This window comes from Xanthomonas sp. NCPPB 2933 (genome assembly GCF_056725225.1).
Genome location: NZ_CM161518.1, coordinates 2,243,950 through 2,359,292 on the forward strand (window position 1 = coordinate 2,243,950; position 115,343 = coordinate 2,359,292).

Below are 115,343 nucleotides of genomic sequence, written 5' to 3' on the forward strand. Positions count from 1 at the left end.
GGGTTGGGGTGAGGGTACGGGGCGAAGCCCGCACGCGCTCAAACTCCAATAGTGCTTCGCCCGCACCCTCATCCGGCGCTACGCGCCACCTTCTCCCGATGGGAGAAGGGAGAAGGGAGCAGGTCGCAGCTCTGGTGATTAACGCCCCTCTCCCGCTGGGGGTGAGAAAGCACGGTTTGCGCGTCACTGGCGCGCATGCCTTGGAGCGCCCGCGCCGCAAGCGCTGGCCGGGCAGGGCCGCGGAGCGGGGGAGGGTACGAACGGGTATAGGGCGACGCCATCGCCTACCAGTCGACGATTCACCTTTACTGGCGCGTGGCGACGCGTTTGCCATGGCCGACTCCTGAATTTGCTCGCGGCGCCTCCCGCCGGGAGAAGGATGTCCCCAGCATGTCCCGCTAAACTAGCGGCCCCAATCGCTGCACCGCCGAACCTTTGAAGAAGTCCGATTTCAACTATTCGCTACCCGACGAACTGATCGCCCAGGCGCCGCTGGCCGAGCGTGCTGCCAGCCGCTTGCTGGTGGTGCCGCCGTCGCCGCAGGCGCTGGTCGACCGCCAGGTGCGCGATTTGCCAGAACTGCTGCAGCCGGGCGATCTGCTGATCTTCAACGACACCCGGGTGATCCCGGCGCGCCTGTTCGGGCAGAAGGCCAGCGGCGGGCGGGTGGAAATTTTGATCGAGCGCCTGCTTGGCGAGCGCGAGGCGCGCGTGCAGATCGGCGCCAGCAAGTCGCCCAAGGCCGGCAGCCTGATCGCGCTCGATGCCGGTGGGCAGGCCGAAGTGCTGGGCCGCGATGGCGAGTTCTATCTGCTGCGCTTCGATATTCCTTCGCCGCTGCAGCAGTGGCTGCCGGAGGCCGGGCAGCTGCCGCTACCGCCGTACATCCGCCGCGAGCCGGGTGTGGAAGACCGCGAGCGCTACCAGACCGTGTTTGCCCGCGAGGTCGGCGCGGTCGCCGCGCCCACCGCCGGCCTGCATTTCGATGAGGCGCTGCTGGCGCAGTTGCGCGAGCGCGGGGTGGAGTTCGGCCATGTCACCTTGCATGTCGGCGCCGGTACCTTCCAGCCGGTGCGCGTGGATGCGCTGGACAAGCACGTGATGCACACCGAGTGGCTCAACGTCGGTGCTGCGCTGGTCGAGCAGGTGCGGCGCACGCGCGCACGCGGCGGCCGCGTCATTGCGGTGGGCACCACGGTGGTGCGCTCGCTGGAAAGCGCCTGGCGTAAAACCGATGCCGCACCCGATGGCGAATTGCTGCCATTTGCCGGCGAAACCCAGATCTTCATCCTGCCCGGCTACCGCATCCGCAGCGTCGATGCGATGGTCACCAACTTCCATTTGCCCGAAAGCACGCTGCTGATGATGGTCTCGGCCTTCGCCGGCCGCGAACGCATTTTCGCCGCCTACCAGCACGCCATCGAACAGCGCTATCGCTTCTTTTCGTACGGCGATGCGATGCTGCTGTGGGGCAGGGAGTGGGAAGTGGGGAGTGGGGATTCGTAACAGCACTCCGTTCGCCGCCTCCTCGGCTTTCGCCAATCCCGAATCCCCAATCTCCAATCCAGGCCTTTCAATGTCCCGACTTCAATTCCAGCTCCAAGCCACCGACGGCCATGCCCGCCGCGGCCGCCTGACCTTTCCGCGCGGCACCGTCGAGACGCCAGCGTTTATGCCGGTGGGGACGTATGGCTCGGTCAAGGGCATCCTGCCCGAGCAGATCCGCGCGCTGGGTGCGGAGATCATCCTGGGCAACACCTTCCATCTGTATCTGCGCCCGGGTCTGGATGTGATTGGCGATCACGGCGGGCTGCACGGGTTTGCGCGCTGGGACGGGCCGATCCTTACCGATTCGGGCGGATTCCAGGTGTTTTCGCTGGCGCATCGCCGCAAGATCACTGAACAGGGCGTGACCTTTTCTTCGCCCACCGATGGCGCCCGCGTATTCCTGGGGCCCGAAGAAAGCATGCAGATCCAGAAGGTGCTCGATTCGGACATCGTGATGATCTTCGACGAGTGCACTCCGTACCCGGCCACCGAAGACGTCGCGCGGCGCTCGATGGAACTGAGCCTGCGCTGGGCGCAGCGCTCGCGCGACGCGCATGACGGGCTGGGTAACGATGCGGCGCTGTTCGGCATCGTGCAGGGCGGGGTGCATCCGGACCTGCGCAGCCGCTCGCTGGATGGGCTGCAAGGTATCGGCTTCGACGGCTATGCCATCGGCGGGCTGGCGGTGGGCGAGCCCGAGCATGAGCGCAATGCCATGCTCGAACACCTGCATCCGCGCCTGCCGGCCGAGCGCCCGCGCTACCTGATGGGCGTGGGCCGCCCCGAGGATCTGGTCGAAGGCGTGGCGCGTGGCGTGGACATGTTCGACTGCGTGATGCCTACCCGTAACGCGCGCAACGGCCACTATTTCACTTCGTTCGGTACCGTGCGCATCCGCAACGCCAAGTACGAGCGCGACCTGGACACCATCGAGCCGGGCTGCGGGTGTCACGCCTGCAGCAGCGGCTACACGCGCTCCTACCTGCGCCATCTGGACCGCTGCAACGAGATGCTGGCGCCGATGCTGGGCACCCTGCACAACCTCTGGTACTACGAAAAATTGATGGCCGACCTGCGCGCGGCGATCGCCTCGGGAACCTTTGTGGAGTTCCGGCGGTCCTTCTATGCGGCACGCGGCGCCATCACGCCGCCGTTGCCGGGGGAAACCAGCTGAAACCGGCCGTCCGCGCCCTTGCGCGGACGGTTTGGAACCCGCATGGCATAATTCCCGGCTGTTCCGCTTCGGCGGTACCTGAATAGCGAGCGGGCCGCTTGGCGCGCTGGCACCAAACTAGGATGCATTGAATGAATCTGCTCGATTTCCTGATCCCCGTCGCCCAGGCGCAGGCCACCGGTGGCGCGCCGGCCGCCGGCCCGATGGGAAGCCTGTCCACCTTCGCGTTGCCGATCATCCTGATCGCGGTCATGTATTTTTTGATGATCCGCCCGCAGATGAAGCGCCAGAAGGAGCACAAGTCGCTGCTGGAGAAGCTCTCGCGCGGCGATGAAGTGATCACCTCCGGCGGCGTTGCCGGCGTGATCAGCGACATCGGCGACAACTTCATCACCGTGGAAGTGGCCGACAACGTGCGCATCCGCGTGCAGAAGAGTGCCGTGGGCCATGTGCTGCCCAAGGGCACGCTGAAGTCCGCCAGCTAAGAGCGGCTCAAAAACTACTGCGCGCACCGTCAGGCGGGCGCAGTCGGTGCTTGGAACCGGTGGGTCGCAATACTCCCGTCCCGGCACCGCCCGCATCCACCTGACGACCGCTCGCGACCTTGTGTTGGCCGCTTGAAGTCGTTCTCACTGCTAGGCGCGTCGCCGGGATGGTGTCGCGCGGGACTGTCGCAATGCTCGAATTTCCTCGCTGGAAGTATTTCCTGATCCTGCTGGTGCTGGCGGTCAGCGCGCTGTACGCGTTGCCCAACATCTACCAGAAAGACCCGTCCGTGCAGATCACCGCCAGCCGCGGTGCCCAACTCGACGACGCATTGCGTAGCCGCATCGACGCCGACCTCAAGAGCGCCGGCATCACGCCCAAGGCCGTCACCAAGGAAGGCGAGAGCCTGATGGTGCGTCTGCCCAACCTGCAGGCACAGACCCGCGCCAACGACGTGCTGCGCCAGCAACTGGGCGAGAACTACACGGTGGCGCTGAACCTGGCCTCGACCGTGCCGGACTGGCTGGCCAAGCTGGGCGGCCGGCCGATGGTGCTGGGTCTGGACCTGGTCGGCGGCGTGCATTTCGCCATGCAGGTGGATCAGAAAGCGGCGCTGGAAAAACGGTTGGACGGCTTTGCCGAAGACATCCGCACCACCTTGCGCGATGGCCGCATCGCCTATCGTTCGGTCGAGCGTCGTGGCGACAACAGCATCCAGGTCAGCCTGAGCGAGGGCGCCAGCGCCGATGCCGCACGCACCGCGCTGGCCAAGGCGCAGCCGACGCTGACCTATGACGTCAGTGGCCAGAACATCGCAGTGAAGGTCCCCGAGGCCGAACTCAAGCAGATCGCCAGCGGCGCGATCGAACAGAACCTCACCACCTTGCGCAATCGTGTCAACGCGCTGGGCGTGTCCGAACCGACCATCCAGCGCCAGGGCGAAGACCGCATCGTGGTCGAATTGCCGGGCCTGCAGGACACCGCCGAGGCCAAGCGCCTGATCGGTGCCACCGCCTCGCTGGAATTCCGTGCGGTGGTCGAAGGCAATGCCGAAGACGCCGTGCGCAGCGGCACCATTCCGCCGGAAGCCAAGGTCTACCGTCTGCGCGACAGCAATGCACCGGTGTTGCTCAACAAGCGCGCGCTGGTGACTGGTGATCAGATGGTCAGTGCCAGCGTCAGCAACGACCAGAACGGCATGCCGGCGGTGGCGGTGACGCTCAACAACGTCGCCGGCCAGCGCATGCTCGACTACACCAGCGCCAATGTCGGCAAGCTGATGTCGGTGGTCTACATCGAGCGTATCCCCACCGTGACCATGGTCGACGGCAAGGAAGTGCGCAGCGTGCGGGTCAAGGAAGAGGCGCTGTCGCCGACCCGTATCGCCGGCGTGTTCGGCAAGAATTTCCAGACCACCGGTCTGGAAAAGACCGAAGCCGAGAACCTGGCCAAGTTGTTGAAGTCTGGCTCGCTGGCCGCGCCGATGGATTTCGTCGAGGAATACGTGATCGGCCCGAGCCTGGGTGCGGAGAACGTGGAGCGCGGCGTCACTGCGGTGGTGTTCTCGTTCGTGTTCACCCTGGTGTTCTTCACCATTTACTACCGCATGTTCGGCGCGATCACCTCGGCGGCGCTGCTGTTCAACCTGCTGATCGTGATTGCGGTGATGTCGCTGTTCGGCGCCACCATGACGCTGCCGGGTTTTGCCGGTCTGGCGTTGTCGGTCGGTCTGTCGGTGGACGCCAACGTGCTGATCAACGAGCGTATCCGCGAAGAATTACGTCTCGGCGTGCCGCCCAAGTCGGCAATCGTGGCCGGTTACGAGAAGGCCGGTGGCACCATCCTCGACGCCAACCTGACCGGGTTGATCGTCGGCGTGGCGCTGTACGCGTTCGGTACCGGCCCGCTGAAGGGCTTCGCGCTGACCATGATCATCGGTATTTTCGCCTCGATGTTCACCGCGATCACCGTGTCGCGCGCGCTGGCGGTGCTGATCTATGGCAGCCGCAAGAAGCTGAAGTCTGTCGCTATTTAATGCGAGTCCCTCGCAAGAGCCCGCACATCCATGTGCGGACTTTTTAGGAAGATCTTTCAATGAAAATTTTTCCGCTTCATCTGATCCCGAACGACACCAAGATCGATTTCATGCGCCTGCGCAAGCCGGTGCTGATCTTGATGCTGGTGCTGGCGATCGCCTCGATCGGCATCATCGTCGGCAAGGGCTTCAACTACGCACTGGAATTCACCGGCGGCACGCTGGTGCAGACCTCGTTCCAGAAGACGGTGGACGTGGACCAGGTGCGCGAGCAGCTGGCCAAGGCCGGCTTCGAAAACGCGCAGGTGCAGAACGCGCGCGGCGGCAACGAGGTGATGATTCGCCTGCAGGCGCGCGAGCAGCACAACAACCGCGACGATGCCGCCACCACCGTGGCCGAAGAAGTGCGCAAGGCCGTCAGCACCGAGCAGAATCCCGCCACCGTGCAGCCGGGCGAATTCGTCGGCCCGCAGGTCGGCAAGGACCTGGCCTTGAACGGCGTGTACGCCACGGTGTTCATGCTTGTGGGCTTTCTGATCTACATCGCGTTCCGCTTCGAGTGGAAGTTCGCTGTGGTCGCCAGCCTGACCGCGTTGTTCGATTTGCTGGTGACGGTGGCCTTCGTGTCGCTGACCGGCCGCGAGTTCGATCTGACCGTGCTGGCGGGCTTGTTGTCAGTGATGGGTTTTGCGATCAACGACATCATCGTGGTGTTCGACCGCGTGCGCGAAAACTTCCGTGCGCTGCGCGTGGAGCCGCTGGAAGTGCTGAACCGCTCGATCAACCAGACGCTCTCGCGCACGGTGATCACCGCGGTGATGTTCTTCCTGTCGGCACTGGCGTTGTACATCTACGGCGGCGAGTCGATGGAAGGCCTGGCCGAGACGCACATGATCGGCGCGGTGATCGTGGTGATCTCCTCGATCATCGTCGCCGTGCCGATGCTGAGCATCGGGCCGTTCGCGGTGACCAAGCAGGATCTGCTGCCCAAGGCCAAGGATGTGGAGGCGCTGGCGTGTCGTCCTTGATCGGTTGGTAAAAGGTGTGACGAAAAAACCGCGCATTGCGCGGTTTTTTCGTTTCTGGCGTTGGGCGTCGTGACTGCATGGTGTGCACTGTGACGCCACTACTCAAGATTGTGAACACTAGGGATTTCGTCGGACACGTGATGCCGATCGATACGCAATATGTTGCGGGAGAGAAACAACAGCGCCGCCAACGCTTTGTTCTGTGTGCCCGCAGACACCTGTGCCTGGATCGCCAAGCGGTTGAGGAACGCCTCGACCTCCACTTGGCCCATCTGCACCAAATAACCCTTGCCGCTGGCCAGGATGAAGCGCCGTATCCAGCTCAGATAGGCCTGCTCGGTGCGCAGGCTTTAGTGCCGTACCCGCAGGCGGTCGCGCACCTGATACAACAGCTTCGGCCCCGACCGCGCTGTTACGCCTCCATCTCCCGGGGTGTAATTCATACGCCTGCTCAACAGTTGGGTAACACCACCAGCATCGACGTGGGGCTTGGCCCCAGCTATCAGGTAAGCGATTGATATTCATTGGGAATGAGCCTATTCCCACGCGTCCGCGGATTGCTGATACTAGGTGCAACACCGCGTTTAGGCGGTCCAATAGAAGTTAGACGTCATGGGCGAGACAGAAGGAAATCGGCCACTCACCGAGGAAGAGCGCGCGCTCGCCCGCTACATGCTTGAGCATGGAACCACGGAGGCTCGTGACTTCATTGAGCAACTGGAACGCGCGGAGGCCACATCTTGGCGTTGTCCGTGCGGGTGCGCGAGCATCAACTTCCAGTTACAGAGCCATGCTCCAGCGCCTCCCGGAGTACACGTTCTTGGCGACTATGTCTTTGACTCGGACGGCGAGCACTCCGGCGCCTTCATTTACTCATGCAACGGCATTCTGAGCGGGATCGAGGTATACGGCTTCTCCGGCGATGCGCCGCATTTTCTGCCGGCGCCGTTGACGCTCAGACCGCTTTCAAGCGAAAGTTCGTCGGTAGCCGGCGGATGACGTCTAACAATTCATTCAAGCCGAACCCGCTTCGCGGGTCGGCTTAATTCAGGCGTTAGGCCTCACATGGAAAATCTTGCAAATCTGACAATAAAGCTGCTGCAGAACGAGCTCTCCGAGCAGCAGTTCTTGGATGCGCTTGGCATCGCTCGCGAAGAAGTTGGGGCGTTTACGTCAGCGTTGGTCTCACGGGCCATCACCGATAAGAATGGCAGCGATCTCAATGACGCGGAGATGATCCGTTTAAAATTCGCGCTGCGCGAGCCACCACAGGGTTACGACTCAGAACTTGATTACTGGCACAACTTGCTCCTGCAAGACTGGCACCAAGAGCATGAGGAACTGATATCAGGCCTTCAAATGAAGGCTGATCCGTCAAGCATTCCTTATCTAACGGCAGCCATTGGGCTAAAGCCTTTGCTCGGGTACCTCGCCTATGACGACTATGGCGCCTACTATAAGAAATGCTTGTGGGCGCTACAGGCGATCGGGACGGATGAGGCGATCGAGGTGATCAGGTCGTGCACATCGTCCTCAGACCCAGCGCTCAATAATGAGGCTTCTTATAGGCTTAGCCGTCTAGGTTCCGTGCAGTGAGGCCTAACAATTCATTCAAGCCGAAGCCGCTTCGCGACTCGGCTTAATTTCAGAGTTAGGCCTCATGACGGCAGATCGATCAATTGAGCTTCTTCAGAAACACTCTCACCTGCTCTCCCCGGACAAGCAGGCTGTAGCTCGCTACATCTGTGACAATTGGCCGCTGGACCGTAGGCTACCCCAGGGGGTTGCGAAGCATGCGCGCCGCGCATTCGGGCGTTCGGCCACGAACCTTTCCGAGGCTCAAGGGATAGCTCGTGATCTGTTTTTGGAGGCTGCCGGACTTGCGCACTCAGTGCGCAAGGCTGAGGCCTAACAATTCATTCAAGCCGACGCCGCCTCGCGGCTCGGCTTAACTCAGGTGTTAGGCGGCCATGAAACAAATCTGGCGTTTCGTAGCGATATCACTAGGTCCAGGGATTGCTCTATTCCTTGCGTTTGTGGGTTACATGGCATTCGACGTCTATGTGCGCGGCAACTGCGATCCGAAGTTTGGATGCTTCGGCAGCATTCACTTCGCTGGCTTCATAACCGGACTCATGCTTATCTGCTCATTGTCGGGACACCTCATCGCGTGCTTTGTCTTTCACAGGACAGTCCGTTTTCTGTCTGGCTTGTGGCTCTTTGGCATCGTCGTCGCACTAAGCCTCGGTCAAGGCGCATTAGCTGCTTCAATGGGGTGGCTGCTGCTCGGAGACTCGGTCACAGGCATGATGGCAGCGTGGGCGGCTATTTCTTGCGTTGTAGCGCTAGTCGTTCTATATCTAGTGCGTATCTGGCCGCCTAACAATTCATTCAAGCCGATGCCGCTTCGCGGCACGGCTTAATTCAAGCGTTAGGTAGCAGATGAGACAAAAGCCGTGTCCAACTTGCGGAAAGCCAATCACGTTCTCTTGGGCGGACTTGGTCTTTCTGAACAACTGGGGCAAAGCCAATTTGTTCTGCCTTGGCTGCAGGACATCTTGCACCATCTGTAATGCCGCCTCGCAGATCTCTTTTGTCCTCTCTGTTGGGGGAGCCGCGCTGCTATACGTCCTGCTATTCAACACCGGTTTGATACTCCTACCGGAATACGCAAAAGCAATCTTTTTAGTAGTTTCGGTGCCGGTGGTTATGCTTACTAGGGCACTCGCAACCGAGCGCTTCGCAGAGCTGGCAGTAAAGTGAGGCTGCTACCTAACAACTCATTCAAGCCGAAGTTGCTTCGCAACGCGGCTTAATTCAAGCGTTAGGCCGTGGTGGAGCAAATGCGTTGGTGGTCGCCGCTTCGGTGAGTTCGCAGGCGTGCATGCGGTTGGCTCCGGACAGCAGTCATCACCGTTGCGGGTTGCGGTAAGTTCGGCGCTTCGCCTTAGCACGTCGTTCCCGCGCTGCGCTCGTTGCAGTTGGCCTCGGTCGCATCACACGCCGCTGCATCGCTGGGCAAGCTCCGTCCCGCAAGCTGTGGCACACTCGGTCCAGGCGGCATGCTGGGGAGCATGGTTGCACCATCCAACCTTTGCGGCCACTCACTGCCTAACAACTCATTCAAGCCGAAGTTGCTTTGCAACTCGGCTTAATTCACGCGTTAGGCGCCAATAGGAGAGTTCTGTGAAACCGTATGGATCCGCAATTAGCTATGACACATCCAACCATCCGATCAGGATGATCATTGACTCGTCACGTTACGAGGCAATCAGGCAAAAGTTCGTAACGGACTATGGACTGCGCCCAGTTTCAGAAGAAACTGACTTGGCAAACAACTCTGTAGTCGCAACGCTTCATGAAAGCGTTGATGAACACACCTTCCTTCGTCATCTTCAGACCATGCCCCCTGAACAGTACGAAGAACTAGAAATTCCTCAGGAATGATCGAGCCTTAGGCGGCATCGTTTGGCGCCTAACGACTCATTCAAGCCGAAGTTGCCTCGCAACTCGGCTTAATTCAAGCGTTAGGCCGTGGTGGAGCAAATGCGTTGGTGCATGCTACTTCGGTGAGTTTGCTGGTCTGCGCGTGGTCGGCTCCGTGGCGCAGTCATCGCCACTGCTCGTACCGGTAGGTTTGGTGCTTCGCCGTCAAACGTTGTTCCTGCGCTGCGCTCATTGCATTTGGATTCGGCAGCATCCTGCGCCGCTGCATCGTTGGGGCAAGTTCCATCCCGCAAGCTGTGGCACACTCGGTCCAGGCGGCAGTGCTGGGGAGCATGGTTGCACCATCCAACCTTCGCGGCCACTCACTGCCTAACAACTTATTCAAGCCGAAGTTGCTTCGCAACTCGGTTTAATTCAAGCGTTAGGTACCACCAGAAGCTTCTGTGCTCATCCGGTTTTCTACTCTTGCTACTGACTCGGATTCAGGTTGCGCTGGCGGAGTGCTCGTTGCCGCGCATACGCTTCGCGATGATGGCGACCTCTCTGCCCAAGAGCATGAGACGCTCCGCACGGCCTTGGCTTGGTTCAATGACCACCTGCCCGTACCAACTGCACTGGCGAACCCCGAGCATCGGCGTGCCATCTCCTGGTTCAAGCTGGCGGCGGACGAGGCAATCCAACGGATGTGGCAGCTAAAGACCTTGCTGGACCTGCACGGACACCACGTCAATGTGCTGCGGACGTCAGACCCGGGTACAGTTGTGTATCAGGACGATTGGCAGGTTATCGCCAAGCCGTACAAGGGGCAGCGCCTCTAGTTCTTCGGGGCTGTGCCTAACAATTCATTCAAGCCGAACCCGCTTCGCGCGTCGGCTTAATTCGGGCATTAGCTCTAAGGACAAACGATGGACGTCATATCTTCTATCCCAAGTCTATTCAACTTCCAGAGGGAAGGTATATCTCGGGATGGCTTGATGAAGCGATATGCAATTCTCTTTGATCGCATCATCTTCAATCGCCATGGCGCCCTGATCGGTAGTTTCGGTATAGAGTCACTGGCAGAATTTGTATCAATGCTTATATCAACGGGTGAATCTCTCAAAGGCCGGAAATCGCTTGGAAAAAATAAACGTTTTCAGAGTCTATTCGTAGATTGCTGGGATGTTGTTAAAGATGCTGAGCGCTTTGAGTCGATCAGATATGACGTAGTTCCGGAGGAAGCTCGAAGCAGGTTGGGCGAGTTTTGTTTCTCGGAGGTTCGACGAGTAAATGGCCTTCCCGCTGACTCATATGCCTTCGACATCGACGATGTAAAAGAGCTGAGCGGCGATCTCTATGCTGATATTGGCCTTAACATATTGGCAGGGGCAGAAGGGCTAGACATAATCCCAAACTATTCGCCACTCATTGGGCGCGCCCTTGAAAATGAAGTTGTCCTCGCAAATGGGCAATGCCATGAATTATTCAACGGCGGATTGCTTGTTCCTGACTTTGACAGCTTCAGTTGGGACGAGGTGTTGGAATTAAGAGAAGACAAGTACGTAATAGCCTTTCGTACGGCGGTTTACGAATTAATGAAAGGCGGGACGTCGTTTGACAGCGCCCTTCAACAGAAAGTTCAAGCTGATTTGTGGGGGCTGGCAGATGATGTGAGACCAAACGTTCGGCAATCGATTCTGGCCGGAATTGGCTCGAATCTTCCGTCACCGATAGTCGTCAATCCTATCGGCGTCGGGCTGGCTCTGAAGGATATCTCGGATAACAGAATCAGAGAGAACAGATATGGGCACGTCTTCTTCATTCAGAGTGCTAGGCGGCGTCGGAGCTAACCAGAGCATCAAGCCGACGTCCACGCCTCCGCTGCGCTCTGGCATGGCCGCAGCTTATGCTCGACGTTAGGCCGTGGTTGAGCAAGTAGGTGGGTGGCTCCGGCTTCTGTCAGTTCACTGGCATGCAGGCGGTCCGCTCCGGGCAGTCGTCATCAGCGTTGCTGGTTGCGGCAAGTTCAGTGCTTCGCCCTCGTACGTCACTTCCGCGCTGCGCTCATTGCCTTTGGCTTCGGTGGCATCACGCGCCGCTGCATCGCTTGGCAAGCTCCATCGCGCAAGCTGTGGCACACTCGGTCCAGGCGGCAGTGCTGGGGAGCATGGTTGCACCATCCAACCTTTGCGGCCACTCACTGCCTAACAACTCATTCAAGCCGAAGTTGCTTCGCAACTCCGCTTAATTCAAGCGTTAGGCTGCACAACACATGCGCACATCTCCTCTTTACCGTTCCGTCAACACTCGGACTCATGGCGTGAAACACGGCATGGGTGGAGAGTTTCGGCACAGTCGGAACTCGCAGAAGTCGACTAGCAGCGAAGTGGCGCGCGAATCGATGAACGGTCGGCTAAAGCACGGCCGTGACTACACGCCACTCTTCCGCTTTCTACTGTCAAAGGCTGGTGAGCCTTGGGATCAAATATACGCAGAGGCCAAGTCACGGCTAGACACAACTGATCCGATATTTTGGCTTGTCGCACGATGTGAAGAACAGCGGGAGGAGTTCGTGCGCGTCGGCGAGAGTAGCTATTTCAGCGGACTATACATTGATGAAGACGGCGTTCTACAACTGGTAAACTCAAACCTGAGATCCAAAGACATGACACCATTCTGCGTGTGTTGCACGCACACACTGAACGGCCTTCGGTTCGGTACACCAGATTAGAGAAGCACTTAGGCGCAGCCGTTCCAGGAGCAGCCTAACAATTCATTCAAGCCGACGCCGCTTCGCGACGCGGCTTAACTCAGGCGTTAGGCCGTGGTGGAGCAATATGTTGGTGGTTGCCGATCCGGTGAGTTGGCAGGCGTGCATGCGGTTGGCTCCGGACAGCAGTCATCACCGTTGCTGGTTGGGGCAAGTTTGGTACTTCGCCTTGGCACGTCGTTCCCGCGCTGCGCTCGTTGCAGTTGGCTTCGGTGGCATCACGCGTCGCTGCATCGCTGGGCAAGCTCCATACCCGCAAGCTGTGGCACACTCGGTCCAGGCGGCAGTGCTGGGGAGCATGGTTGCACCATCCAACCTTCGCGGCCACTCGCTGCCTAACAACTCATTCAAGCCGAAGTTGCTTCGCAACTCAGCTTAATTCAGGCGTTAGATGCTGGAGAAGCAATGTTCCCTCAACCCGTAAAACCGCAAGTGCCATTCGTCTACATTGTCGATTCCCCATCTCCAAATGATCTTTTGGAGGGTTACAGCATAGGAATGGCGCTAAGGGATTCATTGCGTGCAATCAAGATACCAACGTTTTACGCACTTGCGTCCAATCAGCAGATGCTTAGCGCCGCTTTGCAAGGAATGCTCCATTCAAAGGTGGGCGAGGTTCAATCCAACGGACAGGTAGATGCGTATCCATTTATTCACCTTTGCATGCACGGGAATCAGTTTGGCCTACAGCTAACTGACCAAAGCATGGTTGCATGGCCGCAACTGAGAGGATTGCTGTACGCGCATAATCAGATCAAGGGCTACGACCCAATACTGTGCATGGCATCTTGCGAGGGACTTGGCGCTAGCTCTATGGCAAATGCTTACGACAGTGCCTTTAACTTCTTGATTGGCAACACAGGCTTGGTTTTTCAATCTGACCTCACAGTTGCGTATCTGGCTTTCTACAACAGCATTTTCTACAAGCGTCAATCAATTGAGCAATCAGTTCTAGCAATGAAAGCGGCGTGCGGCGACCACAATTTCTACTTCGCCGCGGGCCAGCAGATTAAGCAGCAGAGATTTAGTGAGGCGTGGAGCCAGCATTTTCCCAGCAACCCCAGTGAGATCAGCATCTAACAATTCATTCAAGCCGACGCCGCTTCGCGGCGCGGCTTAATTCAGGCGTTATACGTTACTGGAGCTTAGCGCGTGCCCAAGAAGCCGATCCATCACTCGATCAAGACTGCGCTTGGGTACGAGGAGAATATTCGCGATAGCGAGCTACTCCGCGACTGGAACAAGAGGCTTGAGCAAATCTGCAAGCCATGTTGGGAGCTGAAATATTGCCCTTACGGCCCTCTCGTCGAAGGGTTCCCGCTTCTACCGGTTGTCCGGAGCCAGGCTGAAGAGCATCAGGCTTACCTTAAGACCTGTCTTGAAACGGAAATTCTCGGCGACGGCCGCCCGCTCGATGACGAACGCAAGCGCGACTTTGAAGAGCGGGTTCGTAACTTTAAGCCTGAAGAGCTTCCCAAGGAGATCCCGCCGGTCTTGGAAGAGGCAGGGTGTCGCGTATTTGGACACGTTTGCCCGGTGTTTCTGGTCGCCGAACCGCTCACCGAAACTAAGGTACGCCGCGCCCACAGCCGGTACATCTCCAACGAGGTGATGATAAAAGTCGTGCGGCGCGATGGACAGATTTGTCAAATTTGCAATCAGCCCGTGCCGGACAATGAGGTCGAGTTCGACCACAAGATTCCCTTTTCGCGCGGCGGCACTACGACAGCGGAAAATCTTCGCTTGGTTCACGCCGACTGCAACAGAGAAAAGGGCGACGTGCTGAGTGAAATTCTTCACCCGTCGCCCATCGAGCACCTATTTGAAATCCAACGAGGAGCGAAGCCCAAGGCTCGAAAGAAGACGCGGTGACGTATAACAATTCGTCCAAGCCGACGCCGCTTCGCGGCGCGGCTTAACTCATGTGTTAGGCCACATTCGGACAAATCCATGCACCCAGAAGACTATCTCGACCGACACTACATTGGCGTTCGGAGGCAGTCCGAAACCGAAAAGGTATGCCACTACGAGTTCATCTGCACGAAATACAGGCGGATCGTCACCAAGCGTCTTGGGCAGCTCGGGCAAGTCATGGGTACCTTTCAGATAGACAAGCAAACTGGAACTATCGAGCTAGTGCATCCTATGCCCGGGGATGAGAGCCTTAGCGCTTTCAACCGTGCGAGCCACAAGATCCACAAGTGCTGGCTGGCCGGCAAACTTCCGAATTCAGAGCAGTACTGTGCGGGCTAATCTTGTCCAACAATTCATTCAAGCCGAAGCCGCTCCGCAGCTCGGCTTAATTCAGGCGTAGGCCTGTGTAACAAGCAACGATGCAACCCGTAGATTTACTCGCCTACTACCGAGATCAGACATACAAAATTGGAGAAAAGGAGAAGCGTGATCCAGAATCCTGCCGCATAGCGTTGCAACTCTGCAAAGATGCCAGCTACACTGACTCATCCGCCTTAGACGCAAATCTGTTCAGTACTCTCAAGCAGGATCGCTGGTTTAACACTGGCTTCTCGCGCTTGCTTGGACCGGTCTGGCTCAACTACAATATGGCCCATTCAAGTCTTGGACCCTTCGCGTACGCAGAAAAAATTAGGTGGCTGTCAAGTTCTATTGCAGGTATCGCAAAGCATCACCAAACACAGCTCTTTGGCGAGCATTCCAGCGCTGCCAACAATCAGCGGCAGTTCAAAGTAGCAATTTTGCTGATGTGCATTTCTATTCGCCAAGGCATTTCTCAGGCGCGTGTTGCATCACTGCCCCATCTGCCCAACCCTTCCCGGCCACAGGCCTAACAATTCATTCAAGCCGAAGCCGCTTCGCAGGTCGGTTTAAAAATCAGGTGTTAGACGTCATTGGAAGATTATATGAGCCACCATGGAATTGCTCCCGAAAAAGTCACAAAGCCAATTCAACTTCTAGCTGCATGGTTGATAGGACTTTTTGTCACTAACGCATCCTTCCTAGTTGCAGCGCAGCAGATATCCCATCCAACTTGGGGGGGCTCTGCTCTTAATTGCGGCCGTAGTAAATGTTCCGGTGTTCATAGTCGCGCTATTTCTCCTCCAGACCAAATTTCGACCGCAAATGCAGGAGGACTCCTACTACTCACGCTACCTCGATGAAGAGCGGAAGTTCAAAGGGTCGTCAAAGCCTCTGTCCAAGAGCAGCATTGATGAGGAGATCTCCGAGACCGCAGAGAAGATTGTAAAAAGCATAGGCGCAGCAGCGGAAGGCAAGCAAGCGCCAATCAAAGAGATTTTAGAAGGCTCGCAAGTTGATTTGATGGTTTATAAGCACGGCTCCACGCGTGCTCTGTCGGAACTGGTTAAGGCCGGCGAAACCTGGTCGGAAATGGTGAAAAGGTGGGGCAAGAACAGCAGCTTCACTAAAGAAGTTGATGGCTTCATAAGCGACGGAATCGCCACAATGGAAGGCAACGATTTAACAACACTCAAGCTGACAGCGCTTGGGAGTAAAGTAGCAAAGCAGGCAGAGGACAAAGGCTTACTTTTCGCCCAGAAGCGTCCGAAATTCTGGGAGAGAAGTCGTTCAAAACTGTCAGGGCAGCCTGCGAATGAAGATGAAGATGACGTCTAACAATTCATTCAAGCCGACGCCGTTTTACGGCGCGGCTTAATTCAGGCGTTAGGGGCAGCGAGAGTGAGCAACGTCGGCAAGATCCTTGGGTTCGTACGCGGCGTGCTGGGCCTTGGTCAAGCCGATGCCGCGAGCAAATTTGAGCAACCCGAAGGCGAACCTCTTTTTATGGCGATGCCCAAAGGGGAGCTTGCGCAAGCTGCCCGAGCAGCTCACGGCTCGCTAAGTCACTTTCGTCGGCTACTGGTCGATGGGACACCGACCGATGTCCCGCCAATGGTAAAGACCTACATCTCTGATCCGGCAGTTGGCGGGATGTGGCTTTGGCTAAGCGTGGAGTCCACCACGGCCTCTGGGTTCAACGCGTCCGTCTTCGAGGCCCCGCCCGAGTTCACTGATCTTTCGCCTGGCACAAGGAAGTTCGTGCCGGAATCGGAAGTAGCGGATTGGGCGTTGGTCAGCTCGGGCGTCATGCAAGGCGGTTACTCCCTTCGCATCCAACGGAGCCGCCTTCCTGCACCCGAGCGTGAGTCGTTTGATCGCTACATCGGGGTGAGCAGTTATGCGCCGCTGCCCGCGCCCTAACAATTCGCCTAAGCCGTCGCCGCTTCGCGGCGCGGCTTAACTCCGGCGTTAGGCAGTGGTGGGTCATTACAGCTTCGGCATCCGCTGCCGCGTGATCTTGCGTGTCCGCAGCTGGCTTGTGCGCGACCGGTTGGCCGATAAAGCTTCGTTGCGTGCGGTCGCGCGTCTACGCAGGTCATCGAACTCCATCGGCTATCGGCAAAAGCCCAGTCCAACCGAATCGACGCAATGCGTTGCACTGCAGTCAGATGCAACGCACCCGCCACTCACTTCAGGCAGTGGCGCCCGCCAAGCATGCGCGCAACGCGCGCAGCTTCTCTACGGGTCACAGATTCCAATCGATCCGCATGCCCGCGATCAATGCGTTCTTCAGATCGTTGGTGCGGGTCGGCTCGTTGAACTGGTCCGGGTTGATCACGTAATGCAGGTTCGGCGCGATGCGCAGGCGCTTGGTGACCTGGATGCCGTAGCTGAGCTCCATCATGATCTGGTTGTCGGCCGGGGTGCCGGTGCCGCCGGCCGAGGCGCGGGCCAGGCGCAGGTTTTCGATCGCTTCGTCGCTGTACTTCTGCTGGGTGATCACAAACGCGATGTTGTCCTGCGGGCGGCTGGCGAAGGTGCCTTTCTGCACCAGGCCCAGTTGCACGAAGTGGTCCTCAATCGCCTGACCACCGGTGCTCTTGAGGATGGCGCCGAACACGGTCAGGCCGCGGGCGCCGGAGGGATCAGGGTTGGTGACCTGCTGCTCGAAGCGGCCGAACAGGCCCGAGCGGCCCTGCTTGTTGTCATAGCCCAACCCGCTGAGCACGGCGGGGTTGCCGTTGCGGTCGCGCAGCGGGTCGGTGTAGTCGGAGTTGTCCTGCCAGCCGCCGAGTTCGTACATCGCGGCCATGCTGCCGTCGCCGCCCTTGTTCTTGTAGCCAACCGCGTACGGCACCACCACGCCGGTGGTGTCGTCGGTGCTCCATTTCAGGCCGTGCTGGCCGTCCTGCGCCTGCACCGGGTTCACCTCGTAGGCGCCCACATGCACATAGACCTTGGGCGTGACCCAGGCGGTGGCATGCGCGGCCCAGCTGGAGACCGGCCAGTAGGTGAAGTTGCTGGTGCGGAACACGAAGGTGGGGTTGCCGCAGGCGGAGTTGCCCTGGAAGTACTGGCACAGGTCCGAGCCGAGGAAGTGGATGTTGGCCACGCTGCGGCCGGCTTCCAGCTCCAGGCGGTCGTTAAAGAGTTTTTGCAGCAGGGTGAAGTTGGCCAGGCGCGTGCCCTGGCCGCCGTAGATTTCCTGCACCGAGGTGCTGTTGCCGATGCTGCTGTTGGCCAGGTTGGTGCCGTGGCGGTTGGAGACGTATAGCTTGACCGTGGCGCCGCCCCAGCCGAACAGGCGGTCCATGTCGACATCGGTGCCGACCATCAACTGGCCGGCGTAGGCATCGCCGTTCTTGCGGCCGCCGTCGATCATCGAGGCCGCTTCGCCGGTGTAACCCAGCTTGAGCTTGAAGGCATCGGCGGCATCCTGCGCGTGGGCGAGCGGGGTCAGCGCCAGTGCCAGCGACAGGCACAGCAGGCGGGGACGGGCATGGCGGGGGGCGAAGGCGGTCATGGCAGGACTCCGAACAAAGAGGGCGTGGCCGAGAAGGCGGACGCGACAGCTAAGGGGTGGGCAAGCCGCTGGCCGCGCACGAAGGTGCGCAGCGCAGCGGTGAAACCAGTCAGGGGTGACGCAGATCAGCGATCAGATGCGCCGGATGCGCGGTGTGGAATCGGTCGGGGCAGGGCTGCAGAACGTCAGGCGATCACGTCGGCCACCGGCTTCTTGAGCAGGCGCAGCGCCACCGCAGTGACCACCACGCCGACCACCAGGGCCAGCACGTAATTGAGCAGGTGGGTCACTGCGTTGGGGATCAGCAGCACGAAGATGCCGCCATGTGGTGCCTTCAACTCGGCGCCTGCGGTCATCGAGATCGCGCCGGCCACGGCCGAGCCGATCACCAGCGCCGGGATGGTGCGCAGCGGGTCGCGTGCGGCATACGGGATGGCGCCTTCGGTGACGAAGGCCAGCCCGAGCACGCCGGCGGCAGTGGCCGAGCCGCGTTCTTCGACGGTGAAGCGATTGCGGAACACCCAGGTGGCCAGCGCGATGCCCAGCGGCGGGGTCATGCCGGCCACCATGGCGGCGGCCATCGGGGTGTAGACCTGGCTGGCGATCAGGCCGGTGGAGAACGCATAGGCGGCCTTGTTGACCGGCCCGCCCATGTCGAAGGCCATCATGCCGCCGAGCAACAGGCCCAGCAGCAGCGCGCTGCTGCCCTGCATGCCGCGCAGCCAGGCGGTGAGCCAGGCCAGCAGGTCGGCCACCGGTTGGCCGAACACGTACATCATCGCCAGGCCGACCAGCAGCGTGCCCAGCACCGGCAGGATCAGCACCGGCTTGAGCCCTTCCAGGTTGCGCGGCAACTTGATGTAGCGGTTGAGCGCGGCCACGCCGTAGCCGGCGATAAAGCCGGCAATGATGCCGCCGAGGAAACCGGCATTGAGATTGGCCGCGACCAGCCCGCCGATCATGCCCGGCGCGATGCCGGGGCGGTCGGCGATGGAGTAGGCGATATAGCCGGCCAGCGCGGGCACCATCAGGGTGAAGCCGGCCTTGGCGCCGATCTGGAACAGCGACCAGGCCAGCGTGCCCTGGTGCGCGTCGTCGCCGGCATAGATGCCGCCGAGCGCGAAGGCCAGCGCGATCAACAGGCCGCCGGCGGTGACGAACGGCAGCATGAACGACACACCGGTCATCAGGTGCTTGTAGGCGCCGGTGCGGGCATTGCCCTTGGCATCCGATGTGGCGCTGGCGCCCGCAACCGGAGCTGCGCCGCCGTGTATGCCGGCTTCGGCCAGCGCTTTCTGGATCAAGGCAGGGCCATCGTTGATCGCCGGCTTGGTGCCGCTCTTGAACAGGCGCTTGCCACCGAAACGGGCCAGGTCCACTTCGCGGTCGGCAGCGATGATGACCACGTCGGCCGCGCGGATTTCCTCGTCGGTCAATGCGTCCTGCGCGCCCACCGAACCCTGCGTTTCCACCCGCATCTGGTAGCCGAGTTTCTTGGCCGCCTGCTGCAGGCCTTCGGCGGCCATGAAGGTGTGCGCGATGCCGGTGGGGCAGGAGGTGATCGCAACGATGCGCTTGCCGCCTGCGCCGGATGCGTCGGTCGCTGCCGATGTACTGGCTGGTGCGGTGGTGGCAGCGAGCTGGCTGACGGCGGCGGCCGGGTCGTCCAGCACCGCGCCCAGGCTCAGATGCAGCAGTTGCGCGTCGCCGAAGCGCGCGGTGTCGGCATCGGCATCGCCGACGATCAGGACGTGCGCGGCGCTGTTGGTCAGCTCGGTCGGCAATGCGCCGAGCACGCCCTGGTCGCTGCGGATTTCGATCGTCACGCTGCGCCCGGCGGCGGTGGCCGCGCGGCGCAGCGCTTCGGCCGCCAGAACGGCTTCGGTACTGCGTTCGCCGGCGGCGATGACCACGATGGAAGAGGACATGGCAAAACTCCTGCTGTATTGCGGTCGCCGGTGAGGCCGGCGGGGGGAATGTGGGCGTTACGCGTGCGGGTGACGCGTGCCGGAATGACGCCAGCCGGAATGACGCGCGCAGACCTGCGTGGCGGTCGCCGGCAAGTGCAAGGCAGCGCTCACGACAGCGTCTCGATCACGACGTCGGCCGCAGCGCGGCGCACGCCGTCGGCGCTTAGCCTGCGCGCGTCGCCGCTTTCCAGCCGGCACATCGAAAACGCCGTGGCCAGCCGCGCGCACTGCTCCAGATCGGTGGCCGCATCCAGCAGCGCGGCGGCCAGGCCGGCCACCATCGCGTCACCGGCGCCCACGCTGCTGCCCTGCGCCAGCCGCGGCGGCCGCGCAATCAGGCGCTGGTCGCGCTGCACGAACAAGGCGCCGTCGGTGCCCATCGAAATGACCACCAGCTGTATGCCGCGTGCGATCAGCTCATGCGCGGCGGCGCTGAGCGCGGCGCGATCGGTCAGGGGGCGGCCGGTCCAGGCTTCGAGTTCGTGCCGGTTCGGTTTGACTGCGTAAGGCAGCGCGTCGCGTGCAGCATTGAGTGCGGCCACCAGCGGCACGCCACTGGTGTCCAGCAGTACGCGTGCGCCGGCGGCGCTGGCCTGCGCCTGCAACTGTGCCCAGCTGTCGTCCGGCAGGCCGGCCGGCAGGCTGCCGGACAACACCACCGGCAGGCCGGGGCGCAGCAGCGGGGCGAGCTGATCGGCCACGCCCTGCAGATGCGGCTGGCCCAGGCGCAGGCCGGGCAGGTTGATGTCGGTGGTGTCGTTGTCGCGCGCTTCGACCAGCTTGAGATTGGTGCGGGTCTCGCCGGCCACGCGTTGGCAGTGATCGGTAATGCCGCGTTCGCGGAACAGCGCCTCGAACACGCCGGCATTGCCTGCCCCGAGCACGCCGAGCGCGGCGACCTCAGTGCCCCAATCGGCCAGGCAGGCGGCCACGTTGATGCCCTTGCCGCCGGCGTCGTTACGCACGCTGCTGGCGCGATGCACCGCGCCCGGCTGCAAGTGGTCGAGCTGGATGGTCTGATCGATCGCCGGATTCAGCGTGACGGTGATGGCCTGCAGGCTCATGCCTGGTCCTCGCGTTTGACTTCAAGCGCGCGCACCTGCTCTGCGGTTTCGCAGTCCAGCGCCTGCTCGGCCAGCTGTTGCAAGGTGCTCAGCGCGGTGCCGCGCAGGCGTGCCTTGACCGTCGGGATGTCGTTGGGCGTCATCGACAGTTCCTGCACGCCCAACCCGGCCAGCAGGCTGGCGCCGAACGGGTCGCCGGCCAGACCGCCGCACACGCCGACCCAGCGATCGTGTTTGCGCGCACCTTCGATGGTGCTGCGGATCATGCGCAGCACCGCCGGATGCAGGCTGTCGGCTTCGGCGGCCAGCTCCGGATTCTGGCGGTCGATCGCCAGCACGTACTGGGTGAGGTCATTGGTGCCGATCGAGAAGAAGTCCGCATGGCGCGCCAGTACGTCGGCCTGCGCGGCGGCGGCGGGCACCTCGATCATGATGCCGATCGGCACTTCCGGTGCGTCCAGCTCGGCGCGGATGCGTGCGCAGATTTCTCGCAGGGTGATCAGCTCCGGTACCGAGGTGATCATCGGGAACATGATCGACAGCCGCGCCCCGTCCTTGGCGGCGCGGTACAGCGCACGCAGTTGCGGTTCGAGCAGGTCGGGGCGACGCAGCAGCAGGCGCGCACCGCGCACGCCCAGGAACGGGTTTTCTTCGTGCGGCAGTTCCAGATGCGCCACTTGTTTATCGCCGCCGATGTCCAGCGCACGCACGATCAGCGGGCGGCCATCCAGCGCCTGCGCCATTGCCAGGTAGGTGGCGTGCTGCTCGTCCTCGCTGGGCGTGCTGCCGCTTTCCAGGAACAGGAATTCGGTGCGCATCAGGCCGACGCCTTCTGCGCCCTGGGCCAGCGCCATCGCGACCTGGTCGGGCAGGTTGACGTTGGCGCCGATGTCGATGTGGTGGCCGTCGGTGGTTTCTGCCGGCAAGGCGCGCTGCGCGGCCTCGCGCTCGCGGATGGCCTGCTGCTCGGCGATATGCGTCCGCGCCGCGTCCAGATCCAGCTCGGACGGATTGATGTACAGCCGCCCGCTGCTGCCGTCGATGATGGCGGTGACGCCGTCTTCGATATCCAGCAACTGGCCGCCGGCCGCCACCAGCGCCGGCAGGCCGAGCGTGCGCGACAGGATTGCGGTATGCGAGGTCGGCCCGCCTTGCGCGGTGGCCAGGCCGAGCACGCGTGCGGTGTCCAGGTTGGCGGTGTCCGACGGCGACAGATCGCTGGCGAGCAGGATGCAGGGCTGGTCGGGCAGGTCGGTGAGGCCGGCGCCGGCGGCGGCCGGGTCCAGCTGGGCCAGTACGCGGCGGCCGACATCGCGCAGATCGGCCGCACGGCCGGCCAGCACCGGGTTGCCGAGTGCGGCCAGGCCCGAGGCGATCTGTTCCACCGCCTGATGCCACGACCACGCCACGCCGTGGCCTTCGACCATCAGCTGGCAGGTGCGGGTGATCAGGTCGGTGTCGTTGAGCAGCTCGGCCTGGGCCTTGAAGATGGCCGCGTCCGAGGCGCCGAGGCGGCGCTGGGTGTCGTCCTGGATCGCCGCCAGCTGCTGGCGGGTGCGGGTCAGCGCGTCGTGCAGCAATGCGCCGCCATCGCCCAGGCCGACTGGTTGATCGGCCACTTCGGTCTGCGCCGCACGCAGCCGATGCACGATGCCAATCGCCACGCCCGGGCTGGCGCCGATGCCGACGATGGCCGGCTGCGCCTGTGGCGGGGTCCAGCCGACCACCGGCGCAGCGCGGCGTTGCGCGGCGCGTTCGGCGTCGGCCTTTTCCTGCGCGGTCAGGCTGTCCATCACTGCGCGCAGGCGCTTGAGCAGCGCGCCTGCATCGCTGCCTTCGGCCGACACGGTGATGCTGTCGCCGGCACGCAGACCGAGCTGCAACAGACCGACCAGGCTCTTGGCATCGGCCGCCTGATCGCCTGCACGCACTTGCGCACGCGCAGAGAAGCCGCGCGCGGTCTCGGCCCAGCGGGTCGCCGGGCGTGCATGCAGGCCGCTGGGGTAGGCGATGGTCCAGTCAAATTTCTCGGCCAGATCGGTGGCCGGCGCGGCGTTGGTGTCGGGCGCGCGGTCGCCGGTGAGCGCGGCCACGATCACGCCGGGGTCGTCGGTGCTGAACAGCGCTTCCAGCTGGGCCGGGTCCTGGATCAGGCGAGTCAGGCGGCGCAGCAGGGTGATATGGGTGTCGGACTGGGCGGCGATGCCGACCACCAGCCGGGTGATCTGGCCGGGGTTCCATTCCACGCCTTCGGGCAACTGCAGCACCGCGATACCGTCGCGACGCACCAGATGGCGGTCTTCGCCCACGCCGTGCGGGATCGCCAGTCCGTGGCCGAGGAAGGTATTCGCCAGGCCTTCGCGGCGCCGCATGCTGGCGTCGTAGCCCGGCGCAACGCAGCCGGCGGCGACCAGTAGCTGGGCGGCCTGGGCGATGGCGTCGTCCTTGTCGCGGGCATGCGCACGCAGGCGTACGAGTTCGGGAGTGACGGGAGCGACAGGCGACGGAGAGGACAAGACGGACTCCGGGGAGTAGGAACGGGCTGGGCAGTAGTGTGGGAACGTTCCCACACTCAGGTCAATGTGCACTGCACAAAAGCGCTGTAGTGCTTTCGGGTTAGCATCGAATCCGTAGCAGCGCCTGGGTCAAGGTGCGCCAAATGGAGCGGGAACGGTCCCAGTGAGTATGTCCCAGTGAGCATCAGCATCAATGACGTGGCCCGGGTGGCCGGAGTATCCAAATCCACCGTCTCGCGCGCACTGGGCACCGGCCCGGTGAGCGAGGAAGTGCGTGCCAAGGTCGAGGCGGCGGTGCGCCAGACCGGTTACCGGCCCAACCTGATGGCGCGGCGCTTGCGCTCCCAGCAGTCCGGCATCCTGGGCGTGATCGTGGCCGATATCCGCAACCCGTACTTCACCGCGCTGATCCGCGCGGTGGAAGAGGTCGCCTATCGCGCCGGCATGCGCGTGACCCTGTGCAATACCGACGAAGACCCCGAGCGCGAGGCGCTGTACCTGCAACTGATGCAGGAAGAACGCATCACCGGGCTGATCTTTGCTCCGACCCGGGTCACGGTGGGGCGTATGCACGAACTCGCGCTGGATTACCCGACCGTGCTGGTGGACCGAGCCGGCCCCGGCAGTCGCTACGACAGCGTGGTGCTGGATAACGCCGCAGCGATGGGCGAACTGGTCGCGCATCTGCAGGCGCAGGGCTATGAACGCATCGGCGGGCTGTTCGGCACCAGCACCACTGCGGCCGAGCGCCGCAACGGCTATCTGGCCGCGATGGGCGCGCAAGGGCTGACGCCCGCGTACCGCGAAGTGGCGCCCACCGCCGAAGCGGCGATTGCCGAAGTCGGCCAATGGCTGGCCAGCGCGGACAGGCCCGAAGCCATCGTTACCAGTAACAGCCTGCTGTTGATGGGCGCACTCAAGGCCGCCCGCACCGCCGGCCTGCGCATCCCTGACGACCTGGCCCTGGCCGGCTTCGACAACGAGCGCTGGACCGATCTGGTCGAGCCAGGCATCACCGTGGTCGAGCAGCCGGTCGAGGACATGGGCCGCGCGGCGATGTCGCTGCTGCTGGAACGGCTCAAATCGCCACAGTTGCCGATTCGCCGCCTGGTCATGACCGGCCGCTGCGTGGTGCGCGGCTCCACCGGCGCCCGCAGGCCGGGTATCTAACTGTCCCGAAGTAGCGCCCAGCGCCGGCCAAAAATCCTGGCTCGTCGCGCGTGCGGTGCCCTCACCGCTCGCGGGACACGCCGTGAACACGGTCCCGCAATCGGCGAGGGCACCGCATCAGACAGTTGGCTGGTGACGTTATTTGAAGAACGAAGACACTGCAGCACACGGTTAACGGTTGCTCTGTTGGAAAACGCCGCACACCGACCATCCCGACTGGTCCTTGCCCGCCCACCGTCGCGGGACCTTACGCGGCATGGATGCCGCGTAAGAGCCTACACGGACGTACTTGCGGCGTGTCCCGCGATGGTGGGCGGGCAAGGGCCCTGCAGCCAAGCCGCAGATCAGCAGCTCTACAACTGATCTATCCGCGCTGTCGAATCGCTTCGATACGCTGAGCCGGTAAAGCTCCATCGCGCCCAAGGGCGCTCCTACGGGGTATCGCGTTTCGTTGCTACAGCACACAAAAAAGTACCGGTGTCAAGTCTTGCGTGCAAAGCACGTAAGGCTTGAAACCATATATGGGACAGTAGGTTAGCTCTTTTCGGGGCCGCTTTGCAGAACCACGGCTTCGTCGGCTAGGAGCCACATAAGAGCGTCGGGGGAGAAAGCCGCATCGCACTGCGTCGTGCTGGATTGCCGAGGAACGGCGGGCCTGTCGCGTCATCATAGCCCAGGAGGCATAGCGGCATCCAGAATGAAGAACGCGCAGCCTGGGGCTGCGCGTTCGATGGATGCCGTTGGTATGCGACGCCATCATGTCGGCTTCGATGGCGCGCTCCGGGTCGCCGTGTCCTTCCTGAATCCCCGATCCCCCGCCATGAACGCCTCCAGCATGTGAGGGATCAGCGTCATGGCATCAACCGCCTCGCCGTAGGTCTGCGCGTGCAGCGCGGCGTAGCGGTCGAGGTCGGCTTTCAAGCTGGCCGGGCAGGAAAAGGTCAGTTTGACGCTTTCGGTCTTGGGCAGCGGCCCGAGCCGCAGCTTCTTGGTCGTGCTCATTGCGAAGCTCCCCGATTGAAGAACAGCGGCTGGTACGGCCGCAGCACCAGATCCCGGTTGACGATGATTCGCACGGGCAGGCCAGGCCGCTCGGTCAGCGTCGGCTGGCTGTTCATGTTGCGTCGGGTGATCTCCTGGCCGACCTGATTGATGCTGTCCTGGGCGCTGTCACGCCCGGCGATCACGATGCGGTTGCCGTCCTGGCGGTTTTCCGGCGCGGCCAGTTCTGCGCCGACGCCCAGCAGCGTCGTCAGCACTGCACCGGCAAAGATGCGGTTCCAGTGCCAGTCCATGTCGTCCTCCAAGCCCGCGTAGCCGGCCGGGTCGGTGCCCACTAGGTTGTCGAGCGTCAGCGAGGACGTGTCGGGCAAGATGATCCGGTTCCACACCACTTGCACGCGGCTCTGCCCGTAGCTCACCTGGCTGTTGTAACGGCCGAGGATGCGCGAACCCTGCGGAATCAGCAGGAACTTGCCCGTGGCCGTGTCATAGACCGGCTCCGTCACGGTGCCGATCACGTCGCCCGGCAAGTCCGACTTGATGCCTGTCACCAGCGCGCCGGCGATCACCGTTCCGGCCATCACTTGATAAGGGGACGCGGGCAGCGCCAGATTGCCGGAATTGCGGGTTTCCGTAGAACCGGCTTTCAGGAACGCCTCTTTCTGGTCTTGCCGGTTCTGCGCGGCGGTCGGGTCGGCAGGCTGGGCCGCCGTCGAGGCCGGCCCAGCAGCAAGCGGGTCGAAGGCCGCGAGCGTGTTTGCCGCGCCAAGCGCACCCGGCGCTGCCTGCGCTACCGTGGCGGCACCTTGGCCACCCGAGCGGAAGAACACCGACGAAGCCGCCGCCGCATCGGCCTCCTTGCGCAAAGCATCTTCGGGGTTGTGGCCCGGCGGCGCATACGCCGGCGTCACCGGCTGCTGCGAGTTCACAATGGCCGGGCCGAGATCACCCGGCAGCGGCGGCCCCAGCTCGGGCACTTTCGGCGGCAGCTTCGAGTAGTCGGCCGGCAGGCCATCCAGTCCTTCGGACTTTGAGACGCGATCGACGTTGTAAAGCTCGGTCTGCTCGTTGGTACCACGCCGCTGCGGTTGCAGCGACCAGATCGTGGCCCCGAGCACGGCGACCGACAGGCCGCCGACGAGGATGGCCAGCGTGCGCCGGTTCAAGCGCGTGACCGGGCGCGGCTGGGCGCGCAGCGCCACCGCCTCGGGCGCCATCTTGCCCGCCTGTGGCGTGGCAAGGTCGGGAGCGTCGTCTTGGCTCATGGTCAGTTCCTCCGCGCAACGCCGTCCGTGCGCTCAATTCGCACCACGTCGCCCTTGTCTCCGCCCAGGCGGAGTTCGGCGGCGCCAAACAGCCGATCCACGATGTAGTACGGTGAGCGGAAGCGATAGTTGACCAGTTGCCCGTCGCCTTCCGGCCCGATCACGAACAGCGGCGGCAGCTCGCCTTGCGCGATGCCGGCGGGGAACTGGATATAGACTTTCTGCCCGTCGTCGAACGCGCGCAGCGGCTTCCACGGCGGGTTGCTACCGCTGATCGCGTAGCGGAAGCGCAGGTTCTCCAACGACAGCCCGGTATCGACCGGCGCGGCAGCGCTGGCCGCCTGCGCCTGGCGCTGCAAGGCCAGCATCCGGTCGCGTGGGTACTCCCACGACACGGATGCCATCCACGTCTTTTCCGTCGAGGTCAGCTCCAGCAGATAGGTGCGGCGGCTGGTCGTGATGACGAGATTGGTCTTCAGGCCCGAGCGGATCGGCTTGACCAAGACATTCACGCGCAGCTCGACACCGCTGCCGCTGGACGTATCGCCCACGATCCAGCGCACGGTATCACCAGCGGCCACCGTCACCAGCTCCTCGCCCGGCTGGAGCGAAATCACGGTCACGCGGCCCACGGCTGCATAGACTTGGTAGAGCGCGCCATCGGTGAACGGCCACACCTGAATCGCGTTGACGTATCCCTCGCGCGTGGGTGCGACGCGCGCCTCGGCATTGGCCCGTGAGACGCGCACCTTCTCGTCGGCTGGCTCCGGCGTGGGCTTGGCGTCCTCGGCTTCGGGCAATGGCTTCAACTGCGCCGGCATCGGCAGCACCTCGGGCACCGCCACCATCTCCACCGGCGCGGGTGGCTCGGGTAGCGGCTGGGCCTGCACCGGCTCATCGAGCGAGATGGTCGGCGGTGGCTTGCCCTGCGTGGCGCAGCCCGCCAACGCAAGCAAGATCACCGGCAAAGCGGATTTACGGAAAAGATCATTCATGGCTTGGCTCCTTCGGAAGAATCCAGTTCGCGGCTCCACGACAGGCCGTTGACGTAGATGCCCAAGGGGTTCTTGCGCAGACGTTCTTCGGTGCGCGGCGGCTGAAGCACGATGGACACCACGGCCGTCCACCGCTCCAAGCCCGCCGCAGCACCGTTGACGTAGCGGCGTTCCGTCCAGCGCACGTTGAAAGACGTGTCGCTTGCGCGCACGACGCTGGTGATCTGTACCGTCACCGACTCCTTGCCGATGCGCGCGAACGGGTCGTTGACCCGTGCGTAGTCGTTGAGCACGGCCGCGCCCTTGTCGGTCGTGTAGTCGTAGGCGTCGAGCCAGTTCTGGCGGACGACGATGGGGTCGATGGACAGCGAGCGCACCAGCGTCACGAAGCGCGCGATGTGGTGCGCGGTCTGCGCATCGTTGGGCCGGTATGGCGTGGCGGCTTCGCCCACGGCGCGTACCTGGCCCGCGTTGTCCACCTCCACGAGGTAGGGCGTCACGATGGATTGCGCCGAGCGCCACACCAGGCCGCCGGCCATCAGCAGAGCAAGCGTCAGGCAGCCGAAGGCCATCAGGCGCCAGTTCTTCGCCTGCACGCGCGGCGAGCCGATACGGTCGTCCCACACCTGGCCGGCAGCTTGGTACGGCGTGGCAGGCTGCGGCGTGTCGGCATAGCGCACCTGCGGTTTCTTGAATCGCATGGTCGGTTCTCCTTATGAATCGGAATCGCGCAGGCTCGGCCCCTGGCCGGAGCCGCCGCCATCGCCACCGCGCAGGGCGTGGGCGGTGGTGGTCGCGGCATGGGTGAGTTGCTGGCGGCGATGCAGCCGCTTGGCCCAAGCGGGTTGTGCATTGGCTGCGCCGGAGGTGGCCTCGCCTGTGGCAGCTTGGCTGGATGCTCCGGCTCCCCCGGTCGCGCCTGCGTCGGCCGCCTGGCCGTTCCAACCAGCGCGGAACGGAGCGGCCATGCGCTGACCGATCGCGGAAGCACGGGACGCTGCGCCGCGCCCGGCTGTCTGCGCGCCGGTCTTGGCGACATTGCCCAGGCCAGCCATCGCACCCTTCGCGCCACCGCCTGCGGAGGCGGAACCAGCCTGAAACGCAGAGCGTGCGCTGCCGGCGGTCGAGGCGGCAGCACGCGCGCCGGTGCCGGCGAGCTTGGCGGCGGCAGGCGCCATGCGCGCCCCAGCCATGACGGCGCCACCTACGCCCGTCGCGGCAGCGCCGACAGCAACAGCCGTGCCGGCTGCGCCGACAGCGGCACCCGCCATCGCGCCGGCGCCGAGCTGCGGCGCACCGGACACCAGGCCCGTGGCGATGCCGGGGCCGAAGATCCCCAGCGCCAGCAAGGTGAGCGAGGCCAGCATGATGACCAGCGCGTGGTCGATGGAAGGCTCGTCGGGATGCACTTGGAACTCGGCGAACAGGCCCGAGCCAATGCCGACGATCACAGCCAAGACCAAGACCTTGATGCCAGCCGATACCACGTTGCCCAGCACCTTCTCGGCAAGGAAGCTGGTCTTGTTCCACAAGGCGAACGGCACCAGCACGAACCCGGCTAGCGTGGTCAGCTTGAACTCGATCAGCGTGATGAAAAGCTGGATCGCCAACACGAAGAAGCACAAGACCACGACCAGCCAGGCGAGGAACATCACCGCGATGGCGTCGAGATTGACGAACACCTCGGGGAAACCGGCCATCTCGCCGACTTGCTCCAGAATCGGCGCTCCTGCGTCGATGCCGGTTTTCGCCAGCCTGCCCGGCTGCAAGAAGTTCTCCAACGTGATGGCCGAGCCGGTGGCCGTCAGGCCCAGGCCGGCGAAGGAGCGGAACACGATGCCAGCCAGCCAGTTGAAGTTGCCGATGATGTAAGCGAAGGCACCGACGTAGAGCACCTTGCGCAGCAGCTTGGCGATCACGTCCTCGCCCTGGCCGGTGGCGTGGCTCATCGCCCAATACAGCCCGGCGATGGTCATGTCGATGACGATCAGCGTGGCGGTCAGGAAGGCCACTTCGCCCTGCAACAGCCCGAAACCCGAGTCGATGTAGGTGGAGAAGATGTTGAGGAAGCGGTCGATGATGGTCACGTCATTCATGGCGCGTCCTCTTGATCGGATGAGGCCGGCGATTCGCCATCGGCCGGTTCATCGAAACTCGGCGGGATGGGCGGCAGATCGGCCAGCGTCTGGTATTCATCCGACCCGGCCTGGCCGGAGAAGAAGCGCCGCCGGAAGGCTTCGGCGGCGGCGCGGCAAGCGTCCTCGCCCGTGGCCTGCCGGTCGGCTGCGCATTGCGCGCGCAATGCCTTGAGCCGCACGGGATCGGCGGCCAGGGCATCGGCAAGGTTGTCGGCCGGCTGCTCGCTGCAAGCGGTCAGCAGCGCGGCACACAGGGCGAGGACGCATCGCATGGCGGCCTCCCATCAGTTGCCGTAGAAATTCACGGGCTGCGGCGTGTACGGCGTGCCATCGCCCAGGAAGCGCCGCCGCACCTCGCGGGCGCGTTCCGTGGCCGCCGCCTGCCGTGCCAGTTCCAGCGCAGTCGCCCGGTCTTGCGTGATCTGGAGCCGCTGCGCCTGGATCGACTGCTTGGCCTGCAAGGCAAGGAGTTGGTTCGTCGCCTGCATCGCTTGCAGCGCGCCTTCGGCCGACTGGCTCTTACCCACGAGGTCGGCCAGCACGCTTTCGTCTTCGCTCAGGTTCTGCGACACCTGGGCCTGCATCTGCATGGAGGTCTGCAAGCCGTTGAGCGTGTTCCTCCAGCGCTCCTGCGCGTCGCGGTACATCTGGTCGCCGCTGACGGTGGCGGCGTACTGCTCGGGGTACAGGCGCGCGAACTCCCGATCCAGATTCGTCACGTCGTAGGCCAATCCCCTGGCTTGAGCGATCAGCCTCTCGGTCGTAGCCAGATTGGCGCGCAACTGGTTCACCACGCTGGACGGCAGGCTGGCGAGGTTGCGCGCCTGGTTCATCAACATCTGTGCTTCGTTCTGGAGCTGCTGGATCTGGTTGTTGATCTGCTCCAGCGTGCGGATCGCGGTCAGCGTGTTCTGCACGAGGTTCGTGGGATCGACCACGACCCATTGCGCATGAGCGGTGGCGGTGCAAAGCATGGCCGCGACGGCGGCGGCGATAAGGCGCTTCTTCATGACAGGCTCTCCTGTGGGTGGTCGGTGGTACGGAGGGAACCCGGCGCCAGGCCGGGGAACGAGGGCAGCAGGTCGGCCGCCCAATCGAGGCCGCGATGGCGCAGCCAAGCGCCCGCGAAGCCGGGTGCGCCGGCGTCCAGCAGCAGGCGGTCTATGTCGCGCTGGTCTTGCGGCGTGGACGCGCCCGCGAAGGCCAGCGCCGCCGGCCCCAGGTCGAGGTCGAACAGGCGGTTGCCGAGACGGGATTGGTAGTAGTAGTCGCGCTTGGGCTGCGCGGTGGCGACGATTTCGATCTGCCGCCTGTTGAGGCCGAAGCCCTCGTAGATCGTGCGAATCTGCGGCTCGGTGGCCTGCGGGTTGGGCAGGAAAATCCGACTCGGGCAGCTCTCGATGATCGCGGGCGCGATGCTCGAATCCTTGATGTCGGCGAGGCTCTGCGTGGCGAAGATGACGCTGACGTTCTTCTTGCGCAGCGTCTTGAGCCACTGGCGGATACGCGCGGCAAACACCGGGTCATCGAGGAACAGCCACGCTTCATCGAGGATCAGCAGCGTGGGCGCGCCGTCGAAGCGTTCATCGAAACGCGCAAAGAGGTAATGCAGCACGGCCATGACGGCGGCCTTGCTGTGCATCAGTTCCTCCATCTCGAAGCACTGCACGTCGGCCATGCCCAGCCGGTCATGGTCGGCGTCCAGCAGCTTGCCGTGGGCACCACCGAGCACATAAGGCGACAGCGCCTGCCGCAGCGTGTTCGATTGCAGCAGCACGGAAAGCCCCGTCATCGTGCGCTGCTCCACCGGCGCACCGGCGAGGCTGCCGAGCGCCGACCAGATGGCCGCTTTTTCGTCGGGGCCGACCGCCACGCCTTCGTGCAGCAAGCGGCCTTCGATCCACTCGGCGGCCCAGGTGCGGTAGCCCTCGCGGTCGATGCGTGCCAAAGGCTGGAAGGCGATTTCTCCGTCCGCGCCCAGGTCGTAGTATTCGCCGCCCAGCCCAAGGATCGTGGCTCGCATGGAGCGGCCCATGTCGAAGGCGAAGATGCGCGAGCCGCGATAGCGGCGGAACTGCATCGCCAGCGTGGCGAGCAAGACCGACTTGCCCATGCCAGTCGGCCCCGCGACCAGCGTGTGGCCCACGTCGCCGATGTGCGTCACCAGCCGAAACGGTGTGGCGCCATCGGTGCGCGTGACGATCAGCGGCGGGCCGTCGAGGTGGTCGTTCTTCTCCGGCCCGGCCCATACCGCCGACACCGGCATCATGTGCGCCAGATTCAGCGTCGAGACGATGGGCTGGCGCACGTTGGCGTAGGCGTTGCCGGGGAGCGAGGACAGCCACGCATCCACGGCGTTGAGCGTTTCGGGGATGGTCACGAACCCGCGCCCCTGGATGACGCGCTCCACCATGCGCAGCTTCTCGTCTGCCACGGCGGCGTCCTCGTCCATGACGGTGACGGTTGCCGTCAGATAGCCGAAGGCGACTTGATCGCTACCCAGTTCCTGCAAGGCGGCGTCCGCATCAGCAGCCTTGTTGTTAGCATCGGTATCGACCAGCGGGCTTTCCTGCTGGAAGATCGTTTCGCGCAGCAGCGCGATGACGTTCTTGCGCTTGGCGAACCACTGGCGGCGCAAGCGCCCCAACTCCCGTTCCGCCTCGGATTTGTCGAGGCAAAGAAAGCGCGTACTCCAGCGGTAGGCAAAACCGAGGCGGTTGAGGTCGTCCAGAATCCCCGGCCAGGTCGAGGTCGGAAAGCCCCGTACCGACACCACCCGAAGGTGCTGGTCGCCCAGCATGGGCGCCAGGCCACCGACCAGTGCGGAATCGGTCAGCAGCGCGTCGATATGGAACGCCACTTCGGGCACGCCGACGCGATAGCGCCGCGTCGAGATGGTGGCGTGCAGGTAGGTCAGTGTCTGGCCGTCATCGAGCCAAGCGATTTCCGGCATCACGCCATCGAGCAGGTCAAAGACGCGATCCGTCTCCGCGACGAAGGCTTGCAGCCGCTCGCGCCAGTCCACGCCATCGGTGGGCCGGTTCTCGTACAGCATCCCCGCCGCGCGGGCGCGCGATTCCTCGGGCGGCAGGTACACCAGCGTCAGGTGATAGCCGCTCTCGAAGTCGTTGCCCGATTCCTCAAAGGTGGCCCGGCGCTCCTCGTCCACCAGCCACGACAGCGGCTCGGGAAACTCCGAGTGCGGATAGTCGGCAGCGGGTCGGCGCTCGGCCTCGATGAACAGCGCCCAGCCCGAACCCATGCGGCGTAGCGCGTTGTTCAAGCGCGCCGACGTGGCAATCAGTTCGCCTTGCGTCGCGCTGTCGAGGTCAGGCCCACGAAACCGGGCCGTGCGCTGGAAACTGCCGTCCTTGTTCAAGATGACACCCGGCGCGACCAGCCCGGCCCAGGGCAGCCAGTCGGCGAGCAAGGCCGGGCGCTGGCGGTATTCGGCTAGGTTCAGCATCGCGGCGTCCTCCCCTTACACGTCCAGCAGCGGGCGATGCTTGATGTGCCGAGCAAAGACCTGCATGAACTGCGGATCGACGCGCGCTCCCCACACCGCCAGCGAATGGCCGACGATCCAGAGCACGACACCGGGAATCCACAGTTGAAGGCCCAGCCCGACGGCGGCGGCCAGCGTGCCGTTGGCAATTGCCACGGTGCGCGGCGCACCGCCCAGCAGAATCGGCTCGGTCAGCGAGCGATGCAGCGGCACCTCGAATCCGGCGGCGAAGGTGTCCGGGGCACTCATACGACGGCCCCGCCGGAGAAGCTGAAAAACGACAGGAAGAAGCTCGAAGCCGCAAACGCGATGGACAGACCGAACACGATCTGGATCAGCTTGCGGAATCCGCCCGAAGTGTCGCCGAAGGCGAGCGCGAGGCCCGTGGCGATGATGATGATGACCGCGACGATGCGCGCCACCGGCCCCTGGATGGATTCGAGGATGGATTGCAGCGGGCCTTCCCACGGCATCGAGGAACCGGCGGCCTGCGCGGTTCCGGTCAGGAACAACAGCAGCGCGGCCAGCAGCAGCCCTTGCCCCGCAGGGCGGGCCAGGCAGCGCAGCCGCGCAAGACGCAATGCCGGATTTGCAGAAAAACGGAAAGCAGGAAAAGTCATCTGCGTCATGGCAGTTCTCCAAGTGAGTCAGGGGATGGGGAAGTCGCCGCAGCGGATGCGGCATCGGGGTTTGGCGACAACTCGGGAAACGGCGTGTCCAGCGCGTCCGCCTCCCAATTCGCCAATCGGTAGCCCACGCCGTCGAAGCCGACAACGCGGGCAATGCTCTCGATGCGGCGTTTGCGCCCACGCCCGGCGATGTGGATCACCACGTTGACCGCCTCGGCGATCAGCGCACGCGGCGGGTTCACGGCCACTTCGAGAATCAGTTGCTCCAGGCGCAGCAGCGCGCCCAGCGCGGAACCTGCGTGGATCGTGGCGATGCCGCCGGGGTGTCCCGTGCCCCACACCTTGATGAGATCCAGCGCCTCGGCGCCGCGCACCTCGCCGACGACTACGCGATCAGGCCGCAGGCGCATGGACGAGCGCACCAGCTCGGTCATGGACACCACGCCTGCGCGCGTGCGCAGCGGAACGTGGTCGCGGGCCGCGCATTGCAGTTCCACCGTGTCTTCGAGCACCAGCACGCGGTCGCCGGTGGCGGCGATTTCGGCGAGCAAAGCATTGGCGAGCGTGGTCTTGCCGCTGCTGGTGGCGCCGGCGATCAGCACGTTCTGCCGCTCGCGCACGGCGCGAACGAGAAAGCCCGCCTGCGCGCTGGTCATCATCCCGTCAATGACGTACCGCTCCAACGGGATCACGCCGATGGCACGCTTGCGCAGCGCAAAGGCCGGCCCCGGCGCTGCCGGCGGCAAGATGCCCTCGAAGCGTTCGCCCGTTTCGGGCAACTCGGCGGACAGCAGCGGCTGGCCGCGATGGACTTCTGCGCCGACGTGGGCCGCGACCAGGCGGATGATTCGCTCGCCGTCCGCCTCGGGCAGTTCCACGCCCATCGGCGCGCGCCCACTGGAAAGCCGATCCACCCAAAGGGTGCGATCAGGATTCAGCATCACCTCCACCACGTCCGGGTCTTCGAGCGCGGCGGCGATCAGCGGCCCCATCGCTGTGCGCAGCATCTGGATTCGGCGGTCGAGCGACGTGGCGCTCATGGACTGCGGAACGGCGCTCATGACGCACGCTCCCGCGCTTGCGCGGCCGCCGCCGCGTCCTCCATCCGCATCGGATCGGGATGCAGTTCCTCCACCACGTCGCGCACCAGGCTGCGGCCCCGCAGCAGGTGGCGGCCAAGCTGCTCGGTGAACTGCTCGAAGCGCGCTTTGCCCTGCGCGCGTGCCGCGTCCTGGTGCGCCTCAGGAACCGGCGTGCTGACGGTCAGGTAGTAGCGGATGAACAGCGCCAGCGTTTCGATGGCGATGTTCTGGTCGCGCTCCATGCGCTCGGCCTGACGCGACAGGCGATCAAGCCGCTTGGCAATGGCCGCCTCGCGCTGGTCAGCGGCATCGGGCGACAGCCACGATGCGAGCGCCGCCGCGACGATGGACGACTTGGACACGCCTTTCTTGGCGGCCAGCTCGTCCAGGCGCTTGGCGTGCTCCGGCTGGATGAACAGGTTGAGGCGGTAGTGGCTCATAGCTCGATTCCGTCGTTAGGGTCGAGGGAAGCCAGCCGGGCCGTGCGCTGCATGGCTGGATCGAGCTGGCGAGGAAGGGGAAGCGGCAAGTCGTCGTCGTCGTCGAGCAGCCCAAGGTCGGCCGCGGGCGCGGACAGCTCGGGGTCGTAGGCGACGGTTTCGGAGAGTTCGGGCTGACGGCGCGGGCCGCCGTCGTCGGCCGAACCCAAGTTCTCCAGGCCATCGGTGGATGCCGTGGCAGGCGTAGCGGGCACGGACGGAATCGCCAGCCCACTCCAGTCGTCGGGCCGCGACGGCGGCGCGTCGGCGTACTGCCCGTCCGCTAGCGTGGGCGGTGGCAGCACGCGACGCTTGAAATTGGCGTCCGCGTAGTAGCGCAGCTTCTTCGCCTTGATCGGCGCCACGCTGGACACCATCACCACGGCCTCGTCAGGCGGAAGCTGCATGACTTCGCCCGGCGTCAGCAGCGGGCGCGCGGTTTCCTGGCGCGACACCATCAGGTGGCCGAGCCACGGCGCGAGCCGGTGGCCCGCGTAGTTGCGCTGGGCGCGCAGCTCGGTGGCTGTGCCCAGCGTCTCGGAGATGCGCTTGGCGGTGCGTTCGTCGTTGGTGGCGAACGTCACGCGCACATGGCAGTTGTCGAGGATGGAATGGTTCTGGCCGTAGGCTTTGTCGATCTGGTTAAGCGACTGCGCAATGAGGAAGCTGCGGATGCCGTAGCCGGCCATGAAGGCCAAGGCCGTTTCGAAGAAATCCAGGCGCCCCAGCGCCGGGAACTCGTCGAGCATCAGCAGCAGCTTGTAGCGGCGCTCGATGCCGTCGGAACCGTCGAGCGATTCGGTGAGGCGCCGGCCGATCTGGTTGAGGATCAGACGAATGAGCGGCTTCGTCCGCGAAATGTCCGAAGGCGGCACCACCAGATACAGCGACACCGGATGCTCGGCGGCGATCAGGTCGGCGATGCGCCAGTCGCAGCGCGACGTGACTTCGGCCACCGTGGGGTCGCGGTACAGGCCCAGGAACGACATAGCCGTGGACAGCACACCGGAACGCTCGTTATCCGACTTGTTGAGAACTTCGCGCGCAGCAGAGGCCACCACCGGATGCGGCCCATCGCCCAGGTGGGGCGTGGTCATCATGCGGTGCAAGGTCAGCTCGAAGGGGCTGGCCGGATCGGACAGGAAGTTGGCAACGCCGCGCAGCGTCTTGTCCTCGCCCGCGTAGAGGACGTGCAGAATGGCGCCGACCAACAGCGCATGACTGGTCTTCTCCCAATGGTTGCGCTTCTCCAGCGCGCCTTCGGGATCGACCAGGATGTCCGCGATGTTCTGCACGTCGCGCACTTCATGCGCGCCGCGCCGTACCTCCAGCAGCGGATTGTAGGCTGCCGACTTTGGATCGGTCGGGTTGAACAGCAGGCAGTGGCTGAAACGGCTACGCCAGCCTGCGGTGATCTGCCAGTTCTCGCCCTTGATGTCGTGGATGACAGCGGACGCGGGCCAGCTCAACAAGGTCGGCACCACCAGGCCCACGCCCTTGCCCGAGCGCGTGGGCGCGAACGTCAGGACGTGTTCCGGCCCTTCATGCCGCAGGTACCGGTGATCGTGCTGGCCGAGGAACACGCCGGCAGGCTGTGTGAGGCCAGCCTTGCGAATGTCCTGCGCATTCGCCCATCGCGCCGAGCCGTAGGTCGTGACCAGGCGCGCCTGCCGTGAGCGCCAGACCGACATGGCGATGGCAACGACCACGGCGACCATGCCGCTGGTGCCAGCAATGGCACCGCCGGTGTCGAAGACCTCTGGCGCATAGGCACCGAAGAAAAACCACCACTCAAACAGCTTCCACGGGTGGTAGATCGACGTGCCAAGAAAGTCGAACCAGGGCGAGCCAAGGCGTACTTGATAGCCAAGGGCGGCTGCTGTCCATTGTGTGGCTCCCCACACGCCGGCGATCACGATGCCGAACACGACGGCGATCTGACCGAACAGCACGTTCGTCCCTTGCATGACTTGGCCTCCGATTTCTCCTGCGCTGATTCCTCATGGAAGAAGCGGCACAAGGGCGTGCCGCGAGCGTCAGGATCGGTGCCGGGTCAGTGCTGGTCAAAGACCGTTTCAAGCAGAAAGGTCGAGCAAAAAGACAGAATGAGTGCAGCGGCGAGCCAAAGAAAAACGCCGCAAGCGAAGGCGCATTGCGGCGTGTCGTCCAGAAAGATGAAGGCGAGGCGGCGAGCCGCCAACGGTCAGAACTTCGGCGATTCTTTCGGCGGCGTGTAAGGTGTTTCGCCGTCGCCATAGAACCGCTTGCGCGTGGCTTCTGCCACCCTGTTGCACAGCACGTCGCCGAGCTTGGGACGGTCGGTCTTGCATTGCTGGCGCAGTTCTTTGAGCCGTTCGGGGTTGGCCGCCAGTTCCTCCACCGTTGGGATATTCTCTCCCGAAGGGTTGACCTTCTGAGGCGTTTCGGACTGGCCGCAGGCAGTCAACGCGGCCACCAGCAAGAACGGGGTGATCTTCTTCATGGCGCAGGTTCCTCCAGGAAATCGGAAGGATGGCCCGACTTGGGCCTTGGGGGTTCCGGTAACTCGATGGCCTGCACGCGCTCAATGAACCGCGCCAGCACATCGGACGGCTCGCCGTCGGGGTACAGTAGGTAGGTTGTCAGCGGCGGCACGTGCAACGCCAGCGGTCGGGCCACCACGCCCGAGTCAGGGTTGGCGGCAATGCGCGCGGCACCCGTAAACCCAAGCCCGAGGCCGGCCGATACCAACGCCATCATCAGATCACACGTAGCGACCCGTTCTGCGACCAGCGGCTCCATTTCGGCCCGGCGCAGCACCCGATCGACGAATTTGGCATGGCCTTCGCACACTTGTGGATCGCATAGAACCAGCGGATAGCGCAGCAGTTCCTCCAAAGGGATGCGCTTGTGTGCAAGCAGCGGATGCCGCGCTGGCACCGTCACGATGAGGGTGTCTTTCCAGACAGGTATGGTGGCGATGCCATCGCCCACTTCATCGGACTGCGCAAACCCCACGTCGTACAGATCGTCATGCAGACCTTTGATCTGCTGTGACAGCGGCACCTCGAAGAACCGTATTTCAACCTCGGGTTCTTCCTGTCGGCATAGCGCAAGCAAAGCCGGTAGGCGCGACGATGTGATGCCGTCCGACAATGCCACGCGCAATTGTCCGTGGAAGCCGTGGGCCGCCGCTTTCACGCTGTCGCGTGCCTGTTCCAAGGCAGAGAACACCCGACGCACGTGTTCCAGGAATAGCTTGCCAGCACGGGTCAGCCGCGTGCTGCGTGTGGTGCGCGCAAACAGCACCACACCCAATTCTTCTTCCAACTCCTTGATGGCCCGCGACAGTGGCGACTGCTCAATGTGCAGTCGCTCGGCAGCGCGGGCGAAGTGAAGTTCTTCGGCCACGGCGAGGAAACAGCGCAAATGACGTAGTTCCATAGTTCATCACTTCCCTGCTACCCGCGATGCTTAGGCGTTGGCTTTGTCACTAACATGACTGCCTCCCACGCGCGGCCTTGAATCGTTGCTACCTCACCGCTATTGGCCCTCGTTTCATGGCACGCTCTTGCGTCAAAGAGTCTTGGCGTAGAACGCCGTCAGTTTTTTCATCGTGGCATCCACGTACTGGGGAACCCAGTAGGTTTCGATATGCGTGGCGCCGTCGATCTTGAACAGTTCCTTGTCCTTGGCGCCGGTAGCTTTGGCGAAGGCTTCCTCGCTCATGTAAAGGCTGTCGGCCTTGCTGCCGGCAATCATCAACAGAGGCTGATCGATCAGTTCGATCTGGTCGGTAGCGTCCCAGCGCATCAGGTCGAGCAGGCTGCTCGTGGTGTACTTGAAGGTCGAACCGGGATGCGCGTGAGTGCGCCAGTAGTATTCATAGCCCTGCCGGTACATCTCGAACGGCAGCGCGGCGATCTGCTCGTCGGTCATGTCGGCGTCGCCGGAATAGGGGATCTGTCCGCCGGCCTTTTCCTGCGCGCGCGCGTCCGAGGCTTGCTTCAGGCGCTGCTGGATCGTGTTCAACTGCGAATCCTCGAAACCGTTGCGTCGAACGCGCCCGGAGTTGAACATACTCAGCGTCGCCACCGCCTTGAAACGCTTGTCGGATTTCGCCGCGGACAACGAGTATCCGCCACCGCCGCAAATGCCGAGCAGCCCCAGGCGTGCGGCATCGACACCCGGATAGTGGGTGATGAAGTCCGCCGCGCCGTGGATGTCCTCGATGCGGAACTGCGGCCTGTCCGTACTGCGTGGCTCGCCACCGCTGCTGCCCTGATACGCGGCATCCATCGCAATGGTGATGTAGCCCAGTTCGGCCAGGCGCTCGGCATGCAGTCCAGAGGTCTGTTCCTTTACCCCACCATTGGGGTGAGCAACAACGATCGCGGCATATTTCTTCTTCGGATCGTAGTTGGCCGGGGTATAGACGTTTGCGGCAATCTTCAGGCCGTTGAGATCATAGTTGACCGGGTGGATGTTGACCTTGCCCGGCTCGTTCCTCGTGATCGCGCCTTCGTAAACCAGCGTAAACGGATTCTTCTTGTAGTCGGCTGCAACAGCAGCGGTGGATGTGGTCATAGCGGCAACTCCTAACACTGCACCTGAAAGAACAAGCGCGGAGGCTCCCAGGAACTCGCGCCGGGTTCTGTTGAAGACTTCACTACTCATATGGGCTTCCTTCTATTTCGTTGCGAACGATGGATGTGGGGGCGCGTCATCGTTTCGGAGGTGCTTCGACACCCGTTGACGACAGAACTGCCGGCGAAAGACGCTCGCCCTGGATCGGAATGGCTGCCACGGCCGCGTTCAGTTCCTTCAACTCGGCGACGCTGAAGGAAATCGAGGCAGCGGCCACGTTCTCCTCCAGATGGGCCGGGTTCGTGGTGCCCGGAATGGGCACGATCCACGGCTTCTGTGCGGTCAGCCAGGCGAGTGAAAGCTGGGCCGGTGTGACGTTCTTGCGGCTCGCCCATGTTTTGACCAGATCGGCGAGCGCCATATTGGCCGGCAGTACATCAGGCGCGAAACGCGGGACGCTTGCACGGAAGTCCTGCTTCTCGAAGCGGCTTGCGGCGTTGACGGTGCCGGCCAGGAAGCCCATGCCCAACGGACTCCACGGCACAAAGCCGATGCCAAGTTCCTCGCACAGCGGAAGAACCTGAGCTTCGGGGCCGCGGTACAGCATCGAGTATTCATTCTGGATCACGGCCACGGGATGTTCCCGGTGCGCGCGGCGGACGGTCTGTAGCCCCGGCTCGGACAAGCCGTAGTGCAGCACCTTGCCTTGCCTGACCAGATCCTTGATCGTGCCGGCCACATCCTCGATTGGCACGTTCGGATCGACGCGGTGCTGGTACAGCAGGTCGATGCGGTCGGTGCGCAGACGCCGTAGTTGGGCTTCGACGGCTTGACGGATGTGTTCGGGGCGGCTGTTCACACCACCGCGACGCTGACCCGTCACCGGGTCAACGTCGAACCCGAACTTGGTGGAGACGACGACACGATCACGCAGGCTGCCTTGCAACGCTTCGCCAAGGAGTTCCTCGGACATGAAGGGGCCATAGACCTCGGCGGTGTCGAACAGCGTGACGCCTAAGTCCACTGCGCGGCGAATGAGCGCGACGCCACCTTGCCGGCTGGTGCTGCTGGAGTACAGGTCAACGACACCTTGCGGGCCGCTGGGGTGCCACTGCACTCCAAGGCCGATGGGGTACACATCGAAAGGCCCCAGGCGTCGGCGGGTAGCAGATGCGGGCTTGTCAGCCACGACGCTTGAAGCGCCGGTCGTCTGTGCGCAGGCGGACAGCAGCCACGGGGCGATGCCCAAAGTGGCGGCAGCGGCCAGGAGGCGGCGACGGGTCTGATCGGCAGGAGGTGTCTTCATATCAGGGTCTTTCAGGTATGGGTTAGTCAGTCCAGCCTTTTCTCAGCCAAAAACTTCGACACAAGATCGGCGATCTGGACGTTGTTGAGGTCGGACATCAGAAAGTGCGTGTTGCCTCGGATGCCGATTTCCGGCAGATGCACCAGTTGCGCGTCACCGCCATGTTTGTTGATGGCGGCGACCCAAAGCCGGGCCATAGCCAGGCGCACGCGCCAATTGTCCTGTCCACGTTCTGCGGTGGGTTCGACAGGAAAGTTGTCGCCGTAGTAGATGACGATGGGGATGCGAGTGAGCTTCTTGAAGTCCGCCAGCGGCACCGACTCCGGCGTCAACGTCCCCGCTGCGCTGGGCATCGCCACTGGCATCTCTCCCTCGGGGAAGATGAATCCGCTGCCTGGTTCGAGAGCAACGATTCCCTTGACGTTCTCGCTCTTGATCGCCGTCAGCCAGCCCGGCCCGCCAGCCTGCGAGTGCGAAAAGAGGATGCCCGGCCCCGTCTTGTCGAACAGGGCAGCCATCGCGTCAGCGATTACGCCGGCATCGTAGGGGCCGGTGTTCGGGGTGACTGAACGAAGAAACTGATCCAGCGTTTCGGGCTTGCGGTCGAACTGCACGTTGTCAAAGTAGTTCGGCCACTTTCCGATGCGGAATTGATCGAAAAAGAGCTGATCGAACGGCGTAGGTTCGATCGTCGCCGCCACGGTGCTATTGCCAGCACGACCACGACGCGGTTGATCGACGAGATAGACCGGGAAGCCCCGGCGCAAGAAGATCGTCTGGAAGCCTTCGCGGCCATCCGACGTCGTTTCCCAACTGCGCGCGGATTGGAACGCGCCATGCAGCATGACGATGGGCAACGGCTTGGGGTTCTGAGGTACTTGATAGAAGGCGTAGAGGTGATCGCCGTGGATGGTCTGGCCGGCTGCGGTCGGATTGTTGTTGTTGTAAGTGCCGGGAGTGCTCACCACTTTCCCGCCGACAGCAAAACTGCCCTGCGTCTGAATCACCAGGGGGTCGGTGGAACTGCTGGAGCCGCCGGGAAGGGTTGTGCAGGCTGCAAGCGAGGTCAGCGTCATGATGGTGAGTAGCGCCTTGGCAATGTTCATGTTCATCCTCCCGATGCAGCGGCGAGTGCCTGTGTCAGTGCCTCGCTCGCCCGCTTCGCCGCCTGTGCGTCGCCGCGCTCGGCCAATACCTGAGTCAACTGACGCAACTGCGTAGCCGTCAGGCCCACGCGCAAACTGGCGCGCATATGCGAGCGCAACTGCGCCTCTACGCCAGGCATTGCGGCCAGCGCCCCAACGGTGGCTAGTTCGCGGCTTTGCCAGTCGAGGTTGTCGCGCTCGAAGATGGCGCCGAACAGGTGCGCCTGGAGGTACTGGTTGATGACCGGCGCGAAGTCCGTCACCGCGTTCTTGACTGGCCCGCCGGAAATCTTGGTCTGATTGGCCTCGCCGACCGCGAGCAGTTCGTCGCCGCTTGGAATGGCGCGACTAGGTTCGCGCCCCGGCGCATCCTGAACGCCGCGCTGCTGGCGCGCTTCCAAGACCTTCACTAACTCCCCCAGCGCGTTGAGGCTCTTGGGAAAGCCAGCGTAGGCGTAGAGCTGCACGAGGACTTCTCTGGCCTCGCTGATAGTCAACCCAGCATCCAGCCCTTCGTTCAGGGCAGCGTTGAGCTTGGGCATGTCGCTCGCGGCCATAGCAGCGGCAATCAGAGGAATCGACTGCTGCTTGGCGGAAAGGGAGTCGGAGCGGATTTGCGAGCTGGTCACGGCTTGCGGCTCCTTCGTGTTCTGAGCGTTGGCGGATACGGCTGCAAGGCCGAGACTTAGGGCAACGGCAACCGCTGCCAAGGCGCTGCCACGCTTAGCGGGCGTTGTATTGCTCATCGGTCACTTTCTCCATCCAGGTCACGGACTTGCCATCCACGGAACTGCCCACGGCCAAGTGCGTCATCGCCGAACTTGGCGTAGCGCCGTGCCAATGCTTCACACCGGGCGGGCACCACACCACATCGCCTTGACGGATCACTTGCACCGGCTTGCCCCATTCCTGCGTCAGCCCCACGCCCGAGGTCACCACCAGGCGCTGTCCCGCAGGATGGGTGTGCCAGGCGGAGCGCGCGCCCGGCTCGAAAGTCACATAGGCGCCCGATGCGTTGATGCTCTCGTTGGGCGCGAACAGGGGATCGACCCTCACGCGCCCTGTGAAGTAATCGGCCGAGCCGTATGTCGGCGCTTGCTCGCCTGCACGTGTGATCTGCTGGCTCGGCGCTCCGGCTTGACCCTGCGGTTCTGCGGCACTGACGAACGAAGTGGCGGTACACATGGCGATTCCTAAGAGAGACTTCTTCACGGGGCGGACTCCTTTCTTTCGGGCTTGTCACAGCTCTTGCGTCGTAGAGCGGAGCGGGATCTCGTTGATGCCCACGTCCATAGACTGGCTCATCGCAAAGAGCGCGCGGCGAGCAAAGCCCTATGCTGAAATCGTGGTTAGACGGGCTTCGAGATGAACGCACCACTCAACGGCTGGGGGCGACCCGCCTGCCGCTACAGGAGTGCAGAGCACTTGCCCCATGAATCTAATCGGGATAGAGGCGCGCGATAAGATGCAGAAATCGGCAAAGTCTTGTGAAATAAATTCATCAATCTGGTCGGGGTGGGACGGCAAGCCCCGTGTAGCGCCGGTTTCCCGCTTGGCGTGCGGTCAGAAGTTAAGGCTTGGCTCTGGATCTTTTGCCGCGACCTTGCGGCGCTTGATAGCGTATTGCTTCAACCACGACCGCCAGCGCCCCGGAGCTTTGGCGACGACTCGGGTAATAGAGGTGGTAGCCGGAGTACGGTTGGCACCAATCTTCCAGCGCACGGATCAGTTCGCCTTTTGCCAGATGCTCTAGCACCATGTCTTCCGGCAGGAACGCCAGTCCATGCCCGGCGAGTGCGGCTCTGAGGATCGGGCCGACGCTGTTGTAGATCCATTGGCCCGTCACTCGGACTTTTAGGGATTTCTTGCCTTTCTGAAAATCCCAGGGCAGCAAGCCTCCATGCGTAGGAAGCCGTAGGTTGATGCAGTTGTGCTCAGCCAGATCTTCGGGCTTTTTTGGCTTGGCCCGGTTGGTAAAGTAGGACGGCGAACCGACGACCGCGATGCGCTGGTCGGCACTGATGCGCACGGCGATCATGTCTTTGTTGATCTCGTCGCCCAGCCGGACGCCCGCATCAAAGCGTTCCGAAACGATGTCAGTACGGTTGTAGTCCACCGCGACTTCGACGGTGATGTCAGGGTACTCAGGCAGAACCTTGGAGAGCTTGGGCCAGATGAGATAGGTGGCCGGATACTCGGAGGCCGTGATGCGAACAATGCCCGAGGGCTTCTTGCGCAACTCGCTGACGGCCGCCAGTTCGGCATCAATGTCCTCGAAGTGCGGGGCGACGCTGGCCAGCAGACGGTCGCCGGCCTCCGTCGTGGAAACGCTGCGCGTGGTGCGTGTCAGCAGGCGAACGTCCAGGCGTGCTTCAAGCGTGCGGATCGCGTGGCTGAGCGCGGAAGGAGACACACCCATATGCGCAGCCGCCCGCGTGAAGCTGCCTTGTTGCGCCACCTGGATGAAGGCGAGCAAGTCGTTGTAGCTGTCGCGTGGCATTGATGAATCCGTTTCACAAGTATTTGCCGAATTTAGCATCTAATCAGATGCTCGGAAAGTGAATACATTGAAGTCGTCCGCCACGGGCGATGCTCTCGGCTTGTCCTTGGCGATGGACGAACGGAAATCGCCGCCCAGTCGGCTGTGTCACATCTGCGGCCCGCTTCCAGCTTTGATCGACACCGCATTTGCTGGGGTGGAATCAGGCGACTTCCCTATTGAACCAGGGAACATCAATGCAACAGCGCACACTCGGAAATCTGCAAGTCTCGGCTCTCGGCCTGGGCTGCATGGGGTTGAGCCACGGGTACGGTTCGGCAATAGAACGGACGACCGCGATCCAGCTCATTCGGAGCGCCTTCGAGCGCGGCATCACGTTCTTCGATACGGCGCAGATCTACGGCCCCTTCATCAATGAGGAAGTCGTTGGTGAGGCGCTTGCGCCGATGCGCGACAAGGTTGTCATCGCCACGAAGTTCGGCTTCGACCTGTCCAGCCCGGATGATCTAAAGACACTCAACAGTCGGCCAGAGCACATCCGGAGATCCGTGGACGCTTCCTTGAAGCGGCTGCGCACAGACATGATCGACCTGCTGTACCAACACCGCGTCGATCCGAATGTGCCGATTGAGGACGTTGCCGGCGCAGTCTCGGATTTGATTGCGCAGGGCAAGGTTCGGCATTTCGGCTTGTCAGAAGCCGGCGCGCAGACGATTCGGCGGGCACACGCCGTCCAGCCCGTGACCGCCTTGCAGAGCGAGTATTCGCTGTGGTGGCGTGAACCCGAGGCGGACATATTGCCAACATTGGAAGAATTGGGCATCGGCTTCGTACCGTTCGCGCCGCTCGGCAAGGGTTTCCTGACCGGAACAATCGACGAGAGCACCAAGTTCGACGCCGGAGACTTTCGCAGCACCGTCCCTCGCTTCTCGGAAGAAGCCAGACATACGAATCTTGCCCTCGTGGAACTGCTGGGCAGCATCGCAGCACGTCATCGAATCAGCCGCGCGCAGTTGGCGCTCGCCTGGCTTCTCGCGCAGAAGCCTTGGATCGTCCCTATTCCTGGCACGACAAAGCTGCACCGGCTGGACGAGAACGTCGGCGCAGCCGACGTGCTGCTGACTGCTGATGACCTACGTGAGATTCGCGTTGCCGTGTCCTCGGTCAAGCTCGAAGGCGACCGCTATTCGCAGGCCCACAAGTCAGGCTGGGGCCACTGACAGAAAGGAAGGCAAGCATGACCGACTACGACTCGACGAGGCGCACGGTGATGACAGCACTCGCAGCTCTACCATTCGGCATCGGCGGCACCACCCAAGCCGCAACGCGCAGCGGCGACGACCGCCGCTTAGGCTCCAAGACGCTGGTGGCCTATTTTTCTCGGTCGGGCAACACGCGCGTCGTTGCCGGGTTGATCCATCGTGCCCGGCGTACCGACCTGTTCGAGATACTGCCTGCCAAAGCCTACCCGGAGGACTATCTGGAGACGGTCGAACAGGCGCGCAAGGAGCGCGACAGCGGCTACGAGCCTGCCCTGGCATCCAGGGTGGACAACATCGCCAGCTACGACACCGTGTTCCTCGGCTTTCCAATTTGGGGCGAAACGCCGCCGCCCGTGATCCGATCATTCCTGGCGGCGCATGACCTGTCCGACAAGGTGTTGATCCCGTTCGTCACTCATGGGGGCTACGGACTGGGCAACACCAAGTCCGTCCTCGCCAGCCATGCGCCGAAGGCGCGTAGGCTGGACGGGTTCTTGATGGAGGCCGACCCCGAGCGGCGGACAATGGAACGTGTGACGGACTGGCTCAAGGGAGTCGCTGTTGGATAAAAGGCGCGCAGGTTGCGACGCGCACTTTTCCAAGCGGGCCATTGCCGCAAGAACCAACGAATTTTCCAGCAGCCATCCCTTCCAGTGAACAGGACAAGATCATGCAACAAGTCACACTGAACAACGGCGTCGTGATGCCTATCCTGGGCTTCGGCGTCTTCCAGATTGCCGATGCCCAAGAATGTGAACGCTGCGTGGTCGATGCCATAGGCGCCGGCTACCGGCTGATCGACACGGCCGCCTCCTACTTGAACGAGGAAGCGGTAGGCCGGGGCATCAAACAGGCAGGCGTGCCGCGTACCGATCTGTTCGTCACCACAAAGCTGTGGGTGCAAGATACCGGCTACGAGCACACCCAGCAGGCCATCGACAAGTCGCTACGCCGGCTGCAACTGGACTATCTGGATCTTTACCTGATCCACCAGCCGTTCGGTGACGTGCATGGTTCCTGGCGTGCTATGGAAGATGCGCTGAAGGCGGGCAAGGTGCGCGCGATCGGCGTCAGCAACTTCCATCCCGACAGGCTGATGGACATCATCGGTTTCAACGACGTTGCGCCGGCTGTCAATCAGGTTGAAGTCAATCCGTTCCTCCAGCAAGAGGAGGCCGTGGCCTTCATGCGAGAAAGCGGCGTGCAACCGGAAGCATGGGCACCCTTTGCGGAGGGGCGCAACAATCTTTTCCAGAACGAGGTACTGGTCGATATTGGACGCAAGTACGGCAAGTCGGTCGGCCAGGTAGTGCTGCGCTGGCTCACGCATCGAGGCATCGTGGCCTTGGCCAAGTCGGTGCGCAAAGAGCGGATGGAGGAAAACCTGCACATCTTCGACTTCGACCTCGATGAATCCGACGTGGAGAGGATCGCTACGCTGGAAACCGGCCAAAGCAGTTTCTTCTCGCACCGTGACCCGGCGATGGTCAAGTGGATGAGCGAACGACGGCTCGACATTTGACCGCCTTCAAGGCGCTATCCGATTGAAGGCAGCTTCGATCGGCCTATTTCCCATGACACCCCGCCGCCACGTATCGTGGCGGCGATTTGCTGCCCTAGGCGCTGCTCGATGACTGGCCTCCACGGCACCAAGCTGAAACCCATGCCGTCATCGAGCATCGCGTAGCGTCCGCTGGCGAGCATGACGGAGCGCCGGTAGATGCCGGCCACGCGCTGTCCATCAGCCACGGGGCGATGTTCCAGGCTGGTTTCGGCGGCAATGTCCTTGGCGGCTTGCGCCAGTTCCCGATTGCGCAGCGTGCCCAGCAGGTTCCGGGCGAGGATCACGCGCTGCCCACGCCGCTCTGCCAGCCCCTGTTCGGCCAGGAAGTCGGCGCGCTGCTGCATCGCCTGCTTGGCCTCGCCACCAAAGCCCAGGTCGCCCAGGCCCGAGCCGCCGCCGATCAACTGCTGGTCGAGCCAGGTGGCGCCGATCACGCGGGCCTGTCGCTCGATGGGTAGGTGCGATTTCAGTTCCACGGCCACGCCGCCCAGGCGTTGCGCGTCGTACTGACGGCCCTGCTCGGGCAGGTTGTCCGGCACCTTCCATAGACCTTCGGCGACACGTTCCACGATGCCGGCTCGGCGCAGGGCTTCGAGCCGGCGGACATGGGCGGCGACGACTTCCTGCGGATCGCGGCCCGGCACGGCCTGACCCTGCGCGATGGCGAGGTGGTGGTCGGTGCGGTACAGGCCATCGCTCGCCAGCGCGGCGATGTTGCGGTCGGCCGCACGCACGTCGGCCGATCCCTTCACCTCCACCACGGCGCCGGTCGGATAGTTCGCCAGTTCGTCGCGGGCGTTGAGCGCAACGTAGTGGGCTTTGCCGTCCACCCCGTCGATGACCAGATAGCCTCGGTCGCGTAGCTCGTCGGCCAGCCCCTTCGCGGCCACGCGGGCGAGGATGGTTCGGCCATCATCGCCCGGCTCGAACACCGCCAGTTCGCGCGGCTCGCCGCGCATGGCCCGCTGCATGGTGCGGATGATGTCGCCACGCTCGCCCAGGGCGCTTAGCGTCTTTTCGGCATCAGCATGGACGGCCCAGGTGCCTGGCTGCATCTCGTCGGCCAGGCCCAGGCGCTGCAAGCGTTGCAGGCGGCCGATCAGCAGCAGGCGCTGGCGTTGCAATCTCGGCTCGTTGAGGCGTTCGACATGCACCAAGCCATCGTCGCCCAACTCGCGTTTGAGCGTGCGATCCAAGCTCGTCCATCGCTCTTGCTCCACCTCGCGCTGCAAGGTCTGCTGGATCTCCAGCTCGGTGCGCGGCCCCAGCCATTCGGTCGCCAGTTCGGCGGCGCGATGGCGGAAGCCATCGGCGATGTAGTCGCCCGCGATGATGAGGTCTTTGCCGGTGTCGTCGTGTCCGCGCACGACGATGTGCGTGTGCGGGTTGTCGGTGTTCCAGTGGTTGACGGCCACCCAATCGAGGCCCGTGCCCAGGTCGGCTTCCATGCGGCCCATGAGGTGCCGCGTGTAGGTGCGCAGGTCTTCCAGCTCGGCGCCGTCCTCCGGCGAGAGGATGAAGCGGAAATGGTGCCGGTCGTCGGCGCAGCGTTCCTTGAAGGCGTCGAGGTCGGCAGCATCGGTCTGCGGCCCGTAGGCTTGGCCCGGCTCGCCATCGCGGCCCACGCCATCGCGCTCGATGTAGCGCAGGTGCTTGGCAAGCGACTGCGGGCTGGCCTGGCGCTGGTTGACCAGCAGCGTCTTGATGGTCACGCGCCGCGACATTAGCGTCAGCTTCGCCCCGGCGAAGCGCGCCGCCGTGTGGCCGCGCCCCAAGCGTGAGCCGGGCCGCTGGCCTGTGCCCCTCCCGGTGCCGCCAGCCGTCCCAGGACGGCGCACTGAGGACTTGCCGCTGCTGGCCTTGCCTGCCTGCTTGAGCACCTTGGAGACGAAGCCCTGGCCCCCGTTCTTCGGGGCGCTGGGGCGGATGCGGAAATCGTCGTCGCGGCGGTCGGTCATGGCTGCGTTCCCTGCAAGCCCTGGCATGTCCGGTCGTGCGAAGCACGCAGACATGCCCGCATCGGCGCGGGCTTCGCGCCCCAAGCGGCACGGCGGCGAAGCCGCTCCGTGCCGCGCCACCCCCATGTGCAGACTGGCTTTCGACGCGGCCCGGTGCCGCGTCCTTTTGTCTTGCCTTCCGCCTTTGCCCTTCGCTGTCGCTCCGGGCGTCGGCGGCCCGGCGGTGCTGTGAGCCCGCCGGCGAACGCGCCAATGGCCGCAGGCCGGGCGCGTTCGAGGCAAGACGCCTGCACGTTGGACGGCTGCGCCGGATGGTGCGCGAAGTGCGGCGCGGATACGCCCGCGCTGCACGCGCGACGACACGGCGGCAGCAGCCGGAACGGCATGCCCGATGGCACGATGAGAGGCACGGCAACGTGCAGCGAATCGGCGGTCATCATGGGCGCGTCTCCAGCCAGACCGGATGCGCGACGCCGATCACGGCGGATGCGCTGACCGGGCCGAAATAACGGCTGTCGAACGATGCCGGATTGGTCACGCTCAAGAGGAACAGCTCGCCCGGTTCGAGGTGGCGGCAAAGCTGCAAGGATGGCAGCGGCCGACCCAGCCGGTCGGCAGGCAGCGCGGCGGCCGCAGGCACGCCGTCGATGCGTACCTGCCCGGCGACGATGCAAACGTATTGCGGCGCGACCGCGCCAACACGTTTGAGCAGCGGCACGCGCGTCGGCAGGTAGCCGCGCTGCGCAGCCAGCGTGGCGGCCCTGTCGGGCAGCGGCACCAGCACGATGCTGTCCACGGACAGCGGACGTGGCAGCGAGGCGGTGCGCGGGTCGAACGGTTCGATGCGATACCAGCCGACCGCCACGCTGTCGGACGGGTTGTAGGTCAGACGCGGCAGCGGTTGCACGAACGCCGCCCAGGACAGCCCAACGAGGCCGACGGCGGCAAAGCCCGCCAGCACGACGCGAACGCGCAGGCGCGAGCGAGGATGCGGCGCGGCTTCGTGCGTGCATGTGGTGTTGGATTGGGTCGTCATGGCAGCGCCCTCCCGGCCAGCCAGGCGGCGTGCCGCTCGGCGGTGTATTCGGGCAGCGGCAGGCGGGCCGCCAGACGGTTGCCCAGCGTGCGCCAGTACGCGGGCGACACGTCGATGGCGGCGATGCCCTGCGCGTCGATGCCGTCGATGCGTTCCAGCACGGCACGCACCGCGTTCTCGCCTTCGGCGTGCAGCAGCAGGCGTGCGCCCGGCCGCACGCCGGGGATGCGCTGCATGTCGTCCAGCGGCGTGGCGGCTTGCATCACCATGAGCTGCCAGCGGATCGTGCCGTAGTCGTTTGCTTCCCAGCGCACGCGGCAGAACATTGCACGCGGCAGGAACACCGCGCAGCGCCGCCAGCGGTCGAGCCGCAGCGTGCGCGCCGGTTCGCCGAAACGCAGGTAGAGCTTGAAGCGCGGTTCGATGTAGGCGAGCGATACGCGGGTCAGCGGCACGTTGCCAGCCTGGCCGGCGAGCGTCGAAAGCGAAGGCGGCGGCGCAGCAGCCGGTGCAGCCGTCGCCGCGCGGGCGGCAGGCAAGGCGGAAGCGTTCATGGCGGGTTCTCCGGGCGCTTGTCGGGAAACTCCCGTTCCAGCAGGCCGCGCAGCAGTTCGGCCACGGTCACGCCCTGGCCGAAGGCTGCGATCTTGATGCGCGCGCGCAGCGCGGGCGCCACGTCGAGGGTCAGGCGTGCGGTGTATAGGTCGCCCTTATTCAGCGCATCGGCATCGCCCTGGCGAATCCACGCCTCGGCGTGCGGATTCGCGGGCGGACGTGCGCCGATGCCGACGCGCTTGCTGGCACGAGAACCGTTGCGGGTGGTGTTGTCGCTGCTCATGCCGGCCACCGCAGCAGTTCATCGACCAGAGCAGCGATCTCGCGTGCGGCGGCGCTGTCGGGCGCGGTTTCGCGGGCGAGCCGGCCAGCGGCCACGCTGTCGGCGAAGACGATGCGCTGGCGCACTTCGCTGCGTAGCACCGGCAGCGGCTGTTCGGCCAGCGATTGCCGCGCCTCCCTGCCGATGATGGTGGTGCTGACGCGCCGGTTGATGACGAAGGCCGCGCGCAGCGCAGGCCGGAACACCTGCGCCTCGCGGATCAGCGCCACCATCTCGGCGCTGGCCCACAGGTCATACGGGCTGGGCTGCACGGGAATCAGCACACGCTCTGCCGCCAGCAGCGCGGAGCGCGCCAGAGCGGCGATGCGCGGCGGGCCGTCGATGATGACGTGATCTGCGCGGCGGGCCAGTTCCGGCGCTTCCTGGTGCAGCGTCTCGCGGGCGAGGCCCACGGCGCTGAACAGCCGGGGCAAACCCTGCTGGCTGCGCCGCTGCGTCCAGTCCAGCGAGGAACCTTGCGGGTCGGCATCCAGCAGGATGACGTGCAGGCCGCGCAGCGCCAGCTCGCCCGCGATGTGCGTGGCGAGCGTGGTCTTGCCGACGCCGCCTTTCTGGTTGAGCAAGGCGACGATCATGACGCGGCCTCCCATGTTGGAAAGCCGGGCTTTGCCTGCCATGCAAAACGCTGTTCGCTGTGCCGTTTCGTGGTTGTCCACCGCAACGGCGCGCTTCTACTAAAAGTTAGAGATTTATAGTTAGGTAAGTTAGAGGGGCCGGAAACCCGCGCCGTTACTGGCTTTGCGGCGTTTTCGTACTCCTGATAGCACGATAGGCATACTCCCGATAGCACGATACCTGGTACTCCTGATAGCACGAGACCGTCCACAGCTTTTCCCGCAGTTATCCCCGTGCCGTGGCCGGCACGGGCCGGAAGGTCAGCAGTTCGGTGTTGTCGCCTGGCATGCGCTCGATGCCGAGGACATAGCCGGGCAACGACTGCCGCACGACCAGCACGCGCAGGTCGTAGGCAAAGTCCGAGAAGCGCGCCGCGCTGCCGGACTTGCGGTGCAGGTGTCGGAAGTCGAATTGCCAGCCGTGTTCCTGCCGCCCGCCGTGCTTGCGCACCAGGCGGTACAGCCAGCGCTCGATGCCGCCCTTCAAGCGGAAATAGGCCGGGTCGATGGTCAGCACCAGAGCGGCATCGAGCACGCCGGCATAGAACCAGTCGGGTAGTATCAGTTCGATGCCCAATGGCGTGCCACTGGCGTCGGACAGCTCGCGCCATTCGTTCACCCAGGAGAAGCGATGCAAGCGCCGCCCGGTGGTTTCGCGGATGGAAGTCGCCACGCTGGTCGATTGCAGCCGGTCGAGCGCGGCTTTCAGGCGCAGGTAATCGTTGAGCGACGTGCCGCGTCCGATGAAGCGCAGGATCTCGTAGGGCGTGGCGCGTATCCAGCGCGACGGCCGAATACCCGCGTCGCGTGCCTCCACGATCTGCGAGGCCGCCCATATCAACACGTCGGCATCCCATATCGTGGCGATGCCGTGCTCGGCCATGCCTTCCACGCGGATGGTGATGTTCCCGCTGCGAAAGTCGATCGGCGCCGTGCGCCGCGACTTCGCCAGCGAGAAGAACGGAAAGGCCATCAAGTCCTGGCTGTCGCGCGGCGCCATGTCGCCCGGCAGCGCGCGAAACAGGTCGAGCTGTTCCCGCTCCTGCCGTGGGCTGGACATGACGGCGGCCACCGGCGAGCCGACGATCAGCGGCCATCACGGTAGTCGCCCGCGTGACGTTCGGCGTATTCCGGGTCGGACGTGGCCTCGTAGCTGCGCTGGTTGGCCCAGGCATCGAGATCGCTCACGGCGTACATGACGCGCCGGCCGAACTTGCGGAATTTGGGGCCACCGCCGATCACGCGCTGCTTCTCCAGCGTGCGAGGGCTGAGGCGCAGATACTCCGCGGCCTCGTCGTTGGTCAGATAGCGTTGGGGTTGCGCGGGCGCGGCAACGGCAGCGGCGGCAGGCCGCAAGGGTGCGGGTCGCATGGTGTGAACCTCCATCGGTCGGCAAAGCCCAGCCACACAGCGCGGCCGGATGGAGGCAGTCTCAAGAAAGCAAGGCTTCCTGCTCAGGGACGTTTTGCAGGGGATGCAGCGCGTCCCTGTGCAACGGGCGGAAGCTGTGCCAGGCGGCGATAGCCGCCGCGCATCAGCGCATCGCCCCGGCGTACCAGTCGTCGCACGCGAGCGCGCAAGGCACTGTCGGCGTACCAGTCATCCGCGACGGCATCGGCACCGAACAGCCCTTCGGCCACATCGCGCAGGGACGCGCCCGCGAGGGTGCCGTCGAGCGCCTGGAGCGTGTTCAACTCCAACAACGCAGCGGGTGCCGGCCGTGGCAGTGCCGTCCCCGCAGGCACGGCATCGCCAACGGTGGCCAGCTTGTCCAGCTCGGCCGCCAGTGCCTGATAGCGGGCGCAAGGCGTGGCGCAGGCACGGATGGCATAGGCGTAGGCCATGCCATCGGCCAGGCCGGGAGCGATCATCAGCCGCAGGCAGCAGCCCGGCCAGCGCGTCAGCAGCACCAGGCGCTTGCCATCGTGGATCAGATGCTTCTGGCCGGGAATGCGCCAGAACGCAAAGACCAACGCATCGGGTGGCGGGTCAGCATCCGGGTAGAGCTGAACCACTGCGTCGGCATCGGGGAACCAGGCCGGATGCGCGTCGCGCGCATCCAGGGCGGGATCTTCCAGCAGACGAAGCCCCCAGGCGTCCGCCGCCTCCGGCCGACGGCGACGGCGCAGCCAGTCGCGGCGGTAGTCGGGGTGGCGGCGCAGGTATTCCCACGCCAGCGCGGGGCCGTCGAGGTGCAGCGTGTAGAGATACGCGGCGGTCGGATACCAGTGTTCGGCGCTCGGGTCAGCCATGACGCAACCTCCTGTCATTCAGCAGGAACGTCGCCACGGATTCCGGCGTGCGGGAGCTATCGGATCGCCATCAAGTCGTCATCGAAATCGGGGTAGGCTGTAACTGCTGGTGTCAAGACTGATTCGCTCCGGGGCATTGCTGAGATCGTCTGAATGCGACGGCCGCGCCGCCGGAAAAATGGCGCGCAACATGGAGCACCGTGCGGCAGCCCGCGCCAAAGATCATGACTGTTTGCATCAGAAGCGCACCGCTTCGGTGCAAGAGTGTGGATTCAGACCTTCCGGGTCTTGGGTAAGACCGAAATAGTCAGAATGCGCCGTGGCTGGCTGGGGTTGCTCAGTCGGTGATCGAGCCGTTTTCTTCGGCCAACCGTAGGTACTCCGACAGCAGCCGCACCGGCTGAAAATAGCGATCGCGCATCACCGGCTGCTTGCGCGGCCCGACGATGGACGCCAGATCGGACAGCTTCACATGGCCCAGCTCGGGCATGCCTATTCCCAGGTCGATCAGTCCCCATGCCATATCGCCATCGGCAGGATCGAGCGCGGCCAGCAGCCAGGTCGCGTGCGCGTCAGGGGTAAACAGCCGCACTGCCGGCATCGGGTCGATGCTCCGACCAGCAGCGCGTGCCTCGCCGACGGCGAGCAGTTGCGTGCGCTGATCGGCGGTGATGAGCGGTTCGGTCATGGCCGGAACTCCCGCAAATCCGACGATGCAAGGATGCGCCTTCCCGCCAAAGCGAGAAACCGGCGAAGCGGATGCGTGCTTTCGTGGGGAAGCACGCAGGCGCAAGCCGTCGAATCCGTACATGCACGGAAACGCAGAAGCGGAATTGTGCAGATCAGGAAAGGCACGGATGCGGATTTTCGTAGAAGCACGAAGGCGAGCCAATTTCTTGCAAATGAACACTATAGATTGTAGCCCTATAGGGCGCAATCGGGTGTCATCTTGGTTTTTCGGGGGAACCATAGGTGGCAGCGAAGGATTCACTGGCGACTGCAATAAGAACGGTCAGAAAAGCGCGTGGCTTGAGCCAGGAAGCGTTCTCTGACGTGTCGAGTCGCACCTATCTAAGTTCGCTGGAGCGCGACCTGAAAAGCCCAACCGTGAACAAGCTGGCCGAGCTATGCGAGGTCATGGGTGTACATCCGCTCACGTTGCTGACGTTGGCCTATGCAGGTAGCGACCCCACCAAGATCGATCGATTGCTGGCGCAGATTCGACAGGAGCTGCAAGTCCTAATGAAGGAAATGTGAGGCTGGCTGGTTGAGGCGAACCTATGGTGGACATGACTAGAGCACTGGCGATTGATGGGTTTATTGATCTTGGCGAGTTTTATCCCGAGGCAACTACCTTGGAGGCTGCAAACCGAATAGGTGCTGAGCTTGGATGCAGGCTCTGGAAGCAACCGGAATCCTTGACCGTCAATCCCACTACGGCGAAGCCGCCAAATACTTACGCCGGAAACTACGGTGTGGGGGAATTGCCTTTACACACTGACTTAGCGCATTGGCATATTCCACCTCGTTACCTCATGCTGCGGTGCCTTATAGGAGATCCCGCGGTGGCTACTCTGGTAGTTCACCATCGTGAGGCACTGCGAAACATATCGGTCGGCACCTTAGATCGTGCGATGTTCCGACCTCGTCGTCGTCTAGATGGCCAGATGTTTCTATTGCATCTTCGTCAGCGAGGAGTATTCCGGTGGGACCGACTTTTCCTGGTTCCTGCGAATAATGAAGCTCGACAAGTACAGGCTGCATTGGTTGATCAGCCACTTCCTTGCCGTGTTGCGGAGATCATTTTCGACAAGCCAGGCAGGACTATCCTGATCGATAACTGGACAACACTGCATGGTCGTAGTGCTGCTGGCAAATCGCCATCGATCCGCCGTATAGAAAGAGCATATTTATCTGGGGAAGAACATGACGAGTAAGACGCCACATGAGTGGTCGCCCGAAGCCTTACTATCCAAAGCTCAGAGATATGCATCGCTGATGCTTGAGCAGCCTCGGGAGGAGTGGCAATTTGGATTCTGGTCTGCGTTATGCTTGGAAATGATCGTGCGCGCATCAATTTCAAAAGTATCGCCAGCCTTACTCTCGGATGCGAAAGATTGGAACAACATCGCTTTTGCATTGGGAAAAAAAGCATCTGGAGCGAAGATTTCCCCAAAGTCTATTGACATATCGGAAGCTGTTTCGCGTGCCGAGGCTTTATTTCCCGCCTTCAACCGGGAGATGACGAATTTCTGCGTACTCCATTTCCAGCGCCGGAACTCGGAGTTGCATAGTGGTTCGCTTGCTTTTGACGAACTTGGGACATCATGGCTGCCTCAATACTATGCGTGCTGCCAAACCCTACTTGACGCAATCAGTGTGTCAATGGCTCAAATTTTTGGCGACCAAGAGGTTGCGACGGCAGCAACCCTTATTCAGGCATTAAAAGACGAGGCGGCCAAGGCAGTAAAGGGAACGATTAACGCGCATAAGACGGTCTGGGAAGAGAAGGATGTCGCAGACCGAGCCAAGCTCGCGAAGCAAGCTGAAATGCTGTCATCTAGAGCGGACGGTCATCGCGTTTCATGCCCTGCTTGTCAAAGCATTGCGCTAGTTCAAGGAACCCCTGCAGGCCCAGAATCATCAACGATGAAAGACGGAATGATCGTTGTTCGGCAACCGATGTTGCCATCTCACTTCGAATGCAAAGCATGTGCACTGAAGATTGTTGGTTACTCCAAGCTCAGTGCTTGCGGTCTCGGCGGCACCTACACTTCGACCGCATATACAGATCCCGTAGACTATTTTGAAGATGACTTTAGGGATCGCTATTCGGGAATGGATGAAGACAACAACGAGCCGTAAAGTGTTGAAGGATTTCTCAGCATCGATAGCCACAATTGAGAATTGAAGGCGCATAGAGCGCCCCGCCACAAGGGCGAGGCGCGGTAGGTGGCCGTCAGGCCGCCTTGGGCTTGCTGCGCGACCAGATCAGGTCGTGCGTGCCGTCCTCGCCTTCGATCAGGCGAGCATAGACCGTCGCCGGGAACGAGGGATCATCGAGGGTCACGGACACGTATGGCCGTCCGGCTTCGCTGGTTTTCTTCCACGCCGCGCCGATGTCGTGGCTGGCCGCCTGAAGGCGGAAGTCGGGGGCGTTGTCGTTGTCCCCCTTGTCGTTGGGAACTAGCTTGACCTTCACGTTGAGCGTCAGGGTGCGAAGCGAGCCGGTGAAGCCGTCTTTCTCTGCGGTGAAGGTGCCGATGTTAGCCATGATGATTTCTCCTTTCGGGTTGAACAAGGTCGCGCCAGTGCGTCCTTGTTGTGATCCGGCCGGCGGGGGATGGGCTGGCCGCACCGCGTAGCGGTCGCAACAGCGTGGAGAACCTGGAAGCGAAAAGAATTTGCTGCGCGAGGAAGCCGCGCAGCGGTGGGGAAATTGTTTTTGCTGGAAGGTTGCGGCCATGAAGCCCAAGGCGCAGCCGTTCCCTCGCCAAGGATTCACGACAAGCCAAGGACGCACGGGCCGCCCGCTCCCGAATGGAGACGTGGCCGACTCGGCATCCCCGCGTGACGGCTTCACCGGCTTGCGCCCTGACGCGGGCAAGGCCAACACCCCAACAACAAGCGAGAACGCCTCTTGCCGCAGATTGCGGCGACGGGCTTGAGGCGTGGCGTGGATGCTCCATAGCGAAGCCGGGTGGCGTGTCGGTGAACCGTCCTTCGTGACGTACAAGCGCGAACCGCCAGCGTCGAGGACGGCACGCTTTGGCACAACCTGCCGCAGCAAGCCGGGGCGTAGCCCCACAAGCCCCGCCCATTGCGGCGGGGCGCCATCGAAACCTTGCCCGCGTCAGCGGGCGCCGATCGCCGTACCGCGTGCAAGGCACTTGCACGTCCGCCACGTCGCCGCCTGGTCGAAGGCGGCGACGGGGCGGTTTTGCGGTGGACGTTCAAACCGGGCGCGGCAGACCTGCCGCGCCCGGTTTGAAGTGAAACCCCGGCGCTGTGCGCCGGGGCTATGCTGCTATGTCACGCGGCCAGCGCGTGGGTCTCCACTTCGTCGGCGGCATCTTCCGGCGTATCCACGTCTTGCGTGCCTTCCTGCGGCTCCGTGTCGTGTCCGCTCTTGAACACGGCGGGCATCCAGCCCGTACCATCGGCCAGCCGCTCGGCTTCGCTGGCAATGTCGCCTTTTTTCAACTTCGCCAGTCGGGTGACGTGGGCCGATGCGAACTCGCCCACGGTTTCCAGAATCGCGGGCTTGGCGATGTGGCGGAAATAACCCTCGGCGGTCGGCTTCCACCATGCCGCCATGTCCAGCCCCACGGCCTGCGCCAGTTCCGCGCCCGGTTGCTGCGTCGTGGCGCGAGGCGTCACCACGTCCACCGTGGAAGCCACGCACACGGCCAGCAGCCGCGCCAGTTCGCCTTGCTCCATCGCCAGCAGCGCGGCGAACAGTTCGGCGCTGTCCTGCGGCAGCGCTTCGCCCGCGACCTGCTGCAACTCGCGCAGGGCCACGGCGGCGGGCGACTCGGGCCAGTCGGGGGCCATGCCTTCCAGCCGGTCTTGCACGGTCAGGCGCACGCCGAGCGGCAAACCGTCGCCGTAGGTGTGGGGCTGCAAGACGGTCTGCACCATGCCATGCACCAGCGCGGCCAGTGCGACTTGCGGATGCCGCGCGACTTCGATTTGCAGCGCGGCGGTACGGTGCGCGCTCAACCGCTGCGCGAGCCGGTCGGACAGGCTCGCGGCTTTGGGCTGCTCGGCGTCCTCGCCTTCGTCGTCGTTCCCGGCTTCGTCCTCCGCGCTGCCGAAACCCTGCCGCAACCGTTCCAGCGTGCGCAGCGCCTTGGCTTCGGCTTCGCGCAGCAGCCCGCGATGAATCACGGCTTCGCCGCTGCGGTCGAGGGTGACGATGGCACCGGCCACGGCGCGCACGTCCGGGGCGTAGCCCTGCAAGGCTTCCTCCACGGCTTGCAGTTCCCCGGCGGCCTGTTCGCGGCGCGGTTCCAGCGCCTCGGTCTTGTCCTCGTCCTCGGCGTCGTAGGCTTCTTCCAGTTCGGCGTCGATCTTGTCGAGACGGGTTTGCAGCGATGCGATGCGGCGGGCTTCGCGGGCGCTCGGTTCGCGGCGCTGGCGCGGCGCGTTCTGGAACGCCTGCCGCTCGGCGTAGCTCATGTGCGGCACGGCTTCCACCCACGCCCAACCCTCGGCGCGCACGTCCCCGGCCAGCGCATCCAGCTTGCCGCGCACCAGCGTTTCCAGCAGCACGGCGTCGGTCAGGTAGGTTCCGGCATCGCCTTCCGCGAACAGGTCGCGGCGGATGCCGCCGCCCGCCGCCGTGTAGGTGTCCAGCCCGGCGAAGCGCACCAGCGGATGCGTGGCGTCGATTTCGCGTTCGGTCAGGCGTTCGCGCAGCGCGGATGCGCCACGCTGCCATTCGGGCGCTCCGTAGAACGCGGCTTCCTGCGCGGCGTGGTCGTCGGTGATGGTCAGGGCCATCAACTGTTCCAGCGTAACGGCTCCGGCCCGGTAGTCGGCCAGCAGGCGCGGCGAGACGTTGGCCAGCTTCAAGCGGCGCTGCACCACCAGCGGGGACACGCCGAAGTCGGCGGCAATGTCTTCGAGGGGGCGGCCTTCCTTGACCAGCGCGGCGAACGCCTCGAACTGGTCGGCCGGGTGCATCTGCTCGCGCAGCAGGTTTTCCGCGAGGCTGACGGTACGGGCCGAAGCATCGGGCACCAGCAGGCAAGGCACCTCAAAGTCGGCGGCGATGCGCTTCTTCTTCGCCAGCAGCTTCAATGCGGTCAGGCGGCGGTCGCCGGCCACCACTTCGTACTGCTCGCCATCGGCGGTAAGAATGACGACGAGGTTTTGAAGCAGGCCGATGCGGGCGATGCTCGCGGCCAGTTCGGGAATGGACAGGCGCGGGGTCTTGCGTGCGTTGCGCTTGGAGCGGCGCGGCAGCAACTGCGAGAGCGGAACCAAAATCAGGTTCTTGGTCGGGTCGGCCACTTCCAGCGGCGCGGCGGTTTCGATGGCGCGGGTTTCGGTTTGGGTAACGGCGTTCATGGTGATAACTCCTAGCGGTTGGGATGCAGCAGCGAGAGAAGCGGCAAGGGCTGCTGCCTGCCCCTGCCGCGTGGGGATTCAGGCTTTCAACTGGCGCATGCCATCGGCCAGCAGCCAAAGCGCACGGTTGAGGCGGATGTTTTGGTCGATGCCCTGCACCGGGCGGGTTTGCTGGCGGCGTCCGTTGGCGCTGCGCCCGCGCAGGCCGCCTTGGGTCAGGTTCTCTTGCGTGCGGTTGAACACGCTCCACAAGTCCGGGCGGCGGTCATCAAAGCGGCGCGGCATCAGGATTTGCGATTCCGTGATGGGCGCGGGCTTGTCGGGGTCGTCGTATTTGAGGGCCAGCGCGGCGCGGGCGAACACTTCGGATTCGCCATCGTCCAAGGTGATGGCGCGCATGGAATCGCGGGATGCCTGCACGCGGTCGAAGCCGCGCAAGACTTCGTAAGCGCCTTCGATGACGGAACCGGCCACGTCGCCCTTGTGGGGCACGCGCACATCGGCCACGGTGTCGCCGAATACCAATCCGTTCTGGCAGACAAAGCGCAGCAGGCCAGCCAACAGTTGATAGCTGCTGGTGCCGTCGTGCGAGTTCAGCAAGACGATCTCATTGGCTTCTGCATCGTTGATCTGGTTGGCATGGCGCAGCCGGATCATGTGCTTGGTGAAGTCGCGGCGGTCTTCGTTGCGCACGCGGGTCTGCGCCACCATGAAAGGCTGGAATCCCTCCTTGCGAAGCTCCGTCAGCACGGCGGCGGTGGGGATATAGCTGTAGCGCTCGGAACGGCTCTCATGCGGGGCGTCCGCGAAGATGGACGGGGCCACGCGGCGGATTTGGTCATCGGACAGCGGGTAGTCGCTGCGCAGCGACGGGGAACGGGAAGCGAATCGGGATGCGAGTTGCATGGCATTTCTCCTGACGAAAAGGGTTTGCTGTTCAAACCGCACACCGGATTCCTAGATTCGGAGCCCAGCCTTTCGGCTGTTCGGTGCGGTCGGCACGAGGAACCCGGTTGGCCCTGTTGCCACCGTCTTTCCTGAGTTCATCGCCCGCGGCCAAAGGAGCGCGCGGACGGGGGCCGTCAAGGAGACAAGCGCAGGGTTGGTGCGGCCCGCAGGCGCAGCCGAGGACACGGCCCTGCGCGCCTTGACGGCACACGGGAGCGGGCTACGGTCGCGGGTAAGGTGATGAAGTCAGGGGAGACGGCTGGACAAGGCAACGGCCATCCCTGTGTGCCGACCGCACGCAAGCGAAGCGCGCAGGCCCGAAGCTGGAAGCCGGGCCGGAGGCGTCAGGGATGTGGAAGGCTGGCGATAGCCAGTCCCGCCAGGGATGAGCGGGTAGCGAACCTGGAGCAGCGCGGTCCGCAAAGCGGAGACGTACTGATGTGTTTCGCTTATTATCGATTTGTACGAGTTGGCTGCCTTCGGCCAGAGCTGTACATCGGCTCTGACAAGACTCGAACGCTCCGCCATATTTCGGCGAATATAGCTTGCTATTAATTTAAAAAACATAGCGGAGGGGTTCGTGCATCTTCACTCGTATCGTCTCAGGAATTTTCGACGCCTGAAGGATGCTCATATTGAGCTGGCTGACGACATATCAATATTCGTAGGATCGAATAACAGTGGAAAAACGTCGGCAACTCAGGCCATCCATGCTTTCGTCACGGGTGGAAGGGATCGTTTCAGTCTCTATGATTTCAGCTCTTCGTGCTGGAAGAATTTCGATGAAGCTGCGAATATCAACTTGGCCGACCCGATTCCCGAGGGTTTCTCACTCCCAAGCATAGACCTTGATCTCTGGTTCGAAGTTGCAGCGCCAGACCTCTATCTAGTAATTCCCTTACTTCCGAGTACAGCGTGGGAAGGAACCAAGGTCGGCATAAGAGTTTCCCTGACAGCTCGAAGCGCCATTAACCTCATTCAAAACTACCAAGAAGCTAAAGCCAAAGGTACAGGGCAGGCTGCGGAATTGCCGCCCGAGTCGCAATATATTCCCTGGCCTCGCTCCATGACGGACTATCTCCAGCGCGAACTAAAGAGCGAATATGAGCTGCGCTACTTCATCTTGGACCGCACGCAATTCGATGAGAGCTTCCGCGAAATCGGCGACTATGTTCCAGATGAACTAGGTGGTGAGCCAGGCGGCGGAACGATTCTGAAATCGCTTATTCATATCGACAACCTCGGGGCTCAGCGACACCTTTCTGATCCTAATCCGGAAGCCGGCGGTAGATCGGAAGATTTGTCAAAGCGGTTGAGCCGTTTCTACAAGCGCAACCTTAATCAGAGGCAAGACGATCACACAGCCCTTAGGGCGCTGTTCGAATCCGAGCAAGCGCTCAATGTTCACTTAGATGGGGTATTCAAGCCGACGCTTGATCGGCTCGCTAAGCTTGGCTATCCAGGCATCAATAACCCGCGACTGAAGATTATGTCGGCGCTGGACCCCGCCCACGTCATGAGCCAGGACGCGCGGGTCCACTACCAGATCGGAGATGGCGAAGACACTGCCACCCTTCCCGACAGTTATAACGGGCTCGGGTTCAAGAATTTGATCTACATGGTTGTGGAGATTCTTGACGCCCAAGCCAGGTGGGCGACGATGGACAATCGCCCCCCATTGCACCTGATTTTCGTGGAGGAACCAGAGGCCCATCTGCACGCCCAACTCCAACAGGTCTTCATCCGCAATGTTCTTGAGCTTCTCAATATAGAGGGCGACGATGGAAGTATTTTTGGCAGTCAAATGGTCGTCACGACCCACTCGCCACACATCCTTTACGAGCGAGGCTTCAAGCCAATCCGCTATTTCCGACGCAAGAAAGCCGGCAAGGAACAGTTGACAGAAGTTCTAAATTTATCGGCGTTCTACCAAGCTCAGCCAGACGATCGTGATTTTCTAGAACGATATTTAAAGCTGACTCACTGCGATCTCTTTTTCTCAGATGCCGCTATTCTCGTTGAAGGCAATGTTGAGAGATTGCTCCTGCCCGTAATGATTCGAAAGGTCGCGAGGACTCTCCGATCAGCTTGTTTATGCATTTTGGAGGTTGGCGGTGCCTTTGGGCACCGCTTCCAGTCGCTTATTGAGTTTCTCGGTCTGACAACGCTGATCATCACTGATATTGATAGTGTCGCCCTTGTGGCTCCGGCGGTTGGCGAAGATGTGGATGACGAAGAAGTCGAGGAGTTCGAGGTTCCAGCCGACGCGGAAGAAGACGTCGCTATGCAGGCCCAGGATAATGGGCAAGATCCGGTCGGTGAGCCTATAGTCCCAGCGCCTAAGAAGAAATACGGCAAGGCTTGTTTGCCCAGTGAACCGGACGCTGCGACTTCGAATCAAACCCTCATCAAATGGCTTCCGGGGAAGCTCACAATCGAAGACTTGCGTAACGCCTCTGAAGCGGACAGAACTCACGTGCTCGAAGACGATACGAAGGTTCGCGTGGCCTATCAGACTGAACGGGCTGTCACTTGGAACGGAGCCACTGAAACCCTCCGCGGGCGCACACTTGAGGAGGACTTTGGCCTTGAAAACCCGGAGTGGTCCCAAGCCGCAGCGAGGAAGCCCCTTGGTCTGATTGTGAAGGGCGGGGCCGCTGGTCCTACCGCTCTTGCTAAAGGCCTTCATGAGAAGGTTTCGCGGAAGAGTTTCGATAAAACGAAGTTCGCGCTCGCCGTTCTCACTGAAGACGAAAATGCGTGGCATGTACCTGCTTACATCCGTGATGGGCTTGTCTGGCTGAAGGACGAAGTACGGATCGAACTTGAGACCGTGCTGCCCGACGCCGTTCTCATCGCCGAAGATGTCGCGATAGGGGGCGAGCATGAGTAGCCGGGCAAATAAGCCGGACACCCAGGCAGACATTGATCTGCGAAACTGCCTTGGAGACGTTCCGCCGCGCAGCTTCATAATGAAGGCCGGCGCCGGCTCCGGAAAAACCACGTCTCTGATTAAGGGGCTGTCGTCGGCCATCCGAATACACGGTGATAAGCTGAGGAAATTCCGCCAGCGCATTGCCTGCATTACCTACACCGAGATCGCAGCCGGAGAGATATGGAGGGATGTCGGCAGTGATCCGCTGGTTCACGTTTCGACGATCCACAGCTTCATGTGGCTGCTAGCTAAACCGTTTCAGAACGACATTCGCGTATGGGTGTGTGGGCGCATCGCGGAGAAAATTGAGGCGCTTGAACAGAAACAGGCAACCTATGGCCCCAGGGTTCAACAGCGAACAAAGGACAAAGACACCCGAGACCTGGAGCGCCTTCGCAGGCAGTCGGGGCGGATCGCCGCAGTCAAAGGCTTCCGGTACGGAACGGGTAGTGACTACGTAAAGGGAATTTTGGGGCACGACGACATTTTGAAGCTTGTGCCGTATCTCATCGCTGAGCGCCCTCTCTTTCGAACCCTTCTCGCGCGCCAATTTCCTTTCGTATTTGTGGACGAGAGTCAGGACACGACCACCGAAGTCATAGAGGCATTGAAGATCGTTGAGCGCGAACCCGGCGTTACATTTTGCCTCGGCTTCTTCGGCGACCCGATGCAACGAATTTATGCTACGGGAACCGGGTTGGTCGAAGCGGCACCGAACTGGGCCGACATTCCGAAGCCAGAGAATTTTCGGTGCTCCACTAAGGTGCTGAACCTAGCAAACGCCATTCGGCGCGATGGTGATGACCTCGTTCAGATTCCAGGCCAACGTCTAGGCCCTGAAGGTATCGTTCCAACTCCTGAAGGGTCGGCCCATCTTTTCGTTTTACCTGCGGACGATACGCGAGATGCCAATCTGGTTCGGGTGCGCGAATGGATGGCGGCACGAACCGGTGATGATCATTGGCGAGCAGGGGATGATGACCAGGAGCGGGTAAAGCTTCTCGTCATTGTTCACCAGATGGCGGCAAAGCGCTTAGGGTTCGGAGAGCTTTACACGGCACTTAATTCCAAAGCGCCGACAGCATTCAAAGACGGTTTTCTGGATGGCTCTGCATGGCCTCTTTCACCGTGTGTGAAATTTCTGATTCCGATAGCGATTGCCCATACAGAAGGCCGGCAACTCGAAGTGATGCGACTGATCCGAGAGTATTCGCCCCTTCTTGAAAAAGGCGATCTCGCCGGAGCGAACGTCGCAGAGCGGCTTAAAGCACTTAGAGAGCTTGTTGCCTCAATTGCAGAAGGCATAGCCGGGAATTCCAACGTAACGATCGGCGACCTTCTGAAGCAGGTGTACGCCGCAGGGTTATTAATCTTCGATCCCCGGCTAGCATCTTACTTGGACCCAGAAGCAGCTCCACCTGCCCAGCCCGCAGAAGGGGTGGACAATGACGACGACCAAGAAGACGATGAGTCCGATAAGGAAATGGCCTCAATGGATGCTTTTTTAGCGTGTCCTGCTAGACAGCTTCTGGCGTACCAGACCTACATTTCAGAGCGCTCACCTTTTTGGACTCAGCAAGGCATCAAGGGTACTGAATTTGATAGGGTGCTCGTCGTGTTAGACGATGCGGAGAGTACCCATTTCCAGTTTTCTTACGAAAAATACCTGGGCCTCAAAGCGCTTTCGGATACCGACCGAAAACACATCGAGGCAGGTGAAGAAACGACTGTGGATCGAACACGCCGTCTTTTCTATGTGAGCTGCACAAGGGCGCTAAAAGAACTGGCGGTCGTCCTCTTCACGGCTGATCCTGAACAGGCTGAGGCGCATGTGCGCCAGCTTGATCTTTTTGAAGGTGACTCCATCCATACTCAAGTTGTCTTCGAGGCAGGATAAATCGCCCGCCCACCCCTGAATTCCCGCTGTTGGCAGGCAGAGCGCGCAGGCCGAACGCATCAGGAGTCAAAACCGGATCGCCGTGACTCGACGCAAGACACGGGGCGGCACGCTGGGACGCCCGACTGCTTGAGACAGGACTACTCCATGTCCGTCTTGCGCTGCTCGATCTGCAACTGCGCCCGCTGCGTTGCCTGTTGCAGCCGTTCCACCAGCACACCCCTTGGCGGCAAGGCGGTCAGATACTCCGCAACGTGGATGCCGGACTTGTCCAGTTCCAGCAATTCGATCTGCTCCCGCTTCTTGCCGGTGCAAAGGATGATGCCTAGCGGCGAGGCTTCCTCCGGCTCCCGTTCGTGCTTGTCCAGCCAGCGAAGGTAAAGCTCCATCTGCCCCTTGTAGGCCGCCTTGAAGTCACCGACCTTCAACTCCACCGCCACCAGCCGCCGCAGCTTGCGGTTGTAGAACAACAGATCAAGGTGGAAGTCCTCGTCGTCAATCGGAATGCGTTTCTGTCGGGCCACGAAGCTGAAACCCGCGCCCAGCTCCAGCAAGAACGATTCCATTTCGCGGATGATCGCCGCCTCCAAGTCGCCTTCCTGCCAAGTGTCCCGCAGCCCCAGGAAGTCGAGAATGTACGGGTCGCGCATGACCAAGGCGGGCGACATGCGCTGTGCATCGCGCATCGTCGCCAGTTCCTGCGCGATCGTCTCGCCCGGCTTCTTGGACAGCGCCGTACGCTCGTATAGCATCGAGTCGATGCGCTCGCGCAGCGTCCGCACGCTCCAGCGTTCGGCGCCTGCCATTTGCGCGTAGTAGTCCCGCTGGAGCGGGTCTTTCAGCGGGATCAGGGCGATGAAATGCGTCCAGCTCAATTGTCGTATCAGTGATACGACAATCTGCTCGTCGGGGAAGGTGGCGGCGAACTGCACCATGCGGCGCAAGTTCTTGACCCCGAAACTGCTGCCGTACTCCTTCACCAACTGCGCCGCCAGCGTCAACACGACTTCCTCGCCGTAGTCGGCCCGCCGGCCCTCCAAGACCTGCGTGTGGATGCGCTGGCCGATGCGCCAGTAGAGCATCGTCAGCTCGCTATTTACCGCCGAGGCGGCGCGCTGCCGTGCCGCCTCTATCAGTGCCCGAATGTCGCCCAGCAGCGCCGAAGGCGCTGTGGGCGAAGGAACGGATGCCTTGTGCCTGTTCATGCTATGGCCTCCTGGGGCTGTCGCGCGCCCGTGATCGCCTGGCGCCGGCTCGCCACCAGCTCGGCCGCATCGCGCTCCGGCTTGTCCTCGGTGTGGACGTAGTGCATGAACATCGCCACGGTCTTGTGGCCCGTCAGCTTCATGCCCACTTTGGTCGGCACGCCGGAATTGGCAATGTCGGTGGTCGAGCGATGACGAATGCCGTGCGTGCCGACGTGCGGGACGCCGGTGGCCTTGAGCACTCGGCACCAGCCGCCGTAGTGCTCGCCAAAGGTCAGATGCTTGGTCGGGTCGTTGGGCGACGGCAGGACATAGGGGCAGTCTTCACGGCGCGGCGCCGTCGTGAACAGCCGATAGGCTTCCGCGCTCATGGGCTTTGAAAGGCCGCCGGTCTTGCTGTCGGGCCAGACCACGCGCCGATTCTCCAAATCGACCCAATCCCATTCGAGCGTGCAGATTTCGGAGCGACGGCCGGCGAACTCGAATTGCAGGCGGATCGCCAGCGGAATGACGTAGTTCTCCAGTCCTTCCGCCTCCAGCTTCTCCAGATGGCGGAAGATCAGCGCCAGCTCGTCGTCCACGATGAGCCGGGTTTCCTCGCCGGGCGGGTACATCGGGACGTGGCGGCACGGGTTCGTGCCGTCCGGGCGATAGCCCCACACTTCGGCCAAGTTGAACATCTTGCGCAGCACGCCGAAGGCGTTGTTCGGCTCGGCCGGCTTGTAGGCCAGCTTCTCCATCAGCCCGGCAATGTCGGGCCGCTTCACGTCCTGCACCTTCTTGCGGCCGATCAGCGGGACGATGCAACGGTCGATGACGGCCTGGTAGCCGCGCTGCGTGCTGGGCTTGTTGCGCTTCTTGGAGTAGTCCTCCATGAACTTCTTGCACAACGCTTCGACCGTGGGCGCCTTGCGCGCCTCGGCCTTGGCACCGCCGGGGTCGCCGCCCCGGCGAACCTCGGCCAGCCAGTCCTGCGCCATGACGCGGGCCTGCTCCACGGTCAGTTCCCCGAACAGGCCTAGCGAAGGCTTGCGAGGCTGCCCGGAGTTCGTGCGGTACTGGAGCATGAACACCCGGCGGCCCTTCGGGGTAATCTTGCACAGGAAGCCCGGCACCACGGTATCCCGTAGTTCGATGTCCTTGGCCTGGGGTTGCGCTGACTCTACGGCGGTCTTGGTGAGCTTGATCTTAGCCATGATGACTCCTTGGAACGACCCGAATTCCAAGAGCCAGATAGGAGCGGCGCGAGGGAAAACCGGGTCAAGTTTCAGAAAGCACCGGCATATGATGGACGCGCGTAAGTTCTTGATAAACCTGCTGTATCGAGCTACCGCGCAGTCCAGCGAAGTACCGGGCTGGAGTCATCGTCAAACAAAAAATAATCTGGCAGCCTGAGCTTCCTGTCTTAACTTTCTCCAGGATAATCGGGGCGGTTCAGCCGCGCGCGCGGTGCTGGCTTCGAGTGGCTGGAACTGCACTTCGCCCACGGCTACCTGGCGCAGAGCTTCTTCTCGGCCCACTCCAATCAGCGCACCGATCCGTATGGAGGTAGCTTCGACAACCGTTCCCCGCAGTAAATTGGTTAGTTCTGCAATGCGTTCCAAGCGTTCCAAGAACTCAGGCGAAGCTGATGGTCTTGGCCTCAAGGTAGCCGTTCATTCCCTCGATGCCTCCCTCGCGGCCCCAGCCGGACTCCTTGAATCCGCCAATGGGCATGGTCGGGTCCACGACATTGCCATTGATCGTCAGGTTTCCGGTGCGGATGCGGCGCGCGACCCGCAAGGCTCTGTCCACATCGGAGGAAAACACCGAGCCGCTCAGGCCATACCGGCTGTCATTGGCAATCCGGATCGCATCCTCCTCATCTTCATAGGCCATGATCGCAACCACAGGCCCGAATATTTCTTCCTGGGCGATGGTCATTTCAGGCGTCACGTCGGCAAAGATCGTGGGGGCGATGTAATAGCCTGTATCTATTCCTTCAGGGCGGCCACCGCCCAAAGCCAGCGTGGCGCCCTCGGCTTTGCCTTTTGCGATGTACTCCATCACCCGCTGGTACTGGCTGGCCTTGGACAGCGGCCCCATGAAGACTTGCGGGTCAGACGGATCGCCCACTTTGAACTGCGAAATCGCCTGTACCAACATCGAGGTCAGTTCCTCGGCGCGGCCTTTCGGCACTAGTATCCGCGTCAGCGCGAAGCAGACCTGACCCGAACTGGGCATGGCGAACAGGGCGATGCTGGGCAGCGCCGCGGCGAAATCGGCGTCATCCAGCAAAATGGCTGCCGATTTCCCACCCAGCTCCAGAGTCACGCGCGCCAGCCGTTGGGTGCAGATCGCGGCGATCTTCTTGCCCGCAGCCGTGGAGCCGGTGAAGGCCACTTTGTCGATACCGGCATGGCGCACAAGGTATTCGCCCACCTCGGCTCCCGCTGGCACCAAGTTGAAGACTCCCTTCGGCAAGCCTGCCGCCTCAAGACATTCTGCTAGAACATAGCCCTCCAGGGGGGTCTCGGGTGAAGGCTTGGAGACGAAGGTGCAGCCCGACGCCAGCCCGGCGGCGATCTTGTAGCTCATCAGTATCATGGCCGCGTTCCAGGGCGTGACGGTGGCGCAGACACCAACCGGTTCGCGAACGATGAGGGTGCGGCCTCCGTCCAGCCGCGTGCGCTGATCTACGAAGCTGAAGCCATCCTGCTCCAGCAGATCCGCATAAAAGCGGAAGATCTGGGCGTTCTGCGGAGCCAGCATGCGCCCGATCAAGATCGGCGCCCCTATCTGGGTGGTCCAGTCCTGCGCGATCTCCTCGGCACGGCTCTCCAGTTCATTAGCCGTGCGGCGCAGGATCGCCGCCCGTTCTCTGGGCGCCATTTTCGGCCAAGGGCCTGTCTCGAAGGCGTTGCGTGCAGCCTGGACGGCATCGTCGATATCGGCCTGCGACGCTTCCGGATATTCCATCACCACCTTTTCGGTCACAGGGGAAATGACTTGGATCTTTCGCTGACCCTTGGGCTTCACCCATTCCCCGCCGATGAAGAAGGAAGTCGGAGGGCGTACGGTCAGCTGGTCGGTCATGGTCGTTCCTTTCGTGTGGATGGCTTGTGGCTGTGGCGCGGGATTGGGAATTCGGTGGCCAATGCACAGTCGTTACGCATCAACCAGGCGACTAGACAATGTCAACGCGCTTGCGCCATGTCATAATCAATTAAATGTCATGATGACAATAGTGTCAATATGAAAGATCACAGGATCGCTGTCGCGGCGCAACGGCGTGCCAGGATGCGTGCGACTTTGATGCGCGCCGGCCTTGAGGTCATGGCGGAAAAGGGGATCGCCGCGACCTCTGTCGACGATGTCGTCAGGCATGCCGAGGTCGCACGAGGCAGCTTCTACAAGTACTTCGACGGCACGGCCGAGCTTGCCGAAGCCATCGGAACCGTGATCGCCGAGGAAGTCATCCTCGGCCTTGAGGAGGAAATGACCACGATTGTCGATCCGGCCGAACGCCTGGCCACGGGCATTACAGGTGTTCTGGCCATGGTGACTGCCAATCCAGTCCTTGGCCGTTTCCTGGTGCGCGGGGGGTGGCCGGTGGACAGGACTGGCGGCCTGCTGCTCGACAAGATTGGTGGCACGGTGGCGCAGGGCATTGACCAGGGCCGCTTTTTCCCTGTCCCGATGCCGGTTGCCATGGCGCTCGTCGGCGGGGTTGTCCTGGGTTGCGCGCATGAAATTTCCGCAACCGCGGAACCGAAAGGAATCATCGTTGCAGCAGCCGGGACCGTTCTTCGCGGTCTCGGCCTGGGGCCAACGGATGCCGAAGCTATCGCCAAGATGAGCCGCAAAGAGCTGAAGTGGAAGGAAGGCGACTTCATGCAGTGCCTGGCCAGGCAAAACCGCTGATGTTGCGACGCTGATGCTTCAGCTTGGTTGTGGAGGCGTGGCCTCGCCGATGCCGAGCCACCGCGATCTGCCGCGCGCAGGCGACGTCGGCCACCCGCGCCGGCGTGTCGATCGGGATAAACCGCTCCCGGCCGCCCTTGGCACCGTAGCCGTCATCCACCTTCAATGAATCGCCTCTGATGTCGGTCGATAAGGCGATGACGAAACATGCCCGTCCGCCATCGCAGGAACTGTGGTTCACCATGCATGTTGGGCGACGAGGTCGAACAGCATGATCAGTAAGGACTTCAGCGGTCAGGCCGGCGAAGCGGAAAGACGAGTGAGAGCGAAGGCTGGGAATCAGCCAGGGCCGTCACTCGCGGCTGCGAGGAGCGGTACCAACACGTCGCTAATTGGTGTCGGAATGCCGTGAGCCTGGCCGCGACGTGAGACGACACCGTTGCGAATGTCCCATTCGAGTGGCCTGCCGGCTTCGCGATCCGTGAGGATGGATGTGCCCATGTCGGCGGGAGACGCCAGGAACTTGTCGAGGATCGCCTGCGGTACCTCGTCGCCAAGTCCAGCGCCCTCGGCACGGGCCACGGCCAGACATTCCTGCAGATAGTCCAGCGTGAGCCTGGAGATGTCGGACCGGCCGAACATGCCCGAGCGACGATGCGTGAGCGCCATGAGTCCGGCCACCGCGTTCTGCAGCAGCTTGCGCCAGGCTAGAGATTTGAAATCTGTGGCCAGCTCAACTAAACAGCGTGTGCCTTGCAGTGCTTCGGCTATCACGCGGGAAGCCGACGTGTCCGGCAGGCTGAGGCGCACATCGCCGCGTAAGCGCACCGAGCCATCGGATTGCGCCTGCGCAGGAAACCACACGACAGCAGGGACGATCCGCCCGCGCGGGAAATGTGGGGCGACCTTCTCCAACTGCTCGACCCCGTTTTGCAGAACGCACACGACGGTTTCTGGACCGATCAACGCTGCGAGCCATTCCGCTGCTGCCTCGGTCTGTGTCGCCTTGACAGCGAGAAAGACGAGATCGACGGTTTGATCGATCTGTCTGGGATCCGTCTGGACCGGACCGGGAATGGTGATGAGGCGATCGCCATCGTGCAACGCAAGATGATCGCGGGGTGTGCGGCCGTACAGCAACGGCGTGCGGCCGACTTCGTGCAGCACTGCCGCGATCGTGGTGCCGATGGCGCCCGGACCAACGACAGCTACGGATGTATTGATTTTTGTATCCATGGAAGCGGACTCCTGTGGCTTTGCTGCAAAGCGCCAGCTCAGTAGGCCGTTGCTTGCTTCATATGCGCCAGATGGTCAATCTGACGCTTGCTGGCTTCAGAACACCTTGGTGGATCAGCATCGACTCATGCGTATGGTCAGCAATGGCAGGAAGTACGGGGCGGTGCTTGAGCGGTGCAGAAGTCGCTTCGGTGACTTTTGCATCCACACACTCAGTGGGGCCCCTTCCTTCACCTCCATTTGTCGAAGCAAAAAGGGGCCGAAGCCCCAGGATCATATCAAGCCTCGCTCGGCAAATGACTCCGTGGCGCTGCCCGCGACGATGACGTGATCGAGCACCCGCACATCGACCAGCCCCAGCGCCTCCTTGAGCCGTTGGGTCAGCGCCCGGTCGGCAGCGCTTGGCTCCGGGTTGCCGCTCGGATGGTTGTGGCTGACGATCACCGCTGCCGCATTGAGCCGCAGAGCCTCTTTGACCACTTCGCGCGGATACACCGAAGCACCGTCGATGGTGCCGTGGAACATCTCCCGGTATTCGATCAACCGATGGCGCGTGTCGAGTTATGTTGAGCGCCACATAACTGGATTTATGTGGATGCCTACGTAATGTGCAGCAGACAGATCATCGCCAGGCAGGACAGCCCTGCACGAGGGTAGCAACTCAACATTAGCCGGTTGCCGCAGGGCTACTTTCAGGGAACCCCATCCCCGGGGTTCTTTGGAGGCCGTCATGAGCAACCGCAATCGTGTTTTCCCGCTGTACTACTCCAGCCGCTATGAAGCATCGCCAGTACGGGACTGGCTGGTGGATTTCGACGCCTGGCTGGCGCGTCAGGCCTACAACCGCACCTCGCACCGAACGCACCTATCGGTGGCCCGCCACGTCCTGGAGCAGCATTCGCCAGTGGACAGGCAGCGGGTGTTCGCACGCAGCGAGTTCCGGCGGATGTTCCAACCCTTCGAGCAGGACTATTTCCATCGAGCCAGCATCGGTGCGTTCCGCAGGTTCCTGATCGAGTCAGGACAGTGGCACGATGACTCGCCCGCAGGCCCTTGCGCCGATCTTGTCGAAGCCTTCCGCCTGCACGGCCTGGATATGCGCGGCCTGTCGGAGGCGCACCAGCGCCGGCAAGCCGAGACGATCGACGACTTCCTGCGCAGAAGCCTGGTTGGCGGCAAGATCCTGGCTGATGTCGCAGTGGCCGATATCGAGGCCTATACCGCCCATTGCGCGCAGTTCCTGCAGCGCCCGACGATGATGTCGCGCCTGTGCAGCCTGCGCGCCTTCTTCCGCTTTTGTCGCGACCGTGGCGTCAGCAGCCTCAACCCTGACGGCATCGACCTGCCGCGCAAGTATCGGCACGAGAAGCCGCCACGCGCCATCGCCTGGGAACTGACCCAGCAGTTGCTTGATTCCATCGACCGTAGTGACTTGCTGGGCGAGCGCGACTACACGCTGTTGTACCTGATGGCCCACTATGGTTTGAGGACCGGCGAAGTGGCCGCCCTGACCCTAGACTCGATTGACTGGACGCAGCACACGCTGCGCATTGTCCAGAGCAAGACCCGATCGACGCTGGTCCTGCCGATGGCTGAACAGGTCGAGCAGGTACTGCAACGCCATGTGCGCCAAGGGCGTCCCTCCACCGGCCGGCGCGAGCTGTTCCTGATCCTGACGGCGCCGATTCGTCCCATGCCGGTAACGGCCATCGGCTCGATGTTCCAGCGCCGCGTCTGCGCCAGTGGCCTGCCGTTGCGCGGCGCTTCGCCCTATGGGCTGCGGCATGGCTTTGCCATGCGGCTGCTCGAACACGGGGTCGGCATGAAGGCCATAGGCGACCTGATGGGACACGCGAGCCTGGAGAGCACATCGGTCTACCTCCGGCTGCACACCGAAGCCTTGCGCGGCGTGGCGCTTTCGCTGCCTGCCGGGACCGCCAGGAGGGCTGCATCATGAACAGCGAACTTCCCACCTGGTTCGTCACGCCGCTGCGTCTTGTCGTGCATCGCTACCTGTCTTACTGGCGCTCCCTCGGACGCTCCTATCGAGGGGAGCAGTGGAAGCTGGACAAGCTCTGCCAGTTCCTGGAAGCGGGCCGGCATATCGACCTGGACCGTGCCAGCTTCGAGGCTTGGAGCGACTCGATGCAGCATACGACCCCGACGATGCGACGCAACGCGCAACTGTCGGTGCGTCGGCTATGCCTGTATCGCCAGCGCAGCGAGCCCGACTGCTTCGTGCCGGATCCGCTGTACTTCGCCCGCAAGGGCGCTCGTCCCATTCCTTTCATCGTCAGTCCGAGGCAGATAGGACGATTGCTGGCCCATCTTGATGCATGCCGAACGCCCCAGCCGGTCCTGGCCTTGCGCCATGCGGTGCTGCAACTGGCCTTCGTGCTGTTGTACACGGCGGGCCTGCGGCGGCAGGAACTGGTCAACCTGACGCTGGCCGACGCCGATCCACAGCAGGGCATGCTGACGATACGGGCCACCAAGTTCAACAAGACCCGGATGCTGCCCCTGTCGGCCGATGCACAGGCGGAACTGCAGGCCTATCTGGCGCTGCGCCTGGCAGCAGGCACCGATCAATCCGAAGGGGCGCCACTGCTGGGACACTACACCCTGTCGGGCGGTTTCAGCGGCTACACGGGCTTCGGCCTGTACACCTTGCTGGCCCGCACATTGGAGCAGGCCGGCATCGTCGATGACCAGGGCCGCAGGCCCCGCATCCACGACTTCCGCCATACGTTCGCCGTGCAGGCCCTGCTGCGCTGGTACCACGAAGGCGCCGATGTCCAGGTGCAGTTGCCTTACCTGTCGATGTACATGGGGCACGTCTCCATCGTCTCGACGGAGTATTACCTGCACTGGATTCCGGAGATCGCCTTCGCGGCCAGCCAACGGTTCGAGGCCCGGTACGGCCAATTGGTCGCGGGAGAACCATCATGAAGCGCAACACGCCCAACGATCTTGGCATCTGCCTGTCGAAGTTCTTTCAGGACCACCTGCCGGCCATGCGCGGCATGAGCACGCACACGATCCGCAGCTACCGCGATGCCATCGTGCTGTATCTGCGCTTCGCTGCCGACCAGTTGGGCAAACCGCCTGACCGGCTCGACCTCGGCGACCTCAATGCCCGACAGGTGGCCGCCTTCGTCGTCTCGCTCGAACAGGTGCGGGGCAACGGTATCGGCACCCGCAATGCCCGGCTCGCCGCCCTGCACACACTGGTGCGCTTCGCGCTCAGCGAGTATCCGCAGCACATGGCCGAACTCCAGCGCGTGCTGGGCGTTCCCTTCAAGCGCCGCGACCGGCGTGAACCCCTGATGTACCTGGAAGAGAACGAAGTGGAGGTCCTGCTGAAGCTGCCCGATCGGCCGAGTCAGGCCGACCGGCGCAGCCATGCACTGTTCTCGCTGATGTTCAACACCGGCGCCCGTGTGCAGGAAGCGCTTGATCTGAGGGTATGCGACGTGCGCATGGCCGCACCATGCCAAGTGCGGCTGCAGGGCAAGGGTGGCAAGATCCGCATCTGTCCGATCTGGCCGCAGACGGCTGCAAAGCTGCAGCAGCTCATCGACCAGTTGCCTGCGCCCACGGAGGCCGACAGCCCCTTGTTCGTCAACCATCGCGGTCAGAAGCTCACCCGTTTCGGCGTGCGTTACTTGTTGCGTCAGCGCGTGGCGGGCTGCATCGACACGATCGGCGCCGACCGTGCGCGGCAGATCCATCCGCACACGCTGCGGCATACGACGGCGGTGCATCTGCTGCGCGCAGGCGTGGACTTCGCCACTATCAGCCAGTGGCTGGGGCATGCGTCGCTGACGACGACGATGAACTACGCCCGCGCCGATCTTGATCCCAAGCGCCAGGCCTTGGCCCAGGTCTTCCCCGATGTGCTCGCTCCGCCCAAGGCCGGCAGGATCGCTCCTCAACACCTGGAAATCATTGAATGGTTGCGGCGGCTGTGAGGTCGGTTATGTGAAGCGAAAGAGCCGGGAAGGCTTGTGGCGCAAGAGCTTCCCCGGCTCGCTGCACATTACGAAGGCATCCACATAAGTCCATGAACAGCAACGCGAATACCTCATGCTCGAAGCCGGCCAGCTTGGTGCGCAGGTACTCCTTGACTGCCGCCGGAGAAGTGAACTCGGCACCGCGCTGCATCTTCCGGTCGATCACGTGGCGCGCCGCTCCAGAATGTCGTCGGCCGACGCCGGCAGATAGCGCCCGTGTGCGTCGCGCACCAACAGCGAAAAATCGGATGAGGAAAAGGACAGTTGCGACATGATCGTACTCCGGTTGCTCGGGCGGAATTGCCCGGAACCGTGGCCAGCACGGCGCAGCGCAAGCAGTCATGGATCGAAGACGGCCGGCAGGCCGCAAGCGTGCCAGCGCGCGCAGTCATTGACGGCGAGAACGCCGTGATACGGTGAAGGGAACAGCAAGACCGCCTACACCCCACTTAGCCACACACCCGCCGTTGGCAAGTGCGCAGCATGCGCAGGCCCGGCTCAACGATCCAGGCCGGAGGCGTCAAGGGGTCAGCGCCGAATGGCTGTGATTCGGCACGAGGCACAGGGCATAGCCCGCGAGCACGACGGCGAAACGCCGGAACGCCGGAACGCACGACTATGGCTTGTCGTCCTTGAGGGAAAGCGCTCCGCGCGATTCGAGCAGGCGCCGCGTCTTCTCCAACTCTTTTTGCAGCAACTCGGCATCCGGCAGTACCGTCCGATAGTTGGCTGCCATCACCTTGGTCGGCAAGCCATCTAGCGCATACCGCGCCAGGGCATGGCCTTTGTCTGCGCACAGGATCAGGCCCACCGGCGGATTCTCATCCGCATAGGCCCAATGCTCCTTGGCATAGTTGCAATACATATGCATCTGGCCCACGTCAGCATGGGTCAGACTGCCTAGCTTCAGGTCGATGATGACCAGGCAGCGCAGCTTGCGATGGAAGAACAACAGATCCACCCGATACCAGGTCTGATCGATGCGCAACCGACGTTGCCGCCCAACGAAGGTGAAGTCTTCCCCCAGTTCCAGCAGGAAGTCTTCCAGCCGCTGGATCAAGGCCGCTTCCAGGTCGGATTCCGAATACTCATCCTTGAGGTCGAGGAACTCCAGCACATACGGGTCTTTGATCGCGTCATTGGGCGTGACGACATCCTCGGGCTTGGCCACCGAGCCCTTGACCAGCATCGCCGCCTTGTCCTTGGACAAGGCCGTGCGTTCGTAGAACTGGCTGCCGATCTGCCGGTCGAGCTGGCGCACGCTCCAGCCGCCGCGCAACGCCTCTGTCTCGTAGAATCGACGGGCATGGTCATCTTTGACCGACAGCAGCCGGACATAGGCCGACCACGGCAAGGTGAAGACCTGGGCCAGTTCGGAGAGGTCGAATTTCCGAGACACTGTCTGGGATTTCTCGGCAGGCGACTCATTTCCCAATTTCCCAGACAGTGTCTGGGAAATCTCAGGCTGGGGGTATGCGAGGAAGAAACGCCGCATGTTCTCCAAGTTATTGACACCGAAGCCACGCCCGAATCGGGCCGTCAGATCGGCGGACAACTGCTCCATCAACTGCTCGCCGTAACCGGCCCGCCGCCTGCCTTTCTGCTCGGCTTCGACGATTCGGTGGCCAATCTCCCAATAGCTGGCCGTCATCAACGCATTGACACTGCGCGCCGCTGCCCGGCGCGCCGCATCCAGCAGTTCCACGATGCCACCGTGGATGCCGGCATAGCCAGCCGGTACGGCAGCAGGTTTCCCCACTGCCGCAGGCGTCTTCCTTGTCATGCTGATGCCTCCATGGAACGGGATGCCCCAGTAATCGCCAGCCGCCGATTCGCCACCAGTTCGGCCGCCTCCCGCACCGGCTTGTCTTCGGTATGAACATAGTGCATAAACATCGCCACGGTCTTGTGACCTGTGAGCTTCATGCCCACCTTGGTTGGCACGCCCGAGTTGGCAATGTCTGTCGTCGCCCGGTGGCGGATGCCGTGCGTGCCAACGTGTGGAACGCCAGCGGCCTTGAGCACGCGCGTCCAGCCGCCGTAATGCTCACCGTGGGTCATGTGCTGGGTCGGATCGTTCGGCGACGGCAGGACGTAGGGGCAACCTTCCCGGCGAGGCGCGGTAGACAGTAGCCGATAGGCTTCTTCACTCATGGGCTTGGAGATACCGCCGGTCTTGCTGTCGGGCCAGACGACGCGGCGCTTTTCCAGATCAACCCAATCCCATTCGAGTGGACAAATTTCGGAGCGGCGGGCGGCAAACTCGAATTGCAGGCGGATTGCCAGCGGGATGACGTAGCTCTCCAGTCCTTCCGCCTCCAAGTGCTCCAACTGGCGGAAGATCCGCACCAGTTCATCGTCCACGATGAGCCGGGTTTCCTTGCCAGGTGGGTACATCGGAACGTGGCGACATGGATTCGTGCCGTCCGGGCGCAGCCCCCACACTTCGGCCAGGTTGAACATCTTGCGCAGTACGCCGAAGGTGCGATTGGCCTCCGCCTGCTTGTAGGCCAGCTTCTTCATCAGCGTCGCCACGTCAGGGCGCTTCACGTCCTGTACGTTCATCCGGCCCATGATCGGGATGATGCAGCGGTCAATGACGCCCTGATAGCCGCGCTGCGTGCTGGGCTTGTTACGCTGTTTGGAGTAGTCCTCCATGAAGGTGTGGCAAAACTCCTTCATGGTCGGTGCCTTGCGGGCGGCATTCTTGGCTGCGCTCGGGTCGCCGCCCCGGCGCACCTCGGCCAGCCATTCCTGCGCCATTGTGCGTGCCTGATCGACCGTCAGTTCCCCGTACTGGCCCAAGGCGGGCTTGCGGCGCTCGCCCGCGTTCGAGCGGTACTGGAGCATGAACACCTTGCGGCCCGCCGGGGTGATCTTGCACAGGAAGCCGGGCACCACGGTATCCCGCAGTTCGATGGCCTTGTCTTGGGGTTGTGCCGCATCAACTGCGGACTTGGTGAGCTTGATCTTCGCCATGATGACTCCTCGGAAAGCCCGGTTTCCAAGAGCCGCATGGGAGCCACGCGAAGGGAAGCCGGGTCAAGTTTCGGAAAGCACCGGCATATGTTGAACTCGCCTAAGTGATTGATAAACCTGCTGTATCTAGCCTTGGCGTAGTCCAGCGAATTGCGGTACTGGAGTCATCGTGAAACAAAAAAAGCCCCGGCAGTGCCGGGGCTTTTTGGTTTACAGCGAACGCCTGACTCAGCGATCCGGACGATGCGATCCAGCGTCGCCCTGTGCCGCGACGTATTCCTTGGACTGCTCATCCAGCTTGTCGCCCAGCATGCGGCGCACCACCACGAAGAACAGCGGGATGAAGATCACGCCGAGCACGGTGGCGAACACCATGCCACCGATCACGCCGGTACCGATGGAGTGACGCGAGTTGGCGCCGGCGCCGGTCGAGATGGCCAGCGGCAGCACGCCCAGGATGAAGGCGAACGAGGTCATCAGAATCGGGCGGAAGCGCAGGTGTGCCGCTTCCATCGTCGCATCGCGCAGGGTCTTGCCCGCTGCACGCTGCTCCACTGCGAATTCCACGATCAGGATCGCGTTCTTCGCCGCCAGACCGATCACCGTGATCATGCCGATCTTGAAGTACAGATCGTTGGGCAGGCCACGCAGCATCGAGAAGACGATCGCACCCAGCACACCGATCGGCACCACCATCAGCACCGCCACCGGAATCGACCAGCTTTCGTACAGTGCGGCCAGGCACAGGAACACCACCACCACCGACAACGCGAGCAACAGCGTAGCCGCGTTACCGGCGATGATTTCCTGATACGACATGCCGCTCCAGTCGAAGCCGAAGCCCGGCGGCAGATCGTTGTTGACGATCTCTTCCATTGCGGTCATCGCCTGGCCGGAACTGCCGCCCGGAGCCGGGTTACCGACGATGTTCACCGCCGAATAGCCGTTGTAGCGGTTCAGTGCCGGCGAGGCGTAGGTCCAATCGGCCTTGACCACATTGCTCAGCGGAATCATTCCCGGCTGCCCATCGGCACCGACTGCAGTGGCGCTAGGGCTGAAGAAGCTGCGCAGCGACTCGGGGCCGGTACGGAACTGGTCGTCGGCACGGATGTTGACGCGCTTGATGCGGCCTTCGGAGAAGTAGTCGTTGATGTACACAGGCGCCAGCATCAGCTGGATCGAGCTGTAGATATCGCTGACTTCCAGGCCCATCGACTGCGCCTGCACACGGTCCACGGACAGCTGCAGCTGCGGCGCATCTTCCAGGCCGTTCGGGCGTACGCCCACCATGGTGTCCTGCTTTTCCGCCGCCTTGCCCAGCACGATGTTGCGCGCCTGGGTCAGGGCTTGCTGGCCTGCGCCGGAGCGGTCCTGCAGCCACATGTCGAAACCGCCGAACTGTCCAAGGCCCTGCACGGTGGGCAGGTTGACCACAAAGATCTGCGCGCCCTTGATGCCGTAGAACATGCCGTTGAGCTGCTTGATCAACTCCTCTGCGGTCACATCGCGGTCTTCCCACGGCTTGAGCCGGATAAAGCCCATACCCACGTTTTCGCCCGAGCCCAGGAAGCTGAAGCCGGCGATCTGCAGCATGCCTTCCACGGCCGGCTGCTTCTCCAGGACCGCACGCATCTGCGCAAAGGTCTCGTTGGTCCGGATCTTGGTGGCGCCCGGCGGCAACTGCACGATGGCCAATGCAAAGCCCTGATCTTCTTCCGGCAGGAAGCTGCCCGGCATGCGCGTAAACAGGAAGCCGCACAGCACCACCAGCACCACGAACACGATCATCCACGGTGGCGAGTGCTTCAGGGTATTGCCGACCACGCCCACATAGCGATGCGCAAGCTTGTCGTAGTACTTGTCGAAGGTGCGGTAGATCCAGTTCTTCTTGGTCGAATGGGTCGACTTGAGGAACGCGCCGCACAGCGCCGGGGTGAAGCTCAACGCCAGGAACGCGGAGAAACCCATCGACATGGCGATGGTCAGCGCGAACTGCTTGTAGATCGCGCCCGAGGCGCCGGGTTGCAGCGAGGAGGGAATGAAGACTGCCGCCAGCACCACGGTGATGGCCACCACCGCGCCGGTGATCTGGGTCATCGCCTTCTGGGTGGCCGCCTTGGGCTCCAGATGCTCCTCGCTCATGATGCGTTCGACGTTCTCGATCACCACGATCGCGTCATCCACCACGATGCCGATCGCCAGCACCATCGCAAACAGCGTCAGCTGGTTGATGGTGAAGCCGATCATGTACATGCCGAAGAACGTGCCCAGCAACGCGACCGGAATCACCAGCGTGGGAATCACGGTGGCGCGGAAGTTTTGCAGGAACAGCAGCATCACCAGGAACACCAGCACGATGGCTTCCACCAGCGTGTGGATCACTTCCTCGATGGAAATGCGCACGAAGGTGGTCGACTCGTACGGCGCAAACCAGGTCACGCCCTGCGGGAAGGTCGGTTGCAGTTCGTCGAGCTTGGCACCGACCGCCTCGGACACGTTCAGTGCGTTGGCGCCCGGCAGCAGCTGGATACCGAATGCACCGGTGGGCTTGCCGTTGTACTGGGTGTCGAAGCCATAGTTGCTCGGCCCGACGGTAACCCGCGCGACATCCTTCAAGCGCACCGTGGCACCGTTGTTATCGGTGCGCAGGATGATGTTTTCGAACTGGTCTGGCGAGCTGAAGCGGCCTTCCGCCGAGACGGTGGCGGTGAAGCTGATGCCTTCCGGGGTCGGGTCGGCGCCCACCGAACCGGCGGCGAACTGCACGTTCTGGTTACGCACCGCGGTCAGCACCTGGGTGGCCGACAGGTTGTAGCCCTGCAGCTTCTCCGGGTTCAACCAGATGTTCATCGCGTACTCGGCACCGAACTGGTTGGTGCTGCCCACGCCGGGCACGCGCGAGATCTGCTCGAGCACGCGCGAACCGACGATGTCGTTGAGCGCATCGCGGTTGATCGACGGGTTGTCCGAGCGCAACGCGGCCACCATCAGGAAGCCGGCGTTGGCCTTGGCCACCACCACACCCTGCTGGGTGACTTCCGAGGGCAGACGCGGCGTGGCCAGCGACACCTTGTTCTGTACCTGCACCTGCGCGATATCCGGGTCGGTGCCGGTTTCGAAGGTCAGGGTGATGGTGACGCGGCCGTTGGCGGCCGAGGACGAGTTGAAGTACAGCAGGTGGTCGATACCGGTGAGCTGCTGCTCGATGACCTGGGTCACCGCTTTCTCGGAGGTATCGGCGCTGGCGCCGGGGAAGTTGGCGGTGACGGTGACCTGCGGCGGGGCGATCGTGGGGTACGACTCGATACCCAGATTCAGGATCGAGATCACGCCCGCAAGCGAGATCAGGATCGCCACCACCCAGGCAAAGATCGGGTGTTCAATAAAAAACTTAGGCATGTCCGGTTTCCGTCACTGCTGCTTGGACTGGGAGTCGGCCGGCTGCGCCGCCGCATCCGGCTTGGGCTGCTGCTGCGCCGCGGGTGCGGCTGCATCGGCCTTGTCGGCTGCCGGTGCGTCGCCGCCCTGCGCTGCGGCCGGAGCCGCGCCTGGCGCACCTGGCTGGCCGCCTTGCGCCGGCTTGTTCGGATTCCACGCAACGCCCTTGGCCGGCTGGCCTTCCTTCGCCTTCTGCACGCCATCGACGATGACCTGGTCGCCGGGGGCCACGCCGCCGGTGACGATCCACTGGCCCTTTTGCTGGCCATCGACGGTGAGGTTCTTGCGCGCCACCTTGCCGTCCTTGCCCAGCACCAGCACGAAGGCGCCCAGGGCGTCACGTTGCAAGCCCTGCTGCGGGACCAGATACGCGTTGTTGCGCTGGCCCAGGCTGGCCTTGAAGGTCACGAACGCACCCGGCAACAGTGCCTGCTCCGGGTTGGGCAGGGTCGCACGCAGCGACACCGCACCGGTGCTCGGGTCGACCGTGACCGCCGAGACGTCCAAGGTACCCGGATGCGGATACTGCGTGCCGTTGCCCAGTTCCACATTGATGGTGGATTTGCCATCGCCGCTGAGCTGCACATTGCCGCTGCTCTGCGCCTGGCGCAGTGCGGCCAGTTCTTCGCTGCTCATCGCAAAGTTCACATACAGCGGGTCGATCTGGTCGACCGTGGTCAGCAAGGTCGCTTCACCGGAGCCGACCAGCGCACCTTCGGTGACGCGCTGAATGCCGGCGCGGCCGGTGATCGGCGAGGTGACGCTGGCGAAGCTGAGCTGGATGCGGGCGGACTCGACCAGACCGCGCGCCTGCTGCACGCTGGCGCCGGACGAGCGCTCGGTGGCTTCGGCATTGTCGATATCGGCACGCGAGACGTATTGCTGCGGTGCCAGGCTGCGCGCGCGCTTGGCGGCGATCTGGGCGTTGGCATAGGTCGCCTCGGCGGCGGCCAGCTGGCCCTGGGCCTGCAGCAGCGTGGCGCGCAGCGGCATCGGGTCGATTTCGAACAAGCGCTGGCCTTCCTTGACGTCGGTGCCTTCGGTGTACAGGCGCTTGAGCACCACACCGTCCACGCGCGCACGCACGTCGGCCGAGCGGTACGCCGACAGGCGGCCCACCAGGTCGCGTTCCAGCGGCAGGGTCTGCGGCTGCATTTCCAGCACCGACACTTCCGGCGGCGGCGGCGCCTGTTGTTGTTCGGGCTTGCTGCAGGCAGCGAGCGCCACGGTGATGGCACAGGCCAGGCCGAGTGTGCGGAGCGGGGCAATCATCAGGAGGAACTCCGTTAGGGTCTTGAAGCGAGAAAGGAAAGCGGGGACAGCGAAGGCGTGGCAGCGGCCGCGGCGAACGCACGCAGGAAGGTGTCGACAGCGAATTGCGCCCACTGCTGCCTGGCGGGGAGGCCGGCGCGATGGGGAACCTGAAAGCGTTGCCGATCGAAATCCAGACCGACGATCATGCTCAACAGCAGTTCGGCCATGAAGTGCGGATCGTCATGGCGCAGCTGGCCGGCATCCATCGCCTGCTCGAAGCGATGCGCCAGGCGCTGCTGCATGCCGACCACCCCGTCATGGAAGATCTGCTGCGACTGATCGGGAAACCGATGCGACTCGGCTTCCACCAACCGACAGGTCTGTACCACATCGGGGCGGTTCAGGCGATCCAGATGGGCCAGTGCGAAGGCCAGCAGATCCTCGCGCAACTCGCCTGAGGCGGTACCCAGCGGCACCGTGGCCAGATGCACATGGTCCTGAAGGACATCGCGCAGCAGGTTTTCTTTACAACCGTAATAACTGTAGAGCGTCTGCTTGGAACAGCCGGCGCGCTCGGCCACCGCGTCCATGCTCAGCCGCATGCCGCGCTCGGCGAGCAGCGCATGCACAGCCGCATGGATGCGGCGATCGCAGTCCGAGCGCCGGGCAGCACGGTGGGAACGGGGGGTCATGGCGGTAGACTATACCGTCCAGTTTAGTTTTTAAAAAGACTTGACGGTCGCAGTTTGGTCTGCGCAAGCCCTTGTGCGACAAGCACCTGGCCAGACTTTGCCGGATCTGGCGGTCCAGCTGCCATCTACGCCAGTACCCATCGTACCTCTGTGGGGAAACTACACAGCGGTAATGCTTTTGCGTCCTGTGCGCGCCGACTGACGGCTGAGGATTTGCGCTATGCAGCAAGGCGTCGTCATCGCGCATCGGTACAATTCAGGTTTTCCACCGAGCATCCCAGCTCTCTCATGACAGCCAAGAAAGCCGCTTCGAAATCGTCCACGACGCCGACCAAGCCGGTCGCCGAACGTGCCGTCCCCGTGCTTGCCGGCGCACCGCAGGCGGTCGTTCTGGAGCCGGTGTTTGCCGCATTGCGCAAGCGCTACCCGGCGGCCCGCCAGGCCGAGGTGCAGCTGTTCGCAGCCGGCTTCTATCGCCGCATGGAAGAGGACGAGTTCCCCAACCATCCGCCCGAGCAATGGGCGGCGCTGGCGGCGGACATGCTGGAATTTGCACGCACGCGCAAGGCCGGCACGGTCAATGTGCGGGTGTTCAACCCGACCCTGAAGAGCCACGGTTACGAGTCGCCGCACACGCTGTTGCAGATCGTCAACGACGACATGCCGTTTCTGGTCGACTCGGTGAGCATGACGCTGTCGGACCTGGGCATCGGCGTGCACGTGCTCGGCCACCCGGTGCTGCGCATCGCGCGCGACAAGGCCGGCAAGCTGACCGCGGTGGGCGAGGGCAAGAGCGAGTCGTTGATGGTGCTGGAGATCGACCGCCAGCCCGCCGAAGAAATGCCCAAGGTGGAAGCGGCGGTGCGCAAGGTGCTGGCCGAAGTGCGCGCGATCGTGCACGACTGGGCTGCGATGCGCGAAAAGATGGTGATGCTGGCCGACGACTTGGCCACCCGGCGGCTCCCGATGGACGACATCAGCCGCCACGAGGCGCAGGAATTCCTGCGTTGGGCCTCGGCCGACCACTTCACCTTCTTCGGCTATCGCGAATACCGCGTGGAGAAGCAGGACGGCCAGGACGTGCTGTCGCCGGTGGAAGAGACCGGGCTTGGCCTGATGCGTGGCCACGACACCTCGCCGGCGCGCCCGGTGACCACGCTGGCAGCGCACGGCTTGAATACCTCGTCCAAGCTCAAGGACGCGCTGATCCTGACCAAGACCAATGCGCGTTCGCGCGTGCATCGCGTTGGCTACATGGATTACATCGGCGTCCTGGAGTTCGATGCCAAGGGCCGCATCGTCGGCGAGCAGCGCTTCCTGGGCCTGTTCACCTCCAGTGCCTACAACCGCCGTCCGTGGGAAATTCCGTTGGTGCGTCAGCGCCACGAATACGTGATGAGCAAGTCCGGGCTGACCCCGAGCAGCCACAGCGGCAAGGCGCTGCGGCACATCCTCGAGACGCTGCCGCGCGAGGAGCTGTTTCAGTCCAACGAAGAAGAGTTGTATCGCACCGCGATCGGCATTCTCGGTCTGCAGGAGCGCGTGCGTAGCCGCATGTTCCTGCGCCGCGACAAGTACAGCCGCTTTATCTCCGCGCTGGTTTACATCCCGCGCGAGCGCTTCAACACCGATGTGCGCCTGCGTATCGAAGCCTTGCTGAAAGATGCGCTGCACGGCGAGTACATCGACTCCAGCGTGGTGCTGGGCGAGTCGCCGCTGGCGCAGCTGCATCTTATCGTGCGGCCCAAGAGTGGCGAAGCGCTGGAATTCAACACTACCGAACTCGAATCGCGGCTGGCGCATCTGCTGCGCAACTGGCGCGATGCCTTGCGCGAGGCGCTGGTTGCGCGGCATGGCGAAGCCAATGGTTTGCGCATGGCGGCCAACTTCGGCCGCGCGCTGCCGGCTGGCTATATCGAAGATTCCTCGATCGAATCGGCGGTGTCCGACGTCGAGCATCTGGCCACGCTGGACGGCCCGGACGACCTGCATCTGAGCCTGCAGGAAATCCGCCGCGATGACGGCATGCGTCTGGATGCCGGTGAAGGCCTGCGCCTGAAGCTGTATCGCCAGCTCGACGACATTCCGTTGTCCGATGCAATGCCGATGATGGAGAACATGGGCCTGCGGGTGATCTCTGAGCGGCCGTACCGGCTGCAGGTCGGCGAAACCCCGGTGTATATCCAGGATTTCGAGGTCGAATCGACCGCCGGCAAGATCAATGCCGCCCACGCCGATGCCGGCTTTGGCGAAGCCTTCGAGCGGATCTGGAATGGCGATGCCGAGAGCGACGGCTTCAATCGTCTGATCCTGGCCGCCGGCCTGCATTGGCGCCAGGTCGCGCTGCTGCGCGGCTATTGCAAGTATCTGTTGCAGACTGCGGTGCCGTTTTCGCAGGCCTATGTCGAGGCGACGTTCACCCGTTACCCGCTGCTGGCGCGCTTGTTGGTGGAATTGTTCGAAGCGCGCTTCGACCCATCCACCGGCAAGGAAACCAAGGCGCAGATCTTCGCCGACCAGGAACGTCTGCGCGAGGAACTGTCGGTATTCGCGGCCGGCGACGACGCCACGCTCAAGGCCTTGGAGCCGGTGTTGCAGGCACGTGGCAGCGACCGCGCCGCGCAGCAGGAGGCCACGCGTGCCACGCTGCTGAAGTTGATGGACCGCGTGTCCAGCCTGGACGAGGACCGCATCCTACGCAGCTTCATCGACGTGATCGATGCCACGCTGCGCACCAACTATTACCAGACCGACAAGAGCGGCAAGCACGGGCATTGCATCAGCTTCAAGCTGGATTCGGCGATCGTGCCGGATCTGCCCAAGCCGCGTCCGTACCGCGAAATCTTCGTCTACAGCCCGCGCGTGGAAGGCGTGCACCTGCGCTTCGGCGCGGTGGCGCGTGGCGGCCTGCGTTGGTCGGACCGTCGCGAAGATTTCCGCACCGAGGTGCTGGGCCTGGTCAAGGCGCAGATGGTCAAGAACACGGTCATCGTGCCGGTCGGTGCCAAGGGCGGTTTTTACGTCAAGCGTTCGCCAGTGGGTGGCGACCGCGACGCCGTGCAGGCCGAAGGCATCGCCTGCTACAAGCTGTTTATCCAGAGTTTGCTGGATATCACCGACAACATCGTCGGCGGCAAGATCGTGCCGCCGCCGCAGGTGGTGCGTCACGACCAGGACGACCCGTATCTGGTGGTCGCCGCCGACAAGGGCACCGCCACGTTCTCCGACATCGCCAACGGGCTGGCGCTGGATCACGGGTTCTGGATGGGCGATGCGTTCGCCTCCGGCGGCTCGGTCGGTTACGACCACAAGGGTATGGGCATTACCGCGCGCGGCGCGTGGGAGTCGGTCAAGCGCCACTTCCGTGCGATGGGGCGCGATTGCCAGAGCCAGGAGTTCAGCGTGGTCGGCATCGGCGACATGTCCGGCGACGTGTTCGGCAACGGCATGCTGTTGTCGCGGCATATCCGTCTGCTGGCCGCGTTCGACCATCGGCATATCTTCCTGGATCCGAATCCGGATGCAGCCGCCTCGTTCGCCGAGCGCGAGCGTTTGTTCAAACTGCCGCGTTCCAGCTGGGCCGATTACGAGGCCAAGCTGATCAGCGCCGGTGGTGGCATCTATCCGCGCACGCTCAAGTCGATCGACATCAGCGCGCCGGTGCGCGAAGCCTTGGGCCTGGAATCCAACGTCAAGCAGCTCTCGCCGAACGAACTGATGAACGCCATTCTCAAGGCGCCGGTGGATCTGTTCTGGAACGGCGGTATCGGCACCTATGTCAAAGCCTCCAGCGAATCGCATGCCGATGTGGGCGACCGCGCCAACAACGGCCTGCGCGTCAATGGCGGCGAGTTGCGCTGCAAGGTGGTGGGCGAGGGCGGCAATCTGGGCCTGACCCAGCTCGGTCGTATCGAGGCCGCGCAGACCGGCGTGCTGCTCAATACCGACTTCATCGATAACTCGGCCGGCGTGGACACCTCCGATCACGAGGTGAACATCAAGATCCTGCTCAACGACATGGTGCAGGCCAAGAAGCTCACCTACGACGCGCGCAATACGCTGCTCGCCTCGATGACTGACGAAGTGGCCGACCTGGTGTTGTGGGACAACTATCGCCAGAACCAGGCGATCAGTCTGATGGAGCGCATGAGCGTCAAGCGCCTCGGCTCCAAGCAGCACTTCATCCGCACGCTGGAACTGCAGGGCCTGCTCGATCGCCAGATCGAGTTCCTGCCTTCGGATGCGGAACTGTCCGCACGCAAGGCACGCGGGCAGGGCTTGTCGCGTCCGGAGCTGTCGGTGCTGTTGTCGTATTCCAAGCTGGTGGCGTTCCAGCAGCTGCTCGAATCGGATATTCCCGAAGACCCGTACCTGTCCAAGGAATTGCAGCGTTACTTCCCGCAGCCGTTGCAGAAGAAGTACGCCGATGCGATGGAGCGTCACCGCCTCAAGCGCGAAATCATCGCCACCGCGGTGACCAACACCACCATCAACCGCATGGGCGCCACCTTCCTGATGCGCATGCAGGAAGACACCGGCCGCAGCATCGGCGAGGTTGCCAAGGCCTACACCATCAGCCGCGAAACGCTGGATGCGCGCGCGCTGTGGACGCAGATCGACGCGCTGGACGGCAAGGTGCCCGAGGCGGTGCAGATCGACGCACTGGAAGTGATCTGGCGCCTGCAGCGCTCGTTCGTGCGTTGGTTGCTGTTGCGTCCTGGCCAGATGCCGGGCATCACGGCGGCAGTGGAGCGTTACCACGGCCCGTTCAACGACATCCGTGTCGCTTCCGGTGTGCTCTCCGATACGCAGCGCCCGCAGTACGAAGGCAGCGTGCAGGAGTGGCAGGAGAAGGGACTGCCGCCGCAACTGGCGCAGCAGTTGTCCGAGCTGCGCTATCTGGAGCCGGCGTTCGACATCATCGAAACCGCGCGCACCCGCAAGCTCAAGCCGGTGGACGTGTCCAAGGTGCATTTCCGCCTGGGCGAAGCGCTGCGCCTGCCGTGGCTGTTCGAGCAGATCGACGCGCTGGAGGTCAACGGCCGCTGGCACGCCGTGGCACGTGGCGTGCTGCGCGACGAGCTGGCCGCACATCAACGCGCGTTGGTCGGCCAGGTGCTGACGATGTCAGGCAGCACTGCCGAGGACAAGGTGGCCAACTGGCTGGCGCGTGACGATTCCAGCCTGCGCTTCACCCTGGCGATGCTTGCCGATGTGGCCGAGCAGAAGACGCTCGACTACCCGACCGTATCGGTGGCGGTGCAGCGGCTCGGACAGTTGGCCGCGCACGGGTTGTAACGGTGTGCCGCGAGGTGATGGCGGAGCGATTGCTTCGTCATCATCCTCATTGGAATCAGTCGGCAGCGGCGCTTCCTGGTGAGTCGAGGGCGCGGTGTCCTCACCGCTTGCAGGACACGCCGCAAGTACGTCCATGTAGGCTCGGTGGCGGCATCCATGCCGCCACACGGTCCCGCAATCGGCGAGGACACCGCACCAGAAAGTTAGTCGGCTGCTATATTGAAAACATGCACACCGACCATCCTGACTGGTCCTTGCCCGCCCACCGTCGCGGGACCTTACGCGGCATGGATGCCGCGTAAGAGCCTACACGGACGTACTTGCGGCGTGTCCCGCGACGGTGGGCGGGCAAGGGCCCTGCAGCCAAACCAAAGACCAGCCGCCCAACACCTGATCCATCCGCTCCGACCAATCACGACAAGACCACCGAGATCTCACGGTGTTGAAAGATCTCACGGTGTTGAAGTGACTGGCAAACCGTTGCGAAGAATAAAAGGGTTAGGTGTGGTCGTACTCAGAGACGGCATGTGCACGTGTTGCGCACGATCGCTGAAACAGTGCTAAGGCCGGCTTATGTTGTACGGCTTTCCTGTACGGCACCTTGGCCGAAGGATCTGCATCCGGCTTCTTACTTGATCTTGACGACCACCTTGCCCTTGGCACGGCCCTGCGCGAGATAGTCCAATGCTTCCTTCGCTTGCGCGAACGCAAACACCTTGTCGATGACCGGGCGGATGCGTTCGGCTTCGAGCAACTCGCCGATTTTGGCCAGTTGCGTGCCATCGGGGCGCACGAACAGAAAGGTGTAGGCGACGTTGTGCTTGTTCGCTAGACGGATGATCTTGCGGCTCATCATGGCGAAGACGAATTGCAGCACGACATTCAACCGGCGTGCGCGCGCGAAGGCTGCATCCAGTGGCCCGACCAGCGACACGATCTTGCCGCCTGGCTTGAGAATGCCGAGGGATTTTTCGATCGTATCGCCCCGGATGGTGCCAAGCACGATGTCGTAGCCTCGCAAGACGCTCTCGAATTCCTGCTGCTTGTAGTCGACCACCTCGTCTGCGCCCAGGCTGTTCACCAGTGCGACGTTGCCGGTGCTGGTGGTGGTGCCCACGCTGGCGCCGAAGTGTTTTGCAAGCTGGATCGCAAAGGTGCCGATGCCGCCGGAGCCGGCAGGAATGAAGACCTTCTGGCCTGGCTGCAGCGCAGCGCGTTCTTGCAAGGCCTGCCAGGAGGTGAGTGCGACCATCGGCACCGAGGCTGCCTGCACAAAATCCAGGTTGGCCGGCTTCAGCGCTGCGGCGCTTTCCGGGACCGCGACGTAGTCGGCGAGCGTTCCGCGGCCCAGATCGAACACGCTGGCAAAAATCGCATCGCCTTTCTTGAAGCGGGTGACGCGGCTGCCGACCTCGACGACGATCCCGGCCACGTCGCTGCCTAGCGTGGCGGGCAAGTCGAACTTCACCACGGGCTTGAAGATCCCGGTGGGAATCATGTTGTCGATCGGGTTCACGCCGGCCGCATGCACCTCGACCAGCAGCTCGTTGGGTTTCACTGTCGGACGCGGCAGCTCGCTGAAGCCGATGTCGGGCGATTTGCCATAGCGTTTGAAGGTCAGTGCTTTCATGTGGTTCGAGTCCAATGCTGTCGATGTGTGTGGGTGGCCGGGCGTCTACGGGTCCCGGCCGCCTTCACCTGTTGCACTAGCAAATCGGTGGGTGCAGCTTGACCGCGATGTGAGCCGTTTGAATCGATTGAATCTGTGGAGTGGTGCCAACAAACGCAGATGCGTAAATCCTCACCTAAATGCCCGCACTGGTCGCGATGGCGACCAATGCAGGCATGGCAAAGGATGAAACCTCAGGCGTTTGGCTGATAGCGCTCGGCCGCGTTCGCCTGGCGAATGTCCGACAGCAAACCCTGGCGCGCGCCATCCAATGCATCCCACCGTTCGGCCACATGCAGCGGCGGGATGGTGACCAGTTCGCGGCGATCGAAGCCGACCAGCGCGGCGTCGACCAGTTCGTTAACGTCCATCAAGTCCTTGAGCGTGTTGACGTCGATACCGGCACGCTCCCAGATCTCGGTGCGCGTGCCTGCCGGCAGCACTGCCTGCACATACACACCCTTGGCTCCCAGCTCCAGGTGCAGACCCTGCGACAGGAACAGCACGAACGCCTTGGTGGCGCCATACACGGTCATGCCGAATTCGGGCGCCAGACCCACCACCGAGCCGAGATTGACGATGGCACCGCTGCCCGACTGCGCAAAGCGCGGCGCCACAGCGGCGGCAAGCCGAGTCAACGCGGTGATGTTGAGCGTGATCAGGCGTTCGATCGTCTCTGCGGTTTGCTGCAACACACCGCCGGACTGCGCCACGCCGGCGTTGTTGATCAGGATGCCGATCTGCGCATCGTCGCGCAGGCGGGTTTCCACTGCGGTCAGATCGGCGGGCTGGGTCAGGTCGGCCTGCAGCACGTCGACGTTGACGCCATGTGTGTCACGCAAACGTGCCGCCAGTGTGTCCAGGCGCGGCTTGTCGCGTGCGACAAGCACAAGATTGTGGCCGCGTTGTGCGAAGCGCTTGGCATAGACAGCGCCGATACCGGTGGAAGCGCCAGTGATGAGAACAGCGGGAAGTGTGGTCATGAAACGTTCCTTGATGAGAGAGGTGCGAAAGGTGCGAAGGCGCGAGAGCCTCAGCCGGTGAGAGTCGGATAATCGATGTAGCCCTCGGCGCCACCGCCGTAGAGCGTGGCCGGATTCAACGGCGCCAGCGCCGCGCCGGTTTGCAGACGTTCGACCAGATCCGGGTTGCTGATGAACGGCCGGCCGAAGGCAAACAGGTCGGCGTTGCCTGCGCTCAGTTGCTTGGTGGCCAGCTCAAGGTCATAGCCGTTGTTGGCCAGGTAAGTGCGTTTGAACCTGCTGCGCAGCGCGGCATAGTCGAACGGGGCCACATCGCGCGGGCCGCCGGTCGTACCTTCCACCACATGCAGATACACGATGCCCAGCGCATCGAGCTGCTCGGCGATGTAGTCGTATTGCGGCTGCGGATCGCTGCCGGAAATGCCGCTTGCCGGCGATACCGGCGAGAGGCGCACGCCAGTGCGATCGGCGCCGATTTCCTTGCTTACGGCGGCCACCACCTCCAGCAACAGGCGTGCGCGGTTTTCGATCGAGCCACCATAGGCATCGGTGCGCTGATTGGCGCCGTCCTTGATGAACTGCTCCAGCAGATAGCCGTTGGCACCGTGAATTTCGACACCGTCGAAACCGGCCGCAATCGCATTGGCCGCCGCCTGGCGGAAGTCGTTGACGATGCCCGGCAGCTCGTCGAGCTCCAGCGCGCGTGGCTCGGAGACATCGGCAAAGCCGTTGTTGACGAACACCTTGGTCGCCGCGCGGATGGCCGAAGGCGCGACCGGTGCCGCGCCGCCCGGCTGAAGGTCGACATGCGACACGCGGCCCACATGCCACAGCTGCACGAAGATGCGCCCGCCCTTGGCATGCACGGCGTCGGTGACGGCGCGCCAGCCGGTGATCTGCTCGGGCGTGTACACGCCGGGAGTGTCCTGGTAGCCCTGGGCTTGCGGCGATATCTGGGTGGCCTCGGTGATCAGCAGGCCGGCCGAGGCGCGCTGGGCGTAGTACGTGACCGCCAGTGCAGTAGGCGCCAGGCCGGCGCCGGCCCGGTTGCGGGTCAGCGGGGCCATGACGATGCGATTGGCCAGGGTCAGGGTGCCCAGGGCATAGGGCTCGAACAGCGAAGAGTGGGTCATTGACGGTGCTCAGAAATCAGTGGTTGACAAAGATTACGATCAAAATCTAAGATGTCAACACTTTGATGACGAACAACATCAATGTACGCTGTCGCTCTCCCCAGTCCCGCACAAGCACGGAGTGTCCCAACGATGAAAGTGACCAAGGCACAGGCACAAGCGAACCGGGCGCACGTCGTCGAGACGGCCTCGGTGCTGTTTCGCGAGCGTGGCTACGAAGGGATCGGCATTGCCGATCTGATGGCCGCCGCAGGCTTCACGCACGGCGGCTTCTATAAGCAGTTCCGTTCCAAGGCGGACCTGATGGCCGAATCGGCGGCCTGCGGGCTGGCCAACATCGCCGCACAGACCGAGCACGTGGACAAGACGGATTTCGTGAAGTTCTATCTGTCGCGCGGACACCGCGACAGCCCTGCCACCGGTTGCACGATGGCTGCGCTGGGCGCCGATGCCGCGCGTCAGCCGGAGGAAGTGCGCGAAGTATTTGCTGCCGGGGTCGAAAACCTGCTGGCTGCGCTCGACCGCAGCGGGGCTGCGCCTGGCACTGCCGAGGCAGCGGCTGAGCGCGCCAGCAACCTGGACATGATGGCGCACGCCATCGGCGCCATCGTGCTGTCGCGGTCGTGCCCGGACGATTCGCCACTGGCCGACGAAATCATCGCGGTGTCTCGCGACCAGATCCTGTCGTCGTTGCAACCATCCAACTAACCGACACACGCGCATCCCGACACACGTGTATCCGCATCCCGCGCAGTTTTTGATCGTCAAACAACTGCGCCTGTCACTCACTGCACTTTAGGAATTCCCATGACAGACAAATCCCCTGTTGCGCTGGTGACCGGCGCATCCTCTGGCATTGGCGAAGCTAGTGCCGAAGCATTGGCCGCCGCCGGCTATACGGTGTACGGCACCAGCCGTCGCGGCGCGCAATCCGGGCAGCGCGCCTTCAAGCTGCTGGCGTTGGATGTGACCAGCGATGAGTCCGTGGATGCGGCCATCCAGGAACTGTTGCGGTTGGAGGGTCGCATCGACCTGCTGGTCAACAATGCCGGTTTCGGCGTGTCTCCCGCAGCGGCGGAAGAAAGCTCGATCGAGCAGGCCAAGGCTATTCTCGACACCAACTTTCTCGGCGTCGTGCGCATGACCCGTGCAGTGGTGCCGCATATGCGCCGCCAGGGCAGTGGCCGCATCATCAACATCGGCTCGATCATCGGTCTGGTGCCCACACCGTATGCGGCGCTGTATGCCGCCAGCAAACATGCGGTGGAAGGGTATTCCGAGGCGGTGGACCACGAGCTGCGCAGCTACGGGATCCGAGTCACGGTCATCGAACCGGCCTACACCAAGACCCAGTTCGAAGCGAACAATCTGGCCCCCGACGCGCCGCTGGAAACCTATCGGCAGGTTCGAGCGGAAGTTGGAAAAGTGGTGGCGCAGGCAATGGCGATTGCAGACGAGCCATCCGTCGTGGCCGACGTGGTGGTGAAAGCGGCCCGCGCCCAACACCCCAAGGTGCGCTACACCGCGGGCAAGATCGCCGGACAACTGCAGTTCTTGCGGCGGTTTGCGCCGGCAGGCGTGTTCCAGTCGCTGATTCGCAAGAATCTGCACTTGGATGCAAACACGCCTGTTGATGCCAAGACACCCACGCACGCCAGATAAGTTTTGTCAGACGCTGCATAGACCAGCAGCGGCAGTCGCAGCGACTGCCGTTGCCGATACACCGCCGTGACGCGATAACGCGCGCGGCCTCAATTCGAACAGGAGAAGGCAATGACCTTCAACGCTTTGCTGGCGAATCAAACCAGCGAGATGGTTGCTACCACCGTGGTCCAGTTCAATGAAGACGACCTGATGCCGGGCGATGTCACGGTTGCCATCGACTACTCGACCGTCAACTACAAGGACGCACTGGCGGTGACCGGGCGGGGCCCGATCATTCGCCAGTTCCCGCTGATTCCGGGCATCGACTTTGCCGGCGTGGTCGAAGCGTCCACGTCTCCGGGCATTGCGGTTGGAGATCGTGTGCTGGCCAATGGCTGGGGATTGAGTCAGACCCACCATGGCGGCTTTGCGCAGAAGGCGCGGGTGCCTGGCGATTGGTTGGTCAAGATTCCGGAGGCATTTTCCACGCGCGATGCGATGGCGATCGGTACCGCCGGCTACACCGCCATGCTGGCGGTGCTGGCATTGGAGCACGGCGGGCTGACCCCCGAGCGCGGCGACATCCTGGTCACCGGCGCAAATGGCGGCGCCGGTTCGGTCGCCATTGCCTTGCTCTCGGGCCTGGGCTATCGCGTGGTCGCCTCCACCGGCCGCCTGGAGCAGGCCGAGTATCTGCACAGCCTGGGCGCCGCCGAGATCATCGACCGCGCCAGCCTGTCCGAACCCGGTTCGCCGATCGGCAAGGAACGCTGGGCCGGTGTCGTGGATGCGGTGGGCAGCCATACGCTCGCAAACGCGCTGGCGCAGACGCAGTATCGCGGCGTCGTCACCGCCTTCGGCATGGCGCAAGGCGTTCAACTGGCGGCATCGGTGCTGCCTTTCATCCTGCGCAATGTCACGCTGGCCGGCATCGATTCGGTCAACGCGCCGCAAGCCGTGCGCGAGCAGGCGTGGTCGCGTCTGGCGCGTGATCTGGATCTGGGCAAGCTTGCAACGACGACCCACACCATCGGCCTGGCCAAGGTGCCGCAGAGTGCTGTCCAGCTATTGGAAGGCAAGGTGCAGGGGCGCACTGTCGTGGACGTGAACGCATGAGCACGCCCACCGCGTCACGTGCATTCCGCTTCCTGGCCACGTTATCGGCGTTGTTGCTTTTCGCCTTGGGCGCCGCCTGGTTGCTTGCGCCTGCGACCATGCTGGCCAACTGGGGCGTCGCGTTCGACAGCAACGCGTTGGGCCTGGTCGGCCGCCGCGCCGCGCCGCTGTATGCCGCCATCGGCGTCATGCTGGTCCTGGTGAGAAATGCGCCGCCGTCGCCGGGCCGCCGGGCGGTGATCGCAGGCTTCGTCACCGCGTGCCTGCTGCTGGCAGTGCTGGGCGTTGCGGAGTGGGGGGCCGGGCACGTCAACGCAGGCATCTTTTCGGCGGTCGCGATCGAAGTCGGCTTTCCGCTGGCGTTCCTGCTGGTGACACGTGCCGATGCCGCACAGCGCCGAAACAAGAACGCGCGCTGAGTGCATGCCTGACAACACCCGGTGGGGTGTTGTCAGGCGAATCCACGTTCATAACGCGCTAGGCGCGGTGCCCGCTCATTTCCTGACCGGCATGCTTGTCGAAGCGCAGATGCCACCAGGTGGCGCTGAGCGAGATCAGGCTGACCACGCAGAACGCCAGCGAGAAATCGCGTTGCTGCGGCTGGATATGATCGCCAGCCAGCATCGCCAGTTTCAGAATCATCGCGCCTGCGCACACGCCCACCGAGAGCATCAGCTGCTGCAAGGTGGTGTACAAGCTGCTGGCGCGGCTCATGCGCGAGGAGGGGACGTTTTCGTAGGCGATGGTGTTGTAGGCGGCGAACTGGAACGACATGAAGGCGCCGCAGCACAGCAATAGCCCGAACATCAGGGCGTGCGGCCAATCTGGCCGGAAAAAGGCGCACACCATATAGCCCAGGCTGGCGAGCACGCCGTTGCCGATCAGGCTGTTGCGATAACCGAAGCGGCGCAGCAACTGCGGGGTGATGCTGCGCATCAACAACGCGCCGAGCGCAGTGGCCAAAATCAGGCGCCCGCTGTGCGCGGCGCTCATGCCGAAGCCGATCTGGAACAGCAGCGGCAGCAGGAACGGATGCGCGCCCTGGGTGATGCGCATCAGTGCGCCGCCGATCACCGACAACCGGAACGAGTCGATCCGCAGCAGGCTCAGATCCAGTAGCGGGGCAGGGTGGTGGCGCGCATGCCAAAGATATCCCAGGGCCGCGCCGCCGCCGATCGCCAGTAGCCAGCTCGCTTTGCCGATGCCGTTTTCCTGGCTGACCATTTCCAGGCCGAACAACAGGCAGCCCAACGCGGTGCCGCACAGCACGAAACCGCGCAGGTCGAAGCGTGCGGGCGCTGATTCGGTGGGAATGTCCGGAATGAAACGGCGCACCAGCAAAAAGCCGGCGATGCCGATCGGCACGTTGATGTAGAAGATCCAGCGCCAATCCAGATACGAAACGAAAAATCCGCCCAGCGGTGGGCCGAGCATCGGGCCGATAAAGGCCGGCACCAGCGTCCAGGCCATCGCCGATACCAGATGCCGGCGCTCGACCGTACGCAGCAGGATCAGCCGGCCGAGCGGGGCCATCATCGCGCCACCGGCGCCTTGCAGCACGCGCGCGGCAACCATGGTGGGCAGGCTGTCGGCCAGCGAACACAGGATCGAGCCGCCGACGAACACCCAGATCGATGCACCGAAGACGCGACGCAGGCCGAAGCGGTCGGCGATGGCGCCGCTGGCCGGAATCAGCACCGCCAACGCCAGCAGATAGCTGGTCATGGCGATGCTCATGGCCGGCGCGGCGACGCCGAAGTCGCGCGCCAGGGTCGGCAGCGCGGTCGCCAGCACGGTGGCATCCATCTGCTCCATGAAAATGGCGCAGGCCAGGATCAGCGAGATGATGCGGTAATCGGGATAACGCGGCGGCGGCATGGCGCCGGCCTCGGACACGCTGGAGGACATCGGACTCTCGGTTGCGGGGTCGCATCGCTGGCGCCGCAGACGGCAACCGGATCGGCCCGCGTCGCACGGTGTTGTGCGGCGCAACACGCGCATTGTCCGCTGGTGTGGGGCGGGGTTCAAGCGCACGTGGGTAACAGTGCGTGTGTGGTGATGTAGATGTGGTGGTTTGGGTGTTGTGTCGGGTGTTGGCGTTGATGCAGAGGCTGGCGGCTAAGGCGGCTGATGGTGACGCAGTACGCGAGCAGTTAAATGGCGCGCCTGGCTGACCGACCCTGGCTGGCCGTACCCTCATCCGGCGCTGCGCGCCACCTTCTCCCGATGGGAGAAGGGATCGCAAAGCCCCTCTCCCTCCGGGAGAGGGGTTGGGATGAGGGTCCGGCGGAAGACAGCCAACTTCAAATCAACGCTGTACAGCCGGGCTGTCCCAGGCGTCCTTGATCTGCAGGATCTGCGGCAAGGCCGCGCGGAAATGCTGCACCAGGCGCGGTTCCAGTTGTTTGCCGGCCATGCTTTCCAGCTTGCGCACGGCGTCTTCCACCGTCCAGGGGGCCTTGTAGGCGCGCCGCCCGCACAGTGCGTCGAAGACGTCGGCCACCGCCACGATGCGCGCGGATTCGGGAATGGCATCGCCGGCCAACCCCTTGGGGTAGCCGCTGCCGTCCCAGCATTCGTGATGATGCAGCGCGATTTCTGCGGCCAGTTGAAACACCGGGCCGCGGCCGTGGCGCAGCAAATCGTGCCCGATCTGCGGATGCTGCAGCACCACCGAGCGTTCGTGTTCGTCCAGCGCATCGGGCTTGTGCAGGATGCTGCCGGGCACGGCGATCTTGCCGGCATCGTGCAGGGGCGCGGCGTCCTGCAGCAGCTGCGCCTGTTGCGTGGACCAACCGACTGTTTCGGCCAGCACGCGCGCATACACAGCCATGCGCCAGATATGCGCGCCGGTGTCGGCGTCCTGTCCTTGGCCGGCGGTGCCGAGCAGATGGATCGCATCGCGGTACTGCTGGGCCAGGCGCGCATTTTCTGCCAGCTTCAGTTGGGTGGCGATGCGCGCCTTGAGCAGCGCGGGCGAGTAGGGCTTGCTGACGTAATCGGCCGCGCCCGCTTCCAGCCCCGCGCGTTCGTCCTGCTCGCTGCTGCGCGAGGTCACGAACAGGATCGGGATGATGGTGCTGGAAGGTTGCTGCTTGAGCGTGCGCGCCACCGCATATCCATCCATGTCGGGCAATTCGACATCCAGCAGGATCAGCGCCGGCGCGTGGCGGCTGACCGCATCCAGCGCCTCGCCGCCGGATTTGGCGAAGACCAACGGGAAATCGTCTCGCAGCAGCTGGCGCAGGGTCGCCAGGTTGCTGGATTCGTCGTCGACGCAGAGCAGTGGACGGGACGGCATGGATGGATCCTTGCGAACCGGCGCGGGCGGCGGTCAGCGGAAGTGAGTGGCCTGCCAGTCGCGCAACGTGGCTTCGGCGCGACGGAAGTCGAAATCCTCGATGGCGCGTTGCAGTTCCTGCAGCAAGTTACCCGGCAACTGTGGCGTGCAGATCAGCAACGCGTGGTCGATCTTGTCGGCATCGTCGCTGGCAAACGCCGCGTGCAGGATCTGCACGCTGTCGTCGTCCAGCGCGAGACCATCGTCGACAATGACTTCGTCGCCCTCGCTGTCTTGCAGGAAGGCATGGATCGCGGTGGCGGTGCGCTGCATGGTGTCTTTGAGCGCAGTCAACGCAGAGGTGAGGTCGTGGCCTTCATTGATGCGGTTTTCCAGATCGCCGGCCGCACCCGCCAGCGCTGGTAATGCTAGCGACCCTGCTGCGCCGCGCAGCTTGTGCGCCAGCGCACCGATGGCGGCCAGTTCGTTGTTGCGCAGATGCTCGGCGGCGGTTTCGGCCGGGTCCGGATTGTCGCGTAGCAGTTTGAGCAGATAACGCGCATACGGCTCGCGTTCGCGCCACAGGCTGCGCGCGCGCGCCGCATCCAATAGCTCCGAATCGGCGTGTTGCCACTCAGGGCCGGCGTGCAGCTCGGCCTGCGGGGCAAGCGCGGGAATGCGGTGCAGTGCAGGCTGCAGGAAATGGCGGATGGCAGCGATCAGTTCCTCCACGTTGAAGGGCTTGGCGATGAAACCGTTCATGCCGGCTTCCAGCGCTTTTTCCTGTTGCGGACGAAACGCACCGGCCGTGAGCGCAATCACCGGCAGACTGGCCAGGGCAGGGATCTGCCGCAGCCGTCGCGTGGCTTCATAGCCGTCCACCACCGGCATCTGCACATCCATCAGCACCAGATGAAAAAGATCCGGCGCGCGCTTGAGCGTGTTGATGGCCTGCTCGCCATCGTGCGCCACGGTGACCATGGCGCCTTCGCCTTCGAGAATACGTTGTGCCACTTCGCAGTTGATCTCGCTGTCGTCCACCAGCAACAGATGCGCGCCTTCCAGCCGGCGTGCGACGAAAGCGGGTGTGGCGGCGCGCGCAGCGGCGCGCCCTTCGAACAGTTGTTCCACCAGACGATGCAGCGCTGCACTGGTCACTGGTTTGGTCATCACCGCATCCAGACCCTGTTGCTCGGGATGTTGCTCCAGCAGGCGGCGCTCGTACGCGGTGACCATCACGATGACCGGATGCGGGCCGGGTGTTGCACGTGCGCGTATCTGGCGCGCGATCGCCACGCCATCGATATCGGGCATGCGCCAGTCGAGCAGGAAGATGTCGTAGGGCTCGCTGGCCTGTTCGATCGCCTGCAACGCGGCCTGGCCGTTGGCCACCGCATCCACACGCCAGCCGAGTTCGGTGGCGATACGCACCAGATTGTTGAGCGCCGCATCGTGGTCGTCGGCGATCAGGACGCGTGGCATCGACTCCAACGGCAACGTCGGCAACTCGCGCTGTGCCTGCGGCGGCGCGGATTTTTCCAGTGTCACCACAAAATAGAATTCGCTGCCGCGGCCGGGCACGCTTTCCACTTCCAGCTCGCCGCCCATCAATTCGATCAAGCGTCGGCTGATGGTCAGGCCCAGGCCGCTGCCGCCGTAACGCCGGCTGGTGGAGGTGTCGGCTTGCAGAAACGGCGAAAAGATCAGGCTCTGCTTTTCCTTGGAAATACCGATGCCGGTGTCGCGTACCGAGAACAACAGCTTGAGCTTGTTCGGGTCGCCACTGGGGAAGCGCCGCACCGACAGCACCACCTCGCCCTGTTCGGTGAACTTGATCGCATTGCCGACCAGATTGACCAGCACCTGATTGATGCGCAGTGCATCGCCGAGCAGCCAGCGGCTGTCGCGCGGCAACGGTTCGACAATCATTTCCACCGGCTTGGCGCTGAGCGAAGAACGCATCAGGTCGGCGATATTGTCGAACAGCTGGTTGAGGTCGAACGGTGCGCGTTCCAGATCGATGCGCCCGGCTTCGATCTTGGAAAAATCCAGGATGTCGTTGATGATTTCCAGCAGCGAGCGTGCAGACCGATCGATCTTGGCGACCATATCCAGCGCCGCAACAGGCAGCTCGCTGCGTTGAAGCAGATACAGCATGCCCAGGATGGCGTTCATCGGGGTGCGGATTTCGTGGCTCATGTTGGCCAGGAAATCGGACTTGGACTGGTTGGCGCTCTTGGCCGCGTCCATCGCCAGGCGCAGCTGTTTTTCGTGCAGTTTCTGCTCGGTGAGATCCACCGCCACGCCCAGGTAGCCGATCACCTGATCGTTGTCGTCGCGCAAGGTGCTCAGTGTGAGCAACACCGGCAGGTGACGGCCTTCGTGACTGACGTAGGTCCATTCGCTGGTGTCGCTGCGGCCGAGGCTGGTCAGCGCGGCCACCGCTTCCAAGGTGTGCGCCACCGGTGTGCCGGTCTGGTCGGCCAGCATGTGCGCGCGCTCCTGCAGTTCTTCCGGCTCGATGAACTGGCTGGCCTTGCGCCGGCCGATCACCTCTTCGGCCTTGTAACCCAACAATTTTTCTGCAGCTGGGTTGAACAGCGTGACAAAGCCGCTGGAATCGGTGGCGATGATGGCGTAACCGGCGTGCGCCAGAATCGCGCGCTGCAGCGCGGAGAATTTCACCAGCTCGCTGGTGCGCTCGGCCACCTGGTGTTCGAGCGATGCATTGAGCTCGACGATGCGCTGGTGCGAGCGCACCCGCTCGGAGATGTCGCGGAAGAAATGCGAATGCCCGGTAAGGGTGTCGTCGCCTTCGAGGATCGGCGCCTTGCTGGCCAGCACATAGACTGCGTGGCTATCGCGGTGGCGCATGATCTGCGCTGCAGAGGTCATCACCGGATGCGGCTCGTCGGGGTGTTCGACTTCCGGGACCGCATACGGTTGCGGCAACAACAGCGTTGCCAAGGTGCGGCCGATCGCCTCTTCCGAGCTGTAACCGAACATCGTCTCGGCAGCCGGATTCCAGTGCGTGATGCGTCCATCCGGGGTTTCGGCAACGATCGCTTCGCTGGAGTTGCTGACCAGTGCAGCCAGTTCCATCTGTTTGCGCAGCACTTCTTCGCGGCGCAATCCGTTGCTGAAATACAGCCAGAGCAGCGCGGCGAACAGCACCGAGCCACCCATTACCAGGCTGCCCGTCAACCACGGCGAGGTCTGATGGAGCGAGGCGAGAAAACTGGCAGTGGGGTGCGCGGTGATGATCCAGGTGCGCCCATAGATCGGCAGCAACTGGACAATCGGCTGACGACGCGCACTGTCGCTCGACGGCGTGCCGCTGCGATAGAACGTGTGGGTCGGCTCGTTCCTGTCGGACAGATCCAGCGCAACGTCGTCGCGTTCGCCCAGGGTGCTTTGCACCATCTGTTCGACGCTGAAAGGCGCATACACCCAGCCGGTGGTCGCAAGCATGCGTTGTTGCGGCGTCTGCAGCGGCATGCCTTCGCGATAGACCGCCAGCAGCACCAGAAAACCGCTTTCGCTGGGAATGCGATACCCCGACAGCGAGACCGGCGAGGTCATGATTGGCTCACCGCTGCGCGATGCCTGCAAGGCAGCGGCACGCCGGCGCGGCTCGGAGGCGATGTCCAACCCGAGCGGCCGGTTGCCCGAGGACTCGGGTTCAAAATACAGCACCATGAAACGTTCGCCATCCCAGGGCGCCAATGGGCGACGATGGATATCGGGCGCACCGTCGGCACGCGCAGCCTGCAGAAAGGCCGCTTCGTCGGCGGGCGCCACGCGATGGATATAGCCGTAACCCAGCACACCGGGAAACTCGCGCGAATAATCGCGCGAGCGGCTGTACTGGGTGAAGCGATCGCGACTGATGAGCCCGCTGCCTGCGCCGATCACCGCGCCGCGTGCGCCGCGCAAGCCATGTTCGAAGGTATACATGCGCTCGCTGATGTTGCGCGACAGGTTGCGCACCACATCGTTGAAACGCTGCTCACGCTCGAGTTCGTTATGCCGATGCACCGCAAGCCCGGTCAGGATGGCGGCGATCAAACCTGCGGTGAGAATCAGCAGTGCACCGATCGAGGTACGGCGCCCGTACTTCCTGCGCAGATCCCAGCGGCCATTCGGCATCTTGTTTCCTTTGCCTTGCTGTTGCGTGCCCAGTGTCCTGGCCGACGGCGAGGTCGGCCTCGTGGTACCGCTTGAAGATGATCCAGTCCGTGCAGCACTCCCCTGGTGCTGCAACGTGCCATTGGTGGCCGGAAAATAATAGGTGGCCGTCAGTGGCTGGCCGTGATTGGGCAGCTGTCAGTAAGTGATCAGGTCACTGCCAGTGCATCAGAACGCAAGCCAGATCGACAGCGCATGAAGAGCGAGGCCAATCAATCCACCAACCAGCGTTCCATTGAACCGAATGTATTGCAGATCGCGTCCGACACCCAATTCCAATTGTTCGACGAGGTGACGTTCGTCCCAACTTTTCATCGTCGATGCAATATGTTCGGTCACCGAGACACGCAAGCGCGAGGTGAGTTTGTCAGCAGCCTGCAACATATGCTGATTGAGTGCTTCACGCAGTGAGGGGTCCGACGACAGCGCCTGGCCGAGCGATTGCATCGAGCGCTCCATATGCGCGGCCATCGACGATTGTTCACGCGCCAGGTCGTTGCGCAGCGCATCGCGAATCTCGCCCCATAGGCCTTGCACATACTCCTGCAGCGCCGGATGTTCGATCGCGCGCTGCTTGAGCTCTTCCACTCGTACGGCCATTTCCGGCTCGTCGCGCAGGCGCGCAATGTAGCGCTGCAGCCAGGCCTCGTAGTCGAGCCTGATTGGGTGCTCGGGCGTCTTGAGAATGTCTTGCAGTTCTTCGATCGCTGCACGTGCCATGCGGTCGGCCAGGCTGTCGCCGATCTCTTCGATCGGCTTGACCCAGTTCACCGTGCCGACCAGCTTGGGCCACTCGCGGCGTGCGTAGCGCACGATCAGCGCCGAGGCACGCGTCTTGACCTGTTCCTGATCCAGCCATTCGCCCAGCCGCAGCAGGACTTCATCCAGCAACTTCTGATGGCGGCCGTCGGTGGTGAGCAGCGCCATCACATCGCCGGCAGTTGCGGCGGCATTCCATTTGCGCAGGCGGTCGACGACGAAGCGTTGGATCGCGCCACGCACGGCTTCTTCGTCCAGCAACTCCAGCGCCTGCTGCATCCAGCCGCGCGCCATCTGCGCGAGCATGCGGGCCTGCTCGGGTTTGGCCAGCCATTCGCCGAGCCGGCTGGCGGGGTCGAACACGCGCAGCTTGTCCATCAATGCATCGGGGGCGAGAAACTGGTCGCGCACGAAACCGGCCAGGCCGTCGGCCAGGCGGTCCTTGCCGCGCGGCAGGATGGCGGTATGCGGAATCGGCAGGCCCATCGGGCGGCGGAACAAGGCCACCACCGCGAACCAGTCGGCCAATGCACCGACCGTGGCCGCTTCGCAGAAGGCCGATACCCAGGCCCAGATGCCTTGCTCGCCCATCAGGTGACTGACGACAAAGCCGGCAAACATGGCCAGCAACAGGGCCACCGCCAACAGCTTCATGCGCTGCAGCTGGGCACGACGGGGATCGATGGGGCGGGGAGTGCTGACGCTTGGTTCCATGGCCTGAGTGTACCCAGTCGCGTGCGGATGGCATGTCCACGGCGATGCCTGACAACGCTGCTGGCGTCGGCGTAGGAGCGCCCTCGGGCGCGATGGCGTTACCGGGAAAGCTTCATCGCGCCCAAGGGCGCTCCTACGGGTGGGTGCAGCGAGCGGTCTTGGGCAGTTTGCCGTTCGCGATTGCGGCGTGATGGTTCGGTAGGAGCGCGCTTGCGCGCGATAGTGTTATCGGGAAAGCCTCATCGCGCCCGAGGGCGCTCCTACGGGTGACGTGCTGCGGTCAGTCGTGCACTCAGCCGCGCAGACGCTCCAGCTGCGACTGCAGCGCGGCTACCTTGGCCAGCAGCGCAGCGTTTTCGTTTTCCAGCTCGGTGACGCGGCGCTGCAGCGCTTTCACATCGCGGCGTTCGGCTTCGCCACCTTCGGCTTCGTCGGATTTGGGTTTGCGCTTGGCATCGCGCACCCGTTTGGCGGCCTGCTTGAGCTCGGCCTTGCCGGCCTGCGCGGCGGCGCGTTGTTCGTCCTCGGACAAGGTCGCCACGGCGGCGGCGGCGCTGATCGAAATCTCGCCGGACCGCACGGCCTGCACCACTTCCGGGGCGGCCTGTTTGTGAATGCGTTCGATCATCACCACCTGGTTGTTACTCAGGCGTGCCTCACGCGCCAGCTCGGCGCGGCTGACCGGGGTGGAGGTCTCTTCCCAAGGCGGGCTGTCGCTGTCTTCAGTGCTGCGTGCGGCGCTGTCATCGAGTCCGGTGTCGGGCTGGTCATCGCCGACCACTGGCGCTTCGGCAGCGGCGTCGGCATCGCGCTGGGTACGTTGGCGCGCAGCCAGGATCTCGCGCTTGCGCAGCGCCAGCACGCCACGCTGGAAGTCCGACACGCTGCGCCGGCCCAGGTGCTGCTCGATCATCCACAGATGCACGTCCTGCATCGACTGGAAGCGCGGGTTCTGCACGGTCTGGAACGGCAGATCGTGCTTCTGGCAGATGCCGTAGCGGTTGTGGCCATCCACCAGCACATCGCCCCACAACACCAATGCATCGCGGCAGCCCTCGGCCAGCAGGCTGCGTTCCAGCGCCTCGTGCTCGTCGGGCGTCAGCGGGTCGATATAGGCCTTGAGTTCTTCTTTGACAACGATGTTCATGCGGCAACTGCGGGGAAGTGCGGGGCCGGCATTGTAGTGAGCCTGCTCCGGCTTTGCGCGCTTGACCGCGACGCGCCCGGGCGCTACACGCGGGCGCTTACGCTGCTGTCATCAAGCCGCTGTCATCAAGCAATGCTGCGCAGGATCTTGCCCAGCGTTTCGACGATCTGCCCGATCTGCTCGGGCGTGACGATCAGCGGTGGCGACAACGCGATGACATCGCCGGTGACGCGCACCAGCAGGCCGCCGTCGTGGAAGCAGCGCTCGAACACCTCATAGCCACGTGCGCCCGGCGCACCGTTTCGGGGTGCGAGCTCGATCGCGCCGATCAGGCCAACGTTGCGGATGTCGATCACGTGCGGCAGCCCGCGCAGGCTGTGCAGCGCGTGTTCCCACTGCGGGCCTAGCGTGATCGCGCGCGAGAACAGATCCTCTTCGGCGTAGACGTCCAGCGTGGCGATTGCCGCAGCGCAGGCCAGCGGGTGACCGGAATAGGTATAGCCGTGAAAGAGTTCGATCGCCGCTTCCGGCCCATGCATGAAGGCAGCGTGGATCGTATCGGCCACCAGCACCGCACCCATCGGCACGGTGCCGCTGGTCAGGCCCTTGGCGGCGGTGATCAGGTCCGGAGTGACGCCGAAGCGCTGCGCCGCAAAGGCCTCGCCGACCCGGCCGAAGCCGGTGATCACTTCGTCGAACACCAGCACGATGCCGTGGCGGTCGCAGATGGCCCGCAGCCGCTGCAGATAGCCTTCCGGCGGCAGGATCACGCCGGCTGAGCCGGACACCGGTTCGACGAAGACCGCGGCAATGGTGGACGCGTCGTGCAAGGTGATCAGCCGTTCCAGATCGTCGGCCAGCTCGGCGCCGTGCGCAGGCAGGCCACGTGAGTAGGCATTGCGTTCGATATCGAGCGTGTGCCGCAGATGGTCGGTGCCGGCCAGCAGCGGGCCGAACCATTTGCGGTTGTTGGGCAGCCCGCCGATCGACATGCCGCCGAAGCCGACCCCGTGATACGCCTTCTCGCGGCCGATGAAGCGGGTGCGCTGGCCCTCGCCGCGCAGGCGGTGATAGGCCAGCACGATCTTCATCGCGCTATCCACCGCCTCCGAGCCGGAGTTGGTGAAGAACACATGGCCCAGGCCGGGCGGGGCGATCGCGGCCAGCCGCTGCGCCAGCACGAACGGCAGCGGCGAACCCATCTGGAAGGTCGGCGCGAAATCCAGCGTGCCAGCCTGCGCGCGGATCGCCGCCACGATGCGCTCGCGGCCATGGCCGGCGTTGCAGCACCACAGGCCGGCGACGCCGTCCAGGATCTGGCGGCCGTCGACATCGCGGTAATACATGCCCTCCGCCGATGCCAGCAGGCGCGGGCGCGCCTTGAACTGGCGATTGGCGGTGAACGGCATCCAGAACGCGTCCAACTGCGAGGGTGCCTGTAACGCATGCGCCTGATCGCTCAGCGGGTGGTCGTGCATTGAAGGCTCCATCGCGGGGATGGCATGACTGTACGGCAGGCGTCGCGTCGCCCGTCACCCCTGGGAATGCCCGATTGCGACGCCGATTCCGCGACACGCGTCGCGCGGCCCGCACGGACTAGTCAATTAGTCGCAGCGTCGGCCGCTAACCTCTGCGAATGCCTTGTGGCGCGGGCTGTGGCGGGACGCGGGCAGGGTATGGGGCTGGGTCGAAGCATTGCAAAGATCCAGTGATCGCCGATGATGCGCCAGACGACTGCCTGTTGGGCCTGGTAGTCGCTGCTGCCCTTATCGCAACACGCCAATCGATCGCAGCCATCAATCGTATTCGGGGCCGCTGACACACTCTTCGCGCAGTCGTTTGTCGGTCGCTCTACATCGCACTCATCGTATTTTTTGGGGAACGGAATGACACAAGGGTCCACCGTGGCGACAGCCAGCGCAGACGCCGGTCTGCTGTCCAAGGAGCGCATCATTGCGCGTCCGGGGTTCAATCGTTGGTTGGTTCCGCCGGCAGCGCTGGCGATCCATCTGTGTATCGGCATGGCCTACGGCTTCAGCGTGTTCTGGCTGCCGTTGTCCAAGGCGCTGGGCATCACCGAGGCGATCGCATGCCCGGCCGACATGGGCCTGTTCGCGCGCATGGTCGCCACCACCTGCGACTGGAAGATCAGCGAGCTGCAGTGGATGTACACGCTGTTCTTCGTGCTGCTGGGGTGCTCGGCGGCGATCTGGGGCGGTTGGCTGGAACGCGCCGGCCCGCGCAAGGCCGGTGTGGTCTCGGCGCTGTGCTGGTGCGGCGGTCTGGTGATCTCGGCGGCGGGTATCCACTTCCATCAGATATGGATGCTGTGGCTGGGCTCGGGCGTGATCGGCGGGATCGGTCTGGGCCTGGGTTACATCTCGCCGGTGTCGACCCTGATCAAATGGTTCCCCGACCGCCGCGGCATGGCGACCGGTATGGCGATCATGGGCTTCGGCGGCGGCGCGATGATCGGCAGCCCGCTGGCCGATGCGCTGATGCGCCACTTCGCCACGCCGACCTCGGTGGGCGTGATGGAAACCTTCCTGGTGATGGCGGCGCTGTACTTCGTCTTCATGATGGCCGGTGCGTTCGGCTACCGCGTCCCGCCGAGCGGCTGGACGCCGGCCGGCTGGACCGCACCGGTGGCCAGCAACAACGCCATGATCACCGCCAACCACGTGCACGTGAGCAAGGTCTGGGGCATCCCGCAGTTCTGGCTGCTGTGGGGCGTGCTGTGCCTGAACGTCTCGGCCGGTATCGGAGTGATCGGCATGTCCTCGCCGATGCTGCAGGAAGTGTTCGGCGGCCGGCTGATCGGCGTGGACGTCGGTTTCGGCAGCCTGGATCCGACCCAGCTGGCCAGCATCGCCGCCATTGCTGCCGGGTTTACCGGTCTGTTGAGCCTGTTCAATATCGGTGGCCGCTTCTTCTGGGCCAGCATGTCCGACAAGCTCGGCCGCAAGAACACCTACACGCTGTTCTTCGTGCTCGGCATCTGCCTGTACGCGGCGGCGCCGTCGGCCGGTGACGTGGGCGGCATCGCGCTGTTTGCGGGTATCTTCTGCATCATTTTGTCGATGTACGGCGGCGGCTTCGCCACCATTCCGGCGTATCTGGCCGACCTGTTCGGCACCCAGATGGTCGGCGCCATCCACGGCCGCCTGCTGACCGCCTGGGCCACCGCCGGCATCCTCGGCCCGGTGGTCGTCGGCTATATGCGTGAGTACCAGCTGGCCCACGGCAGCCCGCCGTCACAGGTCTACAACACCACCATGTACATCCTCGCCGGCATGTTGGTGCTCGGTCTTATCTGCAATCTGTTGGTGCGCCCGGTGGCTGCGCGCCACTTCATGACGCCCGACGAGCTGGCGCGCGAAAAGCAGCTGGCGCACGAGAAAGTGGACCGTAGCGGGCATGGCGTGTTGCCGCCCGATCAAATGGCGCGCATCGGCCATGGTGGTAATCCTGCACTGGTGGCGTTTGCGTGGCTGGCGGTCGGTATCCCGATGCTGTTCGGTATCTGGGTCACGCTGCAAAAAGCCTTCGTGCTGTTTCATTGAGATGAGATGACCACTTCGTCTGCCCGCTCCGTGCGCCCCGGCAGTGTGGTGCGCATGGTCCGTCGCCATCGCGGCGGCCGCAGCGCCACGGTGCAGGACATGGTGGCGGCCGAAATGCCGGTCGCCTTCAATTACAACGGCGTGCCGTTCGCGGTGATGATGGCCACGCCGGAGGACCTGGAGGATTTCGCACTCGGGTTCTCCTTGAGCGAGGGCATCGTCGATCACCCGCAAGACCTGCGGGTGATCGCAGTGGAGACGTATCTGGAAGGCGCTTCGTTGCAGATCGAGATTCCACCCGAGCGCGCCGCCGCGTTGGATCAGCGGCGGCGCAATCTGGATGGACGCAGCGGTTGCGGGGTGTGCGGCAACGAATCGATCGAAGCGGTGTTGCGTGTGCCGCCGGTGCTGCAATCGTCGCTGCAGATCGATGTGGATGCATTGGCGCGTGCGTTGGATGCATTGCATGCGCAGCAGCCGATCGCCGCGCAAACCGGCGCGGTGCATGCCGCCGGTTGGGCCGATGCGCAGGGTGTTGTGCGTTACGTGCGCGAAGACGTTGGCCGGCATAACGCGCTCGACAAGTTGATTGGTGCATTGGCGCGCGACCGCGTCGATGCAGCGCAAGGGTTTGCGGTGGTGACCAGCCGCGCCAGTTACGAAATGGCCATGAAAGCCGCGCAGGCCCGGATTCCGCTGCTTGCAGCGATTTCGGCACCGACCGCGCTGGCGATCAGCCTGGCCGACAGTGCGGGACTGACCCTGATCGGGTTTGCCCGCGATCACGATTGTGTCGTTTACAGCCATCCGCAGCGCCTGGATCTGGGCGTTGGCGTGGGAGAGCCCGCATGAGCAAGAAAACCATCCAGCAGTACGACAATCCCGCCGGCGGCTGGGGCGCATTGCGCTCAGTAGCCAAGCATCTGATGGAACAGGACATCGCGGTGCAGGGCGCCAAGACGCTGCTGCACGCCAACCAACCGGACGGCTTCGACTGCCCCGGCTGCGCCTGGCCCGATCGCGATCACACCTCCACCTTCGAATTCTGCGAGAACGGCGCCAAGGCCGTGGCGGCCGAATCCACCGCACGCCGTGCCGGCAACGAGTTGTTCGCCTCGCACAGCGTCAGTCTGTTGTCGCAATACAGCGATTACTGGCTGGAAGGGCAGGGCCGCCTGACCCACCCGATGCGCTACGACGCGGCCACCGATCACTACGTGCCGGTGAGCTGGGACGATGCTTTCGCGCAGATCGCCGGGCATCTCAATGGCCTGGCGACCCCGGACGAGGCGATCTTCTACACCTCCGGGCGCACCAGCAACGAGGCGGCGTTTCTGTATCAGTTGTTCGTGCGCGAGTTCGGCACCAACAACTTCCCCGACTGTTCCAACATGTGCCACGAGCCCTCCGGCACCGCGCTGCGTTCGCAGATCGGCGTGGGCAAGGGCACGGTGTCGCTGCACGACTTCGAACTGGCCGATGCGATCTTCATCTTCGGCCAGAACCCGGGCACCAATCATCCGCGCATGCTTGGCGAACTGCGTCAGGCCTCCAAGCGCGGTGCGGCGATCGCCGCATTCAATCCGCTGCGCGAGCGCGGGCTGGAGAAATTCGCCGACCCGCAAGACAAGCTGGAGATGCTGCACAACGGCTCCACGCGCATCGCCTCGGATTATTTCCAACTCAAGATCGGCGGCGATCTGGCCGCGGTGAAGGGCATCATCAAGCACGTGCTGGAGCGCGATGCGCAGGCACAGCGCGATGGCACGCCGCGTTTGCTGGATCTGGAGTTCATCGCCGAGCACACCGCCAACTTCGACGCCTTCGCTGCCGACGTGCATGCGGAAGCCTGGGACACCATCGTCGAAGAGTCCGGCCTGGACGAAGCGGCGCTGCGCAAGGCCGGCGAAATTTATCTCAACGCCGAGCGCGTGATCGCCTGCTGGGGCATGGGCATCACCCAGCACAAGCACTCGGTGGCCACCATCCACATGATCACCAACCTGCTGTTGCTGCGCGGCCATCTGGGCCGGCCGGGCGCGGGCGTATGCCCGGTGCGCGGCCACAGCAACGTGCAGGGCGACCGCACGATGATGATCTACGAAAAACCGCCGGCCGCCTTCCTGGACAAGCTGCAATCTGTGTTTGGTTTTGCGCCGCCACGCGAAGACGGCTTCGACACCGTCGGTGCGATCGAGGCGATGCTGGACGGGCGCGGCAAGGTGTTCTTCGCAATGGGCGGCAACTTCGCCGCCGCCACGCCGGATACCGATGCCACGCATCGCGCGCTGCGCAACTGCGAACTCACCGTGCATGTCACCACCAAGCTCAATCGCAGCCATCTGGTGCATGGCCGCGATGCGTTGATCCTGCCGTGCCTGGGGCGTACCGAAATCGACATCCAGGACGCCGGCTCGCAAGGCGTGACGGTGGAAGATTCGATGAGCATGGTGCACCTGTCGGCCGGCATCAATCCGCCGGCCTCGCCTGACCTGTTGTCCGAGCCGGCGATCGTGGCGCGCCTGGCCGAGGCAACGTTGGGTGCGCGCAGTGCAATCCGCTGGCGTTGGTTGGTAGGCGACTACGACCGGGTGCGCGATCTGATCGCGCAGGTATTCCCGGACTTTGCCGACTTCAATCAGCGCGTGCGCACGCCGGGCGGATTTCGTCTGTCCAACACTGCGCGCGATCGCCAGTGGGTGACGCCCGAACAGCGCGCAGTGTTCAAGCCGCACGCAGTGCCCACCGACAACCCGATCCATCGCGCACGTCGCAGCCACAGCGACCAGATGGTGTTTACGCTGGCCACCACGCGCTCGCACGATCAATACAACACCACCATCTACGGCCTGGACGATCGCTATCGCGGCGTATTCGGCGAGCGCCGCGTGCTCTTCATCAACGGCGCCGACATCGCAGCGTTGAACATGAAGGCCGGTGACTGGGTGGATCTGGAGAGCCTGTGCGAGGACGGTGTGCACCGCGAGGCGCGCCGCTTCCTGCTGGTGGACTACAACATCCCGCGCGGCTGTCTGGCGGCCTACTACCCGGAAACCAACGCGCTGGTGCCGCTATCCAGCTTCGCCGACGAAGCGCGTACGCCGACCTCCAAGTCGATTCCGGTGATCGTACTGCCGCACCGCGCCGAGACTGCGGATGCCGCATCGCGCGATATCGGGGCCGTGCTTGTCCGCTGATCCACAGCTCACCGCGCAGCTGCTCACCGCGCTGGCCGACGCACCCGATGGCGTGTCGCTGGCGCGGTTGTGCAAGCAATTGGGCGTGCGCATGAGCGTGCTGCTGCGCACATTGGCCTGGCTGGGCAGCGCCAGTCTTGATGGCCAACCTGGTCCGGGGTGGATCCAGGTGGAAGACCGCGGCGAGCGGCAATTCGCGCTGCTGACGCCTGCCGGGTTGGCGGCGCATGCGCAGCGCGAAACGGCGCAAGCGCCACACGTTGACTAAGTAATTTGCTGGTTGTTTGCACGGAACCATGCAAGCCGACATTCTCAACATGCACGCCGACCATCTCCACTGGTCCTTGCCCGCCCACTGTCGCGGGACCTTACGCGGCATGGATGCCGCGTAAGAGCCTACACGGACGTACTTGCGGCGTGTCCCGCGCCGGTGGGCGGGCGAGGGCCCTGCAGCCAAGCCGAAGATCGTCGGCTCTACAAGCGATCTATCTGCATTGTCCAACTACTCAAAGCCAACCAATCTTTCGAGTCGGTGCATTGTCATAGATGCAGTCAAATGCTTACGTCAAAAGCCTGGTTAGTCGAGCGCGCGGTGTCCTCACCGCTTGCGGGACACGCCGTGAATCCATCCCTGGAGGCTCGGTGGCGGCATCCATGCCGCCACACGGTCCCGCAAGCGGTGAGGACACCGCACCAGAATGTTGGTCGGTGGTCGGATGAAAGCCTGTCTGTTGCTCGGCTTGCGTTAGAAAGCTGATCGGACCCGGCGTCATCCAAATAATGCACGTCATGCACTGCTTGCACCATGCACACCGACATTCTCGACTGGTCCTTGCCCGCCCACCGGCGCGGGACCTTACGCGGCATGGATGCCGCGTAAGAGCCTACAGGGAC

The 115,343-nt window shown here is 63.2% G+C and carries 96 protein-coding genes and 2 pseudogenes; 39 read left to right on the top strand and 59 right to left on the bottom strand.

The features are described 5' to 3' along the window. Positions 1 to 435 precede the first annotated feature (435 nt). The 5 genes from queA (at position 436) to secF (ending at position 6,271) form a co-directional block, all read left to right on the top strand. Entirely contained in the window at positions 436 to 1,506 is a 1,071-nt protein-coding gene (queA, locus tag AC1PLU_RS09150; protein ID WP_481108258.1) for a tRNA preQ1(34) S-adenosylmethionine ribosyltransferase-isomerase QueA, read from the top strand. Positions 1,507 to 1,576: 70 nt separating this feature from the next. Then, on the top strand, positions 1,577 to 2,722 hold the full coding sequence (gene tgt, locus AC1PLU_RS09155; protein WP_481094646.1) for a tRNA guanosine(34) transglycosylase Tgt: 1,146 nt from the start codon (positions 1,577 to 1,579) through the stop codon (positions 2,720 to 2,722). A 131-nt stretch (positions 2,723 to 2,853) separates the two neighbouring features. Beyond that, positions 2,854 to 3,207 (top strand): preprotein translocase subunit YajC, encoded by a 354-nt coding sequence (gene yajC, locus AC1PLU_RS09160; protein WP_006448914.1) that lies wholly within the window; start codon positions 2,854 to 2,856, stop codon positions 3,205 to 3,207. Between the two features lie 191 nt (positions 3,208 to 3,398). Then, a complete protein-coding gene (secD, locus tag AC1PLU_RS09165) occupies positions 3,399 to 5,243 on the top strand; it encodes a protein translocase subunit SecD (RefSeq protein WP_043907395.1) in 1,845 nt (614 codons plus the stop codon). A 59-nt stretch (positions 5,244 to 5,302) separates the two neighbouring features. Continuing rightward, positions 5,303 to 6,271 carry a protein translocase subunit SecF gene (secF, locus tag AC1PLU_RS09170; RefSeq protein ID WP_481108259.1) on the top strand — a complete coding sequence of 323 codons (969 nt, stop codon included), beginning with the start codon at positions 5,303 to 5,305 and terminating at the stop codon, positions 6,269 to 6,271. A 98-nt stretch (positions 6,272 to 6,369) separates the two neighbouring features. On the opposite strand, the gene AC1PLU_RS09175 is transcribed toward secF, so the two are convergent. Next, entirely contained in the window at positions 6,370 to 6,618 is a 249-nt protein-coding gene (locus AC1PLU_RS09175) for a site-specific integrase (protein WP_481094652.1), read from the bottom strand. Between the two features lie 265 nt (positions 6,619 to 6,883). On the opposite strand from AC1PLU_RS09175, the gene AC1PLU_RS09180 reads away from it, so the two are divergent. The 11 genes from AC1PLU_RS09180 to AC1PLU_RS09230 all read left to right on the top strand — a co-directional run bounded on the left by AC1PLU_RS09180 (position 6,884) and on the right by AC1PLU_RS09230 (position 16,664). After that, positions 6,884 to 7,270, top strand: a complete 387-nt coding sequence (locus tag AC1PLU_RS09180) for a hypothetical protein (RefSeq protein ID WP_481094647.1) — start codon at positions 6,884 to 6,886, stop codon at positions 7,268 to 7,270. A 66-nt stretch (positions 7,271 to 7,336) separates the two neighbouring features. Then, entirely contained in the window at positions 7,337 to 7,867 is a 531-nt protein-coding gene (locus AC1PLU_RS09185) for a hypothetical protein (protein WP_481108260.1), read from the top strand. Between the two features lie 374 nt (positions 7,868 to 8,241). Next, positions 8,242 to 8,694 carry a hypothetical protein gene (locus AC1PLU_RS09190; protein ID WP_481095793.1) on the top strand — a complete coding sequence of 151 codons (453 nt, stop codon included), beginning with the start codon at positions 8,242 to 8,244 and terminating at the stop codon, positions 8,692 to 8,694. Between the two features lie 763 nt (positions 8,695 to 9,457). Beyond that, a complete protein-coding gene (locus AC1PLU_RS09195) occupies positions 9,458 to 9,718 on the top strand; it encodes a hypothetical protein (protein ID WP_481108261.1) in 261 nt (86 codons plus the stop codon). Positions 9,719 to 10,218: 500 nt separating this feature from the next. Next, positions 10,219 to 10,536, top strand: coding sequence for a hypothetical protein (locus tag AC1PLU_RS09200; RefSeq protein WP_481095791.1), 318 nt, complete (start codon positions 10,219 to 10,221; stop codon positions 10,534 to 10,536). A gap of 156 nt (positions 10,537 to 10,692) precedes the next feature. Then, the gene (locus tag AC1PLU_RS09205) at positions 10,693 to 11,547 is read left to right on the top strand and encodes a hypothetical protein (protein WP_481108262.1); all 855 of its coding nucleotides are present in this window, start codon (positions 10,693 to 10,695) and stop codon (positions 11,545 to 11,547) included. Positions 11,548 to 12,872: 1,325 nt separating this feature from the next. Next, the gene (locus AC1PLU_RS09210) at positions 12,873 to 13,547 is read left to right on the top strand and encodes a hypothetical protein (protein ID WP_481108263.1); all 675 of its coding nucleotides are present in this window, start codon (positions 12,873 to 12,875) and stop codon (positions 13,545 to 13,547) included. 72 nt (positions 13,548 to 13,619) lie between these two features. Beyond that, a complete protein-coding gene (locus AC1PLU_RS09215) occupies positions 13,620 to 14,339 on the top strand; it encodes an HNH endonuclease (protein WP_481108264.1) in 720 nt (239 codons plus the stop codon). A 461-nt stretch (positions 14,340 to 14,800) separates the two neighbouring features. Further along, positions 14,801 to 15,274: a hypothetical protein gene (locus tag AC1PLU_RS09220; RefSeq protein ID WP_481108265.1), complete on the top strand. Its 474-nt coding sequence runs from the start codon at positions 14,801 to 14,803 to the stop codon at positions 15,272 to 15,274. Positions 15,275 to 15,566: 292 nt separating this feature from the next. After that, positions 15,567 to 16,079, top strand: coding sequence for a hypothetical protein (locus AC1PLU_RS09225; RefSeq protein WP_481108266.1), 513 nt, complete (start codon positions 15,567 to 15,569; stop codon positions 16,077 to 16,079). Positions 16,080 to 16,142: 63 nt separating this feature from the next. Next, a complete protein-coding gene (locus AC1PLU_RS09230) occupies positions 16,143 to 16,664 on the top strand; it encodes a DUF2314 domain-containing protein (protein WP_481093438.1) in 522 nt (173 codons plus the stop codon). 325 nt (positions 16,665 to 16,989) lie between these two features. On the opposite strand, the gene AC1PLU_RS09235 is transcribed toward AC1PLU_RS09230, so the two are convergent. The 4 genes from AC1PLU_RS09235 to ptsP form a co-directional block, all read right to left on the bottom strand. Continuing rightward, the gene (locus tag AC1PLU_RS09235) at positions 16,990 to 18,267 is read right to left on the bottom strand and encodes a carbohydrate porin (RefSeq protein ID WP_481108267.1); all 1,278 of its coding nucleotides are present in this window, start codon (positions 18,265 to 18,267) and stop codon (positions 16,990 to 16,992) included. A 185-nt stretch (positions 18,268 to 18,452) separates the two neighbouring features. After that, positions 18,453 to 20,195 (bottom strand): PTS fructose transporter subunit IIC, encoded by a 1,743-nt coding sequence (locus tag AC1PLU_RS09240; protein ID WP_481108268.1) that lies wholly within the window; start codon positions 20,193 to 20,195, stop codon positions 18,453 to 18,455. 149 nt (positions 20,196 to 20,344) lie between these two features. After that, positions 20,345 to 21,301: a 1-phosphofructokinase gene (pfkB, locus tag AC1PLU_RS09245; protein ID WP_481108269.1), complete on the bottom strand. Its 957-nt coding sequence runs from the start codon at positions 21,299 to 21,301 to the stop codon at positions 20,345 to 20,347. Further along, positions 21,298 to 23,817, bottom strand: a complete 2,520-nt coding sequence (gene ptsP / locus AC1PLU_RS09250; protein ID WP_481108270.1) for a phosphoenolpyruvate--protein phosphotransferase — start codon at positions 23,815 to 23,817, stop codon at positions 21,298 to 21,300. The genes pfkB and ptsP overlap by 4 nt, the downstream gene beginning before the upstream one ends. Before the next feature lie 177 nt (positions 23,818 to 23,994). On the opposite strand from ptsP, the gene AC1PLU_RS09255 reads away from it, so the two are divergent. Continuing rightward, positions 23,995 to 24,987, top strand: coding sequence for a LacI family DNA-binding transcriptional regulator (locus AC1PLU_RS09255; RefSeq protein WP_023904310.1), 993 nt, complete (start codon positions 23,995 to 23,997; stop codon positions 24,985 to 24,987). Positions 24,988 to 25,743: 756 nt separating this feature from the next. Here the strand turns inward: AC1PLU_RS09255 and AC1PLU_RS09260 are convergent. The 21 genes from AC1PLU_RS09260 to AC1PLU_RS09360 all read right to left on the bottom strand — a co-directional run bounded on the left by AC1PLU_RS09260 (position 25,744) and on the right by AC1PLU_RS09360 (position 45,599). Then, positions 25,744 to 25,989 carry a DUF2274 domain-containing protein gene (locus tag AC1PLU_RS09260; RefSeq protein WP_345899287.1) on the bottom strand — a complete coding sequence of 82 codons (246 nt, stop codon included), beginning with the start codon at positions 25,987 to 25,989 and terminating at the stop codon, positions 25,744 to 25,746. Then, complete coding sequence (locus AC1PLU_RS09265) at positions 25,986 to 27,254, bottom strand: TraB/TrbI/VirB10 family type IV secretion system protein (RefSeq protein WP_481108271.1); 1,269 nt, start codon at positions 27,252 to 27,254, stop codon at positions 25,986 to 25,988. The genes AC1PLU_RS09260 and AC1PLU_RS09265 overlap by 4 nt, the downstream gene beginning before the upstream one ends. Before the next feature lie 2 nt (positions 27,255 to 27,256). After that, positions 27,257 to 28,249 (bottom strand): P-type conjugative transfer protein TrbG, encoded by a 993-nt coding sequence (trbG, locus tag AC1PLU_RS09270; RefSeq protein WP_345899289.1) that lies wholly within the window; start codon positions 28,247 to 28,249, stop codon positions 27,257 to 27,259. Then, entirely contained in the window at positions 28,246 to 28,950 is a 705-nt protein-coding gene (gene trbF, locus AC1PLU_RS09275) for a conjugal transfer protein TrbF (RefSeq protein WP_481108272.1), read from the bottom strand. The genes trbG and trbF overlap by 4 nt, the downstream gene beginning before the upstream one ends. Before the next feature lie 12 nt (positions 28,951 to 28,962). Beyond that, the gene (gene trbL / locus AC1PLU_RS09280; RefSeq protein ID WP_345899290.1) at positions 28,963 to 30,345 is read right to left on the bottom strand and encodes a P-type conjugative transfer protein TrbL; all 1,383 of its coding nucleotides are present in this window, start codon (positions 30,343 to 30,345) and stop codon (positions 28,963 to 28,965) included. After that, complete coding sequence (locus AC1PLU_RS09285; RefSeq protein ID WP_345899291.1) at positions 30,342 to 30,659, bottom strand: hypothetical protein; 318 nt, start codon at positions 30,657 to 30,659, stop codon at positions 30,342 to 30,344. The genes trbL and AC1PLU_RS09285 overlap by 4 nt, the downstream gene beginning before the upstream one ends. A 12-nt stretch (positions 30,660 to 30,671) precedes the next feature. Beyond that, a complete protein-coding gene (gene trbJ, locus AC1PLU_RS09290) occupies positions 30,672 to 31,397 on the bottom strand; it encodes a P-type conjugative transfer protein TrbJ (protein ID WP_345899292.1) in 726 nt (241 codons plus the stop codon). After that, positions 31,394 to 33,853: a conjugal transfer protein TrbE gene (trbE, locus tag AC1PLU_RS09295; protein ID WP_345901948.1), complete on the bottom strand. Its 2,460-nt coding sequence runs from the start codon at positions 33,851 to 33,853 to the stop codon at positions 31,394 to 31,396. Before trbE ends, trbJ begins: the two co-directional genes overlap by 4 nt. Before the next feature lie 15 nt (positions 33,854 to 33,868). Continuing rightward, positions 33,869 to 34,141 (bottom strand): VirB3 family type IV secretion system protein, encoded by a 273-nt coding sequence (locus AC1PLU_RS09300; RefSeq protein ID WP_003291752.1) that lies wholly within the window; start codon positions 34,139 to 34,141, stop codon positions 33,869 to 33,871. After that, positions 34,138 to 34,521 carry a TrbC/VirB2 family type IV secretion system protein gene (locus AC1PLU_RS09305; protein WP_003291753.1) on the bottom strand — a complete coding sequence of 128 codons (384 nt, stop codon included), beginning with the start codon at positions 34,519 to 34,521 and terminating at the stop codon, positions 34,138 to 34,140. The genes AC1PLU_RS09300 and AC1PLU_RS09305 overlap by 4 nt, the downstream gene beginning before the upstream one ends. After that, entirely contained in the window at positions 34,518 to 35,582 is a 1,065-nt protein-coding gene (gene trbB, locus AC1PLU_RS09310) for a P-type conjugative transfer ATPase TrbB (protein ID WP_187433787.1), read from the bottom strand. Before trbB ends, AC1PLU_RS09305 begins: the two co-directional genes overlap by 4 nt. Beyond that, positions 35,579 to 36,043 carry a ribbon-helix-helix protein, CopG family gene (locus AC1PLU_RS09315; RefSeq protein WP_175201568.1) on the bottom strand — a complete coding sequence of 155 codons (465 nt, stop codon included), beginning with the start codon at positions 36,041 to 36,043 and terminating at the stop codon, positions 35,579 to 35,581. Before AC1PLU_RS09315 ends, trbB begins: the two co-directional genes overlap by 4 nt. Continuing rightward, positions 36,040 to 38,049 carry a conjugal transfer protein TraG gene (locus AC1PLU_RS09320; RefSeq protein WP_481108273.1) on the bottom strand — a complete coding sequence of 670 codons (2,010 nt, stop codon included), beginning with the start codon at positions 38,047 to 38,049 and terminating at the stop codon, positions 36,040 to 36,042. The genes AC1PLU_RS09315 and AC1PLU_RS09320 overlap by 4 nt, the downstream gene beginning before the upstream one ends. A gap of 236 nt (positions 38,050 to 38,285) precedes the next feature. Beyond that, positions 38,286 to 38,564: an EexN family lipoprotein gene (locus AC1PLU_RS09325; RefSeq protein ID WP_345899295.1), complete on the bottom strand. Its 279-nt coding sequence runs from the start codon at positions 38,562 to 38,564 to the stop codon at positions 38,286 to 38,288. Continuing rightward, positions 38,561 to 39,505 carry a LysR substrate-binding domain-containing protein gene (locus AC1PLU_RS09330; RefSeq protein WP_345899296.1) on the bottom strand — a complete coding sequence of 315 codons (945 nt, stop codon included), beginning with the start codon at positions 39,503 to 39,505 and terminating at the stop codon, positions 38,561 to 38,563. Before AC1PLU_RS09330 ends, AC1PLU_RS09325 begins: the two co-directional genes overlap by 4 nt. Positions 39,506 to 39,637: 132 nt before the next feature. After that, the gene (locus AC1PLU_RS09335) at positions 39,638 to 40,648 is read right to left on the bottom strand and encodes an alpha/beta hydrolase (protein ID WP_481108274.1); all 1,011 of its coding nucleotides are present in this window, start codon (positions 40,646 to 40,648) and stop codon (positions 39,638 to 39,640) included. A gap of 136 nt (positions 40,649 to 40,784) precedes the next feature. After that, positions 40,785 to 41,954: an aldo/keto reductase gene (locus tag AC1PLU_RS09340; protein ID WP_481108275.1), complete on the bottom strand. Its 1,170-nt coding sequence runs from the start codon at positions 41,952 to 41,954 to the stop codon at positions 40,785 to 40,787. A 26-nt stretch (positions 41,955 to 41,980) separates the two neighbouring features. Further along, positions 41,981 to 43,060, bottom strand: a complete 1,080-nt coding sequence (locus tag AC1PLU_RS09345; RefSeq protein ID WP_345906615.1) for an alpha/beta fold hydrolase — start codon at positions 43,058 to 43,060, stop codon at positions 41,981 to 41,983. A gap of 2 nt (positions 43,061 to 43,062) precedes the next feature. Next, positions 43,063 to 43,845, bottom strand: a complete 783-nt coding sequence (locus AC1PLU_RS09350; RefSeq protein ID WP_481108276.1) for a carboxymuconolactone decarboxylase family protein — start codon at positions 43,843 to 43,845, stop codon at positions 43,063 to 43,065. Next, positions 43,823 to 44,284 (bottom strand): (R)-mandelonitrile lyase, encoded by a 462-nt coding sequence (locus tag AC1PLU_RS09355; protein WP_345899301.1) that lies wholly within the window; start codon positions 44,282 to 44,284, stop codon positions 43,823 to 43,825. The genes AC1PLU_RS09350 and AC1PLU_RS09355 overlap by 23 nt, the downstream gene beginning before the upstream one ends. Before the next feature lie 385 nt (positions 44,285 to 44,669). Then, positions 44,670 to 45,599: a LysR family transcriptional regulator gene (locus AC1PLU_RS09360; protein ID WP_481108277.1), complete on the bottom strand. Its 930-nt coding sequence runs from the start codon at positions 45,597 to 45,599 to the stop codon at positions 44,670 to 44,672. Between the two features lie 236 nt (positions 45,600 to 45,835). On the opposite strand from AC1PLU_RS09360, the gene AC1PLU_RS09365 reads away from it, so the two are divergent. The 3 genes from AC1PLU_RS09365 to AC1PLU_RS09375 all read left to right on the top strand — a co-directional run bounded on the left by AC1PLU_RS09365 (position 45,836) and on the right by AC1PLU_RS09375 (position 48,383). After that, entirely contained in the window at positions 45,836 to 46,819 is a 984-nt protein-coding gene (locus AC1PLU_RS09365; RefSeq protein ID WP_481108278.1) for an aldo/keto reductase, read from the top strand. A 17-nt stretch (positions 46,820 to 46,836) separates the two neighbouring features. Beyond that, a complete protein-coding gene (locus AC1PLU_RS09370; RefSeq protein WP_481108279.1) occupies positions 46,837 to 47,430 on the top strand; it encodes a flavodoxin in 594 nt (197 codons plus the stop codon). 101 nt (positions 47,431 to 47,531) lie between these two features. After that, complete coding sequence (locus AC1PLU_RS09375; protein WP_481108280.1) at positions 47,532 to 48,383, top strand: aldo/keto reductase; 852 nt, start codon at positions 47,532 to 47,534, stop codon at positions 48,381 to 48,383. A 14-nt stretch (positions 48,384 to 48,397) separates the two neighbouring features. On the opposite strand, the gene AC1PLU_RS09380 is transcribed toward AC1PLU_RS09375, so the two are convergent. The 9 genes from AC1PLU_RS09380 to AC1PLU_RS09420 form a co-directional block, all read right to left on the bottom strand. Further along, positions 48,398 to 50,383, bottom strand: coding sequence for a relaxase/mobilization nuclease domain-containing protein (locus tag AC1PLU_RS09380; RefSeq protein WP_481108281.1), 1,986 nt, complete (start codon positions 50,381 to 50,383; stop codon positions 48,398 to 48,400). A gap of 436 nt (positions 50,384 to 50,819) precedes the next feature. Beyond that, positions 50,820 to 51,419, bottom strand: coding sequence for a S26 family signal peptidase (locus AC1PLU_RS09385; protein ID WP_481108282.1), 600 nt, complete (start codon positions 51,417 to 51,419; stop codon positions 50,820 to 50,822). Continuing rightward, positions 51,416 to 51,973, bottom strand: a complete 558-nt coding sequence (locus AC1PLU_RS09390) for a DUF2840 domain-containing protein (protein ID WP_481108283.1) — start codon at positions 51,971 to 51,973, stop codon at positions 51,416 to 51,418. Before AC1PLU_RS09390 ends, AC1PLU_RS09385 begins: the two co-directional genes overlap by 4 nt. Next, the gene (locus AC1PLU_RS09395; RefSeq protein WP_481108284.1) at positions 51,970 to 52,257 is read right to left on the bottom strand and encodes a chromosome partitioning protein ParB; all 288 of its coding nucleotides are present in this window, start codon (positions 52,255 to 52,257) and stop codon (positions 51,970 to 51,972) included. The genes AC1PLU_RS09390 and AC1PLU_RS09395 overlap by 4 nt, the downstream gene beginning before the upstream one ends. After that, positions 52,254 to 52,892, bottom strand: a complete 639-nt coding sequence (parA, locus tag AC1PLU_RS09400; protein WP_481108285.1) for a ParA family partition ATPase — start codon at positions 52,890 to 52,892, stop codon at positions 52,254 to 52,256. Before parA ends, AC1PLU_RS09395 begins: the two co-directional genes overlap by 4 nt. Positions 52,893 to 53,157: 265 nt before the next feature. Continuing rightward, the gene (locus AC1PLU_RS09405; protein ID WP_481108286.1) at positions 53,158 to 53,991 is read right to left on the bottom strand and encodes a replication initiator protein A; all 834 of its coding nucleotides are present in this window, start codon (positions 53,989 to 53,991) and stop codon (positions 53,158 to 53,160) included. A 26-nt stretch (positions 53,992 to 54,017) separates the two neighbouring features. Then, positions 54,018 to 54,302 (bottom strand): helix-turn-helix transcriptional regulator, encoded by a 285-nt coding sequence (locus AC1PLU_RS09410; RefSeq protein ID WP_481108287.1) that lies wholly within the window; start codon positions 54,300 to 54,302, stop codon positions 54,018 to 54,020. Between the two features lie 83 nt (positions 54,303 to 54,385). Then, entirely contained in the window at positions 54,386 to 55,183 is a 798-nt protein-coding gene (locus AC1PLU_RS09415) for a DUF2285 domain-containing protein (RefSeq protein WP_481108288.1), read from the bottom strand. Positions 55,184 to 55,520: 337 nt separating this feature from the next. After that, a complete protein-coding gene (locus tag AC1PLU_RS09420; RefSeq protein ID WP_481108289.1) occupies positions 55,521 to 55,871 on the bottom strand; it encodes a DUF2958 domain-containing protein in 351 nt (116 codons plus the stop codon). A 284-nt stretch (positions 55,872 to 56,155) separates the two neighbouring features. Between AC1PLU_RS09420 and AC1PLU_RS09425 the strand changes: the two genes are divergently transcribed. From AC1PLU_RS09425 to AC1PLU_RS09435, 3 genes are read left to right on the top strand one after another with little or no spacing between them, the layout of a single operon-like run. Then, a complete protein-coding gene (locus tag AC1PLU_RS09425; protein WP_481108290.1) occupies positions 56,156 to 56,440 on the top strand; it encodes a helix-turn-helix domain-containing protein in 285 nt (94 codons plus the stop codon). A 23-nt stretch (positions 56,441 to 56,463) separates the two neighbouring features. Continuing rightward, complete coding sequence (locus tag AC1PLU_RS09430) at positions 56,464 to 57,120, top strand: Fe(II)-2OG oxygenase family protein (protein WP_481108291.1); 657 nt, start codon at positions 56,464 to 56,466, stop codon at positions 57,118 to 57,120. Continuing rightward, on the top strand, positions 57,110 to 58,048 hold the full coding sequence (locus tag AC1PLU_RS09435; RefSeq protein ID WP_481108292.1) for a hypothetical protein: 939 nt from the start codon (positions 57,110 to 57,112) through the stop codon (positions 58,046 to 58,048). Before AC1PLU_RS09430 ends, AC1PLU_RS09435 begins: the two co-directional genes overlap by 11 nt. A 94-nt stretch (positions 58,049 to 58,142) precedes the next feature. Here AC1PLU_RS09435 and AC1PLU_RS09440 read toward each other — a convergent pair whose 3' ends face one another. From AC1PLU_RS09440 to AC1PLU_RS09450, 3 genes are all read right to left on the bottom strand, one after another. Further along, the gene (locus AC1PLU_RS09440) at positions 58,143 to 58,457 is read right to left on the bottom strand and encodes a DUF736 domain-containing protein (RefSeq protein ID WP_481108293.1); all 315 of its coding nucleotides are present in this window, start codon (positions 58,455 to 58,457) and stop codon (positions 58,143 to 58,145) included. A 758-nt stretch (positions 58,458 to 59,215) separates the two neighbouring features. Beyond that, complete coding sequence (locus AC1PLU_RS09445) at positions 59,216 to 61,258, bottom strand: ParB/RepB/Spo0J family partition protein (RefSeq protein WP_481108294.1); 2,043 nt, start codon at positions 61,256 to 61,258, stop codon at positions 59,216 to 59,218. 78 nt (positions 61,259 to 61,336) lie between these two features. Next, positions 61,337 to 62,164, bottom strand: coding sequence for a DUF932 domain-containing protein (locus tag AC1PLU_RS09450; protein ID WP_481108295.1), 828 nt, complete (start codon positions 62,162 to 62,164; stop codon positions 61,337 to 61,339). Between the two features lie 622 nt (positions 62,165 to 62,786). Here AC1PLU_RS09450 and AC1PLU_RS09455 point away from each other — a divergent pair. Together AC1PLU_RS09455 and AC1PLU_RS09460 are read left to right on the top strand one after the other, a co-directional pair. After that, positions 62,787 to 65,099, top strand: coding sequence for an ATP-dependent nuclease (locus AC1PLU_RS09455; protein WP_481108296.1), 2,313 nt, complete (start codon positions 62,787 to 62,789; stop codon positions 65,097 to 65,099). Further along, positions 65,092 to 67,038 carry a UvrD-helicase domain-containing protein gene (locus AC1PLU_RS09460; protein ID WP_481108297.1) on the top strand — a complete coding sequence of 649 codons (1,947 nt, stop codon included), beginning with the start codon at positions 65,092 to 65,094 and terminating at the stop codon, positions 67,036 to 67,038. The genes AC1PLU_RS09455 and AC1PLU_RS09460 overlap by 8 nt, the downstream gene beginning before the upstream one ends. Positions 67,039 to 67,178: 140 nt before the next feature. Here AC1PLU_RS09460 and AC1PLU_RS09465 read toward each other — a convergent pair whose 3' ends face one another. Together AC1PLU_RS09465 and AC1PLU_RS09470 are read right to left on the bottom strand one after the other, a co-directional pair. Beyond that, the gene (locus tag AC1PLU_RS09465) at positions 67,179 to 68,243 is read right to left on the bottom strand and encodes a PDDEXK nuclease domain-containing protein (protein WP_481108298.1); all 1,065 of its coding nucleotides are present in this window, start codon (positions 68,241 to 68,243) and stop codon (positions 67,179 to 67,181) included. After that, positions 68,240 to 69,439 (bottom strand): tyrosine-type recombinase/integrase, encoded by a 1,200-nt coding sequence (locus tag AC1PLU_RS09470; RefSeq protein WP_481108299.1) that lies wholly within the window; start codon positions 69,437 to 69,439, stop codon positions 68,240 to 68,242. The genes AC1PLU_RS09465 and AC1PLU_RS09470 overlap by 4 nt, the downstream gene beginning before the upstream one ends. Positions 69,440 to 69,682: 243 nt before the next feature. Here AC1PLU_RS09470 and AC1PLU_RS09475 point away from each other — a divergent pair. Continuing rightward, a pseudogene (locus AC1PLU_RS09475) lies at positions 69,683 to 69,811 on the top strand (oxidoreductase); the annotation flags it as partial. Between the two features lie 49 nt (positions 69,812 to 69,860). Here the strand turns inward: AC1PLU_RS09475 and AC1PLU_RS09480 are convergent. Beyond that, the gene (locus tag AC1PLU_RS09480) at positions 69,861 to 71,318 is read right to left on the bottom strand and encodes an aldehyde dehydrogenase (protein ID WP_166773917.1); all 1,458 of its coding nucleotides are present in this window, start codon (positions 71,316 to 71,318) and stop codon (positions 69,861 to 69,863) included. Between the two features lie 204 nt (positions 71,319 to 71,522). Between AC1PLU_RS09480 and AC1PLU_RS09485 the strand changes: the two genes are divergently transcribed. Further along, positions 71,523 to 72,146, top strand: coding sequence for a TetR/AcrR family transcriptional regulator (locus AC1PLU_RS09485; RefSeq protein WP_166773918.1), 624 nt, complete (start codon positions 71,523 to 71,525; stop codon positions 72,144 to 72,146). Here AC1PLU_RS09485 and AC1PLU_RS09490 read toward each other — a convergent pair. The 3 genes and pseudogenes from AC1PLU_RS09490 to AC1PLU_RS09500 form a co-directional block, all read right to left on the bottom strand. After that, entirely contained in the window at positions 72,115 to 72,390 is a 276-nt protein-coding gene (locus tag AC1PLU_RS09490; protein ID WP_481108300.1) for a hypothetical protein, read from the bottom strand. The two genes, AC1PLU_RS09485 and AC1PLU_RS09490, sit on opposite strands and share 32 nt — an antisense overlap. Positions 72,391 to 72,485: 95 nt before the next feature. Further along, positions 72,486 to 73,382, bottom strand: a complete 897-nt coding sequence (locus AC1PLU_RS09495) for an oxidoreductase (protein WP_166773920.1) — start codon at positions 73,380 to 73,382, stop codon at positions 72,486 to 72,488. A gap of 273 nt (positions 73,383 to 73,655) precedes the next feature. Next, positions 73,656 to 73,943, bottom strand: a pseudogene (locus tag AC1PLU_RS09500) (JAB domain-containing protein); the annotation flags it as partial. Between the two features lie 169 nt (positions 73,944 to 74,112). On the opposite strand from AC1PLU_RS09500, the gene AC1PLU_RS09505 reads away from it, so the two are divergent. From AC1PLU_RS09505 to AC1PLU_RS09515, 3 genes are read left to right on the top strand one after another with little or no spacing between them, the layout of a single operon-like run. Continuing rightward, positions 74,113 to 75,339 carry a tyrosine-type recombinase/integrase gene (locus tag AC1PLU_RS09505; RefSeq protein ID WP_208408794.1) on the top strand — a complete coding sequence of 409 codons (1,227 nt, stop codon included), beginning with the start codon at positions 74,113 to 74,115 and terminating at the stop codon, positions 75,337 to 75,339. Continuing rightward, positions 75,336 to 76,331, top strand: coding sequence for a tyrosine-type recombinase/integrase (locus tag AC1PLU_RS09510; protein ID WP_166773921.1), 996 nt, complete (start codon positions 75,336 to 75,338; stop codon positions 76,329 to 76,331). Before AC1PLU_RS09505 ends, AC1PLU_RS09510 begins: the two co-directional genes overlap by 4 nt. Next, on the top strand, positions 76,328 to 77,353 hold the full coding sequence (locus tag AC1PLU_RS09515) for a tyrosine-type recombinase/integrase (RefSeq protein ID WP_481108301.1): 1,026 nt from the start codon (positions 76,328 to 76,330) through the stop codon (positions 77,351 to 77,353). Before AC1PLU_RS09510 ends, AC1PLU_RS09515 begins: the two co-directional genes overlap by 4 nt. Here AC1PLU_RS09515 and AC1PLU_RS09520 read toward each other — a convergent pair. From AC1PLU_RS09520 to AC1PLU_RS09545, 6 genes are all read right to left on the bottom strand, one after another. Next, positions 77,328 to 77,561 carry a hypothetical protein gene (locus AC1PLU_RS09520; RefSeq protein WP_481108302.1) on the bottom strand — a complete coding sequence of 78 codons (234 nt, stop codon included), beginning with the start codon at positions 77,559 to 77,561 and terminating at the stop codon, positions 77,328 to 77,330. The genes AC1PLU_RS09515 and AC1PLU_RS09520 overlap by 26 nt on opposite strands. A gap of 450 nt (positions 77,562 to 78,011) precedes the next feature. Further along, positions 78,012 to 79,178, bottom strand: a complete 1,167-nt coding sequence (locus tag AC1PLU_RS09525; protein WP_345901923.1) for a PDDEXK nuclease domain-containing protein — start codon at positions 79,176 to 79,178, stop codon at positions 78,012 to 78,014. Next, on the bottom strand, positions 79,175 to 80,374 hold the full coding sequence (locus AC1PLU_RS09530; protein WP_166773924.1) for a tyrosine-type recombinase/integrase: 1,200 nt from the start codon (positions 80,372 to 80,374) through the stop codon (positions 79,175 to 79,177). The genes AC1PLU_RS09525 and AC1PLU_RS09530 overlap by 4 nt, the downstream gene beginning before the upstream one ends. 228 nt (positions 80,375 to 80,602) lie before the next feature. Beyond that, positions 80,603 to 83,773, bottom strand: coding sequence for a multidrug efflux RND transporter permease subunit (locus tag AC1PLU_RS09535; protein WP_023904309.1), 3,171 nt, complete (start codon positions 83,771 to 83,773; stop codon positions 80,603 to 80,605). Between the two features lie 12 nt (positions 83,774 to 83,785). Continuing rightward, positions 83,786 to 85,084 carry an efflux RND transporter periplasmic adaptor subunit gene (locus AC1PLU_RS09540; protein ID WP_180315759.1) on the bottom strand — a complete coding sequence of 433 codons (1,299 nt, stop codon included), beginning with the start codon at positions 85,082 to 85,084 and terminating at the stop codon, positions 83,786 to 83,788. 14 nt (positions 85,085 to 85,098) lie between these two features. Then, positions 85,099 to 85,758 carry a TetR/AcrR family transcriptional regulator gene (locus tag AC1PLU_RS09545; RefSeq protein ID WP_176341904.1) on the bottom strand — a complete coding sequence of 220 codons (660 nt, stop codon included), beginning with the start codon at positions 85,756 to 85,758 and terminating at the stop codon, positions 85,099 to 85,101. Between the two features lie 288 nt (positions 85,759 to 86,046). Here AC1PLU_RS09545 and AC1PLU_RS09550 point away from each other — a divergent pair, with 288 nt between their 5' ends. Continuing rightward, positions 86,047 to 91,056 (top strand): NAD-glutamate dehydrogenase, encoded by a 5,010-nt coding sequence (locus AC1PLU_RS09550; protein WP_481108303.1) that lies wholly within the window; start codon positions 86,047 to 86,049, stop codon positions 91,054 to 91,056. Between the two features lie 628 nt (positions 91,057 to 91,684). Here the strand turns inward: AC1PLU_RS09550 and AC1PLU_RS09555 are convergent. The 3 genes from AC1PLU_RS09555 to AC1PLU_RS09565 form a co-directional block, all read right to left on the bottom strand. Then, a complete protein-coding gene (locus AC1PLU_RS09555; RefSeq protein WP_481108304.1) occupies positions 91,685 to 92,686 on the bottom strand; it encodes an NADP-dependent oxidoreductase in 1,002 nt (333 codons plus the stop codon). 233 nt (positions 92,687 to 92,919) lie between these two features. Continuing rightward, positions 92,920 to 93,708 carry an SDR family NAD(P)-dependent oxidoreductase gene (locus AC1PLU_RS09560; RefSeq protein WP_481108305.1) on the bottom strand — a complete coding sequence of 263 codons (789 nt, stop codon included), beginning with the start codon at positions 93,706 to 93,708 and terminating at the stop codon, positions 92,920 to 92,922. 50 nt (positions 93,709 to 93,758) lie between these two features. Next, a complete protein-coding gene (locus AC1PLU_RS09565; protein ID WP_481108306.1) occupies positions 93,759 to 94,841 on the bottom strand; it encodes an alkene reductase in 1,083 nt (360 codons plus the stop codon). A 132-nt stretch (positions 94,842 to 94,973) separates the two neighbouring features. On the opposite strand from AC1PLU_RS09565, the gene AC1PLU_RS09570 reads away from it, so the two are divergent. The 4 genes from AC1PLU_RS09570 (at position 94,974) to AC1PLU_RS09585 (ending at position 98,020) form a co-directional block, all read left to right on the top strand. Further along, positions 94,974 to 95,549, top strand: coding sequence for a TetR/AcrR family transcriptional regulator (locus AC1PLU_RS09570; RefSeq protein WP_481108307.1), 576 nt, complete (start codon positions 94,974 to 94,976; stop codon positions 95,547 to 95,549). A gap of 99 nt (positions 95,550 to 95,648) precedes the next feature. After that, positions 95,649 to 96,503, top strand: coding sequence for an oxidoreductase (locus tag AC1PLU_RS09575; RefSeq protein WP_481108308.1), 855 nt, complete (start codon positions 95,649 to 95,651; stop codon positions 96,501 to 96,503). A gap of 111 nt (positions 96,504 to 96,614) precedes the next feature. Then, on the top strand, positions 96,615 to 97,601 hold the full coding sequence (gene acuI, locus AC1PLU_RS09580) for an acrylyl-CoA reductase (NADPH) (protein ID WP_481108309.1): 987 nt from the start codon (positions 96,615 to 96,617) through the stop codon (positions 97,599 to 97,601). Then, entirely contained in the window at positions 97,598 to 98,020 is a 423-nt protein-coding gene (locus AC1PLU_RS09585; protein ID WP_255085431.1) for a hypothetical protein, read from the top strand. Before acuI ends, AC1PLU_RS09585 begins: the two co-directional genes overlap by 4 nt. Positions 98,021 to 98,078: 58 nt before the next feature. Here AC1PLU_RS09585 and AC1PLU_RS09590 read toward each other — a convergent pair whose 3' ends face one another. From AC1PLU_RS09590 to aptA, 6 genes are all read right to left on the bottom strand, one after another. After that, positions 98,079 to 99,509: a DHA2 family efflux MFS transporter permease subunit gene (locus AC1PLU_RS09590; protein ID WP_481108310.1), complete on the bottom strand. Its 1,431-nt coding sequence runs from the start codon at positions 99,507 to 99,509 to the stop codon at positions 98,079 to 98,081. A 400-nt stretch (positions 99,510 to 99,909) separates the two neighbouring features. Further along, positions 99,910 to 100,902 (bottom strand): response regulator, encoded by a 993-nt coding sequence (locus tag AC1PLU_RS09595; protein WP_481108311.1) that lies wholly within the window; start codon positions 100,900 to 100,902, stop codon positions 99,910 to 99,912. 33 nt (positions 100,903 to 100,935) lie between these two features. Next, positions 100,936 to 105,030 (bottom strand): CHASE domain-containing protein, encoded by a 4,095-nt coding sequence (locus AC1PLU_RS09600; RefSeq protein ID WP_481108312.1) that lies wholly within the window; start codon positions 105,028 to 105,030, stop codon positions 100,936 to 100,938. 207 nt (positions 105,031 to 105,237) lie between these two features. Then, positions 105,238 to 106,542, bottom strand: a complete 1,305-nt coding sequence (locus tag AC1PLU_RS09605; protein WP_074057291.1) for a DUF445 domain-containing protein — start codon at positions 106,540 to 106,542, stop codon at positions 105,238 to 105,240. A gap of 292 nt (positions 106,543 to 106,834) precedes the next feature. Next, positions 106,835 to 107,689, bottom strand: coding sequence for a ParB N-terminal domain-containing protein (locus tag AC1PLU_RS09610; RefSeq protein ID WP_481108313.1), 855 nt, complete (start codon positions 107,687 to 107,689; stop codon positions 106,835 to 106,837). Positions 107,690 to 107,814: 125 nt separating this feature from the next. Next, complete coding sequence (aptA, locus tag AC1PLU_RS09615) at positions 107,815 to 109,167, bottom strand: omega-aminotransferase AptA (protein WP_481108314.1); 1,353 nt, start codon at positions 109,165 to 109,167, stop codon at positions 107,815 to 107,817. A gap of 408 nt (positions 109,168 to 109,575) precedes the next feature. On the opposite strand from aptA, the gene AC1PLU_RS09620 reads away from it, so the two are divergent. Genes AC1PLU_RS09620 through AC1PLU_RS09635 form a run of 4 tightly spaced genes read left to right on the top strand, consistent with a single transcriptional unit; the run spans position 109,576 to position 114,717 of the window. After that, positions 109,576 to 111,252, top strand: coding sequence for an OFA family MFS transporter (locus tag AC1PLU_RS09620; RefSeq protein ID WP_481108315.1), 1,677 nt, complete (start codon positions 109,576 to 109,578; stop codon positions 111,250 to 111,252). A gap of 6 nt (positions 111,253 to 111,258) precedes the next feature. Then, positions 111,259 to 112,104 (top strand): formate dehydrogenase accessory sulfurtransferase FdhD, encoded by an 846-nt coding sequence (fdhD, locus tag AC1PLU_RS09625; protein WP_481108316.1) that lies wholly within the window; start codon positions 111,259 to 111,261, stop codon positions 112,102 to 112,104. After that, positions 112,101 to 114,449, top strand: coding sequence for an FdhF/YdeP family oxidoreductase (locus AC1PLU_RS09630; protein WP_481108317.1), 2,349 nt, complete (start codon positions 112,101 to 112,103; stop codon positions 114,447 to 114,449). Before fdhD ends, AC1PLU_RS09630 begins: the two co-directional genes overlap by 4 nt. Continuing rightward, a complete protein-coding gene (locus AC1PLU_RS09635) occupies positions 114,439 to 114,717 on the top strand; it encodes a hypothetical protein (protein WP_023904289.1) in 279 nt (92 codons plus the stop codon). Before AC1PLU_RS09630 ends, AC1PLU_RS09635 begins: the two co-directional genes overlap by 11 nt. The last annotated feature ends 626 nt before the right edge of the window (positions 114,718 to 115,343 follow it).

Bases quoted from the DNA above. Each gene is read 5' to 3' on its own strand.
- pfkB (WP_481108269.1), bottom strand. From the start codon at position 21,301: ATGAGCCTGCAGGCCATCACCGTCACGCTGAATCCGGCGATCGATCAG.
- AC1PLU_RS09610 (WP_481108313.1), bottom strand. From the start codon at position 107,689: ATGAACATCGTTGTCAAAGAAGAACTCAAGGCCTATATCGACCCGCTG.
- AC1PLU_RS09365 (WP_481108278.1), top strand. From the start codon at position 45,836: ATGCAACAGCGCACACTCGGAAATCTGCAAGTCTCGGCTCTCGGCCTG.
- AC1PLU_RS09550 (WP_481108303.1), top strand. From the start codon at position 86,047: ATGACAGCCAAGAAAGCCGCTTCGAAATCGTCCACGACGCCGACCAAG.
- AC1PLU_RS09395 (WP_481108284.1), bottom strand. From the start codon at position 52,257: ATGAGCAGCGACAACACCACCCGCAACGGTTCTCGTGCCAGCAAGCGC.
- AC1PLU_RS09335 (WP_481108274.1), bottom strand. From the start codon at position 40,648: ATGACCACATCCACCGCTGCTGTTGCAGCCGACTACAAGAAGAATCCG.
- AC1PLU_RS09510 (WP_166773921.1), top strand. From the start codon at position 75,336: ATGAACAGCGAACTTCCCACCTGGTTCGTCACGCCGCTGCGTCTTGTC.
- AC1PLU_RS09420 (WP_481108289.1), bottom strand. From the start codon at position 55,871: ATGACCGAACCGCTCATCACCGCCGATCAGCGCACGCAACTGCTCGCC.
- AC1PLU_RS09440 (WP_481108293.1), bottom strand. From the start codon at position 58,457: ATGGCTAACATCGGCACCTTCACCGCAGAGAAAGACGGCTTCACCGGC.
- AC1PLU_RS09575 (WP_481108308.1), top strand. From the start codon at position 95,649: ATGACAGACAAATCCCCTGTTGCGCTGGTGACCGGCGCATCCTCTGGC.
- AC1PLU_RS09180 (WP_481094647.1), top strand. From the start codon at position 6,884: ATGGGCGAGACAGAAGGAAATCGGCCACTCACCGAGGAAGAGCGCGCG.
- AC1PLU_RS09465 (WP_481108298.1), bottom strand. From the start codon at position 68,243: ATGAACAGGCACAAGGCATCCGTTCCTTCGCCCACAGCGCCTTCGGCG.
- AC1PLU_RS09470 (WP_481108299.1), bottom strand. From the start codon at position 69,439: ATGGCTAAGATCAAGCTCACCAAGACCGCCGTAGAGTCAGCGCAACCC.
- tgt (WP_481094646.1), top strand. From the start codon at position 1,577: ATGTCCCGACTTCAATTCCAGCTCCAAGCCACCGACGGCCATGCCCGC.
- AC1PLU_RS09330 (WP_345899296.1), bottom strand. From the start codon at position 39,505: ATGGAACTACGTCATTTGCGCTGTTTCCTCGCCGTGGCCGAAGAACTT.
- AC1PLU_RS09315 (WP_175201568.1), bottom strand. From the start codon at position 36,043: ATGAGCCACTACCGCCTCAACCTGTTCATCCAGCCGGAGCACGCCAAG.
- AC1PLU_RS09240 (WP_481108268.1), bottom strand. From the start codon at position 20,195: ATGTCCTCTTCCATCGTGGTCATCGCCGCCGGCGAACGCAGTACCGAA.
- AC1PLU_RS09410 (WP_481108287.1), bottom strand. From the start codon at position 54,302: ATGCGACCCGCACCCTTGCGGCCTGCCGCCGCTGCCGTTGCCGCGCCC.
- AC1PLU_RS09225 (WP_481108266.1), top strand. From the start codon at position 15,567: ATGCAGGAGGACTCCTACTACTCACGCTACCTCGATGAAGAGCGGAAG.
- AC1PLU_RS09390 (WP_481108283.1), bottom strand. From the start codon at position 51,973: ATGAACGCTTCCGCCTTGCCTGCCGCCCGCGCGGCGACGGCTGCACCG.
- AC1PLU_RS09435 (WP_481108292.1), top strand. From the start codon at position 57,110: ATGACGAGTAAGACGCCACATGAGTGGTCGCCCGAAGCCTTACTATCC.
- AC1PLU_RS09585 (WP_255085431.1), top strand. From the start codon at position 97,598: ATGAGCACGCCCACCGCGTCACGTGCATTCCGCTTCCTGGCCACGTTA.
- AC1PLU_RS09285 (WP_345899291.1), bottom strand. From the start codon at position 30,659: ATGCGATGCGTCCTCGCCCTGTGTGCCGCGCTGCTGACCGCTTGCAGC.
- trbL (WP_345899290.1), bottom strand. From the start codon at position 30,345: ATGAATGACGTGACCATCATCGACCGCTTCCTCAACATCTTCTCCACC.
- AC1PLU_RS09235 (WP_481108267.1), bottom strand. From the start codon at position 18,267: ATGACCGCCTTCGCCCCCCGCCATGCCCGTCCCCGCCTGCTGTGCCTG.
- AC1PLU_RS09525 (WP_345901923.1), bottom strand. From the start codon at position 79,178: ATGACAAGGAAGACGCCTGCGGCAGTGGGGAAACCTGCTGCCGTACCG.
- AC1PLU_RS09260 (WP_345899287.1), bottom strand. From the start codon at position 25,989: ATGAGCACGACCAAGAAGCTGCGGCTCGGGCCGCTGCCCAAGACCGAA.
- AC1PLU_RS09605 (WP_074057291.1), bottom strand. From the start codon at position 106,542: ATGGAACCAAGCGTCAGCACTCCCCGCCCCATCGATCCCCGTCGTGCC.
- AC1PLU_RS09385 (WP_481108282.1), bottom strand. From the start codon at position 51,419: ATGACGACCCAATCCAACACCACATGCACGCACGAAGCCGCGCCGCAT.
- acuI (WP_481108309.1), top strand. From the start codon at position 96,615: ATGACCTTCAACGCTTTGCTGGCGAATCAAACCAGCGAGATGGTTGCT.
- AC1PLU_RS09485 (WP_166773918.1), top strand. From the start codon at position 71,523: ATGCGTGCGACTTTGATGCGCGCCGGCCTTGAGGTCATGGCGGAAAAG.
- AC1PLU_RS09570 (WP_481108307.1), top strand. From the start codon at position 94,974: ATGAAAGTGACCAAGGCACAGGCACAAGCGAACCGGGCGCACGTCGTC.
- AC1PLU_RS09530 (WP_166773924.1), bottom strand. From the start codon at position 80,374: ATGGCGAAGATCAAGCTCACCAAGTCCGCAGTTGATGCGGCACAACCC.
- trbB (WP_187433787.1), bottom strand. From the start codon at position 35,582: ATGAGCGCCGTTCCGCAGTCCATGAGCGCCACGTCGCTCGACCGCCGA.
- AC1PLU_RS09405 (WP_481108286.1), bottom strand. From the start codon at position 53,991: ATGTCCAGCCCACGGCAGGAGCGGGAACAGCTCGACCTGTTTCGCGCG.
- AC1PLU_RS09620 (WP_481108315.1), top strand. From the start codon at position 109,576: ATGACACAAGGGTCCACCGTGGCGACAGCCAGCGCAGACGCCGGTCTG.
- secD (WP_043907395.1), top strand. From the start codon at position 3,399: ATGCTCGAATTTCCTCGCTGGAAGTATTTCCTGATCCTGCTGGTGCTG.
- AC1PLU_RS09495 (WP_166773920.1), bottom strand. From the start codon at position 73,382: ATGGATACAAAAATCAATACATCCGTAGCTGTCGTTGGTCCGGGCGCC.
- trbG (WP_345899289.1), bottom strand. From the start codon at position 28,249: ATGAATGATCTTTTCCGTAAATCCGCTTTGCCGGTGATCTTGCTTGCG.
- AC1PLU_RS09185 (WP_481108260.1), top strand. From the start codon at position 7,337: ATGGAAAATCTTGCAAATCTGACAATAAAGCTGCTGCAGAACGAGCTC.
- AC1PLU_RS09445 (WP_481108294.1), bottom strand. From the start codon at position 61,258: ATGAACGCCGTTACCCAAACCGAAACCCGCGCCATCGAAACCGCCGCG.
- AC1PLU_RS09305 (WP_003291753.1), bottom strand. From the start codon at position 34,521: ATGACGCAGATGACTTTTCCTGCTTTCCGTTTTTCTGCAAATCCGGCA.
- AC1PLU_RS09265 (WP_481108271.1), bottom strand. From the start codon at position 27,254: ATGAGCCAAGACGACGCTCCCGACCTTGCCACGCCACAGGCGGGCAAG.
- AC1PLU_RS09590 (WP_481108310.1), bottom strand. From the start codon at position 99,509: ATGTCCTCCAGCGTGTCCGAGGCCGGCGCCATGCCGCCGCCGCGTTAT.
- AC1PLU_RS09515 (WP_481108301.1), top strand. From the start codon at position 76,328: ATGAAGCGCAACACGCCCAACGATCTTGGCATCTGCCTGTCGAAGTTC.
- AC1PLU_RS09380 (WP_481108281.1), bottom strand. From the start codon at position 50,383: ATGACCGACCGCCGCGACGACGATTTCCGCATCCGCCCCAGCGCCCCG.
- AC1PLU_RS09205 (WP_481108262.1), top strand. From the start codon at position 10,693: ATGAAGCGATATGCAATTCTCTTTGATCGCATCATCTTCAATCGCCAT.
- AC1PLU_RS09375 (WP_481108280.1), top strand. From the start codon at position 47,532: ATGCAACAAGTCACACTGAACAACGGCGTCGTGATGCCTATCCTGGGC.
- AC1PLU_RS09340 (WP_481108275.1), bottom strand. From the start codon at position 41,954: ATGAAGACACCTCCTGCCGATCAGACCCGTCGCCGCCTCCTGGCCGCT.
- AC1PLU_RS09565 (WP_481108306.1), bottom strand. From the start codon at position 94,841: ATGACCCACTCTTCGCTGTTCGAGCCCTATGCCCTGGGCACCCTGACC.
- AC1PLU_RS09415 (WP_481108288.1), bottom strand. From the start codon at position 55,183: ATGGCTGACCCGAGCGCCGAACACTGGTATCCGACCGCCGCGTATCTC.
- AC1PLU_RS09460 (WP_481108297.1), top strand. From the start codon at position 65,092: ATGAGTAGCCGGGCAAATAAGCCGGACACCCAGGCAGACATTGATCTG.
- AC1PLU_RS09545 (WP_176341904.1), bottom strand. From the start codon at position 85,758: ATGACCCCCCGTTCCCACCGTGCTGCCCGGCGCTCGGACTGCGATCGC.
- AC1PLU_RS09540 (WP_180315759.1), bottom strand. From the start codon at position 85,084: ATGATTGCCCCGCTCCGCACACTCGGCCTGGCCTGTGCCATCACCGTG.
- AC1PLU_RS09190 (WP_481095793.1), top strand. From the start codon at position 8,242: ATGAAACAAATCTGGCGTTTCGTAGCGATATCACTAGGTCCAGGGATT.
- aptA (WP_481108314.1), bottom strand. From the start codon at position 109,167: ATGCACGACCACCCGCTGAGCGATCAGGCGCATGCGTTACAGGCACCC.
- AC1PLU_RS09555 (WP_481108304.1), bottom strand. From the start codon at position 92,686: ATGAAAGCACTGACCTTCAAACGCTATGGCAAATCGCCCGACATCGGC.
- yajC (WP_006448914.1), top strand. From the start codon at position 2,854: ATGAATCTGCTCGATTTCCTGATCCCCGTCGCCCAGGCGCAGGCCACC.
- AC1PLU_RS09325 (WP_345899295.1), bottom strand. From the start codon at position 38,564: ATGAAGAAGATCACCCCGTTCTTGCTGGTGGCCGCGTTGACTGCCTGC.
- AC1PLU_RS09345 (WP_345906615.1), bottom strand. From the start codon at position 43,060: ATGAACATTGCCAAGGCGCTACTCACCATCATGACGCTGACCTCGCTT.
- AC1PLU_RS09505 (WP_208408794.1), top strand. From the start codon at position 74,113: ATGAGCAACCGCAATCGTGTTTTCCCGCTGTACTACTCCAGCCGCTAT.
- AC1PLU_RS09595 (WP_481108311.1), bottom strand. From the start codon at position 100,902: ATGCCGTCCCGTCCACTGCTCTGCGTCGACGACGAATCCAGCAACCTG.
- AC1PLU_RS09300 (WP_003291752.1), bottom strand. From the start codon at position 34,141: ATGAGTGCCCCGGACACCTTCGCCGCCGGATTCGAGGTGCCGCTGCAT.
- AC1PLU_RS09320 (WP_481108273.1), bottom strand. From the start codon at position 38,049: ATGCAAGGGACGAACGTGCTGTTCGGTCAGATCGCCGTCGTGTTCGGC.
- trbF (WP_481108272.1), bottom strand. From the start codon at position 28,950: ATGCGATTCAAGAAACCGCAGGTGCGCTATGCCGACACGCCGCAGCCT.
- AC1PLU_RS09490 (WP_481108300.1), bottom strand. From the start codon at position 72,390: ATGGTGAACCACAGTTCCTGCGATGGCGGACGGGCATGTTTCGTCATC.
- AC1PLU_RS09450 (WP_481108295.1), bottom strand. From the start codon at position 62,164: ATGCAACTCGCATCCCGATTCGCTTCCCGTTCCCCGTCGCTGCGCAGC.
- AC1PLU_RS09480 (WP_166773917.1), bottom strand. From the start codon at position 71,318: ATGACCGACCAGCTGACCGTACGCCCTCCGACTTCCTTCTTCATCGGC.
- AC1PLU_RS09370 (WP_481108279.1), top strand. From the start codon at position 46,837: ATGACCGACTACGACTCGACGAGGCGCACGGTGATGACAGCACTCGCA.
- fdhD (WP_481108316.1), top strand. From the start codon at position 111,259: ATGACCACTTCGTCTGCCCGCTCCGTGCGCCCCGGCAGTGTGGTGCGC.
- AC1PLU_RS09350 (WP_481108276.1), bottom strand. From the start codon at position 43,845: ATGAGCAATACAACGCCCGCTAAGCGTGGCAGCGCCTTGGCAGCGGTT.
- parA (WP_481108285.1), bottom strand. From the start codon at position 52,892: ATGATCGTCGCCTTGCTCAACCAGAAAGGCGGCGTCGGCAAGACCACG.
- trbJ (WP_345899292.1), bottom strand. From the start codon at position 31,397: ATGAAGAAGCGCCTTATCGCCGCCGCCGTCGCGGCCATGCTTTGCACC.
- AC1PLU_RS09355 (WP_345899301.1), bottom strand. From the start codon at position 44,284: ATGTGTACCGCCACTTCGTTCGTCAGTGCCGCAGAACCGCAGGGTCAA.
- AC1PLU_RS09360 (WP_481108277.1), bottom strand. From the start codon at position 45,599: ATGCCACGCGACAGCTACAACGACTTGCTCGCCTTCATCCAGGTGGCG.
- AC1PLU_RS09430 (WP_481108291.1), top strand. From the start codon at position 56,464: ATGGTGGACATGACTAGAGCACTGGCGATTGATGGGTTTATTGATCTT.
- AC1PLU_RS09600 (WP_481108312.1), bottom strand. From the start codon at position 105,030: ATGCCGAATGGCCGCTGGGATCTGCGCAGGAAGTACGGGCGCCGTACC.
- AC1PLU_RS09630 (WP_481108317.1), top strand. From the start codon at position 112,101: ATGAGCAAGAAAACCATCCAGCAGTACGACAATCCCGCCGGCGGCTGG.
- AC1PLU_RS09535 (WP_023904309.1), bottom strand. From the start codon at position 83,773: ATGCCTAAGTTTTTTATTGAACACCCGATCTTTGCCTGGGTGGTGGCG.
- trbE (WP_345901948.1), bottom strand. From the start codon at position 33,853: ATGCTGAACCTAGCCGAATACCGCCAGCGCCCGGCCTTGCTCGCCGAC.
- AC1PLU_RS09210 (WP_481108263.1), top strand. From the start codon at position 12,873: ATGTTCCCTCAACCCGTAAAACCGCAAGTGCCATTCGTCTACATTGTC.
- AC1PLU_RS09220 (WP_481108265.1), top strand. From the start codon at position 14,801: ATGCAACCCGTAGATTTACTCGCCTACTACCGAGATCAGACATACAAA.
- secF (WP_481108259.1), top strand. From the start codon at position 5,303: ATGAAAATTTTTCCGCTTCATCTGATCCCGAACGACACCAAGATCGAT.
- AC1PLU_RS09560 (WP_481108305.1), bottom strand. From the start codon at position 93,708: ATGACCACACTTCCCGCTGTTCTCATCACTGGCGCTTCCACCGGTATC.